This window comes from uncultured Gimesia sp., from assembly GCF_963976445.1.
Taxonomy (GTDB): Bacteria; Planctomycetota; Planctomycetia; order Planctomycetales; family Planctomycetaceae; genus Gimesia.
The window spans coordinates 1-101,931 of the sequence record NZ_CAXBKP010000027.1 but is presented as its reverse complement, the minus strand read 5'-3'; the positions used below and the strand labels follow the sequence as shown (position 1 = coordinate 101,931).

General features: G+C 49.8%; 84 protein-coding genes and 1 tRNA gene. 46 read left to right on the top strand and 39 right to left on the bottom strand.

Going from position 1 to position 101,931, the window contains the following annotated elements:
* Nucleotides 1-230 precede the first annotated feature (230 nt).
* Together AAC022_RS22655 and AAC022_RS22650 are read right to left on the bottom strand one after the other, a co-directional pair.
* On the bottom strand, nucleotides 231-479 hold the full coding sequence (locus tag AAC022_RS22655; protein WP_339734749.1) for a hypothetical protein: 249 nt from the start codon (nucleotides 477-479) through the stop codon (nucleotides 231-233).
* A gap of 119 nt (nucleotides 480-598) precedes the next feature.
* On the bottom strand, nucleotides 599-1,144 hold the full coding sequence (locus AAC022_RS22650) for a hypothetical protein (RefSeq protein ID WP_339734748.1): 546 nt from the start codon (nucleotides 1,142-1,144) through the stop codon (nucleotides 599-601).
* A gap of 194 nt (nucleotides 1,145-1,338) precedes the next feature.
* On the opposite strand from AAC022_RS22650, the gene AAC022_RS22645 reads away from it, so the two are divergent.
* The gene (locus tag AAC022_RS22645) at nucleotides 1,339-1,506 is read left to right on the top strand and encodes a hypothetical protein (protein ID WP_339734747.1); all 168 of its coding nucleotides are present in this window, start codon (nucleotides 1,339-1,341) and stop codon (nucleotides 1,504-1,506) included.
* A 215-nt stretch (nucleotides 1,507-1,721) separates the two neighbouring features.
* On the opposite strand, the gene AAC022_RS22640 is transcribed toward AAC022_RS22645, so the two are convergent.
* Both AAC022_RS22640 and AAC022_RS22635 read right to left on the bottom strand, forming a co-directional pair.
* On the bottom strand, nucleotides 1,722-2,357 hold the full coding sequence (locus AAC022_RS22640; RefSeq protein ID WP_339734746.1) for a hypothetical protein: 636 nt from the start codon (nucleotides 2,355-2,357) through the stop codon (nucleotides 1,722-1,724).
* Between the two features lie 56 nt (nucleotides 2,358-2,413).
* Nucleotides 2,414-2,755 carry a hypothetical protein gene (locus AAC022_RS22635; protein WP_339734744.1) on the bottom strand — a complete coding sequence of 114 codons (342 nt, stop codon included), beginning with the start codon at nucleotides 2,753-2,755 and terminating at the stop codon, nucleotides 2,414-2,416.
* A gap of 267 nt (nucleotides 2,756-3,022) precedes the next feature.
* On the opposite strand from AAC022_RS22635, the gene AAC022_RS22630 reads away from it, so the two are divergent.
* From AAC022_RS22630 to AAC022_RS22615, 4 genes are all read left to right on the top strand, one after another.
* The gene (locus AAC022_RS22630) at nucleotides 3,023-3,493 is read left to right on the top strand and encodes an anthrone oxygenase family protein (RefSeq protein WP_339734742.1); all 471 of its coding nucleotides are present in this window, start codon (nucleotides 3,023-3,025) and stop codon (nucleotides 3,491-3,493) included.
* A gap of 1,164 nt (nucleotides 3,494-4,657) precedes the next feature.
* On the top strand, nucleotides 4,658-5,527 hold the full coding sequence (locus AAC022_RS22625) for an SMP-30/gluconolactonase/LRE family protein (RefSeq protein ID WP_339734740.1): 870 nt from the start codon (nucleotides 4,658-4,660) through the stop codon (nucleotides 5,525-5,527).
* 184 nt (nucleotides 5,528-5,711) lie between these two features.
* Nucleotides 5,712-6,038 carry a hypothetical protein gene (locus tag AAC022_RS22620; RefSeq protein ID WP_339734738.1) on the top strand — a complete coding sequence of 109 codons (327 nt, stop codon included), beginning with the start codon at nucleotides 5,712-5,714 and terminating at the stop codon, nucleotides 6,036-6,038.
* Nucleotides 6,039-6,080: 42 nt separating this feature from the next.
* Nucleotides 6,081-7,124 carry a hypothetical protein gene (locus AAC022_RS22615; RefSeq protein ID WP_339734736.1) on the top strand — a complete coding sequence of 348 codons (1,044 nt, stop codon included), beginning with the start codon at nucleotides 6,081-6,083 and terminating at the stop codon, nucleotides 7,122-7,124.
* Between the two features lie 36 nt (nucleotides 7,125-7,160).
* On the opposite strand, the gene AAC022_RS22610 is transcribed toward AAC022_RS22615, so the two are convergent.
* On the bottom strand, nucleotides 7,161-7,481 hold the full coding sequence (locus AAC022_RS22610) for a DUF971 domain-containing protein (protein ID WP_339734734.1): 321 nt from the start codon (nucleotides 7,479-7,481) through the stop codon (nucleotides 7,161-7,163).
* A gap of 7 nt (nucleotides 7,482-7,488) precedes the next feature.
* Nucleotides 7,489-7,830, bottom strand: a complete 342-nt coding sequence (locus tag AAC022_RS22605) for a hypothetical protein (RefSeq protein ID WP_339734732.1) — start codon at nucleotides 7,828-7,830, stop codon at nucleotides 7,489-7,491.
* A gap of 464 nt (nucleotides 7,831-8,294) precedes the next feature.
* Between AAC022_RS22605 and AAC022_RS22600 the strand changes: the two genes are divergently transcribed.
* Entirely contained in the window at nucleotides 8,295-11,180 is a 2,886-nt protein-coding gene (locus tag AAC022_RS22600) for a response regulator (RefSeq protein WP_339734730.1), read from the top strand.
* 113 nt (nucleotides 11,181-11,293) lie between these two features.
* On the opposite strand, the gene AAC022_RS22595 is transcribed toward AAC022_RS22600, so the two are convergent.
* Nucleotides 11,294-11,806 carry an NUDIX domain-containing protein gene (locus AAC022_RS22595; protein ID WP_339734728.1) on the bottom strand — a complete coding sequence of 171 codons (513 nt, stop codon included), beginning with the start codon at nucleotides 11,804-11,806 and terminating at the stop codon, nucleotides 11,294-11,296.
* Nucleotides 11,807-11,944: 138 nt separating this feature from the next.
* Nucleotides 11,945-12,289, bottom strand: a complete 345-nt coding sequence (locus AAC022_RS22590) for an FHA domain-containing protein (protein WP_339734726.1) — start codon at nucleotides 12,287-12,289, stop codon at nucleotides 11,945-11,947.
* A gap of 407 nt (nucleotides 12,290-12,696) precedes the next feature.
* Here AAC022_RS22590 and AAC022_RS22585 point away from each other — a divergent pair, with 407 nt between their 5' ends.
* The 7 genes from AAC022_RS22585 (at nucleotide 12,697) to AAC022_RS22555 (ending at nucleotide 18,810) form a co-directional block, all read left to right on the top strand.
* A complete protein-coding gene (locus AAC022_RS22585) occupies nucleotides 12,697-13,152 on the top strand; it encodes a hypothetical protein (protein ID WP_339734724.1) in 456 nt (151 codons plus the stop codon).
* A 245-nt stretch (nucleotides 13,153-13,397) separates the two neighbouring features.
* On the top strand, nucleotides 13,398-13,982 hold the full coding sequence (locus tag AAC022_RS22580) for a glutathione peroxidase (protein ID WP_339734722.1): 585 nt from the start codon (nucleotides 13,398-13,400) through the stop codon (nucleotides 13,980-13,982).
* 70 nt (nucleotides 13,983-14,052) lie between these two features.
* Complete coding sequence (locus AAC022_RS22575) at nucleotides 14,053-15,222, top strand: iron-containing alcohol dehydrogenase (protein WP_339734720.1); 1,170 nt, start codon at nucleotides 14,053-14,055, stop codon at nucleotides 15,220-15,222.
* Nucleotides 15,223-15,331: 109 nt separating this feature from the next.
* Nucleotides 15,332-16,642: a GDSL-type esterase/lipase family protein gene (locus AAC022_RS22570; RefSeq protein WP_339734718.1), complete on the top strand. Its 1,311-nt coding sequence runs from the start codon at nucleotides 15,332-15,334 to the stop codon at nucleotides 16,640-16,642.
* Nucleotides 16,643-16,696: 54 nt separating this feature from the next.
* Nucleotides 16,697-17,620, top strand: a complete 924-nt coding sequence (locus tag AAC022_RS22565; protein WP_339734716.1) for a 1-phosphofructokinase family hexose kinase — start codon at nucleotides 16,697-16,699, stop codon at nucleotides 17,618-17,620.
* Complete coding sequence (locus tag AAC022_RS22560) at nucleotides 17,620-18,321, top strand: ATP-binding cassette domain-containing protein (protein WP_339734714.1); 702 nt, start codon at nucleotides 17,620-17,622, stop codon at nucleotides 18,319-18,321. Before AAC022_RS22565 ends, AAC022_RS22560 begins: the two co-directional genes overlap by 1 nt.
* Nucleotides 18,322-18,444: 123 nt before the next feature.
* Nucleotides 18,445-18,810, top strand: coding sequence for an STAS/SEC14 domain-containing protein (locus AAC022_RS22555; protein ID WP_339734712.1), 366 nt, complete (start codon nucleotides 18,445-18,447; stop codon nucleotides 18,808-18,810).
* Nucleotides 18,811-18,828: 18 nt separating this feature from the next.
* On the opposite strand, the gene AAC022_RS22550 is transcribed toward AAC022_RS22555, so the two are convergent.
* The 4 genes from AAC022_RS22550 to AAC022_RS22535 form a co-directional block, all read right to left on the bottom strand.
* The gene (locus AAC022_RS22550) at nucleotides 18,829-20,382 is read right to left on the bottom strand and encodes an AAA family ATPase (protein ID WP_339734710.1); all 1,554 of its coding nucleotides are present in this window, start codon (nucleotides 20,380-20,382) and stop codon (nucleotides 18,829-18,831) included.
* 95 nt (nucleotides 20,383-20,477) lie between these two features.
* A complete protein-coding gene (locus tag AAC022_RS22545; RefSeq protein WP_339734708.1) occupies nucleotides 20,478-21,221 on the bottom strand; it encodes a class I SAM-dependent methyltransferase in 744 nt (247 codons plus the stop codon).
* A gap of 50 nt (nucleotides 21,222-21,271) precedes the next feature.
* Nucleotides 21,272-22,468 carry a BtaA family protein gene (locus tag AAC022_RS22540; protein ID WP_339734706.1) on the bottom strand — a complete coding sequence of 399 codons (1,197 nt, stop codon included), beginning with the start codon at nucleotides 22,466-22,468 and terminating at the stop codon, nucleotides 21,272-21,274.
* A gap of 38 nt (nucleotides 22,469-22,506) precedes the next feature.
* Complete coding sequence (locus tag AAC022_RS22535; protein WP_339734704.1) at nucleotides 22,507-23,415, bottom strand: UDP-2,3-diacylglucosamine diphosphatase; 909 nt, start codon at nucleotides 23,413-23,415, stop codon at nucleotides 22,507-22,509.
* A 330-nt stretch (nucleotides 23,416-23,745) separates the two neighbouring features.
* Between AAC022_RS22535 and fetB the strand changes: the two genes are divergently transcribed.
* Entirely contained in the window at nucleotides 23,746-24,540 is a 795-nt protein-coding gene (gene fetB / locus AAC022_RS22530; protein ID WP_339734702.1) for an iron export ABC transporter permease subunit FetB, read from the top strand.
* A 22-nt stretch (nucleotides 24,541-24,562) separates the two neighbouring features.
* Here the strand turns inward: fetB and AAC022_RS22525 are convergent, their stop codons facing one another.
* Nucleotides 24,563-26,290, bottom strand: a complete 1,728-nt coding sequence (locus AAC022_RS22525) for a hypothetical protein (protein WP_339734700.1) — start codon at nucleotides 26,288-26,290, stop codon at nucleotides 24,563-24,565.
* Nucleotides 26,291-26,488: 198 nt separating this feature from the next.
* A complete protein-coding gene (locus AAC022_RS22520) occupies nucleotides 26,489-27,265 on the bottom strand; it encodes a glycosyltransferase family 2 protein (protein WP_339734698.1) in 777 nt (258 codons plus the stop codon).
* Nucleotides 27,266-27,566: 301 nt separating this feature from the next.
* Here AAC022_RS22520 and AAC022_RS22515 point away from each other — a divergent pair, with 301 nt between their 5' ends.
* From AAC022_RS22515 to AAC022_RS22500, 4 genes are all read left to right on the top strand, one after another.
* Entirely contained in the window at nucleotides 27,567-28,178 is a 612-nt protein-coding gene (locus AAC022_RS22515) for a superoxide dismutase (RefSeq protein ID WP_339734696.1), read from the top strand.
* 100 nt (nucleotides 28,179-28,278) lie between these two features.
* On the top strand, nucleotides 28,279-28,668 hold the full coding sequence (locus tag AAC022_RS22510) for a hypothetical protein (protein ID WP_339734694.1): 390 nt from the start codon (nucleotides 28,279-28,281) through the stop codon (nucleotides 28,666-28,668).
* 173 nt (nucleotides 28,669-28,841) lie between these two features.
* A complete protein-coding gene (locus AAC022_RS22505; protein WP_339734692.1) occupies nucleotides 28,842-29,216 on the top strand; it encodes a hypothetical protein in 375 nt (124 codons plus the stop codon).
* 326 nt (nucleotides 29,217-29,542) lie between these two features.
* Nucleotides 29,543-31,261: an ATP-binding protein gene (locus tag AAC022_RS22500; RefSeq protein ID WP_339734690.1), complete on the top strand. Its 1,719-nt coding sequence runs from the start codon at nucleotides 29,543-29,545 to the stop codon at nucleotides 31,259-31,261.
* Between the two features lie 20 nt (nucleotides 31,262-31,281).
* Here AAC022_RS22500 and AAC022_RS22495 read toward each other — a convergent pair whose 3' ends face one another.
* From AAC022_RS22495 to AAC022_RS22475, 5 genes are all read right to left on the bottom strand, one after another.
* On the bottom strand, nucleotides 31,282-35,619 hold the full coding sequence (locus AAC022_RS22495) for a protein kinase (RefSeq protein WP_339734688.1): 4,338 nt from the start codon (nucleotides 35,617-35,619) through the stop codon (nucleotides 31,282-31,284).
* A gap of 247 nt (nucleotides 35,620-35,866) precedes the next feature.
* Nucleotides 35,867-36,766 carry a hypothetical protein gene (locus AAC022_RS22490; RefSeq protein WP_339734686.1) on the bottom strand — a complete coding sequence of 300 codons (900 nt, stop codon included), beginning with the start codon at nucleotides 36,764-36,766 and terminating at the stop codon, nucleotides 35,867-35,869.
* Entirely contained in the window at nucleotides 36,763-38,445 is a 1,683-nt protein-coding gene (locus tag AAC022_RS22485; RefSeq protein WP_339734684.1) for a S41 family peptidase, read from the bottom strand. Before AAC022_RS22485 ends, AAC022_RS22490 begins: the two co-directional genes overlap by 4 nt.
* A 435-nt stretch (nucleotides 38,446-38,880) precedes the next feature.
* Nucleotides 38,881-40,113, bottom strand: coding sequence for a peptidase T (gene pepT / locus AAC022_RS22480; RefSeq protein ID WP_339734682.1), 1,233 nt, complete (start codon nucleotides 40,111-40,113; stop codon nucleotides 38,881-38,883).
* A 49-nt stretch (nucleotides 40,114-40,162) separates the two neighbouring features.
* Nucleotides 40,163-41,335, bottom strand: a complete 1,173-nt coding sequence (locus AAC022_RS22475; protein ID WP_339734680.1) for a sialidase family protein — start codon at nucleotides 41,333-41,335, stop codon at nucleotides 40,163-40,165.
* Nucleotides 41,336-41,631: 296 nt separating this feature from the next.
* Between AAC022_RS22475 and AAC022_RS22470 the strand changes: the two genes are divergently transcribed.
* Nucleotides 41,632-41,705 (top strand) — tRNA-Met (locus AAC022_RS22470).
* 139 nt (nucleotides 41,706-41,844) lie between these two features.
* Here the strand turns inward: AAC022_RS22470 and AAC022_RS22465 are convergent.
* The 4 genes from AAC022_RS22465 to AAC022_RS22450 form a co-directional block, all read right to left on the bottom strand.
* A complete protein-coding gene (locus AAC022_RS22465) occupies nucleotides 41,845-42,693 on the bottom strand; it encodes a hypothetical protein (protein ID WP_339734678.1) in 849 nt (282 codons plus the stop codon).
* Nucleotides 42,693-43,721 carry a hypothetical protein gene (locus tag AAC022_RS22460; protein WP_339734676.1) on the bottom strand — a complete coding sequence of 343 codons (1,029 nt, stop codon included), beginning with the start codon at nucleotides 43,719-43,721 and terminating at the stop codon, nucleotides 42,693-42,695. The genes AAC022_RS22465 and AAC022_RS22460 overlap by 1 nt, the downstream gene beginning before the upstream one ends.
* A gap of 783 nt (nucleotides 43,722-44,504) precedes the next feature.
* Nucleotides 44,505-45,512 (bottom strand): DUF1559 domain-containing protein, encoded by a 1,008-nt coding sequence (locus AAC022_RS22455; RefSeq protein ID WP_339734674.1) that lies wholly within the window; start codon nucleotides 45,510-45,512, stop codon nucleotides 44,505-44,507.
* Between the two features lie 87 nt (nucleotides 45,513-45,599).
* Entirely contained in the window at nucleotides 45,600-46,037 is a 438-nt protein-coding gene (locus tag AAC022_RS22450; RefSeq protein ID WP_339734672.1) for a hypothetical protein, read from the bottom strand.
* Nucleotides 46,038-46,612: 575 nt separating this feature from the next.
* On the opposite strand from AAC022_RS22450, the gene AAC022_RS22445 reads away from it, so the two are divergent.
* The gene (locus tag AAC022_RS22445) at nucleotides 46,613-46,774 is read left to right on the top strand and encodes a hypothetical protein (protein ID WP_339734670.1); all 162 of its coding nucleotides are present in this window, start codon (nucleotides 46,613-46,615) and stop codon (nucleotides 46,772-46,774) included.
* Between the two features lie 160 nt (nucleotides 46,775-46,934).
* Here AAC022_RS22445 and AAC022_RS22440 read toward each other — a convergent pair whose 3' ends face one another.
* Nucleotides 46,935-47,204: a hypothetical protein gene (locus AAC022_RS22440; RefSeq protein ID WP_339734668.1), complete on the bottom strand. Its 270-nt coding sequence runs from the start codon at nucleotides 47,202-47,204 to the stop codon at nucleotides 46,935-46,937.
* 736 nt (nucleotides 47,205-47,940) lie between these two features.
* On the opposite strand from AAC022_RS22440, the gene AAC022_RS22435 reads away from it, so the two are divergent.
* From AAC022_RS22435 to AAC022_RS22425, 3 genes are all read left to right on the top strand, one after another.
* The gene (locus tag AAC022_RS22435; protein ID WP_339734666.1) at nucleotides 47,941-48,300 is read left to right on the top strand and encodes a hypothetical protein; all 360 of its coding nucleotides are present in this window, start codon (nucleotides 47,941-47,943) and stop codon (nucleotides 48,298-48,300) included.
* Between the two features lie 51 nt (nucleotides 48,301-48,351).
* The gene (locus tag AAC022_RS22430; RefSeq protein WP_339734664.1) at nucleotides 48,352-48,654 is read left to right on the top strand and encodes a hypothetical protein; all 303 of its coding nucleotides are present in this window, start codon (nucleotides 48,352-48,354) and stop codon (nucleotides 48,652-48,654) included.
* A 317-nt stretch (nucleotides 48,655-48,971) separates the two neighbouring features.
* Nucleotides 48,972-50,177, top strand: a complete 1,206-nt coding sequence (locus AAC022_RS22425) for a hypothetical protein (RefSeq protein ID WP_339734662.1) — start codon at nucleotides 48,972-48,974, stop codon at nucleotides 50,175-50,177.
* 37 nt (nucleotides 50,178-50,214) lie between these two features.
* Here AAC022_RS22425 and AAC022_RS22420 read toward each other — a convergent pair whose 3' ends face one another.
* On the bottom strand, nucleotides 50,215-50,778 hold the full coding sequence (locus AAC022_RS22420; protein WP_339734660.1) for a DUF308 domain-containing protein: 564 nt from the start codon (nucleotides 50,776-50,778) through the stop codon (nucleotides 50,215-50,217).
* A gap of 415 nt (nucleotides 50,779-51,193) precedes the next feature.
* Between AAC022_RS22420 and AAC022_RS22415 the strand changes: the two genes are divergently transcribed.
* Nucleotides 51,194-52,159: a DUF1559 domain-containing protein gene (locus AAC022_RS22415; RefSeq protein ID WP_339734658.1), complete on the top strand. Its 966-nt coding sequence runs from the start codon at nucleotides 51,194-51,196 to the stop codon at nucleotides 52,157-52,159.
* Nucleotides 52,160-52,374: 215 nt separating this feature from the next.
* Entirely contained in the window at nucleotides 52,375-52,896 is a 522-nt protein-coding gene (locus tag AAC022_RS22410) for a carboxypeptidase-like regulatory domain-containing protein (RefSeq protein ID WP_339734656.1), read from the top strand.
* A 116-nt stretch (nucleotides 52,897-53,012) separates the two neighbouring features.
* Here AAC022_RS22410 and AAC022_RS22405 read toward each other — a convergent pair whose 3' ends face one another.
* The 3 genes from AAC022_RS22405 to AAC022_RS22395 all read right to left on the bottom strand — a co-directional run bounded on the left by AAC022_RS22405 (nucleotide 53,013) and on the right by AAC022_RS22395 (nucleotide 56,149).
* Complete coding sequence (locus tag AAC022_RS22405) at nucleotides 53,013-53,519, bottom strand: hypothetical protein (protein WP_339734654.1); 507 nt, start codon at nucleotides 53,517-53,519, stop codon at nucleotides 53,013-53,015.
* A 4-nt stretch (nucleotides 53,520-53,523) separates the two neighbouring features.
* Entirely contained in the window at nucleotides 53,524-54,483 is a 960-nt protein-coding gene (locus AAC022_RS22400) for a DUF1559 domain-containing protein (protein ID WP_339734652.1), read from the bottom strand.
* A gap of 523 nt (nucleotides 54,484-55,006) precedes the next feature.
* Nucleotides 55,007-56,149: a prolyl oligopeptidase family serine peptidase gene (locus AAC022_RS22395; RefSeq protein WP_339734650.1), complete on the bottom strand. Its 1,143-nt coding sequence runs from the start codon at nucleotides 56,147-56,149 to the stop codon at nucleotides 55,007-55,009.
* 193 nt (nucleotides 56,150-56,342) lie between these two features.
* Between AAC022_RS22395 and AAC022_RS22390 the strand changes: the two genes are divergently transcribed.
* Nucleotides 56,343-57,257 carry an alpha/beta hydrolase gene (locus tag AAC022_RS22390; protein ID WP_339734648.1) on the top strand — a complete coding sequence of 305 codons (915 nt, stop codon included), beginning with the start codon at nucleotides 56,343-56,345 and terminating at the stop codon, nucleotides 57,255-57,257.
* 79 nt (nucleotides 57,258-57,336) lie between these two features.
* Here AAC022_RS22390 and AAC022_RS22385 read toward each other — a convergent pair whose 3' ends face one another.
* Nucleotides 57,337-58,857, bottom strand: coding sequence for a hypothetical protein (locus AAC022_RS22385; protein ID WP_339734646.1), 1,521 nt, complete (start codon nucleotides 58,855-58,857; stop codon nucleotides 57,337-57,339).
* Nucleotides 58,858-59,016: 159 nt separating this feature from the next.
* On the opposite strand from AAC022_RS22385, the gene AAC022_RS22380 reads away from it, so the two are divergent.
* Complete coding sequence (locus AAC022_RS22380) at nucleotides 59,017-60,741, top strand: FAD-dependent oxidoreductase (protein ID WP_339734644.1); 1,725 nt, start codon at nucleotides 59,017-59,019, stop codon at nucleotides 60,739-60,741.
* 22 nt (nucleotides 60,742-60,763) lie between these two features.
* Here AAC022_RS22380 and AAC022_RS22375 read toward each other — a convergent pair whose 3' ends face one another.
* Complete coding sequence (locus AAC022_RS22375; RefSeq protein ID WP_339734642.1) at nucleotides 60,764-61,900, bottom strand: NAD(P)/FAD-dependent oxidoreductase; 1,137 nt, start codon at nucleotides 61,898-61,900, stop codon at nucleotides 60,764-60,766.
* Nucleotides 61,897-63,243 (bottom strand): cyclopropane-fatty-acyl-phospholipid synthase family protein, encoded by a 1,347-nt coding sequence (locus AAC022_RS22370; RefSeq protein ID WP_339734640.1) that lies wholly within the window; start codon nucleotides 63,241-63,243, stop codon nucleotides 61,897-61,899. Before AAC022_RS22370 ends, AAC022_RS22375 begins: the two co-directional genes overlap by 4 nt.
* Nucleotides 63,244-63,796: 553 nt before the next feature.
* On the opposite strand from AAC022_RS22370, the gene AAC022_RS22365 reads away from it, so the two are divergent.
* The 9 genes from AAC022_RS22365 (at nucleotide 63,797) to AAC022_RS22325 (ending at nucleotide 74,186) form a co-directional block, all read left to right on the top strand.
* Nucleotides 63,797-65,137: a DUF1501 domain-containing protein gene (locus AAC022_RS22365; RefSeq protein WP_339734638.1), complete on the top strand. Its 1,341-nt coding sequence runs from the start codon at nucleotides 63,797-63,799 to the stop codon at nucleotides 65,135-65,137.
* A 116-nt stretch (nucleotides 65,138-65,253) separates the two neighbouring features.
* On the top strand, nucleotides 65,254-67,083 hold the full coding sequence (gene recQ, locus AAC022_RS22360; RefSeq protein ID WP_339734636.1) for a DNA helicase RecQ: 1,830 nt from the start codon (nucleotides 65,254-65,256) through the stop codon (nucleotides 67,081-67,083).
* Between the two features lie 372 nt (nucleotides 67,084-67,455).
* Nucleotides 67,456-68,373 (top strand): DUF1559 domain-containing protein, encoded by a 918-nt coding sequence (locus tag AAC022_RS22355; RefSeq protein WP_339734634.1) that lies wholly within the window; start codon nucleotides 67,456-67,458, stop codon nucleotides 68,371-68,373.
* Entirely contained in the window at nucleotides 68,363-68,830 is a 468-nt protein-coding gene (locus AAC022_RS22350) for a hypothetical protein (RefSeq protein WP_339734632.1), read from the top strand. The genes AAC022_RS22355 and AAC022_RS22350 overlap by 11 nt, the downstream gene beginning before the upstream one ends.
* 129 nt (nucleotides 68,831-68,959) lie before the next feature.
* The gene (locus AAC022_RS22345) at nucleotides 68,960-69,742 is read left to right on the top strand and encodes a DUF3386 family protein (RefSeq protein ID WP_339734630.1); all 783 of its coding nucleotides are present in this window, start codon (nucleotides 68,960-68,962) and stop codon (nucleotides 69,740-69,742) included.
* A gap of 43 nt (nucleotides 69,743-69,785) precedes the next feature.
* Complete coding sequence (locus AAC022_RS22340) at nucleotides 69,786-71,447, top strand: DUF4198 domain-containing protein (protein WP_339734628.1); 1,662 nt, start codon at nucleotides 69,786-69,788, stop codon at nucleotides 71,445-71,447.
* A 118-nt stretch (nucleotides 71,448-71,565) separates the two neighbouring features.
* Nucleotides 71,566-72,357 carry a hypothetical protein gene (locus tag AAC022_RS22335; protein WP_339734626.1) on the top strand — a complete coding sequence of 264 codons (792 nt, stop codon included), beginning with the start codon at nucleotides 71,566-71,568 and terminating at the stop codon, nucleotides 72,355-72,357.
* 43 nt (nucleotides 72,358-72,400) lie between these two features.
* Nucleotides 72,401-72,832 (top strand): Rrf2 family transcriptional regulator, encoded by a 432-nt coding sequence (locus AAC022_RS22330; RefSeq protein WP_339734624.1) that lies wholly within the window; start codon nucleotides 72,401-72,403, stop codon nucleotides 72,830-72,832.
* On the top strand, nucleotides 72,819-74,186 hold the full coding sequence (locus tag AAC022_RS22325; RefSeq protein ID WP_339734622.1) for a PQQ-binding-like beta-propeller repeat protein: 1,368 nt from the start codon (nucleotides 72,819-72,821) through the stop codon (nucleotides 74,184-74,186). Before AAC022_RS22330 ends, AAC022_RS22325 begins: the two co-directional genes overlap by 14 nt.
* A 539-nt stretch (nucleotides 74,187-74,725) precedes the next feature.
* On the opposite strand, the gene AAC022_RS22320 is transcribed toward AAC022_RS22325, so the two are convergent.
* The 3 genes from AAC022_RS22320 to AAC022_RS22310 form a co-directional block, all read right to left on the bottom strand.
* On the bottom strand, nucleotides 74,726-76,177 hold the full coding sequence (locus AAC022_RS22320) for a hypothetical protein (RefSeq protein WP_339734620.1): 1,452 nt from the start codon (nucleotides 76,175-76,177) through the stop codon (nucleotides 74,726-74,728).
* A 65-nt stretch (nucleotides 76,178-76,242) separates the two neighbouring features.
* Complete coding sequence (locus AAC022_RS22315) at nucleotides 76,243-76,656, bottom strand: hypothetical protein (protein WP_339734618.1); 414 nt, start codon at nucleotides 76,654-76,656, stop codon at nucleotides 76,243-76,245.
* A 75-nt stretch (nucleotides 76,657-76,731) separates the two neighbouring features.
* On the bottom strand, nucleotides 76,732-77,697 hold the full coding sequence (locus AAC022_RS22310; RefSeq protein ID WP_339734616.1) for a DUF1559 domain-containing protein: 966 nt from the start codon (nucleotides 77,695-77,697) through the stop codon (nucleotides 76,732-76,734).
* A gap of 332 nt (nucleotides 77,698-78,029) precedes the next feature.
* Between AAC022_RS22310 and AAC022_RS22305 the strand changes: the two genes are divergently transcribed.
* Together AAC022_RS22305 and rimK are read left to right on the top strand one after the other, a co-directional pair.
* On the top strand, nucleotides 78,030-78,479 hold the full coding sequence (locus AAC022_RS22305; RefSeq protein WP_339734614.1) for a GNAT family N-acetyltransferase: 450 nt from the start codon (nucleotides 78,030-78,032) through the stop codon (nucleotides 78,477-78,479).
* A gap of 107 nt (nucleotides 78,480-78,586) precedes the next feature.
* Nucleotides 78,587-79,990: a 30S ribosomal protein S6--L-glutamate ligase gene (gene rimK, locus AAC022_RS22300; RefSeq protein ID WP_339734612.1), complete on the top strand. Its 1,404-nt coding sequence runs from the start codon at nucleotides 78,587-78,589 to the stop codon at nucleotides 79,988-79,990.
* 14 nt (nucleotides 79,991-80,004) lie between these two features.
* Here the strand turns inward: rimK and AAC022_RS22295 are convergent, their stop codons facing one another.
* Both AAC022_RS22295 and AAC022_RS22290 read right to left on the bottom strand, forming a co-directional pair.
* Entirely contained in the window at nucleotides 80,005-81,333 is a 1,329-nt protein-coding gene (locus AAC022_RS22295; RefSeq protein WP_339734610.1) for a PQQ-binding-like beta-propeller repeat protein, read from the bottom strand.
* 101 nt (nucleotides 81,334-81,434) lie between these two features.
* The gene (locus AAC022_RS22290; RefSeq protein WP_339734609.1) at nucleotides 81,435-82,184 is read right to left on the bottom strand and encodes a DUF1080 domain-containing protein; all 750 of its coding nucleotides are present in this window, start codon (nucleotides 82,182-82,184) and stop codon (nucleotides 81,435-81,437) included.
* A 286-nt stretch (nucleotides 82,185-82,470) separates the two neighbouring features.
* Here AAC022_RS22290 and AAC022_RS22285 point away from each other — a divergent pair, with 286 nt between their 5' ends.
* From AAC022_RS22285 to treZ, 4 genes are read left to right on the top strand one after another with little or no spacing between them, the layout of a single operon-like run.
* On the top strand, nucleotides 82,471-82,737 hold the full coding sequence (locus AAC022_RS22285) for a hypothetical protein (protein ID WP_339734607.1): 267 nt from the start codon (nucleotides 82,471-82,473) through the stop codon (nucleotides 82,735-82,737).
* Nucleotides 82,734-84,971, top strand: coding sequence for an HAD-IIB family hydrolase (locus tag AAC022_RS22280; protein ID WP_339734605.1), 2,238 nt, complete (start codon nucleotides 82,734-82,736; stop codon nucleotides 84,969-84,971). The genes AAC022_RS22285 and AAC022_RS22280 overlap by 4 nt, the downstream gene beginning before the upstream one ends.
* Nucleotides 84,968-86,935, top strand: coding sequence for an alpha-amylase family glycosyl hydrolase (locus AAC022_RS22275; RefSeq protein WP_339734603.1), 1,968 nt, complete (start codon nucleotides 84,968-84,970; stop codon nucleotides 86,933-86,935). The genes AAC022_RS22280 and AAC022_RS22275 overlap by 4 nt, the downstream gene beginning before the upstream one ends.
* A gap of 16 nt (nucleotides 86,936-86,951) precedes the next feature.
* The gene (treZ, locus tag AAC022_RS22270) at nucleotides 86,952-89,609 is read left to right on the top strand and encodes a malto-oligosyltrehalose trehalohydrolase (protein ID WP_339734601.1); all 2,658 of its coding nucleotides are present in this window, start codon (nucleotides 86,952-86,954) and stop codon (nucleotides 89,607-89,609) included.
* Between the two features lie 289 nt (nucleotides 89,610-89,898).
* Here treZ and AAC022_RS22265 read toward each other — a convergent pair whose 3' ends face one another.
* Complete coding sequence (locus AAC022_RS22265) at nucleotides 89,899-90,303, bottom strand: DUF1353 domain-containing protein (RefSeq protein ID WP_339734599.1); 405 nt, start codon at nucleotides 90,301-90,303, stop codon at nucleotides 89,899-89,901.
* Between the two features lie 167 nt (nucleotides 90,304-90,470).
* Here AAC022_RS22265 and AAC022_RS22260 point away from each other — a divergent pair, with 167 nt between their 5' ends.
* The 4 genes from AAC022_RS22260 (at nucleotide 90,471) to AAC022_RS22245 (ending at nucleotide 94,647) form a co-directional block, all read left to right on the top strand.
* The gene (locus AAC022_RS22260; protein WP_339734597.1) at nucleotides 90,471-91,181 is read left to right on the top strand and encodes a heme-binding protein; all 711 of its coding nucleotides are present in this window, start codon (nucleotides 90,471-90,473) and stop codon (nucleotides 91,179-91,181) included.
* A gap of 211 nt (nucleotides 91,182-91,392) precedes the next feature.
* Nucleotides 91,393-91,668 (top strand): hypothetical protein, encoded by a 276-nt coding sequence (locus AAC022_RS22255; RefSeq protein WP_339734595.1) that lies wholly within the window; start codon nucleotides 91,393-91,395, stop codon nucleotides 91,666-91,668.
* Between the two features lie 295 nt (nucleotides 91,669-91,963).
* The gene (locus AAC022_RS22250; protein ID WP_339734593.1) at nucleotides 91,964-92,830 is read left to right on the top strand and encodes an alpha/beta hydrolase; all 867 of its coding nucleotides are present in this window, start codon (nucleotides 91,964-91,966) and stop codon (nucleotides 92,828-92,830) included.
* Nucleotides 92,831-93,162: 332 nt separating this feature from the next.
* On the top strand, nucleotides 93,163-94,647 hold the full coding sequence (locus tag AAC022_RS22245) for a carbohydrate porin (RefSeq protein ID WP_339734591.1): 1,485 nt from the start codon (nucleotides 93,163-93,165) through the stop codon (nucleotides 94,645-94,647).
* A gap of 307 nt (nucleotides 94,648-94,954) precedes the next feature.
* Here the strand turns inward: AAC022_RS22245 and AAC022_RS22240 are convergent, their stop codons facing one another.
* Complete coding sequence (locus AAC022_RS22240; protein WP_339734589.1) at nucleotides 94,955-100,090, bottom strand: PVC-type heme-binding CxxCH protein; 5,136 nt, start codon at nucleotides 100,088-100,090, stop codon at nucleotides 94,955-94,957.
* Between the two features lie 214 nt (nucleotides 100,091-100,304).
* Complete coding sequence (locus tag AAC022_RS22235; RefSeq protein ID WP_339734587.1) at nucleotides 100,305-101,627, bottom strand: DUF1501 domain-containing protein; 1,323 nt, start codon at nucleotides 101,625-101,627, stop codon at nucleotides 100,305-100,307.
* Nucleotides 101,628-101,931 lie beyond the last annotated feature (304 nt).

The window sequence follows — 101,931 nt, the reverse complement described above, 5'->3', positions numbered from 1 at the left end:
CCGAAAAAAAAACGCCGATCCAACATAAAAAAAGTAAAGTAAGTACCATTAGGCTAGCGCCATTCCGCTCACTGGTTGGGTTGTTTTCCCGTTGATGTGGACGTGGAAAATGAGTCGGTTTCCCCATTCGGAACACGGGGGCGTGTGCCACTGGTCGGCTTGTCCCAATACTGTTCGGCTCACCGTTTGCTGACGCTCTCAAATAATAGCTTCAATTAAAAATATTGATTTTAAGAGCAGCGTTGATTGGTTTGTTTTGTATCGGAAAACGTTTCCACGTGAGCGGAACGGCGCAAGCCGTCCGTTTGTGGGTGGACGATGTAAAGTGGAACCGTGCGATACTCTCGGCATTCGGAAACGAGTAATTCCGGTTTGTCACTCGGCGCAGAATTTGTACTGATACGTTTCGTGATCAGAGGCATCGACTCGACCCGGTTCTGGAGTCGGGTTGTCGGTTCAAAAACGGTGGCTGGCGCCATGCCGCTCATTTTTGGGTGGGAACGTTTCTACCGGCGGATAGCGCCGTCCCGCTCACAATATTACTATCGTGAGCGTTCGTGTTGTTCGTGGTCGAAATCACAGTGATCGATTCCATTCCCTAACTATACTCTTCTTCTATCAACCAGGGAATCTCTCGGATTCTCATTTGCCACTTCACCAAAGCTGCAAATCTGTCATGGTTCTGGAGATGATTAGCGTCGAATATAAAATTGTAGCCATCCTCCCTCACTATGCAAAAACTTCGACTTCTGATTTTGGGAATCTCGCCATCCAATAGGTTGACAGGTACGCGAGGGCGTTCATAGAGTGCCGTTTCTTCTGCAAGCACAATCTGATCCCAGGTAAAGACTTCCACCCGCTGATCGCGAATCACACAAAAACCCTCATCCCCAAGAAACACTCGCAAAGAGGCGATCGACCTGAGCCAGTGAAACAGAAAGATACTGGCAATAATCATTCCGGCCCCCAAAACACAACCGATGCTTAATGAAAACAGCGACTCTCCTTTCTCGACAAACAATGGCATCTGTTTCGCCCGACTCAGCTTGAACGCACACATGAATAAAAGGCAACAACCGCCCACCAATAAAAAAGAGACGATGATGTAACCGGCCATCTGATTGTTCCGATTTGGACGAAACATCTGCTGCACTTCACCGATGGGTCGATCTTCTGTTTGCACTATTCAAACTCGTCTAAAAGATTCTGTAGGTCACCTGCTTTCATATTATCAGAGATCCTAAACAAAACTCTTGTATAATCACATACTTTTAGCCAAAATCACCGATGTTGTTCATTTATTCGAGCTATACATGGTCTCTCCCCGACAGGTCCCCAATGAAACTCTTTCGTTTTCTCATCCTGACTTGTCTCGTTTTTGGTTTTCTGGACCTGGCGGGGGCGGAAGAGCAGGGGACGGAAGCGAGTCGTAAGCCGCGGCAGGGTGGCACTGGTGGCTTGCCACCAGTGAAAAGCAGTGAGGGCGTTCCAAGTTCTCTTGCCTGATTGAGGCCACTAAAATATCACCCGCTGTTTAGGATTGATCTCTCATATTCACACAGATCCAAGTTTCTGCTTTCGTTCACTCGCAACAAAGTAATCCCCAAAGACAAGAATGCTTTATCGGATTGTACGTCAACTCTCAACACTGTTGGGCCAGCCAACAGTGGCACCCGTTTGTGTGAGATTATTGAGAACTGAACTTGGATCCATGCCTCACTTTAATCCCCACTCACGCCCGCGAATACATACTCTACTGGCTGTCCGTCCTCATACACCGTCAAATAAACTGCCTGCCAGCGGTCGCAGAGAGCATGCAACCTGCCGTCCTGTTCGGCGGTCTGGATCATGGTTTTTGTTGGCTCGGTGGTGCCGAACAGGGTTTGCAGTTGGGACTCGCTGAGGGGAGTAGCGGCGCCCAGTTCTGGAGCAGGGGAGACACCTTCGATGTCGAGAATCGAATGCGTGCCCGCTTCGGCGCACTGTTCGAGGAGTTCGTCGATCGTCGTCGGCGGTGCGTCTTTTGGTTTCAGAGCCTCCCGCGCGGCGGCAGCGAAGCCGGCCTTGTCGATCTTTTGCATCATCTTCTCGACAGCGCCGGTCTGCTTCGTGGACTCGTTCGTATCAAGCCCCAGGCCGCCAAGCGCCTGATCCAGAGCCTGGCTGATCTTGAGCAGCTTCTTCAAATCCGCAGTCGGCGGCGCGACGCTGTTCAGCGTGGCATCATCCATCCCGTCGATCAGATCGCCGGGCAATGAATATTCACGACGGTCAAACACCGCCTGCCGCAATGTCTGTAATGCCGCGTTCGTATCTGCTTCATATGGACAATAATAAACCCAGCCACTCGCTCCCATGTTCGTCTCTCCCGATTGATATTGATCAACAATACTCCATTCCCACTAAAACTATTTTATTCTTTTTCCACGACCTGGAAATTCGAATCTTGTTCTAGTTGGGCCAACAGATTCTCGATACGCCTTCCACGAACACCGAAAGTGTAGTCACCCGGTTTGGTATGGGAAGGGCTGATCACAAAGACTTCAAAACCGTATTTGCTAAATCGGCTTGGGATGAATTTCCTGGCGTCTGAATTACTACACCAAGCATGAAGTTCATAAGCTTTTTGGGGAGAGATGACAGACCCCAAACAAATACGGATCGACTTTCGATTGGATCGAAAACCAAAATAATGGAAAAAGGCGACGATGATACAAGTCACCGTCAGCGCAATCAGATATCCCGTATTACTCATGCTGGTTGGTCCTATGTCTTATTAATAATCGAATCAAACTTGCGACACACTCACATTTGTAAACTGTGAGATTCAAAAACACAAGGCTGGCTTTCATTACCTAAGAGAACAGAGGATTTTGTACTACCACGAAAAACACGAAATGACACGAACGAAAAAAGAGAGCTTGGTTCGTTTCTTGATCGCCTGATCTCGACGTTCTACAATTTGGATCAACGACGATTGGGGCTTATGACTGGTTCTGCGGAACTCTGATGGGAAATGTTGATGTACGGCACTCTGGAAACGGTTTTACTCATCACGGCGACACTGGGTTCGGCCCTAATTGCCGGTGTCTTTTATGCATTTTCCACGTTCGTGATGGGGGCGTTGAAGCGGCTGCCGTCAGAGCAGGGGATCGCGGCGATGCAATCGATTAACATTGTTGTGATCAACGTCTGGTTTCTCGGTGCGTTCTTCGGTACGGGAATTGTCAGCGTGGGCGTGTTGGCACTCCTCCTAAAGGGGCCGATCAGTGTCTTTGCGATGGGAGGAACCGGCGTCTATCTCATTGGCTGTCTTCTCGTGACGATGTTCTTTAATGTGCCGCTGAATGACAGGCTGGCTGATGTCGCTCCTGATAGTGCAGAGGGACACAAAGTCTGGAACCAGTATCTGACGAAATGGGTATTTTGGAACCATGTTCGCACGCTGGCTTCACTGGTCGCAAGCGGTCTCTTTCTCGCAGCACTCGTTTGATGCTCTACTCCGCGATTGTGTTCGCATCAGCCTCATCAGCAGATTTTGTACTACCACGAAAAACACGAAATCACACGAAAATGAAACTGATTGTGTGCCACTGGTCGGCTTGTCCGACAGTACTGGTTCGATCTCATAACAAACGAGCCAAGTCCAGCGTAGGGGTCGTCCCATGTGACGACCCGCAGGGTTGGCGTTGAGGACAGCGCCCGCATTCGCAAGGTGAGGTTGGTTCCATTTGAACGGTTTATCAATTTCGACCATCGACAGGCGGGGCGACACGTGGATCGCCCCCTACCTCTGGATGCTTCATAGCCGCCTGTTGCCGGTATGGGTTTGGGTCGCTGTATCAAAAACGGCGCCTGGCGCCGTGCCGCTCACACTAATACATCTCGTGTCTTTCGTGGTAGCAAATGAAATGACGTGCCACCTGTTTCGGTGCTGATTGTTTATCTGAGGCCGTCCGGGGGATATCTGGTAGGATTCTCGAATGGCGGGCGGACACGAGGGTACCGCCCCTGCTTTTAACAGTCAGGTATTCGGATTCATTGTTTCTATTAATAAGATTGACGCCAGATTCTAACAGTATTGGTTGTCATTGCTCTGCTGTTAAATGGATTATCATCAGAGATACGAGGGAGTCAAGCTAAAATGGAATTTTGCGACACACGAACCGGTGCTGAGATGCTGCGAAGTGGAGACGAGACATGCCTGATGTTGTGCGATGGTGTGTCGAAGTGGGTTGATACACACTGTGTGAAACGCACGATATTTTCAAATGTGGCTGAAACCAGTGGGTTTTGTAGTGCTCATATTGTGAGCAATCACGGTCTTCACCTGAAACGATGGTGCTCTTTCGCGCGCGACCCACAGCGGAGCAGTTTCGGGAAGTGCGCGATCAGGTCAAGAGGGATTTTCTGCAGTGAGAGGTTGTTTACGCACTGGTGTCAAACGGGAGCGAAAAGAGAATTTGATACGACCACGAAAAACACGAAATCACTCGCAATATGAATTAATCTGGGACTTTTCTGGCGGGTTGTCAGTTACTACTGGCGATTCTGAGGGCCATGTAATTGATCAGGAATTTTTGATTGCGAGTTTCTCAAACCGGATTCATTTCAGTAGAATACATGCTCGATGTAGCAACAAAGCAGGAGACATATCATGCAAGACATCCAATTTAGTTTTGAACGAGTCTGGAGTATCGACGTGCGGGGCAAACATCTGCTGGAAGGCCCCGTGCTTTCCCCCGATGGCACGCGGGTTTATTTCACCGACTGCTTTCAGGGGACAATCTACGAATTCGACCCCAGTCAGCCCACGGTCGCACCGGTTGAAGTATTCTCTTACGCACCCTACTGTTGTAACGGGCTGCAGTTTCTTCCGAACGGCAAACTGATCGCCTGCCTCTGGAAGGGGCTGATCTGGCCGAAAGGCATGCTTCATGAACTCGACCTGCACCATAAGCCGACCCCCAAAACAGAGGAACGGATCTCACATTCCACGGCCGGCAAACAGTTCCGACACCCCAACGATCTTGCAGTGGATGAAGAGGGGGGCATCTACTTCACCGACCTCCGCGGCGGTCACGTCTATTACTATAGCTGTGGGGACACTCAGGCGACGTCCTGTCTGGAACTGGATAAGCCTAACGGGATCGAATTGCAGATAAAAAAAGGGAAAGCGGTCTCGCTGTATGTCGCCGAATCCGGAACGTCGTCTGTGTTGCAGTATGAGATCAAAAGCCCGGGGGTCATCGGCGAACAAATCGCCAATCAGCGTTTCAAGATCAAACATGCCGTCGATGGTCTGGCGCTGAGTCCCACTGGCCTGCTGTTTGTCGCAGAAAAAGGAGCCGTCTATGCACTGGACGCCCACCTGGACCCGATTGGACGTGCGCCGCTGATGAAACAAGATCCGCCGACTCCTTCCAATATCTGTTTTATTGACGAAAAACGATTTGTCGTAACCAGCTACCGTTCCTTATTATGTCCCAACAAAGCAGAACTCTTCATTGGCACAATCGATGATTAGGAAAAACAGAACTTATCCCGCATTCCAGAAAATCGGTTGCCCGCCGTCAGAATCATCTGGAAAGCCAACTCGCACTCTGATACGCTCAAACTCATACTAAGCTTTTGAATACGCCACTCACAAACCCAGAGAAGAAACGAGGCAAATCGTTTCGAGTGCGAGTTCTTCAGAAAAGGGGCATCTCATGATTCGTTACTGTACCATTCTATTCAGTTTTACATTCGTATTAGCCACTTGGGAAATGAACGACGTGGCGTGGGCACAAGGGATACAGGTCCGTTTCTCGTCACTTGCAAAAACATCCCGCATCAAACCGGCTGACTTCGTGTACCACATTCGTACCGACTCCATCACCCCCGAAGCGAGAAGCAAGCAACTTGTCGAGGAAGAGCGTGTTTACGGTCTTCTCCTCAAGTCAGACAAATGCGTTCGCAAACAGGGGCCGTCTACCGAACAGGACTTCAATCAAAACAACTCCTTTAGTGCCATCGCCAAACCACACCAGAAATGAGATGCTAAACCAAAGCACCTTCATCAGAGATCAGGAGAAAGTATGAATTGGTTTTATACAATCAGAGTTTTACTAGTCGTCGGCTGTCTATTTTACTCTGCCGACGTGCCAGCGGCTTTCGCCCAGAAACCAACCGGGGACGAAATACCTGAGCAGGTGGAATTACTGCATACTCTACTACAAGGAATGCAGGAGCAGCGGGAATTGCTGAAATCGGGGGAGTTCAAAGCCGACGCCGTCGTGACATCTCCCCTCGCGGAGCTACGTATTGAACTGAAAGCAGACTGTTTCTTTTCCCAGCAGTTCAAACAGTTTCGCTTCGACCAGGATGTCAAACAGATCACCCCACATCTGAAAAACAAAGGCGAAACACGAACGCTGCGTTCTCGTTCCATCTACATCAGAACGCCAGAATACAGCATTCACACCGAAGGCAATAACACCGGCGTCCGGATCAACGAACCGGAATATAAACCGTATGGCTATTATTCGCCGTTTGATGTCCGCGTAGTCGGACTCATCAACGACTTCGAACTTATGCGCGGCATGTCGCACTCAGGCAGTCGCTGGTTCCTGCCAAGAGTGATGCAGATGTATCAAACCTATAAGCTGGAACGAATTATCCCACAACGCAAAGGCGTGTACGAGGTAACCTGGCTGTTCGGAAAATCAAACGAGTTCAAGCTCGTACTTTGGATTGACGAGCGGCACGGATTTACTCCCACGAAGTACTCTGCTTATCGAAAAACGGGTACGCCAAAAATGTTCGGCCCTATGCCCGTTACCAACAGTGAAATCACCTGGAAAGAAATCGAAAATGTCTGGGTCCCGGTCGTTTTAAAAACAGAAAGTCAGTTCAATCATCAACGACTCGAAATGAAATTCGAGTGGCTTAAGATTAATCAACCCGTTCCCGTAGCTATTTTCACCGTTGAGGGAATGAAACTTCCGAAAGGCAGACGGATAGAAAATAATCTCGGAGAACCTGGGATCATCGAAACATCGGTCATCGACCACCGCTTCGGAACGAAAAGATTGATCCGCGGCGGCGCATTTATTCCAGACAATAACTCTGACGATAAATAGTCGCACAGCATAAATACTTCTTGGGCGGAAAGCCGCTTATTCCACAATCGTGCCCAGATCCCGTAGCAATTCGAATGTGAACAGGCCCGTGTTGTGCCCATCACTGAAGGTGATGCGATAGGCGTAACTGCCCGTTAGGCTCATACGGTCAACTTTGATCGGCTGTAGTTCGACGGGGGAAAGCACAGTCAGTTCCATGGGGTCCGCGGCTTCTGCTGTTTTTTCATGACGGCACGCCGCACATGGACAGGCATTTCGTAATTCCAAATAGGTATAGCGACGCCGTTGACCATCATTCCAACCAATCAACAGGGCTGCTTCGTCAATCAGTTTCAATTCAGTGGGAGTGAGGTCCATGCAGTCTTTATTTCTTTTTTGCATCGAGGAGTACAATATAATACTCGATGCCGTTGATTTGTTTTCGTTTCCAGCCGTGCGGAATGGCAGATTGTCTGGGAACAACAGTGACCTTTTTCCTCGGCAACTGAAGTAGCATCGGAGGAGCCTGTGAAGGAGCCTGCGGGAGAACCATCCTGAGGGGGGGCTTTTCGAGCTGTGCCACCCGTTTCTCAAGTTGTTTGATCCGCTTCAGCAACTCCTGTACGTTCGCTTCTGATGAATCCAGTTCAGGAGCACTGTGTAAAATCCCCGTCAGAAGACTAATCATAACAAACATTACCATCAGTGGAATAGTCCAACGTCGCATGAGGAAAAACTCCTTATCCTGTTGTTGAGTGAAAATAAATCCGTTCACAAACCCGAATCAGAGAAACCAGTCCCGATCACCGTTTGGCGTTACGACCAGTCGAAAAGTTCCCTGAATTTCTCAACAAACGTTTATTTCAATGCCGGCATTGTAACGGATGATAAGTCCAAAAGGCTTCTACTGGCAACAGTGGTATCACCATGACCAACGGATTAAGGAAAATGCTCGGAAACAAGACTGAACCAACGCTCTTAGTGGCATTTAATGGATAACAAGATCTCTTTTAAGTTCTCCATTGAATCAGGTTTATCCCTCCACGCACACTTTAAAACAGCGACCTATGATTCAGTAATCAGGCTTTATACAGCCCCATCATCGAGCAGTAGAGCTGCATGGAAAATCGTAAAAGCCAACTTGGTACAAGGCTGAAAAAAGAGAGAAAGCCCTAAGTGGATAAAACTGACATGCCGACTAATGAAATCTCACAAGAGCTTGCTGACGAGACGAATTTTCGCATACCTCGATGGCAGATGCTGTCCTACACATTTCTTGCCGTCATCCTCATTGCCGTCTTCATTCCACTGGAACAATCAACGTGGCAGGGGAATACTGATCTGCACACGATGATTGAAGTGGCAGCGACATTGATGTCTTTAATCATCGGTGTCCTCGCGCTCGTTCGATTCTATACCCGAAAAGATAATTATCTGCTTTACATCGGAACCGGCTTTATCGGAACCGCATTTCTGGACGGCTACCATTGTTTAGTCACAAGTTCATATTTTCATAACCTGTTTCCGTCACCTCCTCCTTCATTAATTCCCTGGAGTTGGAACGCCTCTCGTCTGTTTCTATCAGTTTTAATGTGTCTGAGTTGGTGGGCCTGGTGGTGGGAACGCAAAAATCCAAAAGCGCAACACAAAGAAACCGTGGTCTATGGCTTCGTGTCTGTTCTTACAGTACTCAGTTTTTTATTCTTTGCGTTCGTTCCACTTCCCAAAGCATACTACCCTGATCTGATTTTCGGTCGACCGGAAGAATTGATTGCAGCACTATTTTTTGGTATTGCGCTGGTCGGTTTCTTAAGGAAAGGCAAGTGGAAATCAGATTCGTTCGAGTACTGGTGTGTCATGTCTCTGATGATAGGCTTGTTTTCACAAGCCCTCGTCATGTCCCGCTCCTTCACTCTATTTGACAGCATGTTTATCTATGCACATCTCCTGAAAATAGTCAGCTACCTCTGTATCTTCATCGGACTGCTGACCAGCATGTTCATCCTGTTTCGCAAGGCCGAAACGAGCTCACAGGAACTGGAGTCTTCATGGCTGGAACTGCAGGAGGCCAAGTGCGCCGCGGAATCTGCAAACAAGTCCAAAAGTGAGTTTCTTGCCAACATGAGCCACGAACTCCGCACACCACTCAATGGTGTCATCGGAATGACGGAACTGCTTTCAGGCACAAATCTGAGTCACAAACAGCATGAATTTGTTAAAACCTGTCGCAACAGTGGTGAGTCGCTGCTTAATTTAATCAACGACATTCTTGATTTCTCAAAAATCGAAGCGGGAAAGCAGGAAATAGACTGTCATGATTTTGATTTAGAACTGCTTGTCATGGATACCGTCAGTACCATGTCCTGGCGCGCAGCAGAAAAAAAACTGGAGCTGCCGTGTTATGTTGATCCTGCCTCACGATTTGTGTTGAAAGGAGACAGCTATCGACTGCGACAGATTCTCGTGAATCTGGTTGGTAACGCGATCAAGTTCACAAATATCGGTGAAGTGGTTGTCCGCACAAAGACAGTAGCACGACAGGATAATCAGATCACAGTTCGCTTCTCGGTCACCGACACTGGAATTGGTATCTCTGAAGACAAAATCCATCAACTGTTCCAGTCTTTTTCACAAGTGGATGCATCGATCACACGCAACTACGGCGGGACAGGATTAGGCCTGTCGATCTCTCAAAGTCTTGTGGAATTGATGGGGGGAAAGATTGGAATCGAAAGCGAACTGGGAGCTGGCTCGACATTCTGGTTTGAAATCCCTTTTACGATCATGGCTGAATCAGAGACAACGCTTACTAACATCAAGCCGCTTGCAGGAAAACGCTGTCTGATTGTCGATGACAATCTTGCTAATCAGAAAATCCTGCAGAAATATGTAACTGAATGGGACCTTGAATCTGTCACAGCGGCTTCGGTCGATGAGGCATTGGCTGCTGTCGAATTTGCGAATACCAACAACACACCATTTGACCTGGTCTTAACAGACTTCATCATGCCACAACAAAATGGTTTGGATTTGGCCCGGGAACTGAAAGATCAATCCCTTATAATTGTTCTCGTATCTGGCTCGACATGTATTGATCTCAGTCCCCGTGAATTGCACGATTACAATATCGATGCCACTCTCAGCAAGCCAATCCAGAGGTACTCCCTGTATGATCTTCTCTGCGGACTGTTCAACGAGAACCAGAACAAACAAATCCCATATATTGCTGGTGACAATACGTTTGTCGCAGCTAAGGCCAATCTGACATCCAGCCATATTTTGGTCGCAGAAGACAACAACATCAATCAGATTTACGTTACAGAATTGATAAAACAACTGGGCCATACATGCGATATCGCTAACAACGGTCACGAAGCGCTCCAACGCGTTCGGCAGAAAAAATATGATCTGGTATTGATGGACTGCCAGATGCCCGAACTGGATGGTTTGGAGGCCACTCAGCGAATCAGACAATTAGAATCTGAGGGGACACTCAAAGGACATCTCCCTATCGTGGCACTGACGGCCAACGCCATCAAAGGCGACCGCGAACAATGCCTGAAGGCAGGCATGGACGACTATCTCAGCAAACCGGTACAAAAAGAGCAGATTATCAACGTATTCAAACAGCAACTGACTAACCCACAAGAGAACTCGGAGAAAACAAAAATGACAGAGGCAGAAAGTAAGAGCGACCCTGATTCAACAGATTTAGCGTCAATTGATGCCAAGACACTGTTGGATCGTTGTTTTGGCAGCCTGGAACTTGTCAGTTCACTTTTGCATGAATTCGAATCGACGGGCCGGTCGCGAATCGAGGAAATTCGGCAAAAAGCCGCAGAGCAAGATGCCAGTGCGATCACTCATGCAGCACATTCACTCAAAGGAGCAAGTGGCGTACTTTGCGCGACGTCTCTGCAACAACTCTCTGCAGAGATCGAACAGGCAAGCCATGTAGAAGACCTGGGAGGAATCGAATCGCTGATACATACTCTTTCAGCAGAAATGGAACGCTGCCTGAATGGCTTGCCAATGCTTCGAGATGAAATCCAGCTAATCAAAGCCAACAATATTTGAAATACTGATGGCTCAAATGCAGTGGGACTCCGGAAACTTAATCCGCCCCGAGCCTGCAGCCTGATTACTTTTAGGCTGGAACCTTAGCACCACATCACTTCAGAAAAGTGGAGTCACTCGCCAAGATTCGCTCGATACCAGCGATAGAGTTGTCGAAACGGCGGAGTAAACTGCTGTTCGTTTTCGTGTAACATCTGGTCTATGACAGACAGTTCGAAAAACTCGCCTCGTTCAATCTCTTCAGGATCAAACGTGAAAGGCCCATCGGAGAACGTGCGAAACAGAACGGTATGCTCATTCGCGTTGTGAGGGGTCCCGGGAAATTTCTCCAGCCATTCCAACGGGGTCCCAATTCCGATCTCTTCCAGCATCTCCCGTTCAGCTGACTCCAGATAATCCTCGCCGGCACTCAGATGACCGGACGCGGAAGAAGTATAACAGTGGGGGTACTCATCTTTGGTGACTGAGCGAAACTGCAGTAATAATGCCCCCGCAGAATTGAAGACAAATACATTTGCGGCCCGATGCAGCAATTTTCGCGCATGCACGACAGAGCGGGGCAGTTGTTCTAAAACCTGGTCGTGTTCATCGACCACATCAAACAGTTCTTCTGATTTCATCGCCATCAACTTACTTCGCGCAGAGTAAATAGAAGACCGACAGAAAAACGGCTACTCTGGCACAGTGTTACTTTTGTTCAAACAGCAGGAAGCCTGATTATTTCAATCTAAATCACTGCACAACAAAAGCAGGATAGCAGAAAACTAAATCGAATTCTCGGAGAAATAACTTTCTTCGAAATTTTCCTGCCCTTCGTCGTCGTAATAGCTGACAACGTAATTGGCCATGCCGATCGTGATGACATCACCAGGATACAGGGGCGCTTCATTCACACTCGCGGAATTCACAATCGTTCCATTGGTCGATTCCAGATCACGCACGCGGACGGCATTATTATGGAACGTCAATTCACATTGTTGACGACTCAACATTGGATCCAGGATCCGCAGTTCACAGCAGTTACTTCTCCCAAGCACTACAGGTAACTCATCAACACAAACTTCAATATCTGGTAGATCAGGATGATCACTGATAAGATGAATTTTCATGGAAGGAACCTTTTCACTCTCGAGCAGAAGTTAAATCAGTGTGGTGATTTGTCAACATCTGCGGCTGGGGTAGGCCAAATGGGGGTAGGACCAAGTGAGGGTAAATAACTGCAGGACATAAATTCACATACGTGAATGCTTATGTGTAATTCTACTAATACTGTTTGCACCATGCAATGGGAAACCTGAAAAAGATCGCAAAATCTGAATTTCCCTCAGAATACGGGAAATCATTGATTTCCTAATGAACGTGGAATCTGGGAATTCAGCCGGATTTCTCTGGCGATGTTTCGTAATTCCCAGAAAATAGTACCGGTAGTAACTTCCTTAGTGGTAAAATTTTATCAGGCCATTTTGTTTCCTTTAGAGTCAGAGAATCTCGTGATCGAGAAAGGTAATCTTCTACGATGGGCAACTTTGTTGGTTCGTTTATTCTGTTTCAAACCACCCTCGATCAAAAAGTCCACTGGCTGGCACACTGGAACTATGAACGCCAGGAATTCATGCTGCCCGGGGCCAAAAAAAAACCTTATGAAACCTTCCAGCATTGCCTAATTTCTGAAATCGAAAAGACATTCGAATTAGTCCCTTTTGAGGACTTTATCATCTCACAAGATCCACAGGCACATCTGGCATTCAGCGACAAACCATCAACTGAGCACCCCTCTGAACATTATATTATTGAACTGTTCGACTTCCAGGCTCTCAAAAGTTCGGCTCGTAAAATATTGGACGCCGACCTCCGTAATCGCTGGGTCAACGAACAGGATATTGAAGAGGGCACAACCGCAGACGACTTTCCCATTGCCGGCCTGTTTCGCGCACTGTTCCACAAAGCCAACCTCGATGGTCGTCTCTCCTGACATCGAATTGATTCTCTCAAAATACTCAGGCTGCCTGCTCATCAGGTTTCCGTTTCAGCATCGTTTCAGTAGAATTTACTCTGAAGACGCCTTGATTGTAGTATTTTTGATTCCTTTGGATCTATAATGGAAACAATCTGAGACGAGGGACCGTTCTGCTCTTGCAAGATGCGATCTAATAAACCACTTTTTTCATTTATGCTGAACCGAGCACATTGCCCGGATCCTAAGCTTTGGAGAGATCGATGAAACGCTTCAAAACAATGACCATGCTGGCAGCCGTGCTCGCAATCGCCTGTTCGAATTCTTTTGCTGGCGAAACCAGCAAGAAATCAGTGTCCCCCGTCTTGAAACACAAATTAAAATCCCTGGATGGCAAAGAAGTCGATCTCAGTAAATACCAAGATAAAGTCTTACTGATTGTCAACACCGCCAGCAAATGTGGCGCAACTCCCCAATACAAAGATCTGCAGGCACTACACGATAAATACAAAGACCAGGGTCTGGTCGTCCTTGGATTTCCCTGCAACCAGTTCGGCGCCCAGGAGCCCGGAACCGCGCTGCAGATTTCTGAGTTCTGTACCAAAAACTACGGCGTGACGTTTGACATGTTCAGCAAAGTAGACGTCAACGGCGCAGAAGCCAGTGACCTCTTTAAATACCTGACATCTCAAAAATCAAAACCTCTATCCGCTGGCCCGGTGAACTGGAATTTTGAGAAATTCCTGATCAACCGTGATGGTAAACTCGCCGCCCGCTTCCCGACACGTCAAAATCCGCAATCAGAAGAGGTCACAAAGGCCATCGAAACCGAATTGAAAAAGAAATAATCATTTTCTGATTTACCCCAAAGGGATACATCTGCATGAGATGTGTCCCTTTTTTTATAGATTGTCTGACATGCACTACAACTTTTTCTCTCCACAACAAATCTGTTTCGGTTGGAATCGATTTCAGGAAGTCGGACAACGGGCCGCTCCACTCGGCACACGCGCTTTGATCATCAACGGCTCCCGTTCGCTGGAATCAGATGGAGTGCTTGATGAATTAAAACGTTTGCTGCTTCGGTCTAATATTGAAAGCGAATTCGTCCGCACCATTTCTAATGAACCGGAGGTTGCTGACGTTGACCAGGTCACAAACATCCTGCAACATCTGGGAGCTGGGGAAGGGGATTTTCTGATTGGCATTGGAGGCGGCTCAGCCATTGATCTGGCCAAAGCCTGCGCCGCCATGGTCACCAACCGAGAAAGCGATACCGTTCTCGATTACCTGGAAGGCGTCGGTCAAGACTTACAACTGAAACAGGCACCTCTGCCGCTGCTCGCGATTCCCACCACCGCCGGAACGGGTAGCGAAGCGACTAAGAACGCCGTTATTTCCAGTTATTCGCCCGCCTTTAAAAAGAGCTTACGTGCCGACCAGATGATTCCGAATCTCGTGCTCTGCGATCCGAAACTGGCCTGCTCAGTTCCCTCTGAAGTGACAGCCAGAACCGGCATGGATGCAATTACCCAATTGCTGGAAAGTTATATCTCCTGCCGCGCACAACCCATTCCGCAGGCACTCTGTCTGCAAGGTCTCAAACTGGCTTTGCCCGCACTGGCAGAGGCAGTCGAAGAGGGAACATCCCGCAACGCCCGCGAATGCATGGCGCATGCAGCACTGCTCTCGGGAATCGCGTTGGCCAACTCCGGCTTAGGCATGGCCCACGGCGTCGCTCCCGCGCTGGGCATTCACTGCCGCATTCCCCATGGTTTGGCCTGCGCTGTGATGTTGCCTGCCACACTGAAAACCAACTTGTCGGTGCGACAAAAAGAATACGCCGAAATCACCCGATTTATCGCCCCGGAACTTTCACTCTCGGAATCAGAGGCGGCTCAACACCTGATTGACAAGATCGAAGCCCTCAATCATCGCATCCAAATCCCCCACAATCTCGCAAGTCTGGGCGTCACCCGCACACAAATCCCAGATCTAGTCGCCAGTTCCCGAGGCAACAGCATGAGCGGCAATCCGCGCGAACTTTCAGACGCCGAGCTCACCCAAATCCTGGAAGACCTGCTGTAAACGATTTCCTCCTACAAGTTACTGGACTTGTGAAGAGCGCTCATTTCATTCTGAGATTGTATTCGTTAAAATGCTTGTTTGACATTCGCACTCATGGAGAAAAGATTAGATGCCCAGATCCTTTTTTAAGCTGCTCCCCCTTGTACTCTTTATCATTAGCGTACTCTTTATCTTTAGCACATCCGGTTTCGCGCAGGCAGACACTCCTGTTTACCATTCAGTCAAAGCCAAACTGGTCAAACCTCGCCAGGGAATCGGCAATACGCTTCACAAGCTCAAACAGAACGAAGAAGTCCGCGTGGCGTATCTGGGTGGTTCCATCACAGCGGCTGCCGGCTGGAGAGTCAAAACAACCAAATGGCTAAAAGAAGCTTTTCCGCAAGCGAAAATCCACGAAATTCACGCCGCCATCGGCGGAACCGGCAGTAATCTCGGAGCGTTTCGTGTGGACCATGATGTTCTGCAACATCGCCCTGATCTGGTCTTCGTGGAGTTTGCCGTGAATGATGGAGGCCGACAACCGGAGGCCATCTGGGAATCGATGGACGGGATCGTCCGTCAGATCTGGAAATCAAATCCAGAAGCCGATATCTGTTTCGTCTATACCTTTCGTGTGAAATATGAACACGACCTGAGAAAAGGTAAGTGCCCCCGAGCCGCTTCCGCGATGGAACTACTCGCCGATCATTATGGCATTCCGTCAATCAACGTTGCATTGAAAATCGCGGAGCTAGAACAGCAGGGAAAACTCAAATTCACTTCCGACACTCCCGTAGCCGATGAAATTGTGCTCTTTTCCAAAGACGGCGTACATCCCCTCAGTGAGGGTCACGAGATCTACACTGAAGTCATCGCCGATGCCATCAAACAGATGCAGTCCACTTCAAAACCCATCAATCATGCATCAAAACTCAAACAACCGTTTGTCACTGGACACTGGTCTGATGCCAAGATGGTCCCCTTGAATCGCTCAATGCTCTCCGGCAACTGGCAAGAACTTTCAGCCGACAACACTCTGCAAAAACGATTCGGCGGTCGCATGGGGCAAATCTGGGAAGCCGACAAGCCAGGCAGCCGCATCACGTTTCGCTTTCGCGGCACGCAGGCAGCCCTCTATGATTTGTTAGGTCCCGACGGCGGACAAGTACAGATCACCGTCGATGGAAAACCGCATTCGAAACTAACCCCACGTTTCGACAGCTATTGCACATACCATCGCATCGCCACTTTGGAACTCGGACAGAATCTGGACCCGGACATTGTCCATACGGTGACTATTGAAATTCATCCGGAACAGCCGGACCGTAGCTCTGTCTCGTTTCGTCTGAAAAACCCCGAACAGGAACTCAAATCCCCCAAATTTCAGGGAACCAAAATCCGCGTCGGCAAAATCATGTTACGTGGTGAATTAGTTCCTTGATACGGTTGAGAGAATAATTCCTTTACCCCTTGTACCAGATAAGGCATTCAAATAATGATCATTGCAGCCGGCCTGAGTCCGGCCTGGCAACAGATACTGGAAGTGAATTCTCTGCAAGTCGGAGAAGTCAATCGCTGCCAGACTGCGCATTGGTGTGCTTCAGGCAAAGTAATCAATGTGGGAATTGCACTTCAGCACCTCGGCAGTCCTTGTGAAACAATTTTTCCTGCGGGCGGTTATGCCAGGAGCCTGATCGAAGCGGAGCTGAACGAACTCGATGTTTCATTTCGTGACCTCGACCAACACAATCCAACTCGTATCTGTACTACAATTCTGGATCGCGCATCAGGCCAGACAACAGAGCTTGTTGAAAACGCAACGCCGCTCTCGGAACAGGAAGTCAAAGCGTTTGCCGCCGAGTACCGTCGCTGCGCCGAAACAGCCACAGTTGCCGTCCTCACTGGATCGCTGCCAGAAGGAGCCCCCACCACGTTTTACCGAGACCTCATCGCCAAAACAAACTGTCCGGTGATTCTCGACGCACGAGGTGCCGAATTGGAAGAAGCATTATCAGCGACTCCCTTTCTGGTCAAACCCAATCACGAAGAACTCGAACGCACACTCGACCGCTGTCTCTCCAGTACCGAAGATTTAATCAAAGGCATGCAGGAAATCAATCGCCGCGGTGCGACCTGGGTCGTGATCTCACAGGGAAAATCAGCCTTGTGGGCCACATCCGCCGATGAGGTTTACCGATTTACTCCGGCTTCAGTCGAGGCAGTGAACCCCATTGGGTGTGGTGATAGTCTCGCTGCAGGCATTGCCTGTGCTATCTATCGAGGCTGGACGGTTCCCGAATCGATTCGCTGGGGTATGGGCGCCGCAGCCGATAACCTGACACAATTACTGCCCGCCCGACTTTCCGAATCCAGCGTGCAGGAATTCTATGAGCAGGTCGAAATGGAACAGGTCGTCTGATGAATGAGGCTCCCAGTGACCCCGACTGCCTGCTGGAAGCCCGGCAGATCGGCAGGCAGACATCAGCCGGACAATGGTTAATCCGAGATGTGTCGCTCTCTGTCCATCCCGGCGACCGGATCGCCATCGTCGGTCCTACTGGTTCAGGTAAAACGCTTTTCCTGCGTTCGCTGGCCATGCTCGATGAATTCCAGGAAGGGGATCTACAGTTTCGGGGCGCGCGTCTCAAAGATAAACAGCTCCCCGAATTTCGCAGTCAGGTCGTTTATCTGCAGCAACGACCGGTTTTGATTGAAGGGACCGTAGAAGACAATTTGAAATTCGCACTCCAATTCCAGGTAAACCAGAACAAATCGCACAACATTACATCGATCATCAATTTATTAAACATCTTTGACAGGCCGGAATCATTCCTGCAACGCCAGTCCAGCGCCCTCTCAGGAGGAGAAGGGCAGATTGTGGCCTTACTGCGCGCCCTGATTCTCTCGCCGCAAATTCTGTTACTGGATGAACCCACGTCTGGCCTCGACCCCAGCGCCACGGAACAGTTTGAATCAATCATTCTCAAATGGCTCACGACCTCAGACAAAACACCCGCCTTGGTCTGGATTACCCACGACCACAGCCAGGCACAGCGCATTGCCAGGCAGATCATGACTTTTCCCACAGGGACACTCTCTCCCGTTCAGGGAAGCAATTGATTCTATCCCAAACCGTCTGATGAAGTTATTTTAAATTATTCAGAATCAGATTGGAAAGAAATTGCAAATCAATTATGCTTAGCATTGTTGGACTATCTCTCACCCATTCTAAGGAGACAACCGATGCCTATTGAGATTCAAGACCACGCAGATCAGAACTACGTCGAAATTAAACTCTCCGGCAAACTGGTCAAAGAAGACTATCACGATTTCTCGCCCATCATCGAAACGTTGATTGAACAACGCGGCCCGCTGCATATGCTGGTCGAGCTGGATGATTTTCATGGCTGGACCGCAGGCGCCCTTTGGGAAGACGTCAAATTTGACATGAAACACTTCAAAGACATTGCGCGACTGGCAATGGTTGGTGAAAGTCAGTGGGAAAAAGGCATGGCCAATTTCTGCAAACCGTTCACGAAAGCCAAAATCAAATACTTTGACGTCGCAGACACAGAAGCAGCCAAGACCTGGATCGCGGAAGAGAGTTAAACCAATAGACTCAGCAGATCATTCAGCTGCTTGCGCTTCGCAAAAGCGGTTCACAAGCTGTACCAGAATTTCAGTCGTCCATTCCTGATCGGCGGGAATGGCGACTGCCTCTGCCTGTTCGGTTGATGTTAGTGGTTCCAATCCTGTCAACTGACGTGCTAAAACTTCAGTCGTCGCATCAGAAGGATCGCCGCCTGCAGCCTCGCGCGCCGCAATCCGCGATTCCAGAACACTTTGGTCCGCCGTAAAGTACAACAGCAGAAAAGGTACTTTCAGCTTCTCAGCCAGTTCCCGAAACAGGCTGCGTTGCCAGATTTTGAGCGTAGTAGCATCGACAATTACATTCCAGCCCGACTGCAGAATTGTTTGCGCGAGGTCAGACAATCGCTGATAGGTCTTTTCGGTTGTCTCTCGAGAATATAGGTCTGTATCTGCGATCTGTAATTCCGTCTGCAGCCGTTTGCGTTCCGCATCAGAACGAATGCGAATCGCATTCATTCCTTCCAGAAGTAAGCCACTCCCGTACGATTTCCCGCTCCCCGATACGCCGTGCGTCAACATCAGCAGCGGTTCTGTCGGCGTGACGTATTTCTTTGCCAGTTCCAGATAGGACCAGAACTCCTCACGAATTGCTGCACCTTCCGCTTCCAAATAATGATGCTGGCTCAACCGTAATGCAGCCACTTTCGCACGCACCATCGCTCTGTAGGATAAGTAAAACCGCAATAACGGGACGCCCGCATAATCGCCGGTCCGTTCCAGATAGCCATTCAGGAACTGCATGGCAAAATCGGCGTGTCCACGATCTTCCAGATCCATTACCAAAAATGCCACTTCGCTCATCACATCCCCCCAGCGCAACGCAGCATTAAATTCCAGACAGTCAAATAAAGTGACTCCCTTTTCACTCAGAATCATATTATTCAAATGCATATCGCCATGGCATTCGCGAATAAACCCACAAGACTTGCGTTGCGCCAATAATGATTGATGAGATTCATACCAGTGTTCATTCTCCGTACGAATCAACGCGACCATTTCCAGAATCGAATCATCGGACGAAAACAACTCGCCCAGGTGGCGAAAGTTTTCTTCCACCGGCGCCATAATTTTGTCCGGTCTGCCATACTCCATGTCGTCGCCGGCAATGTCGATTTTTTCGTGAAACGTGGCGACTTCCTGAGCCAGTGAATCAATCTGAGTCACTGTCAGAGTGCCTTGCTCAATCGCATGACTCAGTAGATGCTCCTGAGAAAATTGAACCATTTGCACCGCGTAATCAATGACTTCGCCGGCCCCATCCCATTCCGGTTCCGCCTCGGTTCCGGTAATGGGAATGACCTTCAGATACAGATCCGGCGCCAGTCTGCGATTCAGACGGACTTCTTCCTCGCAGTATTTCTTACGCAATTCTAACGTCGAAAAATTGACGAACCCCAGATCCACATGTTTTTTCAGTTTATACGCAAAAGGTCCTGTCAGCAATACCAGGGAAATATGCGTCTCCAGCACCTGAAATTTATCAACGGGATGATCATAAAGGGATTTATTCTGTAGTGATTCAATCAACATGCTGCTTCTTCCATGCTCCTGCTGCGTTGAATGTAATTCTGGATGAGGTCATATTATAACAGAATCGAAGCAGTGCGCAGAGCGTAGAAACAGACTCAAGTCGGTTTTTGCGCGATCAGAATGTAGTAGGGGACTTTGCAGGACGGCACAAAGGGCAGGCTCCCCTGATTTTCCGTCAGCGAGATCATTTCAAACCGATCCAGCAGGTAAGGCAAATGATCGGAATTGAGAAACACATTATCGCCGGCAAACCAAGTCGGCCAGAAATGGCGTTGAAACCAGGAGTGCGAATGAAGATGCGCGCGCGGATATTTTCTTGAAACGTAAAAATCAACAATTCCCAGGGTTCCTCCCGGGCGCAACAGATCCCAGGCATGATTCAGAGCCTGAAACCAGTCCGGAATCATCGTTAATGAGTAAGAAAACGTAACCAGATCGACTTCTGATTCCGGAGGCGTAAACAGAGTCGCATCGTCGCAGACCGCTTTCACATTTCTCCAGCCTCGATCAGAAATTCGTTGCGCACAGACATCGAGCAGGGGTTGACACAAATCGACAAGGTACGCACGTTGAAACTGCGCAAGCCGCTGCCCCCACAATTCGGCGTTCTCACCCGTTCCTGCTCCCAGATCGACCCAGACACCATCTTCGGCGACTGGCAGACTCTCAAACAGTTCACAACGCCCGTGCAATAATCGTTTGCGGAACTGATCATAACCGGCAGCCTGACCTCCATAAAATGAATTGAGGCGTTCGGCGTGCGTTTGGCCATCAACGCGGGAAATCAACAGGTGCCACAACGTTTTAAAATCATTTAACCGCGCACTCAGATTGCTCATTTCATCCTGCTTTCAAAAAAACGTCCTGGCCCCTCGCTTCATTCACCGCGTTACACCAACAGATCCGCAATATAGAAACTGCCGTAGGTATTCACGCGGTCCCGCCCATGCAATTCCGAAGCCAGTTGGCTCTGGTAGTTCAGCAGTTCGCCGACTTCACGACTACGTCCTTGACACTGCACCTTCAAAGGATCAATGAAATCGACTTTCATACCGGCACTCCGCCAGAGAATCCGAGTCTGTTCGGCGGCGCGATCCAGAATCGCCTGCCATTCGCTCTGCAGCATCTGAGGCTGCGCGCCGGCCATCCAGTCCATATGGTCCAACAACACATAACGGGATATCGTGCCCGAATGCTGTTTCAGAAATCCTTCCACGGTATTCGTATTCACGGTGATCCGATCGATCAGCCCCGCTTTGAGTCGCTCAAAGTTTTCCGGCTTAAGATATTCGGGACAACAATCCGGTTCATAACTTCCCGTCAGATAGACGCGCCAGAAATAATTATCCTGCAGAGACCGACTGGTAAAAACGGTCTCGATTCGATCGATTACAAACTGCACAATACCGCCAGCATAACATTGATCGATCTGCGCCCGTTGCGCGCGGGGTACACCCAGCATCGACAGCGTCAAATCTCGCCCCATGCTCCATTTAATCATTCGCGTCCATAACAGTTCGCTCAACTGACGAGATTGATAAATGTCGTTTTGCTCCGTCACATCTCGGGCTGCCAGTAAAGAATTAATGTCGTCGCGAATCTTAGCCACCCGGTCGATGTAACAGTTTACAAACCAGGCAAATAGACCCGATGAACCGCGGAAATAAAAACTGGATCGTTTGCCGTCACATGAAAAGAATTTCCCGTGACGGTCCCAGTATTTCCGAGACAGTAATGAGAGATCGGAACGCAGGTGCTGTGAATAGAGACTCTCCCAGTTCCGGGATTGTCCTCGGCCAAACAAATCAAAAAACGACTCATAATCCAGATTGCGAATCGCCGACAATTTTAACTCCAGAAGAGCATTTTGTTTGGGATTCATATCGACGGCATGTACCCGTCGCGGCTCATCCAGCAGATAGTCCAGTGCGTTGCAACCCGCGGAGGTAATCACCATAACTTCGTCATCCGGGCCGAGACTCAGAGCCCGTCGATCGAGTCGGGGATCTTCCCAACAAGTGTTATAAACCAGATTTCCCTGATGAACCCACTGAAAACTCTTACGGCTGATCTGTTCAGAAATCATAACATTAGCTCCCACTAATTGGATCAAGACAAGGTTGGTTAACGACGAATCAACCGCAAAGGGTGACATCTTTTTAGAAAACGGTTTATCAAACTCGGCATCTCTGTTTTCTCATAATTCTGCTGTGCATTGTTCTTGACGGCAGTCTGTGCTGGTAGAGTCGTCTTTTGAGTTGGCGCAAGATCCTGATCGAAAAACACAATCTCCATTTCTCCGTCGCTGTATTCAATCAGAGCACTGCAATGCTCCACCCAGTCACCGGTGTTGCAGTAATCGATCCCGTCAATCTCCAGAATATTCGGAGCATGAATATGGCCGCAGATAATGCCTTCACAAAGCCGTTTGCGAGCGTGAGTTGCCAGTTTCTGTTCAAAATCACTGATAAACCGCATCAGGTGTTTAACCTGAGATTTGACAGCTGAAGAAAGCGCAAACTTTGCCTGCCCTTCGCGTTTCCACAGTCGATTGAACAGACTGTTGGCCGTCAGCAAGAGGTCATAAGCAAAAGAGCCCAGGACTGATAGCCACTGCGCACCGGTTTCAAAATTGTCAAACTGGTCGCCGTGGATAATCAGAAAACGCCGCCCGTCGGCCGTAATATGCACGAATTCATCAGAGAGTGTGACAAAACCAAAACGTTTGCCAAAGTCACGCAAAAATTGATCGTGGTTGCCGGGGGTATAAAAGACTTCTGTCCCTTGTGCACTTAATGCTTCCACTCGTTCGAGAATCGCGTTATAGCTTTCCGGCCAGCGCCACTTCTTACGTAACTTCCAGCCATCAATCAGATCCCCCACCAGATACAGGGACTCCGGCTCATGCGAGTTTAGAAACTCCAGAAACTCATCCGCTCGTGAGTGCATACATCCCAAATGCACATCGCTGACAAAAATTGAACGAATGGGTCGACACGCCGCTCTGGCGATCGGTTCCTCGGACACGATCATATCATTCTCCTTAATGACATTGTTCCGCGAAAACGCTTGTCCGCTACTCTGATGACACAGCACTGACTGTGGGTTCTTTTTATTTGTTCTGTTTGCATTCTGGCGGGGATGATACCAGCCAATAATTTACTGATGATGAATGCAAAGTTAAGGTCTTGAGAATTCACAAAAACAGAAAAACCCCGCACTTTAAAGATCTTGTTAAGGTTATAAAACCAATTTATGAAGAGTGCTCTGGACTCGACCTGACTTCTCATCTCACACAGAACCATTTATGATTTCATTCTTACTGTTTCCATTCTTACTGAAAAACGAAGACAGGCGATCTTCATGTACGACTTAACTCCTTTGAACATTGCACTGGCGACACTGCTCGTTTTAGTCAACGGCATCATCTCCGTCTGGCTCAAGCTAAACATGGAAAAGCGACTGCTGATCGCATCCCTGCGAACGATAGTCCAATTGTTGTTAATTGGCCTGATCCTGGAATGGATCTTCGAGCTGTCGTGGTGGTCGGTGATCCTGCTCTTGATGTTTTCCATGACACTCATCGCCAGTCTGACCGCCGTGCAACGTTCGCAACGTCGTTTTCCCGGCATCTGGTTAAACAGCATCGTGGCGGTCTTCGTCAGTTCCTGGCTGGTCACCGGCTTTGCATTAACCGTGATTATTCCACCTCAAAACTGGTCGGAGACTCCGGCCCAGTATCTGATCCCACTGCTCGGCATGATTCTGGGAAATACATTGAATGGAATTTCGCTCGGCATGGATCGACTCAGCGAAGAGTTGGTGTCGCGCAGAGCAGAAGTGGAACTCAAACTCACATTGGGTGCCACCCGAAATGAAGCGGCCCGGGAAGCATTGCAAAATGCAGTGCGTTCGGGCATGACACCGATCATCAATTCAATGATGGTCGTTGGTCTGGTTTCACTGCCCGGTTTAATGACTGGACAGATTCTGGCCGGAGCCAGTCCTCTCGATTCAGTCAAGTATCAGATCGTGATCATGTTCCTGATCGCCTCAGGGACGGCACTGGGCACCGTGATTTCCGTACTATTGGGATATCGGCGGCTGTTCAATTCGAAACACCAGTTCCTGTTCGAGCAGATCAAACGAGTCGGGTAGGGCAGACCGATACCAAAGAGTTTTACTCAAAAGTCAGTTTCTCAAACAGCGCTTTCAAGACTGGTTCGGGGTAGAGTACAAACGACATCTCCCGGCTTTGAATCACCGCGTTCGCGTCCATCTGCTGTCGCACACTCACCAGATCATCGTTAATCTGTTCCCGCAGTTTTGTCGTCAACCCTGTCAATTCGGCATCAATCTGCCGCAGCTCGCGAAATCGGTGCCTGTTAATACGCCTGCGTTCCGCCCGGTCTCCTGACCTTTCCTGGTCAGCAGTTGCAGCCTGTTGCTCACGAATTAACGACTGCTTGCGCTCTAACAAGGGAGCGGCCTCAGACATTTGATTGCTCGTCAGATGACGATCTGAATTGAAATCCAGATCGCGTAAGATGCGTTTCAGGCAGGTTTCATCGCATTGTTGCACATCGTACGGTTCGCAGAAGGGCAGAAACTTGGTCGCAGACAATGTCAGATAACGCGGAGGCGTCAGACGAAAGAACCGGGTAAAGATCCGGTCTGTCATTTCATCGTACTTGGCACCGCCAATTCCATGCACGAACAGATCGCCCAGGAACAAACGGGCAAACAACGTTGTCGTCAGAGCCCGCGTTCGCAAACGAATCCCCTGAGCCGGCAGTTGTTTCAGAACTTCGATTGCCGCAGATAAATCGCAGTTTTCCTGCATGGGCAGTGCAGCGATCTCATTCGTCCCATCAGAAAGCAAAATCTTTTCCTGATCACGTTTCACAAACAACTGGTGCCGACGACTCTCTCCCGCGCGCCAGATCCAAAAGGGAGATTCGATCCAGCCATCCTGCTCTGACAGTTCTGGAACCGGGTGCGTTTTGCTTCGCACACGATTCACCTTACGATACTCGGCCAGCAGTTCGTTGTGTGTCGCGCGAAACGAGTCCGCAAACTTAAACAGATAGCAGGCGAACCACAGGAACGGACTCGTCGTACACAATCGACTGATCGGTAGTTCCAGATTTTCGACACCCCAGCGTTGTTCCTGGGCATGACGGGCTGCCGCCAAACAGTCTGCCAGACGGTCGGACGCATTCATCTGAGAAATTGCTGCAGGCCAGATATCGTGTAACAGGGGAGCAGGCAGATCAGGCCACTGTTTGAGAGCTGCTTCAACCCGTTCCGAAAATGTACGAAACAACTCCGGGTTTTGAATGGTTGTCTCTTCCCACGGCTTTTGCTTGATTGATTCATCAAAAGCGATATCAGTCAACGACGGGGCAGAACGAGATCCCTGTGGAACTCGAATCGAAGTCGAACTCACCAGATCATTATCAACAATCAGATTCAAACTCAGTCCAGAAGTTTGACGCGCCACTTTTCCAATCAGCAGATTTTTCATCCACACACCGGGATGGTATAGCGCCGGCTGATGACCAGTAATCAGCAACAGACGCTCATTCAGATCATTGGGGAGTTCAACAGCGTTTCCCGTTAGTTCGGACGTATACCGGGCTGCTTCTTCCAGCACACTGCGTCGTGCCCACTCTCTGAGGCTGGAAATAATCTTCCCGCTTCTGTCTCGGGAACAGGCGGCAAACATGCGTCGATTTTCTTCCGCGTCGCTGATAATCTGACTCAGCTCTGGACGGGAAAAAACCGCATCATCGTATCGTGGTACCCGTAAATCCTGCTGGACCCACAATGGTTCCGGAACAGATTCCGTACCGGAATCAAATCGGGAATCAGGATTCTGACAGGGAAAAGGAGTCACTGAAGACATTTCAATGCTTTAATGGTGTGCTGAATTTGATCAATTTCATTTGCGTCTGACGATGCAATCCACCAGACAAAAATACGACGTGGTGAGTACTCTAGTTTGACTAGTCTCCTACGAAATGTCGAGCCTTTTTGATTTGAATTCAAATGGAAATGCACTGATGCATACGATTCTGACCATCAGTGAGAAGCAGCTTACAATTCACTCACAGTAAGAATCGGTACGATCGTTACAACACTCCGTTGCACAGTAGGCTAAACCCGCTGCCTGCATTTCGCGATCGAGTACTTCATCGTAGTAGACTTTTCGTTTGATCGCATCATCCAGTGAGCCACCGAAACTGCGTTCTTCTTCAAGATACACCAGGGGAACCGGAAACTCGACAATCTTCATTCCATGTGCAGCTGCCTGAACCCAAAGCTGGAGCGGCATCGCATATCCCAGATCGGTCACGTTAAATTTCGACAATGACTCGGTCCGATAAGCTTTCAAACCACAAAAGGCATCTGTAATTTGAAATCCCAGTTGCTCATTAATTCGGCGTGTGACCGCCACGTTAATCTGCCGACGATCTTCCGGGGGAATACTGGCACCGTCATAGCTTTTTAGATAACGGCTTCCCGAAAGGAGATCAATCGGAGCAGACTCTGTCTGATCACGCATCTGCTGGACCAGATCTGGGAGTAATGTGGGCTCGTGTTGGCCGTCGCAATCGATGGTAATCAGCACGTCATATTCATCCTGGTGTGCTACAGCAAAATCAAAGGCGCTTTTCAGAGCAGCTCCGTACCCCTGATTCTCCGGATGTGAAATCACTTTGATTCCCGCCAGCTCGTTCAGCAATTCCGGTGTCCGATCGGAAGAACCATCGTCGATGACCAGAATTTCTTCGGCATACTTCTGGACTTCGGTTAATACCTCGATGACATGTCGTTCTTCATTGAAAACCGGCAAAGCGATTAATGCTTTCCTGCTCATATACAGATCCTTTGAAAATCTGGAGTCTTCTATCGGATTTTTTCAGCACGGTTCCATTTTAGAACACACCACCTCTGGGTCAACTATATCGCACCTTTCAAAGTCCTACGGAGCAGGAACAATGTGAAAACTTCCCGCTCGGTTGGTTGTGAGAATACATAAATCTTCTACAATAACCACAGTGGATGTATTTGCACAGAAATTGGTTTCGTCCCCATAATAATGAGTTCGACACACCAGGCAATATACGAAAAGTCACCAACCCTCAGACTATTTAGACGGAAACAAAGGAGTTAATCGAATGGCTTATACGCTTCCCGAGCTACCCTACGCTTATGATGCGCTGGAACCTCACATTGATGCCCGCACCATGGAAATCCACCATACCAAACACCATCAGGCCTATATTTCCAAGGCCAACGCCGCTTTGGAAGGCCACGATGCTCTGGCAGCCAAGTCGATTGAAGACCTGGTCAGCGATCTGAGTGCCGTTCCAGAATCGATTCGGGGCGCAATTAGAAATAATGGTGGCGGACATGCCAACCATAGCCTGTTCTGGACTGTCATGTCACCTGACGGAGGCGGAAACCCAACTGGCGCACTTGGTGACGACATAAACTCTACCTTTGGGAGCTATGACGCATTCAAAGAGCAGTTTTCCAATGCTGCTGCCACCCGTTTTGGAAGCGGCTGGTCCTGGTTGTCTGTTGACGGTGGTAAACTCGTCGTTGAAAGTACACCTAACCAGGACACTCCACTTTCAGAAGGCCGTACTCCCATCTTGGGACTCGACGTCTGGGAACACGCATACTACCTAAACTACCAAAACAAACGTCCTGACTACATTTCAGCATTCTTTAATGTGATCAACTGGGACGAAGTAACCAAACGTTACACCGCAGCCAAAGGGTAATTGACGTATTTTAATCGACAATCAACCCCTAAATTGCCGATAATATGAAAGCGGTCTTCATGTTTTTGAAGGCCGCTTTTGGTATTTTAGGGGAAAATCAATGTCAAATCGCAGCTGTTACTTCGTAGCTATTTTGCTCTGCTTCGCTTGCACGCAAGCAGGCTGTCGAATGATTCCCGATTACCACCAGCCGGCTGGCTTTAGCAGTACCTATCACCAGGCGATTTACCCCGAAACCAGGATCGCATCACTTTCGGATGGGAAAACAAAGGGAGGTGCCGAAGACCAGGGAGTTTTCTATCCGACCGATGTTAAGGTCAAGCAGCCAAAGTACCATGCCCCACTGGCTGAAATCAAAGGTCTCACTACGGATGCGGAACTGCAAAACGAACAACGTAAACTGCAATACGATAGTTTGAGACGGGCCGACGACTATATCAACCAGGAACAGATCTACAACGACAACTTCCCGTCACCATCTGCCTGGTAGCAGAAGAGGGGTACTGCTCACTTGCTGTCTTCAGTTGTAAAGATTACATAATCCCAAAAACTGAATTTCAGTTGCCGGTTCTGCTTTTGACAGGAATTTTGTTACGAGTTATCTTCCCGATCTGCCTTAATGAAGATTTGACTGTGATGGAATCTTCATAGAATACCGTGGTTATGGGAAGGACCCCAAAAGTGGTGAATGGTCAGCATGTTGTCGTCTTTGATGGTTTGAATGAAACAGAAGCAGTTCTCAAAGCGGTCCTGGAACCCCAGGGATGCCGAGTCAACCGAATTCGACAACATCATTCAGATAGCCTCATCTCCCGGAATGAAGTCCCCAGTATTGTGGTCGTTTACGATGATGATGCCGAAAATTTCACGACCAGCCAACCCGATTGGAACGAAGTCCCGAGAGTTATCATTGGTTCAGTAAGCAAAACAAGCACAGCGCAGCACAATCAATCGACTCGCTTTCTCGTTCAGCCTTTTCAATATGCCGAATTGATTGATTCGATTGAAAGTCTTTTAAATCAGTCAGAGACAACATAGCCATATTCTACGAATTCTCCCCTCATATCATACTCCAAACTGAAGCTGGGATTTGAACAGGGCTCCCCATTGGGATATGATTCTCAACTGGGGATAAGAAATACTGACTGAATAACATCGAAATTGAGCATTGGACCGGGTAGGCTGTATCTCTCGTTTAACATCAGGCCGACAGCGACTGGCTTTTTCCGAGCAGGCAAACGCAAATCAGAATTGAGCCAGTCCCAAACTGCTGTATTCAATGCAATATGTGATTCAGAATGAGTATTCGGCTGACAACACCATCATGCGCGGCAGGCCCAGTCATCGACTGGGAATAAGAAACAATGAAAAGGTTGATACGGAATGACGGGACCAAAGCGACACTGCTGGTAATCCAGGGCGTTGATTTGGGAACTCGATTTAAGCTCGGCACAGAGCCTGCAGGAATAGGGCGGGGTGTTCGAAATGAAATCCGGATCCTGGATACGGAAGCCTCGCGTCAGCACGCGCTGATCTCAATTAAAAACGGTTCCTATATCATCACCGACCAGAACAGTTCCAATGGTACGCTGGTTAATGGCACACAAACACAGTCGGTCAAACTGAGTAACGGTGATCAGATTCAAATCGGCCGCAGTCTGCTGCTGTTTTCAAGTCAGGCCATTGATGAAGATTCCCGCTACATGGCGGAAAAAGTTGATCTCATCAGCAATGAGGACTCCAATCACTCCAGCATTACGCACGAAGTCAATCATCATTTTGATTCCGTCATTTTGGATACAACCGAAGACACAGGGATTGTCCAGCAACAGGCAATTCAAAATGATCTTCAGGCTCTCTATCGCATCGCCGAAGCGTCGGTCAGTCCCACCATCTCGCAGGAAGAATTACTCAAACGGATTCTCGACCTCACGATAAACACGGTTGGCGCAGACCGGGGATGTATGTTGATCACAGACCCGCATTCGGGCGAAGTTCTACCACAAATCTACAGCAGTCGAGATAAACAGAAAACCGGGCCGCGCATGCCCGTTTCACACAGTATCGTGGACTATGTGCTCAATAAAAAACAGGGCGTTCGCACGTCGGATGCCCGGCGTGACCAGCGTTTTGAAGGAGGCGGCAGCATTCTTCAGGCCGGTATCCGCGAAGCCATGTGTGTTCCCATGCAGGGCCGCCACGAACTGATGGGAGTAATCTACGTCGACACCACAACGGCCCATCCGGAAATCCTGCTTAAAAATGGTGCTGTCGAAAAATTCAGCGAAGAACATCTCAGACTGCTGGTCGCAATCGGACGTCAGTCCGCTTTGGCGATCGAAAACTATCGTTTTCAAAACGCAATGCTCAAAGCTGAACGCTTCGCCGCGATGGGGCAAACCATTGCGACTTTGAGCCATCACATTAAAAATATTCTGCAGGGAGTTCGGGGCGGCAGTTACCTCATTGATATGGGGTTAAAGAAATCAGAAGAAGATCTGGTTCGCAAAGGCTGGACGATTGTTGAAAAGAATCAGAACAAAATCTATCACCTGGTGATGGACATGCTCACTTTCAGCACCGAGAGAAAACCGGCATTGGAACCGGGCTCAATCAATACGCCGGTAAAAGATATCGTGGAACTGATGCAGGCACGGGCAGAAGAGTGTGGCGTTCAACTGAAATGCGAACCTGCAGAAGACCTGCCGGAATCGGTCTTTGACCATGAAGGAATGCACAGAGCGATTCTGAATATCGTGATAAACGCCATTGATGCTGTCGAAGGCTCGGAAGAGGGGATCGTACTCCTCGAAACCAAGTATTTAGCCAAACCAGATCAAATTTTGATTCTGGTCTCAGACAACGGTCCCGGGATTCCTGAGGATCAAATCAACAAGATCTTCAATCTGTTCGAGTCAACCAAGGGCGCCCGTGGAACGGGAATTGGACTGGCTGTCAGCCAGAAAATCATCCGAGAACATGGCGGCGAAATCAATATCGAAAGTGAAGCCGGAAACGGTTCGCGGTTTACGCTTTCGATTCCCCGATTGGACGAAGATAACCCGCCTGCCCCAGCCCCATGAACCGATGCTTCAGTCCCCACTTAGAAAGCACGCTTGATTCGCTCCCGTTGCCCCGAATTTTGACTCCCCCCCTGAACCATCGCCTGTAATAGAGCGGGGTCAGCGCCAAGCTGTTGTTTTAAATCGGACCAGCTGGCAGCTTTGCAAGTCGGCAATAATTGAAAGTGGGCCGGATCAATTTTGACCAAAGGTGGCAGTTTCTGTTCCTGAAAGATAATGCCCCCTCGGATTGACAAAGCACGATGATCGGCTTCGTCACCAAACAGACGCTTCATTTCATTGGAAAACTCAACTCCCGAATTTTGAGAACCGGCAGAGGTTCCGCCCAGAACCTGCAGACGTTCTACCATAAAACCGTTCGAATTCCCCCACCACTGAATTTGCTGCCCCTTCTGGAACGCTTGTGGAATTGAAAATAAACTAGCAGTCTTCGAAAAATCTGAACGAGTTGCTGAAGTCGCAGGAGCGGGTAGAAACAGAGATTCATCCGCAAATATCTGAGCAGCATTTCCGACTGTGGCCCTTCCAGGGGATTGTTGAAAGGCAAATACCGTCCCGCCGGCAGCAAAGCTGCTTTGACTCAAAGAAACCTGGAGAGCAGCAGCTTGCGCATTGAATGCAAAAATATCTTTCTGACTGAGAAGCAGGCTGTTTCGAATTTCAAGGCTGAGCCGAGGCGTACGCGATTCAACAACCGTTCCGGACGCTGCCAGAAAGGAATCGTTCATAAAAACCTGACTCGATTTCCCGGCACCTGAAGGTTCAACATACACAACAGACTGAAAACGTCTGTCGTTGATCAGCATCGCGCGCAGAGCACACCGATCCAACGCAAGCTGACTGTCCTGGCAAATCAGGAAATGCTTCGGAATCACGCCTTTTCGCTCCATGGAAATCCGAAAGTTGCCCCCACTCATGCTTAAGGTCGAGTTCTTCAGCGTAATAAACGAGGAAATACCGGCTGTCTTTGGATTGCGAGAACGTGCTTTTGCAGCGGAGGGGAGAAGTTTCAACTCAATAACCAGAGGAGTTCTCCCCGTTCCCTCAAATTGGAGACGAACCTGTTTATTCTCAAGTATGATTGGCGAAGTATAACACACACCCTGACCACGGACAGTCACCTTCGTCGGCCCGGAAACGGCAGAACTGCTCAGGAAATCACTCAGATTCCCCTTTGTCATGTCAAAGGAAATGGTCTTCGCTTTCGCAAACACTTTCTGAATTTTTTGTTCAACATGCGGTTTATTTAAACTCGCGTTAAGACGTTTCAACTGCCCCTGAGACAGAGACCACAATCCAGCAGGATCACAGCCGGCAATAACGCCTCCTTCCGAGACGGCGTGAACGGCCTGCTGTTTTGAAAAATTCAATAGCGGTTTTACAAAAGCAGGGTCGCTAAGTTTGCTTAATCCCTCTGGCAGATCGGGATTGAATACAGCTGCCGGGATAAGCTTGCCCCAGCTTTGCTGCCAGGTTCGATGAGAGTCGACTTGAAATACATTTTTCGAGTTTCCAGGTTCGGTCGAACGCAGATAAAAAGGCCAGCCCCAGAACAAGGAACTCTCCAGATGTAATTGTAAACCATCAAACCGGCTCTTGCTTTGTTCACGCAATTTGTCCTGAGACCAGTCTTTCAGAGAGATTACCGCAGCCTGCTTTTCAGCCGGATTGCCAATAAACACCGAATTCACAACGATAATCTCAGTTTGACGAGCCGCTGGTTCAGGCTGATCTGGTTGTTTTGGCTCTTTAGATTTTGTTGACCCATTCAGTTCTAAGATTGATTGATCAGAGAGCAGGGTACTGGAAAAGATCCGGGCTGTGCGAGGCAGCTTACGCTCCTGCAAGATTGAACGGGACTTAGAGTGGGCGTCCAGACTTTCCAGTTCCAGGCAAGGTGCCCCCTTCGTCGAAATAAAACAATTGGAAATCAGGACATCTGCATAAGGCTGATCGATGCGAATCGTTTGCAGTTGATTACCGGTCACAACGAAATTCTCTAACAGTATCCGTGACTCACCTTCCGGTCGTTGTGTCGTTGTGCGAGGTTCTCCAGTCGAATTGATTAAGCGAAAGATTCTTTTGCCTGTTCCAGTGAGTGAGAAAGAACAGTCTTGAAAGCTCAGATCACTGCTATTGGACCCCAAGACATTACATACTCCCTTACCGGGAATCTGCGAAGCATCGCACAGAAAATGAATTCCCTGAAAACGAAGCACGCCTGATGAAAACGAAAGCAAATCCATTTCCGATTGATTCGCAGACAACTCATTTGCCTGAATCAACACAACGGGGGACTGTTCAGAATCTGCCATAATAATGAGCTGAGAAATATTCTGTAACCGGTGAGGTTTGAGCCGAAAAGGTCCCTGACCATACAATCGGATCATAGCCCCTTTACCAGTGACCGCTTCGATCGCTTCGTTGAGACTACCATAAACACCGGAATCAGTTTTACCGGAAGCAACCTTGAGTACCGGCAATTGGGAATCAACTTTAGCTGCTTTCGCCCCCACCAAATCAGAGAAACTGGAACCCCACTCAGGAAGAAACTTCTTTTCCATCCCGCGGACTGCCGTATTTTGCCATGCTCCATTGGACTGCTTGCTCTGCTTAGAATCCGGACTTGCTCCCTCGTTCTTAGCAACTTCGACCGTCGTCTGAGTGAGGTCGTTCTCCTTGGCTGCTGCCTGAGGATCTCCTTCCGCCGGGTTTTGGTTGGGGGCAACCTGCTCGCTATTCTGCTGATTCTGTTTGGCTGTCGCGAACGGATTACTTCCGGGTCCCTGCTGAACAGGATCTGAAGAACTAAAGGCCTTGATGGCCCACCAGACCAGCAGGATCAACAGAATCGCGCCACCAGCAAACATGGCAATTTGCCGATAATCGATTGCGATCTGACTATCTGAGCCTGCGTTTTCTACAGGTGGCAGAGGCGTCGCTTTATGGGACTTTCGAGGCGGTCGACTGCGCGTGGGCGATTCTTGCGGGGAGGCTTTCGGACCGGCCCCCGTTTTCTGAGCACGTTTTCTCTGTTCAACAGGTGTATCCGACTTCCGCGAACGGGCAGCTTTTCTGGTTTTCATGGCCGAGTCAGAAATGACTGAGCCTTCCTCTTCCGATTCCGGAGCAGGGCGGCGCGAACGGGACGGCTTTTTCGCTTCATCAGACAGTGGTTCTTTTTCTCTCGAGCGCTTACTTTCAGAAGGCGTTTTAGATCGGTCCCCCTCAGGCAATGTGGCCCCAGATTCAACATCGACATCCGCCAGTTGCTGCAGGTCGAAACTTGTACTCAGGCGACTACTCGATTCCTGCTCTTCTTCTTCATCAGTCTGACTGCTGAAATCTGGAATGAATTGATTGATTTGAAAATCGCTACTGTCTGCTGGCAGATTGGCGCTGGGGTCGAGTGTCGCGTGTTCGCTATCAGACTCACTCGCTAAGGCTTCCAATACATTGTTATCGACATTCGAACGCTTCAGGTTGGAATTCTTTAAGTCTTCCAGCAACTCTGTGGGATTCTGATAACGCGCCTTTTGGGACTTGGCCATCATGCGCTGAATGATCGCCACGATTCCCTCCGGAACATGCTCATTCAGTGCACGAGGATCGGGAGGAGCTGTGGTAGCATGTGCCGCCAGCTTATTCGTCAAGCTGCCTTCAGAAAAAGGAGCGCGCCCCGTCAGCATGTGATACCAGGTACATCCCAGCGAATAGATATCGCTCCGAATGTCTGCGGCCTTGCTGTCCCGGGCCTGCTCGGGAGCCATATAATCAACGGTGCCCACTGTCGTTCCTGCTCGGGTAATACTCGTCTCGGTATTATCGTCTATCGAACGTGCCAGCCCCAGGTCGGTCAGTTTCACGACCCCATCTAGTCGAATGAGAATGTTCGCCGGCTTGATGTCCCGGTGCACAATTCCCTGCTGGTAGGCGTGTGCTAAAGCCTCGGTAACCTGTGTGATGATCTCCAGAGAACGACGTACGGGAATCCGGTCACGTTTATTGATCAGATTGTGTAAGTCGGTCCCTTCGACATACTCCAACGCGATATAAAGATAACCATCCTCTTCGCCGGCATCATAAACGGAAACAATGTTTTCATGTCGCAGATGTGCCGCAGCCTGACCTTCTGCTTTGAAGCGTTTGACGAGTACCGGATTCTCGGCTTTGTCACGGGGTAATATTTTTAACGCTGCCAGGCGATTCAGCGTTGTATCGCGAGCCAGGAAGACGGCCCCCATCCCTCCCGCGCCAATTTCTTTCTCAATCTGATATTTGCCCAGAGTTTCCATTTTGGGCACGCGCGCAGACTGGCGTTTTTTCTTCGGAGAAGAATCTTTTTTCTGCTTGGCCATCGCCTACCCCAGAACTGTCTGAATCGACAAATTCAAAAAACGCCTTACTGCCTGTGACCGCTTGTTGGAATTTTTTTAGATCTGATTTTAAGTCACAAGTAAACTGAAGCTGGAAGACCTTATATCATAGGCGGTTGGAAGGGTAGAGTCAAAATAGAGCCTTGGCCTTTTCTGCAATTCTGAGACAACAGAATCTGAACACTTTGGCCCCGCATCACTTCAGATACGATTAGGCCTTGAAATTAGTTCAAATCGCGTCGGACCAATCCAGGCACTGAACCAAGCCGGATTTCAATCCGCAGACACACCACTGGCCGAACGGGTCACAGGCCACTTCAATGGCTTCATCGGGAATCGCGCCCCCCCAAAGGAGTTTTCCCTCTTGATTTAACCAATACAATTCCTGCTCAATGGTCGCTGTCACAATCCGGTTGCCGATAAAATCACAGGCGAGAACTTTGGGAGTCCCTTCAAAAACGAGCGTTCCCGCTGAATCCCCTTCATAATCAAAAATTAAAATCCCGTAATTGAAGCCCGCCAGAAAAATCCGTCGCCCATCGCCGGACAGCGCGATTCCCCCACAATTCGACCAGTGCTTCTCGGTCCAGATACAGTTTCCTTCCAGATCGTAGCAGCAGAGCAGGCCGTTTTCAGCAGCACCAATCAAACGCGGCTCGCTGACCTGAAACTCTAAATAACTCAGAGGACGCATGGTCTCAAAGCTGGCAACTTTCCGTTTCTGCGAATCAATAATAATGGTCTTACCGCTGGCTAGACTGACGGCGATATAATCGCCATAAGAATCCATCGTGATCGCCAAAGCTTCCACCGAAAAAGAAATGGCCCACAACACATTCAAATCGCGATCAAAGCAGCAGATATTATTATCAGAATAAATCGCGGCTCCCAGTTTCCCTCGATCACTCCAGTGAACCAGTTGCACGTCCTTGATGCCGCGATTCAGATGCAGAAACTGTCCCTGCCGATCCAATAAATAAAGGCCGCCCGAAATATCGGCGGCCAGTATTTCTCCGGTTTCACGAGCCAGATCCAGCGCAATCAAAGGAGCTTCTGTCGAAAACGACCACCGTAAACTGGGCGTCGTTCCTTTTCCTTGTGTGAGCCAGGCGGCACGTTCATCCATCATGGTGCTACAGCATATTGACTTTGCAGAATTTGTAAGCCACGTTTGATATCAGAATCTGCTGCCAGTTTTTGCTCTTGTGACGCACCATACATGGCAGTCTGCAGCTCATCTTTCTCAACCGTGATACTGGGTTTGATCCCAATCTTACCATAAGTGTTCCCCTGAGGCGAATAGAATTTCGCCGTTGTCAATCGTAATCCAGTTGAACCACGAATCGGGAAGATACTCTGGACTGACCACTTGCCGTAAGTTTTGCGACCAATCACAGTCGCCCGGCGGTGATCCGTTAATGCTCCTGCCACAATTTCACTGGCACTGGCACTGTTGCCGTCCACTAACAAGACGAGTGGAATTTTCCAGGTACCAGGGCGGTGAGCCGTATAGCTCCAGTTCTGATCAGCAACACGTCCCTTGGTCGAAACCAGCTTTCCTTCTTCCAGAAAACGGTCAAGAACTTCGACAGACGCAGATAACAATCCCCCCGGATTACCACGGACATCCCAGATCAAAGACCGCATGCCTTCGCCGTTCAGTTTTCTTAACGCGGCATCCAGTTCCGAAGCCGATGTTTTCTGGAATCCCGTCATTTTGATGTAGCCAATCCCATTTTCCTTATCGATCATTTTCACAATCGGAAAACTTTTGACCTGCACCGCTTTGCGGGTGACGCGTGCCACTCGGGTCTTGCCGCTGTCCGGACTTTCCAGCTCCAGAGCAACCTGACTTCCTGAGGTTCCACGCAACAGGTTCGCTGCCTGGTCAGTCGTCATATTACGACAGTCTTTTTGATCAATACTCACAATGTGATCACCCGCCAGGACGCCCCCTTGTTCGGCAGGACTTTCCGGCAGCACATTGATCAACAACATGCCTTCCCCGATTTCCGCCTTCATCTCGATCCCGATTCCGACAAATTCCCCTTCGATGTTGTCGTAAAGATCACCCAGACGATCAGGCGTCAGAAAGCTACTGTAATCATCCAGTGCATTACAGCCACCAAACATGTATTCTGAAATCACGGCTGTGTCTCGTAAGCCGATATTTCGATAAGAAAGATCACAAACTTCGTTAATCAGCTGATGTGCTCCATGATGACTGGAAATCGATTTATTCCAGTAAGTCTCTCGCAAGATCCGGCGTACTTCGCGAATCTTTTCAGGAGGCACGCCGCGCAAATGCGCTTTGATGAACCGATCATTCGCCAACGCCAGATACAAACTTTCCGTACCATGGGCGACATAAGACGTCGTGCTCAGCGGATCGACGAAATGCGATTGAATTTTTGATAGAATCTGGTCGAACAGAATAAACGCTTCGCGTCGAGACTGTGACAACAGAACTTTGGAAAAGCTGTCGTCCATATAACGGCGGTCGATTCCAAAATGAATCTTCGCCCGTCTGAGACCGTATTTGATGTTATCGTTCTCAGGCCATTCTTTCAAAGAATCTTCGTAATGCTCAATGGCCTTAATCCATTGCCGAGTCCGTTCATACTCTTCCCCTTTGGCTATCGCCTGGGTTTGTGTAACCGGAATGACAATGGGCAATGCGCCGGGATCTGCATAGGCAACAGTCGAACCGAGTGCCAGAGAACAGGCCAGAGAACAGCCCAATAAACAAACCCAAAAATGTTTCGATTGCAAGCTCTTTAGAAGTCGCGTCTTGGTTGATAAATACATAGTTCCCCCTCTATACCAGTGCGTTTCCCGTTTACTGATGGCCGCCACAAGCAGGGCTCATCAAAAGCAAACTGGAAAACAACCGCTGGTTCGCGCTGCACAAAATCTGTACAACGTTTATTTAAACAAGTATCTTGCCGATATGATTAACATAAGTCATAAAAAAACGATGGTCAAACAATCGTTTTTATTAAGATACGGCACGACCTGCGTAATCGATTCATTTTTAAACCGGCAATCAAAACCAGATCCAGACGCATTGATTCTGGTCAGAGGGTGTTTCTCTTAACTCGTTACTACGACATGCGCATTCAGAGCCGAATCGCCTCGCCATTCTCGCTAAACCGACCAACCGGAACAACCAGAACCGAAACAGCTCGCTTCAGGAAATATTAAAAGGGAATTCGAATTTCACTCAACTCGCCAGTTGGGTACTCAACGTTCCTGCCCCCACTGAATGGCCAGTTGCACTAAGACGTCAACGGCCTGCTGCATCTCTTCGACAGATGTCCATTCCAGCGGCGAATGCGGATTATGCTGCCCGCTGGAGAGGTTCGGTGTCGGCAACCCCTTTTCTGTCAACAGGCTACCATCGGTCCCGCCCCGAATCACATTCAGGTTCGGCTCCAGACCAGCCGCCCGTGTGGCTGCAATCGCTTTTTCCAATGCCCGTGGCTCTTTCGGCAATCCATCCCGCATATTGCGATACTGTTTGTGAATCGTAATCGTAATTTCCGCTTTCGGATGTTTCTCCCGCAAGGGTTCCGCCAGCGATTCCAGCAGTTGGGCGTATTCAGTTAATTTCTCCGTCTCGAAATCCCTTAAGATCAATCGAGCCGACGCTTCCGCCACACCACCTTCAATATGGTAGGGATGCATAAATCCCTCGCGCCCGTCCGTCGTTTCCGGACTGAGTGTCTCGGTCGGCATCCGGGAAATCAGATCGCTGAGAATCCGAATCGCATTCACCATCACCCCTTTTCCCACAGAAGGATGCGTATTCACGCCACGCACGTCAATCACGGCCTGATCGGCGGAAAACGTTTCCGAATCGATCCGGCCGCTGCCATCACTGTCCAGCGTATAAGCACAGCAAACGCCGAACACGTCTAAATCCAGCTTTTCAATTCCGCGACCAATTTCTTCATCACAGGTAAAACAAAGACGAATCGGACCGTGCTGGATTGATCGATCATTCATTAAATGGGCGGCAGCCGTCATCATCACCGCCACACCCGACTTGTCGTCGGCTCCCAGCAATGTTGTCCCGTCGGTGGTAATTACCGTTTTCCCCACCATCTGCTTCAATCGCGGCTCCTCGCTGACGCGTAACACGCGCGAAGGATCGCCGGGCAGTACCAGATCCTGCCCATCATAGTTCTCATGGACAATCGGTTTCACATGCGTGCCGGAAAACTCAGGCGACGTATCGACGTGCGCCACCCAGCCAATCGCAGGGGCATCTCCTTCAACCGTGCGCGGAATCGTGGCCATCACAATCCCGTACTCGTTAATCGTCACATCTTCGAGTCCCAGTTGCTCACACTCTTCAAACAACATTCGGCTCAAATCCAGCTGTTTTTTCGTGCTGGGAAACGACGGACTTGTCTCATCGGATTGAGTATCAATTTTGACATAACGCAAAAAACGATCAATTAATGTATCCATCAGATGTCACTTTATAATGCAGGGAGAATGTGAAAGAGAAGCGCGACGCCTACGGGCGGCTCGCTAAAAATTGTGCTAAATCAAAGGCAACAAATTCGATTTTCTGGTAACCGTCCCGCTCATAGAGCAGACCAACATGACCATCAGAGAGCGCCGCCAGACAGGAATAAGCAGCAGAGCCCGGCATCACCAGTCGCGAAGCCGTCCACGTTTTGCCGTCATCTTCACTCAGCCGCACGGTCATTTTTTGCCGTTTTTTGCTGGCTGGGTTACTGAAGAGAATCTGCCCCGGCTTTCCTGACTCCGGAAACCGTACCCGGATCAAACTCGCCTGACAAACCGGCTCAATGAGCGCTGCATCCAGAGATTCATTAGACCACGTTGCCCCGCCATCGTCAGAAAAGGCAATCGCCCGCCGGTTCTTGCCGTGATAACTCCGCATATTCATCAACAGCCGGCTATCTGCCAGTTCCACGACGGCACATTCATTCGTCTTCACACCGATCGGCTGGCTGAGCTGCCACGTTTTGCCATGATCGTCCGAGTAAATCGCGTGTGAGCGCCGTATGACTTTGCCGTCCAGCGTCACATTATGATCGCAGGGAATCACCAGCCGCCCTTTGTGGGCTCCTCGCGTCAGTTGAATGCCATTGCCGGGCCCAGTGGCATACCAGGTCCACTCCGGCTTCTTGGTCGTCTCTGTCACTTCATAAGGCGGCTTCCAGGTCACGCCGTCATCATCGGAATAACTCATATAAACGCGTCGCGTGTCCCGCGCGGATTTGTCTTTGATCTGCTTCTCGCGATCCTTGCCATGATTCCAGGTCAAAGGCAGCCAGATCCGCCCCGTCGATTGATCCACGACCGGGCAGGGATTGCCGCAGGTATTCTCACCATCATTCCAGAGTACCGACAAATCGGACCAGGTTTTTCCCTGATCTGAACTTCTTTTGAGAACCAGATCGATGTTACCACTGTCTCCTAAGTTGTTCTTGCGACCTTCGGCAAACGCCAGCAGCGTGTCTTGGGGAGAAACAATCAAAGCCGGAATACGGAACGAGTGGTAACCACCATCGCCCCGTTGAAAGACGACTGTTTTCGTGACGGTTTTCAGAGCAGGGGACTCAGCTTCTTGCGCGTGGACTTCCGTCAAGCCACTCATTAAGCCGCCGGTCAGAAACAGGACACAGGAAACCAGTAGAAGAGGAAAACATATTGTCATGCATTTAGTCATCGTTGAAGCGCTCCGCAGGAGAGACAAATAGTATGAATCCACGGGAATCGAGTATACCGCCGCGCGAAACCGGTCACAATCAACCAAATTCGGTCACATTTCGCGTTGAAAGTGGCGGTTGACTTGCGATCAAGCAAGAATTTGTTAAGCTTTCGACTTCTCACGGCTATTTTTGCCGATAAAGTGAGATATCGAAGGAAGTTAGCGTCGGAAAACCACTTTTTTCTCCAACTTAACTTTCAGTAGAACGGGGCATATTATATAGTGTGTCCCAACCTGAATTTGGCGGTGTAGCTCAGTCGGTTAGAGCAGCGGAATCATAATCCGCGTGTCGGGGGTTCGAATCCCTCCACCGCTACTCGTGTTACTTGATGACACACCCAGACCAACAAAAACGCCTGAATCCCAATGTTGTGCATTCAGGCGTTTTGAAGGAAACCGGCCTTCATGATGAAGTTATGAGGACTTCAGATCAACAGCTAGTTTAGAATACCTTCTCAGTCGATTCCAATTTTGGTTGATCGATTGAAAGCTTTCTTTTCTTGATCAGAGAGTTCCTCATACACTGGTGCGAGTTGTGTCCCGTTTGTAATATCTGGAACTTTATCTCCCCCCATATAGCGGAGACGAATTCCTCCGGATGAAATGATTTGGCCGATAGTAGTAATTCCATTACCACTGAAATCATTTGGTACAATGCAAGAGTAAACTCTGAATCCATCCCCATAAGATATATTCCCCATACTATTGGGACATTTTATAGCGACAGACCTAGTTCCTTCCTCTGGAATATCCCTTACTTCCAAATCCAATCTGGTTTCTACTGTTGGGTCATCTCCTTCGTCATGAGGAATTACTGCATAAGCCACTTTATGACTATCGCGGTATTTTTCATATACTTCTGGAACAGTCTTAACAATTAATTTATTGTCTACACTATCATATTCAATCGAAGAGAACGGGTGCTTATTTGACTCGCCTTTAATAAATGAATAAATGAATATTGTGAGTACCATAACAAATAATATTCCTACGACGACACTATCAACGTACTTAGGGATTGTGAGGCCGTAGTTCATTCGTACTAGAATTAACAGTCCTAGTGATAACATAGCGAAGCCAATAACCGCCATGAGATTCTTTGCAAGCGGTAACATGTAATCTCCAATGATGAGAGAAAACTGACCAATTCTGATAGTAATTCCAGAGTATACTCCTAATAGGAATACAAGACCGAGAAATAACAGAGATGCTGGGTGTCTCTCGAATAACTTTAAGATTGTGGGAAGGCTAACGTTGCCTATTGCCAAATTTTCTTGTTTTTTTTCGGAAGGAGATTTATCCATTATTTCACCTTTTGTCGTTGGATTATTTTGGTGAACTCCTGAGATAATTGTTCTCTATGTATAAAGGGGAGAATATCCGATGACATATACCGATTTTGCTCACCTGGTTCCCAAAGTGATGGGTCTTTATACGCTTCATATCGAGTAGCTATTACTATATCATCATGACTTAATTCTTTAACAATCGTGAGAATTTCGTCTTGATTGTTTTCCCAAATATCTACATACAATTTATCTACAGGGAATGATTTGAGTTTGATTTTTTTTTTTGCCTCAATCGCTATAGGATCATAAATATTTCTCTCTTTATAAACTTCGCAATGTCCTACTTCCCACCGAATATGGTCCTGAGAAAATTGGAACCTTTTCATCATTTTTTTTGTAAATGGCGTAGCTAGATTATTTCTGTTGATTTGTTCAAGTTCTTTATTTGTCAATCCAATTCCACGAAGCCCTTGATCTAATCCAGTTTGTTGATACCAGTCAAGTTGAACAGTGTCTTTTACTTCTCTCAGCTGCTTAATTGGCTTTATATTTTGTGAGTAATATGTTTCCTTAAAATAGCTTGGTATTAATGCATTGTTCCGCATTAATTCGAGTCTGTGATGAAGGAAAAAGTCATTAGAGTTAAAACTGTTTACTACAGGATTCTTATTTGAATTTTTATTAGAATATTTACTTTTGTTTTTTGTATTTGAATATTCTGCTATTGCAGGTTCCACTATACATTCTCGAAGATAAAGTTCTTTTTGTCCGGCTTCCCATGAACTCTTATCAAGAAATAAATCCAGCCTTCTCAGATAAGGCATTAATTCACCTTGATCCTCAAGGTTTTTTATTACAGTTTTCCCTTCAATTTTTTTGACAGATTTATCTTTGATATAGCCATCAATGTGATTTTGTAGAAGCGTTTCATATTGTCGTTGGACTGAACTTGTAGATTTGTCTTTAACATCTTGAGCAACTAAGAAGTTTGGAGCAAAGAAACAAAGGCATATAAAATTGAGATACTTGAGCTTTCTGTTCATTTTCCACTTCCTTTACGCATGACCGAAATGTTCCCTTACGACCAGTACATACTAGTGAACATTACAGGCAGGTCAATTAAAATCTGAGTACACCCTCAAAAGCACACGTATTTTTTTGTTGAGTGCGACTGAGTTTGACCGGCCCCCCAAGATTCAACAATAAAGAAATACTCAGGATCATTCGTGAAAACGTCCTTTTCTTGTTACTGCTTCTCATTATTGTTTACCGCGTTAGAGCAGCGGAATCATAATCCGCGTGTCGGGGGTTCGAATCCCTCCACCGCTACTCGTGTTACTTGATGACACACCCAGACCAACAAAAACGCCTGAATCCCAATGTTGTGGACTCAGGCGTTTTTTTGTTGACTTGCTATGACTGAAAGTTTCGGCTCGGAGCAAGTACCATGCTAAATTGGTCAGAGGCTTGATACCACATCTCCCAAACACGCCGAAGTATCTATCCATCATGCATGCGGTCTGAGCGACCGACGTGCGCAGCTGAAGCTGGAAAAAGCGTGTAGGTCGATGAATCCGAGGGGAGCCAGGTCAATCAGACACTGTAATGTATGATTGGAATCTGTTCAGAAGGCGAGCTCATACGTAAGCGTTTTCAGTCCTGTAGATCAAAAAAATCGGCAACGAAAATCGGCCGACGTCCTGTTGAACGCCGGCCGATCAAATTGCTTTGGTTTATTGCCTTAAACCTGAATCAGATGTGATGGCCCTGTTATATCATCCAGGTAGCCACCAATACATCCCATGTTTGTCTTGGGGCAAATAGCATCAGAACTCTCCAATTGTTTGACCGTCCTGACGGTCCCCCAAATTGCAATACGTAACGTAATCGACATTCTCGCTAATGAAATGGACAGAACCGTCCACCAAAAGGAAGTGGGCTCCTCCGGTATGGAAGCTGGCGTGTCCGGTTGCGTCTGGCCAGGAAACAGTCGGTGAACCTCCTGATTGGAAGTTGTCTTCAAGAACTTTAAGGAACGAACTGTTGATTTTAAGGTGGTACAAAGATTCGGGAACGTTGTGAGCCCAAGCGCTGCCGAATACATCGAAGTGCGCTTTGCATTCTCCCATCAGAATCGTGTTGCTGGCTCCATCAGTGACATCCGCAATCTTGATGTTGGAAACACCTCGCGCAAACATTCCACGGATTCCTCCTTTATTGCGATGTGGATATCGCCACCCCCCCTGAACGCCACCCGTATCTTTACGGCAGAAGGCTTGGGAATTGCAATCCTTGGCTCCACCATCATTTAACGCAGGACCTCCCGAAGGGCGATACATGGCAGCTTGAGCGGCAACGGAAAGTCCGTTGAAATTATTTCCATCTACGCTTTTTCCCGACCCTGCAAAGGGATTACTGGGGCAGGTCATAACCGGAAAGAATTGATTCGTGATCGACGTTCTGTTGGTGGGAGCGGTCCCGGAATTATCATTGATAGGTCGATTGAGATTGAGCTGATTGTACAGAGGAGCCTGATCAAGGAACGGTAAAATCAATGCAAACCATCCTGGAGTCGAACTTGCTCTCAAGTAAGCTTCCGGTGCACCTGAGGCGTCGGAAAATGTGCTGGCATAAGGGAAAACCTTGTGCGTTTCGTGATAATTATGCATCGCCAGTCCGATTTGCTTGAGGTTATTCTTACAAGACGAACGACGAGCAGCTTCCCGTGCCTGTTGAACTGCCGGCAGTAATAAGGCGATGAGGATGGCGATGATCGCGATGACGACCAGTAACTCAATCAAAGTAAATCCTCGGGGTTTCATTGTCCTTTTCATTAGACGGTCTCCTTGCGGTTCATGAGTTTAGAAAATAGTTATAAATCATAAAATAGTTCGTTATCAGTTATAAAATAGCGGATGAGATTACTCGTTCTTGAGATTGAATTCGAATGTCCCACCGCCGGAACCAACGTCAGCAGTGAACCCCGATGACGCTGCTTTTGTGTATTTCTCAGGGATGGCCAATTCACCTTTGGCGAAACTTCCATCATCCTGAACAGCGCCCGGTTGGACTTTCCATGATTCGACTTTGACCTTATAGCTGCCGGCTGGGATCCCCGATGCATTCGCGGATTGAGAAAGTGAGAATTGCCCACTTTTGATTTGTCCGACTGCAGCGGCAGATCCGTTCTCGCCAATAAACGAGACTGTCCCATTTTCCAGGGGAGCTCCATCAAGGTTTACGGTTCCGCTAACGGCGACTCCTTGCCCCACATCCCCCCCGCACCCAACGAGAATGATCGATGAAATGAGCACAATTGCAAACGGACGAAGTAGAAAATTGGTGATTAATCTGGGCATTGTGGATGTGGGCTCCTTAGCGCAAGTAGGCCGTTATTGAATAAAGAATTAGATAATGATTCAAGACTTTATCCAGGATTTCCCATTTGGGTTAATCCTGGAACCGCTTCCGGTAGATGTCGCTACTCATCTTAGTAGATGTGACTCCTCATCTTAACATCGTCCCACCCCAGTGTCTAACGCCTGGTGAATTTTCTGGAATTTTTACGCTCCGAAAGCTTCTGCAGGCTACGCAGCATCCGCAAGCTCGGCTGGCGTCTCACCAGAGCGGCCTGAAAACCGACAGCGGCGCGTAGCTCTCCCGCGTCACTTTGGCTCCGATCTTCACGAGCTTTTCCCGCAGCGTTGTCAGCGACCAGTGTTCGACTTCCTTGGGCGAGATGGACCTCGGCTTCATGGAGTTTCGAAATGATCTGTTCGGATGAATAACGTTTGGTAGGTATGATTGCCTCCCCTCAATTGGCCCAGAATCCTGATTTCTTCGGACAAATTTCCCCAAGATTCAATAAGATAATTCGGAATCATAATCCGCGTGTCGGGAGGTCGAATCCCTCCACCGCTACTGATGTCACTTGATGACACATCCAGATAAACAAAAACGCCTGAATCCCAATCTTGTGGATGCAGACGTTTTTTTGCTGGGTGTAGTTGAACGATTCAAAACAGAAGCGTGTTTCATTCCCTGGGCCAGTCACTTCATCCTGCTGCCACTTCTGCCCGGCAAGAGTCAAGACTGACGCGACGGTAGGACGAAGGGGAACTCGAAAGCGATTGCAAAACGAGTCCTCTTAGTTTAAGCGTGTCCTAAAAGCAAAGCCTGTTCAGACCCCCTGTGCAGATTCAGACTCAGAACGCGGGGTAGAGCAGCCCGGTTACTCGACGAGACTGTCGGCCCGCTTACGAATCAGCGAGTGAATAAAGCCCGCCGCCATCGTGCTTCAGTTTTCCCTGATTCACCAGTTCCTGCCAAACGGCCCGGGAATACTGGTGCGGTGGTTCAATGGCAACGACGCTTGACCGCTGACCAGAGGACGTGGCACCGTAGCCCATTCGGGATTCATCATCCAGGCAAGTTAGCTTGAGACGTTTGCGAAACGCCTTCATGGCCAATTTCAGTTCCTTACTCGAGGGCGGTTCGGGCGTGGGTGTGGCTTCGGAGTCGACCAAAATAGTTTCCTTTGCAAATCTTGATTGAACGATTAACGACCGTGATGATAGACCATTTCTCTGGTCGTCCAACTGTAACATTTTAACCGCCGCTGCACATCGGATGTACTGCGTGGCCGGAATCATCTGTCGGATACGAGGACCTGTAACGATCACTCGAAGGCGGTTTCCGGGACTGGCCCTGGGACCGACTCCGAGCCTTTAAGTGTCGGCCCAGTAGGGTGCATCGAATATGTAGCCCTATCCAGAATGACAACATCCGATGATACACCAATGCGCAAGATTTTGCACCCACTGCGCGCAATAATTGCCTCAGCCACGGGCAAGAAACAGAGCATCTTGGCCACATAGACCATGAACGGCGACCTCTGCCTGGAGGCATACCATCAAATCATGCGATGCGTTTTCGCTAGAGCGCGTCCCATTTAACCATAGCGTCTCTCGTTCGATTATACTCGGCCCGAATGGCCCTGGAGACGGTACAGTAAACCGGGACACAGGCTAAATAGGAAAAGACCAGCCTGGTCTCATGTGGCAACCCTTCCCAAGAATGAACGATGTCCTCTAAATCAGCAGTAAACGAACTGCTAACGAAAGGAATCACTCATCCCACTGAAAAATCAGCTTTGGTAAAATCAGCTTTGGTTTTGGTGTGAAGGACGATACAATAGAGGGTGCCTTTGTACGACGACGCTTTCTGAAATATCCCTTCAATACAAACAAAAGGGTGAGTAAAATGACGAAGACGGCCTCAAACGACACACTCATGACACTGACGACCGTTCCCACCGAACTCGAAGGGCAGTTGCTTGTCCAACTTTTGGAGGAGCATGGTATCCCCGCGACCGCATCAGGGGGAATGACTTCCGAATTCCGGGCCGAAGCCCCTGGAGTGGTCCAAGTCATGGTGCTGCAGGATCGATTTTCAGATGCCAGATCCATCATTGAGAAACAGGAAGCATCAAACTCTCAGTCCAGAGCCGTTGATCAGGATCAGGACGCATCGGATTATGTGCCCGGCTTGACGAAGTTTGGCTTTTGGACACTGATCATCGGGAATATAGTAGCCCTCATTGCAATACTGGCATGGTTGTGAAATCAAGGTTCGCCGCGTACTCGCTGTTTCTTCTTGACAGGAAAACCTTCGATGCAATTTTCGATTGATATTGGTGACGAACAAAAATCTGCTATCGAATTTAAACGGAACTGGTTTAGCGGCAGGACTACAGTCATCATTGAGGGAAAGGAACAAACCTTAAAAGATCCTTATGCGATTTCCACGCATGTCGATCTTGAATTCACCAAACGCTGGGAATTTTTGGTTCAAAATCCCATGCTGCCCAAGGTGGTCATCGAACAAATTCGCCCCTTCTGGTTTGGAGGACTGCGACCGCATCAATATAACGTCTATGTTGACGATTCGCTGGTCCTGGAAAAATGTGGCTATTAGTGCCGGTGTCGCGTTGCATTACTCAGAAATCGTAGATCTGCAACGCAAGGAGCCGTCGTGGTAATCGTCCAAGACTTTCACGCCCCAAAGGGCTGGCTGATGAGCGAAACGTCGCCGTTTTTCCAATGTCCTATCTACAGAGAGATCTGGTTAAACGAACAACATTTTAGGCAATTTATAGCAATTGCACGATTTACTTCACTCCTTCTCCTTGGTACATTGATTTCAGTTCACTGATGCCTGTAATCAGCCTGAATCCGGCTCCTGCCAAAAAATAATCCCGTACTTATCGTTATCTACCCGGAGTTCATCATATCATGGGCCTCATGTGTCGTCTGTCAGTGCTTTTTGTAGTTGTGTCCTCTATCGGAATACTTACTGGTTGCGGAAATGCTCCGCAGGCCGAACCAACGTCCGATACCACAACAGCTTCAACCGGACCACGCGAACTGGAATCCCCTGAAGAACTGCTCAAAAAAGTCGAACAGGCGATTGAGATTGCCCGCAAGCAATTTCATCTGGAGTCAGACAAACACTCGCCTTGGGAAATCTATCATGGCATCCTGGCGTTTCGGAAAGATTACACGATCAGAAAAGAGGGCAAAGACGTTAACGCACTCGAATGGCTTTCGTCGGGCGTTTTCTATGACAAAGAACCCTGGTTTCAAAAAACCGAGTTCGGCGGCCGCGCGCATCCTTACACCAAAGAAAACGCCTTTGAAGGACATAAAAATCAATCGCTGGCCGTTCTGGCGATGGCTGATGTCCCACTGGATCATACGTTCCAGACCCCCGATGGTCCGATTACGGTCGCCGACGTCGTCAACAACGCAAAAAAGGAAATCCAGGAGAACGAAGAAGTCACTTGGTCTCTCTGGGCTCTCGTACATTATCTCGGCCCCGATGCCACCTGGCTGGATAACAAAGGGGAAGAGTGGCGGATCGATGATCTGATCTATATGCAAAACGCTACCATCTCTAATGACTCTGCCTGTGGTGGAACCCACGCGTTGTTTGCACTCGCCTATGCCAGAAATACGTATCAGAATTCAGGAGAGCGGCTGCGTGGTTACTGGCTGGAAGCCGATCAGAAAATCCAGCGCTACATTGAAGAAGCCCGCGCGATGCAGAACTTCGACGGCTCGTTTTCTTACGATTACTTTTTCCAGAAAAGTGCCAGCAATAATTTTCAGGAACGCCTGGAAACCACTGGGCATACCCTGGAATTCCTGATGATGGCGTTACCCGATGATCGTCTCAATGAAGAATGGGTGCGAAAAGCAGTCTCGCTACTAGCCAATGATATTATTGAGAACAAAGACGAAACCGTCGATTACTCGGCACTCTATCACGCCATTGATGGACTGGTGATTTATCGCAATCGCATGTCACCCGACCACACCGCGCAACTGGGCAGCAAGAGCTATCCCAAAACCCCAACAGCGTCGAAGACCGACGTCAAAGTGCTGAAACCGGTTCAGCCTCCCGCGATCAAGGCACCGGCTCCACCGCCGGCACCATAAATCGAACGCGTTATGTTGGCTTTGATTTGACGCGCAATCAGACAGTCTGATCGATGTGTTCTTTGTCGGTGCTCTCACCAGAAGAGACTGCGCTGCTCATATTCAGCAGGAAAAACCCGGTCAGCAGAAAGTCGACCCCGACCAGGGTTCCGACAGCCCAAAGCCCTGATAACGGCCACTGACTCCAGATCAAGCCGCCCAAAAGCAATGAAATCGCCCCACTAAACAGAACGCTCATGCGCCCCTGGTTCGACGGGACATTCATTGCCATCATGATTTTCCAGACGCCCTCGAAGATAAAAAACATCGCCATTAGCATTGTCAGGAATGTTAAACCGAAGATCGGATGGCTGATCACACCAATTCCCCCGAGAAACATCAGTGCGCCCAGCAGTAAGTGCTGAGTTTTGCCAGGCACCCCATCTACGCGTGCTCCTTGAAGTACATACAGAAAACCGCCCAGCAACAGGAGAAAACCAATCACCAAAACAACAGCAGTCCCAGCAACAAAGGGAGTAATCAGTGAAACCACACCAATCACGCAAAGCAAAATGCCTGTTAATTTGAAGTCTTTTACAACAGGCAGGGTCGAGTCGGTCATGGGGGTCTCTCATATTAGAAATAGAAAAGGCTGCAGTATACAGAACCTACTAGAGGCACAGTTGTTAACACCACACGTGAGAACACTTTAGACACCCACTTTTCTGCTCAAAAACAAAGCAGGGGTGTTTGATCTCATATCAAGTATAGCTCACTCTTCATTCTCGGTAGCCAGAATTACTCGCCTGCAGAAAATTCAAAAAGTTATTTTTTGAACTGATTATGCACAAAACGCAGGCTTGCAGGACAAACCGCCTTACGCAATTGGCACACACTTTGCTTATTTAACTTTACTATTAATTTTCGTTGCCTCTTCAGGCTGGGATCTTCGGCTCCTCTTCAAACCAGATCCTGTACAAACTTTGCTTTTCTTGAGGCAACTCCCATGTCATCATTTTTTATTAAGGAGATCTCCTGTGTCCTTTCCCAAACGTCCCAGAAAAGGATTTACGCTGATCGAGCTGTTAGTGGTGATCGCGATCATTGCGATTCTGATTGCCTTGTTACTACCAGCCGTACAACAGGCACGTGAAGCTGCGCGACGCAGTACCTGTAAAAATCAGTTAAAACAACTCGGCTTAGCACTCCATAACTACCTCGACACGCACAGCGTATTCCCTCCGGGGCAGGTTGCCAGTGGTGATTGTGCATCGACTCCCGCCCCCGCCAACCTACCAGCAACAGTCATGAATATGAATGGTTTGGTGCTACTGCTTCCTTTTCTGGACCAGGCACCTTTGTATTCCAGTTTGAATTTTGACCTCGCCTTTGATGACTACACCTCAAGCAGCATTCCACTATCAGGAGGAAATGCCACAACAAACGCGGACAAGGTAAATCGCGTGATGACCATTTTCTCCTGCCCAACAGATCCCGGCCCCTCAGGTGCATCAACGAGTACAACCTATAATTTACCTGGTGGAACTTTTGAACATCGAACGAATTATGATTTCATTGCCAATCAGGATTATAATCACTGTAATTACTGGACCAGACGGAATCATCTCACAAGATGTATGTTTGAAGATGGTAGTAAGTGTCGTCCGCGAGATATTACCGATGGAACCAGTAATACAGCAATGATGACAGAAACCAGAAAATCGTGTTGTCGAAATGGAAATAATGCCAGTTGGGGTGGACGCGGTTGGGTACAAATCGGACTCTCGCTAGGTAAAACACCACCGAATAATACTCTGTATAGTGGAGTCGATTACAAACCACTTCTGGGTAGTTGGGGCTATACCGGAAGTTGGCACGTCGGAGGACTGCATGTCTTAATGGCCGATGGCGCTGTCATTTTCCTCAGTGAAAACTCAGATGCATCCATTCGAAAAAACCTGGATTACATTGCTGACGGAAATGTCATAGGAGAGTTTCGCTAAATCAGGATTAAGCGGCAATGAGCTGATTGTAACAGTGCATGGTATCTGTTTTATCAATACTCCCATCCGCATCCACCGTTTGCACTATCAGATTATTGCAAGCAAGTCCCTATGGTCTTCCGTTCGGAAACGACCAAATCACAATAAGTTTGCTGAACTATCCGAGGAACCTATTGTTCTTCGGGTAGTTTTGAATACTTCGCAGGAAAGCTCACATGAACCTCAACAGACCGCGTTTTATCATTCACATTCAGAATCATTCAAGAATGTGCCTGGCTTTATTGTCCCTCTGTTTTCTTTCGGCATGTGGTGCGAACTCGGAAAGTTCAAAAATCACTGCTGATCTCGTCCCCGTTACCGGAACCGCATCCTTTAAAGGAGAGCCGCTAGCGGGAGCCAGTATTACTCTGATTCCTCAACAAGGAGAGTCTGGTACACAGATGGCATCGGCAGTCACGAATGATTCCGGTGCTTTTGAATTGATCACCCCCATGCCCAATATGAATATTGAAGACTTGAAGGGCGCTGTACCCGGTAAATACAAAGTGGTCATCAGCAAATTCCTGATGCCTGACGGATCGGCACTCCCCCCCGGAACCACAGAAGCAGATGCGATGACAGAAGGAGCAAAAGAATCATTACCGCGCATCTACAGCAACTTCGAAATGTCAAAATTGACAGCAGAAGTTAAAAAAGACACCGCTGAGGGCACAAAAATCGAATTTGTATTGAAATAAGAAGCAATCATCGAGAAGGACTTATTAGTTCTTCTACCACAAAAAATAAACAAACGCCATCATCTCAATGAAATCAGATTACAGAGTTTTATTTGTCCTCAATTACAAGAATAAAACTACGGCTTCGTTTTCAAATCGAACGCGAAGGAATTGTCTTCTCCCGATTTCACTTCAGCCGTCAGCTTGCTCGTCTTCGGGTCGGTATAGCGTTTTGGAATCAGAGACTTCGGCGTCTGATTAACCGGCTGATTCGGATCAAAGGCTGCCGACTCATAACATTCAATCGCTACCAGATGATAACCAACCTGGGCGCCATCGCCGGCTCTGATCGTCATTAACTCAAACGTTCCGTCTTCGTTAATATTTCCCAAAGCCATCCGGCCTGTAGTGCCGCGGTTTTTATCAGGAGTAAACTGGACACTGCCACTGGTGAGTGGTTTACCATCCAGCGTCACCGTTCCTTTCACTCGGGCCAGTGGCGGTGTGTCTGCTGGTCCTCCGCCACAGCCTGTCGAAAGAAGACCTGCCACGAACAACAGGGATAGATAGAACATAAACTCAAAACGTTTACTGTTCCTGGAACCACTGTAGGCTGAATTTCGTTGGTTTTCGATGTGTATCATATGCCTACTCTCCAATCACTTGACCATCGGCCATGCTGCCACGATAACGCCAGTTATTGATATCGACGTTTTCACTGACAAAGACCACGGCTCCATCCGTATTCAGCATATGCACACCACCAACGTGCTGTGAACTAAAGGGGAGCACGGTCCAATCGCTGGCATAAGCGGTCTTGGGGAAGACCTGATTCGGTCCATACCGCATTACCTTGACCGCGCCACTTCCTTCAAGTGTAATACCACGCACCCAGGGACTGCAGCGATTATCATAACAGGAACCATTTGAGCCCCAACCGACATCAGACATAATTGACGGACGATACTCACCATAAATAAACGTGTTCGAGGTACCATCCGTAATATCTCGCATCCGGGTATTGCTGTTAGGCCAGAATATTCCCCGTTGTGCTGCAGGTAAGCTGCTACCGTTTCTGATCCCGACCTGGGCTCCCGTTGACGCATATCCGGCGACGCCAAGATAATTCGTAATCGCTTTTTTGGTACTGCTGTTCCAACCTCGATAACCATGCTCGGAATGCACGGTTTCACCAGAATACGAGGGACAAAGATAAACAGGGATGATGTTCGCGGCTAAATCCACATTCGCCGGATTCGTATAACTCAAGCTGAAATCGAACTTGTTATAAATATTTGCCATATCGATGAATGGCAGAATCATGACCAAAGGCCCCATGCTGTTCAACTGGGGATCGTCGCCTTGGCTGGCCGTGAATGTCCAGCCAATCCCGCCTGGAGGAAAACAGGTATACGTTTCATGATAGTTATGCAACGCAAGACCGATTTGCTTCATATTATTCTTGCATGTCGATCGCCGCGCTGCTTCACGGGCCTGTTGAACAGCCGGTAACAGTAATGCAATCAAAATTGCAATGATGGCAATCACCACTAACAGCTCGATGAGAGTAAAACCACGTTTACCTCTGCGCTGAGGTTTGTTTAACATCGAAGGATTCTCCAATAAGGAATGAATAAGAATTTAAGTGTATTTTCTGGCCAGAAATTCGGTGCAGAACATGAAACTTCTGGAGACCAGATATCGGGGGAGGAACTTTATCAGGGGGAACTCAAGGAAGGAATTCTTCTCAGTTATATTATGCGTCAGTAAAGGGAGGAAATGCAATTCTGATTTTTTGATTGTTAACTTAACAAGACTGCAGCACTATACGCTCATTTCTTCAAAGTACTCATCTCAATCGATAATGACACGCACTATTACCTCTGAACGGTATTAAATGTGTGTCACAATATTTAAGTTTCGTTTCCTGCTTCCAATTATTACGCTGTTCTATGCTTTTATGAACCATTTAACAGGAATTTTTGTTTGTTCAAATTCACATTTCAGAGACAACCGACTCCAAAACCAGGAATCACCACGAGAAACACTGGTACTTCTACCTAGCATCCCATAACACAAACGTTTGTCATAAAATTGAAGAACAGTGAAATCAGTTCGGTTTCGCCAGATACTATTTCAGCCAGTATTCAAAGAAATGATACATCTGCTCGTTTGACTCAGGATTGGGAGCGTGTTTTTCCCGGTTGGTCATCGCCACCCGATTTTCATAACCCAGAAATCGATTGACGGCGATACTGTGATTGAGTGCCCACCATTGCTTAGGGCGATCTTCTGCGCCGCCAGAAACCAGAAACGGGCGGGGGGCCATCAAGGCGTGTAGTTCGTGTAGATCGTAGCCATCTTTGACGAGTTGCTTATACAGCCCGGTGCGCGGATTCTCTTTTGTTGGCAGCCCCCGCTTGCGGAAGTCTGGCCCTTCATACCCCAGGTACCAGGGTTCCCAGTAATTCACACTCGGTCTGCTTTCATCAAACACAATCCCGCCATCTGACCAGGCCGCACACGCGAACTTGTCATACAGGCAGGAAGCAAACATTGCCCATTTGCCACCATACGAATGCCCGACAATGCCGATGCGTTCCGGATCAACCTCTTTGCGATTTGCCAGAACATGAAACGCATTCGCAGCCCCGTAAGCCAAAGCAGACAAAGGCTGAATTTCCGCCTTCTCCCGATTTGGGTAGTAGAGCGAATAATCGTGACCGACCGAAAAAGTCACGAAACCACGCTTCGCCAACTGATACGCAAAGTCCCGGTCTTTGCCTTTCAACCCCACGCCAGTCTCGGGCTCATAATACACCACAAGCACAGCTGGCGTCTTATGGTCCGGCTTCGCGCCATCGGGGATCAGCAGATAACCCGTATTCGGATGCCCGGGCGCAATCTCAAAGCGAACCGTATACTGCGTGAAATTATCCCGATGTTCCTGCTTCAGATAATCCACCTGGGGACGTTCATTTACGGGAGGCCAGTCTCCCATCATTGTATGCCACGTCTTCAATATTTCCTGCCGCCGTGCCTGCCAGTCGGCTGGTGTCTTGACGGGGCGACCATCATAAAATTTCAACGGCGTTTTATAGTTTCCCAGATCACCTTTAAACTCACTCGGCGGTTCAAAAAACGGAGCAATCTGCTTCCACATTTCTTTTTGTGCGTCTGAAGGAGCACTCGCTGCTTGTTCACCAGACCAGACAATGGATACAGATATGGTGAGAAACAAACTTACTATTCCGCAGGAAATCAGACTTTTCATGCTCATTCACTCCACTCAACGCTGTTGTGATCAATGACGATTCTTCATCAAACCAGAAGTTCATATCATAACCTGTTGATACATGCAAAGAAACTCCTCACAATAGATTCTTGATTTCGACCACATAACAACTCATGATAAGCGATAATCGTGAGTCACCGATTTTACTTGCCCTCAACAAGGAAACGCCCCCATGCAGCGCCCGATACTCGCCTTACTATTGACGTTCACTTTTCTCTCTTCCGCAACCTTCGCGGCAGACAAACCGAAAACTCCAAAACCAACATACGCAAATGTCACCTATGGTCCACACGAAAAGACCAAACTGGATTTCTGGGAAGCAAAAGGAGATGGCCCGCGTCCACTGTTGGTTTACATTCACGGTGGTGGCTGGATTGGCGGCGATAAAGGTCGTGTTGGCAATATTCAACCATATCTCGATAAAGGGATTTCGTACGCATCAATCAACTACCGTTTAACAGGTGAAGCATCACTGCCAGTCCCCGTACATGATGCAGCCCGTGCGATTCAGTTCATCCGCTCCAAAGCCGCTGATTGGAATATCGATAAAAAGAAAATTGCCTTGACCGGCGGCAGTGCAGGGGCCTGTACTTCGATGTGGCTCTTATACCACGATGATCTGGCTGACCCCAAAGCCAAAGATCCCGTTGCCCGAGAATCCACCCGCGTCATCGCCGCTGCCGTCGGGGGAGGTCAGACGTCGATCGATCCCAAAGTCATCGAACCCTGGCTCGGCCCGAACGTGCTCAAGCATGCTATGATCCACAAAGCAGTTGGCGGCAAAAGCATGCAGGACGTGATGGACAACTATGAAAAACACGAAGCACTCTACAAAGAGTTCTCTCCCTACAACCATCTGACCGCCGACGATCCACCACTCTTAATGACGTACGGCGGCAACATGAAACTTCCTTCTGAAAACGCCGGCCATGGAATTCATCACCCTGTCTACGGCGTCAAAATGAAGGAAAAAGCCGACAAAACCGGCACGGAATGCCATCTCTTGATTCCTGGCGTTTCCAAATCAAAACAATACTCTAACTCCAACGAATTCTTGATGGACAAGCTGTTGAGCAAAGGTTCCTGATTCGAATCCCAGGTGTTGAAAACTCCAAGCAGACAGAGCGCAAACCGTTTTGCGATCTGTCTGCTTTTTTATTTCCCGTTCATTGCGGAAACAGTTCCGGTGCCAGACGCGGGTCAGACAAATCCAGTTGATACATCATCTGGTTATAATCGTAGCGGGGCGTTTTGACTTCATTTCCCGAGAACAACGTCGTATAGGTCCCTTCGAAATAAATCAATCGCCCGTTTTCTTCAGCAAACATCGGATGCTGTTTCGGATTATAAAAACTGTATTTGTGATGCGTCACGATCTTGCGCGCCCACTTCCAGGGCCCCAAGGGACTGTCTGCCTCCGAATACCAGATCTCCCCCAGCACGGACGTACCAAACTTTTGTGACGCGATCATCGTCCACTTCTTGCGATACGCGTTCCAGGCCACAGAACTGTTATGAATCTGAATCGCTTGCTTCGTTTTAATATCACGTAGATAAAAATAGCCTTCCTCAGCGGCAAGCGTCCCCTGTTGAATCAGTTTCTGTTCCAGATCATAACTCAACGGCGGAAGATGCTTGCGCCACTGATAGCGCAGTTGACCTTGCACGTCTCGATCCACGGCCCATTCTTCCGTGCCTGTCCCCGCTTTTAAATAAGTATAGGTTTCATATTCGGGCAAATCAGCCAACGCGTCAGGAGTCGCAGGTACCCGGATCAGCGGAGCCGCCAAACCAAACAATACATAATCGATCCCGTCCATTTTATATTTCACAGGATGACCTACCGGATAGAGCGGGGCATCAAAATCAAACACCTGTTGTTTCTCAAATTGTTTCAATGCATCATTAAATTCAACCAGCCCTCGTTCATACGCCGTCAGCATCCCTCTGACTTTGACATACTTCGCAAACATGTGCTCTATACCTGACTCATCTTTCAAAGTCACGAGTGCATCAATCCAGGTCGGTCCCTCGCCCGGCATGGCACAAGTCTTCTTGGCAAAGCCGGATTGATCCAGAAAATAATTCAAATTGACGCCTTTTTGAATCGCCAGCCCTCCCTGCGAAGGTAATTCGGAGACCGCACCAGGAACATCATAATTGCCGAGGGGATAACGGGGCTGATTCGTATCTCCCCAGAACCAGTACACCTTATTCTTAAAAATGACATTCTCAACACTGTCAGAACCCAGCACACGACCATCTAATACTGGATGTTTCAGAGGAACCGACACTCCTGTCAATACACTGTCCCGATAAATTCCCCCACCAGTGATGCGATACAGCCGCTGCGCCACATTAATCCGTTTCAACTTGAACACCGCTTTGCCGCCCGGCGTTACGTTTAGTTTTTTGCCGGTGAATCCAAAATTGTCTTTGGGGTAGGTATAACCGTGACTCCGTATCGAAAAATAGACTTCCTGATTCATCAAACCCGGCTCATGAAAGGCAACAATTCCGTTGCTATCGGTCACATACAGAATCTGATTCACCGTCTCCAATTCTACCAGTGGAATGCCGCGTTCGGTCTCCGCATCGATCACCTGAATCTGGTAATAGTCCGCCGCTACTGAGAAATGAGGCGTACAGACCAGCATGGTGAGCAACAGGGCATAATATCTTGCCATCGAATTTCCTTTAATTTTTCCCTAATGGACAACGGTTTGAGTTTTAAGAATCAGTATCAACTGGGCTGGTAATTCATTCGAGATACTGAAAGAATAAGTTTTCCGACATCATAGTCTTCTACGCGCCATTAATCTCTTTCATTCCTGAAATTCAAGATCATGCAACGACGACGATTTTTACAGCAGTGTGGTATCTTTGGCTCCGGAATTTATAGTCTTCCCTTCCTGCAGGCCCTGCAATCACGAACGTGCTATGCATCAAACCCCGGGGAACTCAAAGCCGATGTTGTGATCATCGGTGCCGGTCTCGGAGGTTGTGCTGCCGCGTTAGCCGCCTGCCGCAATGGAGCCCGCGTGATTCTGACGGAACCGACCGACTGGATCGGCGGCCAGATCTCTCAACAAGCCGTTCCACCAGATGAGCACAAGTGGATCGAGTCGTTCGGACGCACACAGTCCTACGCGCAATTGCGGACTCTGATTCGCGAATATTATAAACAGCATTATCCCTTAACAAAAAAAGCCCGACAAGTCACGAACCTGAATCCCGGGAATGGTTCTGTCTCGCGAATCTGCCACGAACCCAAAGTCGGCATTGCAGCGCTGCAATCAATGCTGGCGCCTGCAGTCAGCAGTGGTCAACTGACCTTACTTTTAAATACGCACCCCGTCAGTGCCTCTCAGTCAGGTGACCGGATTGAAACTGTAACCTGCCAGACGCTGGGATCAGATAAACCAGTCACACTGCACGCCAGATATTTCATCGATGCCAGCGAAGAAGGGGACCTGCTGCCGTTAACCGGAACCGAATATGTGCTGGGTGCGGAATCACAGGCTGAAACCAGCGAACCACACGCTCCGGAACAGGCCAATCCTGCGAACATCCAGGCATTGACGCACTGCTTTGCCATCGATCATCTGGAAGGGGAAGACCACACCATCGAACGCCCCGCCATGTATGACTTCTGGAAAAATCACGTTCCCCCGTTAACGCCTGCCTGGTCGGGTAAAATTCTTTCACTCGATTATTCATCCCCACGCACGTTGAAACCCAAAGAACTTTCCTTTGTGCCGTGTGGCAAGGAAACAGCGCCGCCCAAAACCAAATCGCTGAATCTCTGGCTCTACCGCCGCATGATCGACCGCAACAACTTCCCCCCGGGCGCTTACGCCAGCGATATCACTGTCATCAACTGGCCGCAGAATGACTACATGCTGGGTAATATCACCGACGTGACGCCCGCCGAACGTGCGCAGCATCTTAACGCCGCCAAACAACTCAGCCTGTCGCTCCTGTACTGGTTACAAACCGAAGCCCCCCGTCCGGACGGCAAGCAGGGCTGGAAAGGGCTGCGTCTGCGAAAGGATATCGTCGGCACCGAAGACGGTCTGGCAAAATATCCTTATATTCGTGAGTCCCGCCGCATCAAGGCCGAATTAACGATCAAAGAACAGGACCTGACCTATTCCGAGCGACTCAAAGTAATGGGCAAGGATCATAAGCCGCTGCTCGCTAAACCATTTGATGATTCCGTCGGCATCGGTTATTACCATCTGGACCTGCATCCCAGCACGGGAGGCGATAACTATATCGACATGGGCAGTGTCCCGTTTCAGATTCCCCTGGGAGCGATGATTCCTGAGCGTGTCGAAAATCTGATTCCCGGCTGTAAAAACATCGGCACCACGCACATTTCCAACGGCTGCTACCGTCTGCATCCTGTCGAATGGTCGATTGGTGAAGCGGCCGGTGCCTTATGTGCCCAGGCGATTTCCAGAAAAACGACACCACGCAGAATTCGTAACGATCAACGCCAGCTCCAGGATTTCCAAACCACGCTCACACAGCAGGGGATCGAACTCGCGTGGTCAAAGCTGAGTTAACGGCTCGATTCAACCGCTCAGTTCAACCGCGAACCAGCGGCGGTACATGCTGTTGTAAGAACCAGCGATCAAGTAGAACCTTGCGCGTGAACCACTGGGTCGACATAAATTGTCGTCCCAGAAACTGACGGAGTGCTGCCGGAATGAGGCTTGCTTCCGGATGCTCCGACCATTCGCCAAACCGTTGAAATAGCTTCTCCTGATAAACGGCCAATCGATCCTTTGCATAATCCTGCTGGCAACTACGGATCACGTCAGCGGCGATCAACCCCGTTTCAATGGAAGGGCGAATGCCTTCTCCACTTTGCGACGACGCCATCCCGATCGCATCTCCCACCAACAATAACTTCTCGTCAATAATCGTCCGTTTTTGCAAACCATACAGGCGATAAGCGTGACCTTTAAATTTGCCGAGGATCTCCTTAGGCACGCGCCCCTCTTGATCCAGATAGTCGGTAAATTCTTCGCGTACCGCCGACAGTTGTTTTTCTCCCTCGCGTCCCATACCGACATTCAAATAGCCATCTTTATAAAAACACCAGCCATACCCTTTTAAGTCGCGACAGAAATATAATTCCGGTCTGTCCGGTTTCACACGGCAGAGACTCTGCTGCTCGGGAGTTAGTTCAAATTCCGTTTCCTGAGCCAGCACGACCGATTTTTCCGACGGGTTATCCCGATTCAACCAGCGGGCTACCGGACAGAAATGACCGCCTGCCCCCACCACCAGCTTTGCCTGCAGAGAACCATTGATCAGCCAGCCATTCTCATTTTGTTCCATCGTTTTAAAAGGCACACCCAACTGAGTCCGGGCGCCGCAGCGTTTGAGCAGGTAGTCATCAAACTCACAACGCCGGATGCCATAACTGACCGTCTTTGCGTATTCGGTCTCAATCGCGGTACCACCAATAATTCCAGTTCGAAAACGCGTGATCGGTTGCAGAGCATGTTCTCGTTTATAATCATCCAGATCCAGATCAAGCAGATCTACAACAGGCGGGGTAATCCAGCCTGCACAGACTTTATCTCGTGGAAACATCGCCTTATCTATGATCAATACATCAAGGCCTGAATCACGCAACCCTCTGGCACAGGAGGAACCCGATGGCCCTCCTCCCACAATCAGCACATCACACGCCTTATTCTCCATCTCAGTCATGATCGTTTCACCGCCTGCGAAGGCTCAGTCTGATACAAACCAGCGCGCGTCCAGGGAATCTCGTTATTCCCCCCATTCGTGAAGACCACTTGAAATAACTGCAGGGAACCAGACCGAAATGCAGCTACCGAAGCGGACAGATAGAGCCGCCAGGTACGGATGAATTTTTCGTCAAACATTTCCTGGACCTGATCGATGTTCTGTTCATAGCGCTGCAGCCAGTGTTCCAGAGTCAGTGCATAATGCAGGCGAATATTTTCGACATCCAGAACCGAAAGTTTCTGAGGCTCGAAAATTTGCATCATCTGGCTCAAACTGGGCACATGCGCGCCGGGAAAAATGCGTTTGGTGGTCCAGCTATCCAAAACCCGCGGCGCGTTACAGCCTATGGAATGAACCAGGCCACGACCACCGGGATTTTGACAACCGGCGATCACTTCACCCAACGTTTCATAATTTTTCAGGCCGACATGTTCCAGCATCCCGACCGACACGAAGGAATCGTAATTGCCGGTGATATTCCGCCAGTCATCTTCCACGAACTCAACCTGATCACTCAATCCTTCCTGCCTGGCACGTTCGCGGGCATAGACAATTTGTTCGTGGGAAATGTTAAACGCTTTCACCTTCGCACCATAATATTTAGCCATATGCAACGCCAGCGCACCCCAGCCACAACCGGCTTCAACAACCGTATCTCCCGGCTTCAAACCGACTTTTCGACAAACGTGATCCATTTTGGCAATCTGAGCGGCTTCCAGTGACATCTCCGGATCGGAAAAATAGGCACACGTATAAGCAAGTTGCTGATCCAGCCAGAGTTCATAGAAGTCATTTCCAATATCGTAATGATGATGGATATGACTGCGGGCCGCGTCGATCGTATTCCGCTGTAACCAGCCCAGGCAACTCCGAATTCCATCCCGATAAAAGTGTTTGGTATCGGCCGTAAGAGTACATCGATCGATGGCTTCATTGAAGGCAATCAAACCACCTTCGACTTCAACGATTCCTTGTGTATAACCATCTCCAAAAGCCAGGCTAGGATCAATCAACAGCTTATACAATGTGCTGCGCTGATGAATGAAGAGTCGCACAGCAGGGGAAGTCGGGGACGTTGTAATGATGGTGTTATCCCATAAGACAACTTCAATTTCCGGATTACCAGCTTTCTGCAGCATAGTACGCATCAGCCATCGGTCCAAAGCGGTTGCTTTGCCAGAGGTTCTCTGCGGGTCTGGTAAACGAGCATGAATATCAGAAAGGGCAACATGACGTTCTGAACCAGATATTCCTCCCAGTTGAGCATGTTGGGGTGTGGAGTCTGACTTTGTTGGATTCACTAGAGTTCTCCCGAACTGCGACGACCCGATTCTTACTCGATTGAAAACGCTTTAAAAAAACCTCGAACTAATAATTTTTCGAATAGTAAAGCACCGCTTCTTATTTTCACTGAAGGAATTGAAATTTCAATTCCTTTTTGAATTTCTGATCACTAATCTTATAATTTAAAAATGGACCGAAGAGCAATTTACTTATTTTCCCAGCTAGCATACTTCATAGTACCGGAACACACGCACAGACTCCATAGCCATTAAAAACAAGCCTGAGATCTCGTTGACCAAGTTGACTGCTTTTGCCTGAGCATACAAAATTTCGCAAAGAACGGATAATCGATCCAGATTTTCCGTTCCAGCCCCTTTTCCCAGAATAAAACATACCCCCGTTTTTTTCCTGATTCAGGGGCAGACTTGGACAATTTGGACTTGGAATTCCGCTCTGGAAGCTGCTACAATTAGTCATATCAATGATTTTTTATCATTGCATTCACACCCATAAAGCTCACCAACCGATACCTACACTAAACTCCTGCCATTCCTTGAGAAGGGAACACCTATGCTGTCAATCTGGGGACCAGAAACGAAGCTCTGTGATCGTATTTCACGTCGGGAAATCCTGAAAGTTGGCGCATTGGGTCTGGGAGGACTCAGCCTGCCCCAACTGCTGCAAGCAGAATCCGCATCTGGGAACCGCAAACGCCATAAAGCCGTCATCATGATTTACATGTGCGGTGCTCCTTCGCATCAGGACATGTATGACCTCAAAATGGATGCACCTTCGGAAATTCGTGGTGAGTTTCGGCCGATCAATACCAAAGTCCCCGGCTTTCAAATTTGCGAGCACATGCCTCGTCTGGGCAACATCGCCGACAAAATTGTTCCACTCCGCTCAGTACATGGTTCACCCAACGGTGCTCATGACTCGTTCATCTGTTACACCGGACGCACTACCCGCAATCAGCCCGCCGGTGGCTGGCCTTCGATTGGTTCGGTCGTCTCCAAACTGACAGGCCCCGCTGATCCTGCCGTGCCTCCCTTTGTTGGTCTGGCTCCCAATACCGGGCATCCTCCTTATGGTTCTCCCGGTCTTCCCGGATTTCTCGGAGTCAGCCATTCCGCATTTCGCCCTTCCGGACCATCCAGCAAGAACATGGTTCTGAATGGCATCGACGAATCCCGGCTCAATAATCGGAAACAACTGCTGGCCACCTTCGATCAATTTAAACGCGAGGCAGATGCCAGCGGATCGATGCAGGGCATGGATGACATGAACCAACAGGTCTTCAACATTTTGACATCCAATAAACTGGTCAATGCCTTAGATCTTTCGCAGGAAGATCCCGCGATCCGAGAGCGCTATGGAAAAGGGGACCCGAAAAACTACGGCGATGGTGCCCCCCGGAACCTCGAACATTTCCTGATGGCCCGTCGCCTCGTAGAAGCCGGCGCGCGAATCGTCACCTTGAATTTCGGACGCTGGGATTTCCACAGTAATAATTTCGGCGGCTTGAAAACAACACACCTCCCCCAATTCGATCAAGGCTTAGCCACACTGATCGAAGACCTGCACGAACGCGGCATGGCCGACGACGTCGCCGTTGTTGCCTGGGGAGAATTTGGTCGTACACCAAAAATCAATAAAGATGGCGGCCGCGATCACTGGCCCGCCGTGGGTGGCGGCTTACTGGCCGGCGGCGGTTTCAAGACCGGTCAGGTCATTGGTGCGACAGACCGCCTGGGAGCCCAAATCGCCGATCGCCCGATTCACTTCGGAGAAGTCTTCGCGACCCTCTATCGTCACCTGGGAATCGACCACAACACCGCCCCCATCCGTGACCTCTCCGGCCGCCCGCATTACCTCGTCGATGATCACGAACCGCTGCACGAAGTGATTTAATCGCTTTCTTTAAGACTGAAAAGCTCATCCTTTAGCTTTTCTGCCTGAACCGCTACGATATGTGTCTGCCTTGAGAGAGTTTTTATCAGACGACGCACACATAATTATCGGAATGAATGATGGCGAAAGCAGGGATGGATGACGCTTTACTGGATGTATTGCACGAATACTGGGGCTACGCCGAATTTCGTCCGCTCCAGCAGGAAGCGATGACGGCTGTCCTCGAAGGTCGTGATTCCCTGGTCGTCCTTCCCACGGGTGGGGGAAAATCGCTCTGTTACCAGGCGCCCGCACTCTGTGTGGACGGTATGGCGGTCGTCGTCAGCCCCTTAATTTCCCTGATGAAAGATCAGGTCGATGCCCTCCGCGTCTGTGGAATTTCCGCCGCCTACCTGAATAGTTCGCTGGATCAGAAAGAATCACGAAAAGTCCTGAGTGACGTCCGCAAAGGGGAAATCAAACTACTATACGTGGCTCCCGAACGCTTGATGTTGGAAGGCATGCTCAGCATGTTGACGGAAATCAAGCTGGCATTCATCGTGATTGATGAAGCGCACTGCGTCAGTATGTGGGGACACGATTTTCGCCCGCATTATCACGCACTGCAGGAACTCAAAAATATTTATCCGCAGTGTGGCATTCACGCCTATACCGCGACCGCCACCGAACCAGTACGCAACGATATCGCCGTCCAACTGGCTCTCAATGAACCTGATGTCCTGATCGGTTCGTTTGACCGCCCTAATCTAACTTACTCTGTCGCACGACGGGCAGACCGGTTTGCGCAGGTCTCGGAAGTTCTGGAACGTCACCCGAATGAACCGGGAGTCATCTATTGTATTTCGCGTGCGGATGTTGAATCGTTGAGTAAGTCGTTGAACAATGCCGGCTATGAAACGCGTCCCTATCATGCCGGGCTGCCCGACGAGGAACGCGCCGCCAACCAGGAAGCCTTCATTCAGGACCGTGTCGACGTGATCGTCGCCACCATCGCGTTCGGCATGGGCATTGACAAACCCAATGTACGTTATGTGATTCATGCCGGCTTGCCGAAGTCCCTTGAAAATTATCAGCAGGAAAGCGGCAGAGCAGGGCGGGACGGCCTCGAAGCTGAGTGCGTCTTACTTTATTCCGAGCAGGACGCGATGATCTGGAAACGCATTCTAGATGATCAACCCGATGAATCGAAAGCGAATTCGCTTAAGTCACTGCAATCCATGCAAAACTACTGCCACAGCTTTGACTGTCGACACCGCTTTCTGATGCGACACTTCGGACAGGATCTGGAACAGGATTGCGAGACCGGCTGCGATCTGTGTCGCGGCGATTTTGAACAAGTAGAAGAGGCCCAGGAAATCGGTCAGAAAATTCTGTCTTCCATTTTCAGACAGGATCAAAACTATGGTTCTACCTACACAGCCTCTGTGCTGAAAGGCTCGAAAGACAAGAAAGTACTCGCGAATCGGCACGATAAGTTGAGCACATACGGCCTGCTCAAGCGGGAAAGCCTGACGACCATTCGCCACTGGCTCAATCAACTGATGGCGCAAGGCTTCTTAACCAAAACCGCCGAGTATCAACAACTGCGAATCACCGATTCGGGCTGGCAGTTACTACGTGGAGAAGTCATACCACAGCTCATGCGTACAACCCAGGAAGTAAAGGCTGACAAAACACGTCGCACCAAAAATGATTTAGCCGACCTGAACTGGAAGGGCGTGGACCAGGGGTTGTTCGAAGAGTTACGCAGCCTGCGAAAACAAATCGCCGGCGAAAAAGGCCTGCAACCTTACATGGTCTTTGGCGATGCCACACTCCGCGAACTGGCCCGTCACAAACCCCAGACATTGCCACAATTCCTCGAAATCTGGGGAGTCGGGCAGAAAAAATGCGATGATTTTGGACAGCAGTTTCTCGACTGCATTACTGGCTATCAGGACGAATAACAGACTAAAACCCTGGATTCATTAAATCAGGGATCATCAAATCTCGTGCTACCACGAGTTGAACGTGCCTCAGACCATCGTGTTTGTCCCGGCACACATTAACGCCGTAAGCCCCTACGTTTCAGTCAGTTACCAAGCATCCTTTTTGTATTTTCCTATTTTTCGCAAAATCTGTTGCGAGAAACATTGCAGGGCAGTCGATGGAAGTATAACATCCCTTCATTGAGATTGAGTTTCAATTTCAATCAGCCAGCCAGCAAATATGGTTTTCACCATCGGTAGCCAGCCAGCCAGAACAATCGGTCATTGAACTGGGTTAGAGCCCATTCAATTTTATTCATTCTGGTATCCCGCTACATTTCAGGAGAAACCATGTTACCCCGCCATCGCACGAAACGTGCCTTCACGCTGATTGAACTTCTGGTAGTCATCGCCATCATCGCGATTCTAATCGCCTTACTACTCCCCGCCGTCCAACAAGCCCGTGAAGCCGCCCGCCGAACTCAGTGTAAGAATAACCTGAAGCAAATCGGTCTGGCCGTGCATAACTATGCGGACGTCTATACCTGCTTGCCCAATGCCAATGCGAACAGCGAATTGAGTGGAGGCAGCCTGTTTGTTTCGATCCTTCCCTTTATCGATCAAGCCAATGCCTACAATCTCTACGATTTCAATTTGAAAAATACCAACTCCTATAATGCAGATGTAGTGTCACAAATACTTCCTTTCTATCTTTGTCCCTCTTCACCCATGCCACGCGCTGTGCCAAGCTGCTCAGATGATTATGGCCGTGCTCCTGGAAACTATGCTGTTTGTGGAGGAACAGAAGACTACAATATTTACTGGGCACATTATGGCGATCCACAGCCAGAACAAAATGGCGCGATTGTTTATACAGGCAGCACCGCTGGAAAAATTCGATTTAGAGACATCACCGATGGCACCACGAGCACCCTGTTAGTCGGAGAAACCGCTTATAACCTGCCAGATTATACATTTGGTAGCAGTTCAAGCTGTAGCGGTGAGAAACGCTATGGATACACATACTGGGCGAGTCCCTACCCAGGTTCGACTGTCTGTTTTACTTCTAGCGATTTCAACCCCCATGATATCGCCGATGATTCCGTGTTCGACAGCGATTGGAGAAAATCGTTTCGCAGTGACCATGTGGGTGGCGTGCAGTTTGTCTTTGTTGATGGCTCGGTCCACTTTATCTCTGAAAATATTGATGCCTCTCTGCTGGATGCTCTGGCAACCCGCAACGGCGGGGAGGTGATTGGTGAATTTTAATCGACTCGCCTCAGCCTTCTCTGTTTGCCTGGCATTGGTTGCTCTTGCTGGTTGTGGTTCCTCGAACGAACTTCCCCGTGCTTCGGTGCGGGGAATGGTTCTCCTGGATGGAGAACCCCTTCCAGAAGGAATTATCCGATTCGTTCCCACGGGAGCAACGAAAGGACCAAAGTCCTTTGCGGAAATCCGCGTCGGGATGTTTAAAGTTGACAAGCAATATGGCCCCATCGTCGGGACCCATCGTATTGAAATCATATCGACAGATGATGGTGGATTTCCCGAAGATGACGAAGAAGCGTTCAAACGGATGCAAGAGCAGGGAATTACAAAAATCGATAAGATCACGGTTCCTGCCGCCTATAATAAACGCAGCCAGTTGACGGAGTCTGTGACCCCCGAAGGCCCAAACGATTTCAATTTTGAGCTCTCCTCGAATTCAAAACAAAAGAAAAACTGATCTTGAAATCAGATTTGAATTCCTACCAACTGCAGCCACCGCTCAGCAGATAATAAAACTCATTCGATTTCAAAATCGAATCCAAATAACTAAAGACCATTTTTTCTTGACTGCAAACGGAGAAATCTCATGAAGTTCTATCAAACGGTTCAACGGGAACTGAAACAATGGGGACTGGCCGGGCTGATTGTGCTGCTGACACTCTCGGCGACAATGCAATGGACGCCCGCGAAAGGTCAGCCTGAAACTGAGACAGACCAGGAAAAAGCAGCTGCGACCAAACTCTATCAGGCAGCACGAGAAGCCCGCGCTGTCTGGCGTGATTTCCCCGGGTTCAAAGCCGATGTTACCGTACGCTATAACGACAAGCAGACCACAGGCAAACTGACCGCAGACAAAGACTTCAAAGTCAAACTCATACTCGACGATGAATCGCTTTCCGAATGGAGTCTGCCAAAACTGCGATCGGTCATCGGCCATCGTAAGTATCGTCAGCAGAAACCGATTCCCGCGACATTCGCTGATCAACAGATCAACCACCCGCTGGGACGTCTGGTGAATATCGATGGCAAAAAGGTCTCCTTTCGTCTGCAAGACGATGTCATGACCGAAGTCCAGCGTCGTTCCGATAAAATGTGGTTCACCATTTCCACACTGGATGTCTGGCGTACCAAAGAGGGTGCTGTTCTACCCCGTGATACTTCCGTCACCTACCGAAATCCTAATACGGGAGCGATCACTTCCAATCGCAGCAACACCTTCGGCTTTGCCCGTGTTGGAAATTTTGACCTGCCAGCAACCATGCTGACTGTGGAATGCAGCGAGAACTTCGAGAGAAACATCGGTTCAATCAAACTTTCCAACCATCGTTTGCTCACTGCCGAATCACTCTCACAAACAGAAACAAAATAAGTACGGGCGCAATCGTTAACCCTTTAAAAACAAGAGTACGCACATGAAAACGTTTCAATGGACCGCCGCCATCATCTGCCTGCTGGCTGCTTCGATGACAAACCAGGCTTTTGCCCACTTCCTCTGGCTCCTGCCTCAGGCTGAAGGCAAGAACAACGCCGCGAAAGTTCAACTCTACTTTGGAGAAGCCGCCGAACCAGATGACCCGGATCTGCTCAAGAAACTCACAGACATCAAAGTTTGGGAAAAGACCTCAAAAGGTCAACTGGAAACTTACAAATTGACCGCCGGCGATGATTCACTGTTCATCACCCCCAAACCCAAAGGTGCAGGCAGAGCTGCCTACGGTCTCGATCATACCTACGGCGTGATCACCCGCGGCGAAAGCCAGTTCCTGCTGAAGTATTACGCCAAAGCGTTTCCTCAAAAGAGCCAGCGTGTCTGGAGCAAAATCAACACCTCAGAACAACTGCCACTGGAAATCGTCCCCGTTCTGAAAGGCGAAGAAGTCACCCTGCAGGTCAACTGGAACGGCAAACCACTGGCAGACGCCGAACTCAAAATCATCGGCCCTGAAACCAGCAGTGAAACCGTCACCGCGGCGACAAACGCCAAAGGACAGTTCCAGACGAAATTAACCGACGGCGTCTACTCGATTCGTACAAAACATACCGAAGAGAAAAAAGGCGAACACAAAGGCGACAAATACGATAGCATCAGACACTATTCCACTCTGACTCTGCCATTTGTCGCTCTGTCTGAAAGTAAAAAGACAACAGCAACAGAATCAACTCCTGAAGTTGACAGTAAGTTTCCTCAGCTTCCCGAAGGCATCTCCAGCTTTGGAGCCGCTGTGAGTGGAGATTACCTCTATGTCTATAGCGGTCACATTGGACGCGCTCACGCACACAGTGCTGAAAACCTCTCGCAATCGTTTCAGCGTCTGAACCTGAAGCAGCCCAAGGCCTGGGAAACATTGACACTCAAAACACCTCTGCAAGGCTTAGCAATGGCGCCCCACGGCGACAGTGTTTATCGCGTCGGTGGGCTCTCGGTCCACAATAAGAAAAAAGAAGATTCTCTGATGGAATCTCTACCTACAGTCGAACGCTATTCTCCCAAAAAGAAAGCCTGGGAAGCTGTTACTTCCATGCCCACTGGTCGCTCTTCACACGACTCGGTATTTCTGGGAGACCAGCTATATGTTGTCGGTGGCTGGACGATGCAAAAAGAAGATGAATCGATCTGGCAGGAAGACATGCTCGTTCTCGATGCATCTCAGGCAGACCCCAAATGGAAAGCAATTAAGCAACCATTCCAACGTCGTGCCCTCTCGGCTGCTGCTCACAAGGGACAGATTTTTGCCTTGGGTGGCATCGACTCCGATGGTGATATCAGCCATGAAGTCGACATCTATTCCCCCGAAACCGGCAAATGGACCAAAGGCCCTGAGTTGCCTGGCAGTACGATGAATGGCTTCGGTACAAGCGCCTGGAGTCTTGATGGAAACCTGTATGTCAGCGGCATGGACGGTGGTGTATACCAACTGGATCAGAAAAAGAATGAGTGGAAAAAAGCAGGAGCGCTCAAGACGCCTCGATTTTTCCATCGCCTGTTGCCCGACGGTAACGGTGGTCTGCTCGCCATTGGTGGTGCCTCTCGTAAAGGACACCTGAAATCCATTGAGCAGGTCAAATTGAATTAAAAGCGAGTTTCCGCTTGTAGAGACAAGAGCTCTGTTCTGGATACGCCCCATTCCGGGAGTTCTTGTCTCTCTTTTTTTGTGGCTCATCAATATTCTTCCCCCCCTCAGTGAGAATACCATGGACACCCAAAACGCACTGAACAAAGCGATCGGCCTGTTCCGGCAAGGCTTGCACTATCAAGCACTGGAGCGAATCTCGCAGCTCTTGAAAACGCATCCCGATGAAGGCAAAGCGTGGGAACTCAAAGGGCTGGTAGAAGACTCGCTCAGTTGGCAGAATACTTCAATCAGCTCGCTGGAAACGGCTACGACTTTGATCCCCATTTCTGCATCCGGACAATATATTCTGGCTAAAAATTATCTGGAAATCGGCAAACATTCACTGGCGAAATCGGTGTTTTCAATTCTGCTCCAACGACAGGACCTTCCAGACAAACTCTTGCCGGCGATCTCGTCTTATCTGGGACAATACCCCGAACTGACTCATCTGGCACTCGAAGCCTGCAGAAAAGCAGTGAAGCGAGATCCTGAGTGTGCCGAGTCCTGGTTGGGCATGGCCTGCTTTATGGGAAAGCTGCATTACCCGAAAGAACAGATTGCCAATGTGCTCCGTAAATCTGTAATGCTGGATCCGGAGAATCGACACTTTCGAATGGCATTGAGTAATGTATTGGAACAGTCAGGACAGATTGATCAGGCCTACCGCGTTGTCAAAGAAATAAAAATATCCGAACTGAATCAGATCCCGTGTGCTGCATGCCTGAAAAAACTGATCAACATTTTTTCGCAGGCGAATGATGACAACCGACGCGAAATTTGTCTTAATCAACTGAAACAACTTCAATCAACGGAGATCCGAAAATCGACGAAAGTGTTTCCAAGCCGATTTTCCGACCCCCTGAATAATTAACACGCTGAACCAAGCTCGCAGCGTGCCTAAAAGAGAAACTGTCATGATCTCGCAAACCGAAGAATATGCATTACGGGCTATGACCTGCCTGGCATTTCGTCATCCCAGCTTTATCACACGCGATCAACTTTTTGAAGCGACGCAGGTTCCACACGCCTATCTGCCCAAAATCATGTTGGAATTAAATCGCACCGGTCTGATACGATCACAACGCGGACAGAACGGCGGCTATGCTTTGATTCAATCCCCACATAATATTTCTCTGTTGAACATTATCAAATCGGTCAGATCGGGAACCGCTAAGAATTCACTCTTATCTACCGCTTCAATTTCAACAGAAATCAATCAGTTAAACGAGCACTTGAACCAGACACTTTCCATGCTGGAAACGGCTTTAGATCAAACATCATTGGCAGACATCATTACGATTCCTGTGAAACAGAAATTAAAGGAACAATACTGTGTTCAAAAATAAAATCACAATCCTTTTTTCCTTAGCACTCCTACTTTGCTCCACAAATGTGGAAGGTGCGGATATCTGGTCTGGTTTTCGTGGCAATGGTTCCAACATTTCACCCGCTGCGAATCTGCCTGTAAAATGGTCTCACGAACAGGGAATTCGCTGGAAGCAAACCGTTCCCGGGTACGGACAATCTTCTCCCGTCATCTGGAAAAACCAGGTCTTCGTGACATCCATTGAAGGGCCACAGCAGGAAACATGTCTGCTCCACGTGTACGAGCTTTCCAGCGGACAGTTAGTCTGGGCTAAAGAGATCAAAGCCAGCCAGACGAAGAAAACCTCATCCATGGTCTCGCGCGCCGCCCCCACGCCGATTGTTGATGAAGACGGCGTCTATGCGTTTTACGAAAGTGGTGATGTCGTCGCTTATACGCATTCCGGATCACCACTCTGGCACCGTTCTTTAGTGAAAGATTACGGTGCTTTTGTCAGCAACCATGGCATCGGAAATTCTCTCGCACAAACGGCAGATCAGATCATTGTTTTAACAGCCCACGATGGTCCTTCTTACCTATTGGCTCTAGATAAAAAAACAGGAAAAACAAACTGGAAAACCGATCGTGAAGAAGGTGTCGCCTGGACCTCTCCCACGATTGCTGATCGAGCTGGAACACCGGAAATCATTGTCAGTTCGCGTGGCACTGTGAAAGGTTACCAGGGACTCACCGGCGAACTGCTCTGGACTCATTCCGGCATTAGCGGCAACACCATTCCTTCGGCCTCGGTCCATGGAGACATGATTCTGATCGGTGCGTCCACAGATCGAAGAAATCCCAACGCGGAAAAAGCCAGTGCTTCCAACTGCTGCCTGAAACTCGTCACCAAAGCAGGCAAGCCAGACTACGAAGTCCTCTGGAAAGCAAAAAAAGCCGTTTCCTATTACTGCACTCCACTCGCATACAAAGGCTGTGCCTATTTCGTCAATAAAGTCGGCGTGGTCTACTGTCTCGATCTGCAGACAGGAGAACAACATTACGCTCAACGTCTCACTGGTCCCTGCTGGAGTTCACCATTAGCAGCAGGGGACCAAATCTATTTTTTCACGAAGAAAGGGACGACTGACGTCATCCGTTCGGGATCGGAATTTGAATTGCTCGCATCCAATCCACTCTTCGCTGAAAAGGAAGACAAACCTGAGACTAAGAAAACCGCAAAGCAGGACGAGAAACCAAAGTCAGAAGGTCGTGGCTCCGGTAGAGGCGGCTATCCTCAATTCGGCCCCACCATCTATGGCACCGCGGCCGTTGATCAGGCTCTCTTGATTCGAACAGGAACCGAACTCTACTGCATCGGTTCATCCGAAAAGTAAACCACGCAATCAAGTTTTCTCAAAAGTCAGTAATGCTGAAATTCAAAGCCTCTGGATTCATTCCGGAGGCTTTGTTTTTAGAACACATCCATTTTCTACTGTCTATTTAGAACTTGACAGCATCCCGCCCACGACGATACTCCCTGCTGTGTGTCGCGCGCGAGCTAACCAGTTTCTTCACTGCTTATCTCCGCGTACTGAACCGATCCCCTCAATCATCGACTGGACATCCAACACATTTTCCAGCGACCATTCAACTCGGTTCCGAATTTTCACCTCGTATCGACTCGCTTCGACGCTGTCTCGACGTCTTTCGTCCTGGCATAGTAACGTTTCACACCAGTACCAAAGCCTTTCGACTGTCGCATTCTCTTGACTTGCTGACGCCCTTCGACAAAAAAGTTTCGACATCTCCATAAACCCCTAAAACAACTGCGATCAATTAATAAAAGGACCGCACAACATATCGCTGCACGACCCTATAGAATACCCGATCTGCTGCTGTTGATGTGAGATGAAATAAAAGGTTCGCTGCTCATTCAGTCACGTCGGTCCTGCTGCCCCACAACAATTACCTTTGTCGGCACGCCAGACACCAAAAATGATCCAACAGGCTCCAAACTCTTTAGAGACAATGCTTGAATCATCCCCGTCCCCGGTTCTGTCCAGAAAGCATAGCGGCCCGCTTGATCAAAGGTGATCGCATGATGCCCGTAGTGTCCCTCCACTTTACTCGGTCCTACCTTGACCTGTTTCAGCAGCTTGGCATCCTGAAAATCGAGATCCGCATTAGGGTCCAGGTCAATCAGACTCAAATACTCCGTTTGATCCAATTCCTGGGGATGATTATGAAACACAAATGCCAGTCGCTTGCCCCATGCCGTTTTGATCACTTCCAGACCTGCGGGAGAGTTCCCTTCGTCCATTTTCAACGGAACAGAAGTCAGAGCAGGCTCATCCAGCTTGGCGTTCAATAGACACAGCCGGGCCGAGGCACCTTTTCCGGAGACAAAACAGACAAAGTGTCGCTGAGTCACAAACGCCCCCGTTCTCTCCGGCTTCTTTGTCTCGGCATCCTCGCCGAGTGAAAGATATTGAACCTTTACTTTGGACTGCGAACCGGGCAGGGGATTCAGGTCAGCTTCACACCAGCAGATCCCGTCTGCTGGTGCAAAAAACACTTTCCCCTCACAGACAGTCGCCCCGTGAATGGCACCGGTAGGCAATGCGAACGAATACGCAACCTGCTCATTCCCTTCAGGGAGAATCCGTGTCACGTCGACCATCCCTTTCTGAGGTCCGCCACCATCAATCCACGTTGAGTATCCGGTTATCCCTGCAGCCACCGCCAGCGTAATATGATTTCCCCCGCCTCGATGAAAACCGGTCCTGACTTTTGCCTGCGGATCATTCCGATACAGCTGAGGATCCAGACGCGTATAACCCGAATTGCGATCATTGGCCAGATAGAATACCCCTTGATAACAATACAGATGAGCGGGGTTCCCCTGTGCCGTATCCAGTCGCGACTCGATCACTTTCGGCTGTTTTTTGTAGTACCAGTGCGAATGATTGCCATGCGACTCTGCTTTCACACCGGAATCGAAAAAGACCCAGCCACTCTGGTTCTGTCCTCCTTCCTGATCACGCACTCCTACCATTAATGTCTCCAGACTCTGCTCCATCTGCACCAGATTCTGCGATTCCGCATCCAGTTTCGGAAACGCATCAAGCACCGCCGGCGACTCGAGAGTAAGCGTCTTCCCCTTACGTACATCGGCCCATTTCACCGTTTGCGTGGCACGGTCCTGATAAAACAGACGGCAGACGGTCCGTTTTTTGGATGTCGGTTTAGAAACTCCCGACTGCTTGTGCTGCTGCGATTTTGCAGGCACCTTTGCCTCAGCTCGCACGATCAACGGCATCGGTCCCATCAATCCCAGAGCCAGCAGAAAACACAATCTCGCGTTATAGAGGCGCAATAATCCCATCTCGTCATCTCCTCAATTGAAAAAAATGAATGAATACAGCGGCTTCTACAACGAATGCAGAACCCTTACTTCAATTTGTCTCGCCAGGGTGTGCCTGTTCCTTCCAGAAATTGGAAGCGTCTACGGTCGTATTGCACACAGACCCAGACACACTGCGCGACAGTTCCCTGGATCCAATAAAACCGGCGGCGGTTTTGCGTTCCGTGATAAACGGCAGGGCGTCCCTGGAACGCAGGGCTGTCCGCCAAACTCGGATTGCCCCTGAAATAACGGGTCAATAATCGGCTGTCTGAGGGCCCCAGCTTCTGCTCTCGTCTCCAGTTGATGCCCGTGGCGGTAAATGTCTCTGGGTAGCTCAATTCGACAAGCTCCGGTTGTTCCCCACTCTCGGGAGCACAACCGAAGATACTTGCCAGGCACCAGAACATCGAGAACGAGATTCCCCCGCGTAACCAGACTTTGAGACTCCAAACCGACATTTAAAAACACGCTCCCGTCTTACTTCGGATTCTCCCATACGTTCGGGAGAATCCCGTTTTACAATCAAACAGAACTTAAAATTCGCCAATCACAGCGCCATCCGCCCGATTGAACAGATTCCGTAATGTCGACAAATCGATATTCTCTCCGACAAACCGTACGCTGCCATCACACAGCAGCGCGTTAACACCGCCAGCGTGCAGGCTCCGTGCCCCGGAAATCACCTCGCCATGATGGGAAACATCCGGTTCCGAAGAATTAGGAGGAAAGTAACCGTGTACCAGAGTGCTGTAGCCCAACGTTCGAATCCAGGCCCCTGCACGGCGTCCTTCATATCTTGTTGCCGATCGAGCGACCAGATCATCCGCAGAGACAGAGCAGGGCCCGCCGCCACTCACACGTTTCATCTGCCGATCGGCATTCAGTAACAGCGTCGTGTCCGGCCCTCGATCACCAAATAGGGTTTCCGCCATAAATATCGTATTCGTCGTACCATCGGTAATATCACGAAATTGGGTCGATGAACCCCGCCAGAACAAACCATCATTTTCAGAGGAACAATAATTCGTATCCAGACCGGAACCACCGTTGACCATATAATTCGAACCAGCCCAGACCGTTCCGTTGTCGTCTGTGTAAAACACGTTTCCTGCATCACTGGGGCAGAGAAAAACCGGCAATGACTGGCGGGCCACCACTTCCAGAGACGGATTAATCGTCGCTGCCCAGGCAGGTCCCGACAGCAACGGTTCCCGAAAATCAATCAGATTCTGCAAATTAGCCTGATCCAAGTAGGGAAGCAGCTGTGCGGAAGGCGAATAACCATATAGTGAATCAGAAGCCATCAAAGGGAGTTGGGAATGGGTTTCGTGATAATTGTGCAAAGCCAGGCCCAACTGCTTCAGATGATTTTTACATTGCACCCGTCTTGCCGCTTCACGTGCCATCTGCACCGCCGGTAATAATAGTGCGAGTAAAATCGCAATAATGGCGATCACCACCAATAGTTCAATTAAAGTAAATCCGCGTTTTCGATTCATCACTCCTCCATCTCCCAGATAAATAACCAACAGATAAATAAATCAAAAACAGTGGCAATCGCGATGGCACATCACCCTGAACAAGACCGTAACTCACTTCGCTCTGATGATCCGATCCTAGCACATGCACTATTTATGTAAATACAATTTCATTGCATTAGCACAATTATTTCGATAATTAATTTCCGATGAATTTGAACAACTGGTGGCAATCGTCGATCAAATGAAACTGGGAAATACTTTCGCTCAGGTCGTGGACAAGCATCAAACCAAACACTACTTTACGCTTTCGTTTTCAAAATCATTCCCCCTACATAATTTCTGTCTAAACTATGAACCAGATCACCGTCAAACAAGCCGTTCTCGCCGACATGGACGTTCTCGTACCTCTGTTTGACAGTTACCGCCAGTTTTACGGACGCACCAGTGATCTTGATGCAGCCCGAGAATTTCTCATCGCACGCTTTACTCATGGGGAATCGGTCATGTTCCTCGCCTCGGAATCCAATACGCCCATTGGATTCGCGCAACTATACCCCAGCTTTTCCTCAGTTTCGCTCGCTAGAACATTCATCTTGAATGATCTGTTCGTCAGACCCGAGGGGCGTCGAAAAGGCATTGGGACTCAACTACTCACGGCAGCCATCGAATATGCCAGAACCACGAATGCGGTTTGGCTCTCACTTGCAACAGAAATCACTAACGAGACGGCACAAGCCTTGTATCAGTCGGCTGGCTGGAAGCGAGACGAACAGTTTTACGTCTACCACTTTACTAAGTAGACCTTAAATGGGTCTGAATCAGAGATTTTGCGGGCGAGACTTCGCCACTGAAAGCGACCCAAAGCGCACAACGTCCCATTCAAGAATCAGGAAAGACAACATAACCGATGAAAGATAATGATCCCAAACTGATTGTTGGCAGTGAAGAATGGTGTGCCTTTCCCGACTTGGGAATTCCTGCGATGAAAGCACGCGTAGACTCTGGTGCCAAAACATCCTCCATCCATGCCTTCAACGTTCAGAAGTTCAGACGACAGGGGGAAACCTGGGTTAGTTTTGAAGTCCACCCGCTTCAAAATAACCGGCGCGTTGTGGTGCGCTGCGAACGTCCTATCGTCGATAAGCGGGTTGTCAAAAGCTCAAGCGGGATCTCGGAAACGCGTTACGTCGTTCTGGCTACTCTGAAGATGGGCACTGTCGCCTGGGAAATTGAACTCACGCTGGCCAATCGGGATTCAATGGGCTTCCGCATGCTTTTAGGCCGCGAAGCCATGAGTGGTCGCATGTTGGTCGATCCCTCTATCAGCTTCTGCATGGGGCAGGTCTCCAGCGACACGCTCGACAAGCATTATGGCAAACGAGAACAAACCCGGAGCGGACTCAAAATTGCGTTGCTCGCCAGTAACCAGGAGCTTTACAGCAATCAACGCATTCTAGAAGCCGGTGAAGAGCGTGGCCATGAGATGGCGTTTCTCGATATCAAACAATGTTATATGAAACTCGATGCCGTCGAACCGGAAGCACATTACCGGGGAGGCAAGACACTCGACGACCTGGACGCGGTCATCACCCGCATCCGTCCCAGCATCACTTACTACGGCTGTGCTCTGGCGCGTCAATTTGAAAGTATGAATGTGCTGACAGTCAATAGCTCAACGGCGATCACACAATCCCGAGACAAATTGTATTCGCTGCAATTAATGCTAAAAAGTGGCATTAACATTCCGACCACGGGATTTGCTAACTCGCCGATGGATACGAATGACCTGATCGAAATGGTCGGCGGCGCGCCCCTCATCGTCAAACTGCTGGAAGGCTCACAGGGTCGCGGGGTCGTTTTGGCAGAAACCAGAAAAGCGGCCGAGAGTGTGATCAACGCCTTCAAAGCACTCCGCGCGAATCTGCTGGTTCAGGAGTTTGTCAAAGAAGCAGACGGAAAAGACCTGCGCTGTTTTGTGATTGACGGCAAAGTCGTTGCCTCGATCCAACGTGAAGCCGCCCCCGGCGAATTCCGCGCGAACATTCATCAGGGTGGCACGGCATCTATCGTCAAAATCACCCCTACGGAACGCAAACTCGCCGTTAAAGCCACCAGAGCCCTCGGGTTGATGATCGCCGGCGTTGACATTATTCGCTCCAAAAACGGACCGCTTCTGCTCGAAGTCAACTCGTCCCCCGGTCTGGAAGGCATCGAAGGCGCCACAGGGAAAGACATTGCCGGCATGATGATTGCGGCCATCGAGAAAAAACTCAAATGGAAACGAGAACTCAGCGGCAAACGAACGAAATAAAAGATAATTCGTTCTCACTCAGATACTTTTGTTGTGTCTGGTTTACCGATACAGACTAGCTCTTCCTGGCGTTGTCCGCCTGACTGCGTCCCCACTCTCAAAAAGAGTTGTCCATCGACGGCTGCCGGACTCGCATAGCAGTCAGCCCCCAGTTGATTGACTGAGACTTCCTCATAACCATCCGGTTTCGCCTTAAACACGAATGTCTCTCCCGACAGATTCGAGATATAAATCAGCTCGTTACAGAGAATCGGCGAACCGCTGAACGAACCACGCAGGCGCTGTTTCCAAAGCACGTCGCCCGTCTCGGTTGACCAGCAGTAAGCAATGCCGTCGTCCGTGATCCCGTAAAGCTGTTCTCCCTCAACTAGCATTGAAGGCTCATAGATTTTGGTTTTGTCTGACCAGAGCAGTTTGCCGTCGGCTGACAGACCCACCGTTTGCCGTTTGGGATAGCCGCCGCTGGCAAAGATTTTGTCATCCGTTGTGACAATCGTGCCACACGTCGCTTCTGCCAGACAGGGAGTGCTCCAGTTTTTTTTCCCCGTCGCGGGATCGTAACTGGCAACCTGATCACAACCGCTGATCAGCAATTGATCACGGCCCCCGACTTCCGCCACTAACGGACTGGAATACGTGCTAACCGCAGGCCGTGAGATCCGCCAGGCAATCTTACCTGAGTCTCGGTCCAAAGCAGCAATATAACCGCCGCCTCGATTATCGGCGGCGATAATCACAAACGACTTATAGAGCAGGGGAGAAGGGGCGTAACCGAATTTCGAATTAAAGGCTCCCAGCTCCTGCTGCCACAACTGCTTGCCGTCTAAATCGAAGGCGGTCGCAATGATCTTTCCCGAATTCAGAAAGGCAGCATAAATGTGTTCTCCATCACATAGCAGGGTCCCGTTTGCATTCGTCCCTTTTTTGTGCAATTCCCCAGACGACGGAAATCCACCTTCATGCACCACTGTTTCCCAGCGTTGACTACCGTCTTTGCGGTCAAAGGCCATCACGGTCTGCTTCTGGTTCTGGTCGTCGGCCGTCGCCAATAAGACCAGATCATTCACCACCACAGGCGAGCTATGACCGCGACCGGGAACTTTGGTCCGCCAGAGCACATTCTCTGTTTCACTCCACTCCGTCGGCAGTTCCTGGCCGACGGCATGGCCATTTTGTTGAGGACCACGCCAGCCAGGCCAGCCATCAGAAAGATCGGGTGCTACAGCATCATTCAGCGAGACGCCGCTGGCTTGTACCGAAATCTCATCTACCGGAGTTGTCTTCGTGCAACCAGCCAGTAACAGTATTCCCAGCAGGAACCATCGGTGATGAAATGCAACCATGCGTAAGCTCCTCCTTGACAGTGCAATGTTCATTCTCAATTCTGACGGACGCTCATTCTGCCTGATTCGCAGAATGAACGCGGTCATCAGAACTCAGTTGTTTATAACTTTTTCAGAAAGACATTCTTAAAGCGAATTTCGCCGCCGTGTGTCTGTAACTGAATCGGGCCGGACTCGTAGATGGGTTGATCTTTCTCATAATAGTTATCCATCTTTTTGTTGTCCACTACCAATTTGCCATTCATATAAACAGTAACCTTTTCCCCTTTCATGATAATCCGGAAATTGTTCCATTCACCAAACGGTTTGTCGGCATGGACCAGTGGGTATTTGCCTTCACCCTTGTTGTTAAATAACCCGCCGGAACCAAGATTCGCTTTGCGATCCCACTTGCCGCCTTCTTTCGTTGTGTCCCAGATCTGTACCTGAGGCACACCACGCAGATAAATGCCGCTATCGGCTTTCGCAACGGTTTTGTAATCGAGTACTAATTCAAAATCGCCAAAGTCTTCTGCCGTCGTCAGGTAAACGCCTTTACCATCGTTGACCAACTCACCTTTATCAACAGACCAATGCGCCAAAACATCTTCCCAGTTCTTTTTCAGAAGTGCTTCGCGTTCCGCAGCAGGCATCTTCTTGACGGCCATTGGACTTTTGCCTTTGACTTGATGGTAATTCATCCCGATCCAGCCAGACAGATCTTTTCCATTAAACAAAGCAATAAAACCTTCCGGTGGCTGATTCAGTTTGGAGTCCGCTTTCTTCTCGCCTGCGGACAACAGGGAAGTCCCCGCAAATACAAGAACCAGAAACGAACAGAGACACTTTTTTAAACTGACTGTCGTATCCATAAACCATTCCTCTTACTGTCAAAGGTGTGAATTAGTACCAACGAGAAGATTCAGTAACCTTCCTTACTAATTACTCTAATTTCACACCCCACGAAATACAATGTGCCTGTTGGAAAGTCAGGCAGAAAACGGGAAAACGGGATTTTTGCTCTGCGGCAGGCTACTCTTCCATTCATACTGGAATCTCCTCACGGTGTAGAAATAAACACGTAAACCCCACTGTTTTTGTTCGGCACGATGTTTGCTCCTTATAAAAGTATCATGAATCAGGTACGATTAAAGCAGGATGAGACAGTTTTACACGCCAGTAAACAACATCGCGCGGAGAAGCGATACAGTCAGTGGTCTCTCATTGATCACGGTGATCGCTCAGCGGCCGGACTACATCCGCGTCACGCCATCCAATGCTTTTCGCAGATTCATGCGCATCAAAGCGAGCCAAGCTTTACCGAATTTTGCACCGCCCTCCGTGCAGAACGGAGTCTCACAGCAATTTCATTTTCCCCGGATGCCGGAAAGTGCCTCTTTCAAAGAGCTTAAAGGAACAGGATGAAGAAAATGCCCCGTAATGCTTTAAATCAGTCAACCAAACGGAAGTCACCCTCAGCGACCAAAACAAAATCCGCAGCGTTTCCGGCCAAAAAACCGGATGACCTGAAAATCACGTTAATCAGTCTGCATGGTTTGATTCGTGCGCACGACTCCGAATTAGGCCGCGATGCCGATACGGGAGGCCAGGTCAAATACGTGCTGGAACTCGCACGCGAACTGGCCGCTCATGCGCACGTTCGTGAAGTCGAATTGCTCACCAGACAGATTATCGATCCCAAAATCGACGATGATTATGCGCAAGTCGAAGAACAAATATCCGAAAACGCCAAGATTGTCAGAATTCCCTTCGGCCCGAAACGTTATCTGCGGAAAGAATCATTGTGGCCTTATATCGAATTATTCGTCGACCAGACCCTGCAGCACTTCAAGCGAACCGGTTTACCCGACATCATTCACGGCCACTATGCTGACGCGGGAGCTGCCGGTGCACAACTGGCGCGTTTGCTCCACATCCCCTACGTCTTTACCGGCCACTCGCTTGGACGTGTCAAACGGCAACGCCTCTCGCTTGGTAAAACTGATATCGAAGCGCTCGAGAACAAATACAAATTTACGCCCCGCATCGAAGCCGAAGAGCTCGCTCTGGAAACCGCATCGATGGTCGTCACCAGCACATTTCAGGAAGTAGAACAGCAATACGAATTGTACGACCATTACGAACCCTCGCGGATGGAAGTCATTCCTCCCGGCGTCGATTTAAACTTATTTTCGCCAGCAGATAAAAACTGGAAACTGCCCAAAATTGCCGACGACCTGGGACATTTCTTACGTGAACCCGATAAACCCATGATCCTTACGGTGGCACGCCCCGACGAACGTAAAAATCTGGAAATGCTGGTCCGCGTTTATGGCGAAAGCGAGCAATTGCAAGAAATCGCCAATCTGGTCATAGTCATGGGTGCCCGTGATGATCTGCGCGAATTACCGAAGGCACAACGTTCGATCATCGAAAATGTTCTGTACCAGATCGATAAGTACAATCTTTATGGGAAAATCGCCTACCCGAAAACTCACCAACCAGATGACGTCCCCGAACTGTATCGGCTCGCGACATCAACAAAGGGGGTTTTCATCAACCCTGCACTCACGGAACCTTTCGGCCTAACCCTGTTGGAAGCTGGCGCCACCGGACTACCCATTGTCGCCACTAATGATGGAGGACCGCGGGATATCATCTCTAACTGTCAAAACGGACTGCTCGTTGACCCGTTAGACCAATCAGTCATCGAACATGCGCTGCTCCGCGTTCTCACAGAACCGGAGCAATGGACCGACTGGTCAGCAAACGGCATCAAAGGCACACGCGAATACTATTCCTGGAATAATCATGCCAATCGTTATCTGCGTGATCTGGATGACATCCTCAAACATTCCCCGGCCCCCGTTCTTGCTGATAAATCGACCTTGCGGCGACTCCCCGATTTCGATCGGTTGATTATCACAGATCTGGACAATACACTGACCGGGGATGATGAAGCACTACAGGAATTCATCGAACAAATTCGTGAAAATGAACATATCGGTTTTGGTATCGCAACAGGACGACGTCTGGACAGCGCTATGGCCTTGATTAAGGAACTGGGGCTTCCGCAGCCGGACCTGATTGACACTGACGCTGGAACACAATTACACTACGGCGAGCACCTTACCCCCGACTTCAGTTGGCGCAAGTCAATCGGCTATGCCTGGAAGCCGGAAGAGATCAGAGAAGTACTCGATCCGCTTCCCGGATTATTCATCCAGGAAGAGGATCATCAGTCAGAATTCAAAATCAGTTACGAAGTCGATACCAACCTCAGTCCCAGCATCACCGCCATCAAAAAAACACTCCGGGAAGCCGGTTTACGTGCTAAGGTTATTATGTCGCTTGGCATGTATCTTGATATCATTCCAGTGCGGGGCGGAAGTGACCTTTCCATGCGACATGTTCTCTGGAAATGGGGCTTCGCTCCGGAACATGTCCTCGTCTCAGGCGACTCCGGAAACGATGCCGGCATGCTGCTGGGACGGACTCTGGGCGTTGTTGTTGGCAATCATAGTGAAGAGCTGGAACGGCTCCGAAATCGTCCCCGCGTCTATTTCGCGAAGGCCTCTCATGCAGCAGGCATTCTCGAAGGCATCAAATACTACAATTTTTTAGACAAGATAACTATTCCCAATGATCGGATCGAATGAGCACGGCGCAGGATGAGATTGACTCCAAAGCAGATCTGACACTGCAACGCTTGCAACCGCAGCTCGAAGCAGTCTGGCAAGCCAGCCAAATCAGCGATGGCAAACGACACGAATTCGAATTAAGACTGCAGGAACATTGGCGTCCTCTGTTTGCGCTACTCTTTCGTCTGTATCACACCCGGTACGACTTCTTCTATCACATCGAACAAATTCTGCTCACAGCTGCGCGGGCCTGGGCCGAACGTCCCAAAGACCTCTGTAAACTCGATCATCACCGCATCAACGAACCCAACTGGTTTCAGTCGGAAAAGATCTCCGGAGGCGCTTTGTATGTCGATCTGTTCGGGGATAATTTAAACAAACTCCGCGAGAATGTCGGTTACTTCAAAGACCTCGGCCTCACCTATCTGCACTTTATGCCGCTGTTCGCCGTCCGTCCCGGGAATAATGACGGGGGATATGCCATCAGCACCTACCGCTCGGTAGACCCCAGGCTTGGCACAATCGACGACCTGCGTCTGCTGGCCGCCGACCTCCGCGAAGCCGGCATTTCACTGGTCCTCGACTTTGTCTTCAACCATACCTCCGATGACCATGAATGGGCCCAACGCGCGCAAGCCGGAAATCGTGAGTACCAGGATTTCTATTATATTTATCCCGATCGGACAGAGCCCGAAAAATACGAACGCACGCTCCGCGAAATTTTTCCCACTATCCGCCGCGGCAACTTCACCTGGCACGACGGCATGCAGCAATGGGTCTGGACCACTTTCAACAGCTTCCAATGGGATCTGAATTACACCAACCCCGCCGTCTTCCGTGCCATGCTCGAGGAAATGTTTTTCATCGCGAATACCGGCATTGATATCCTGCGTCTCGATGCCGTCGCCTTTATCTGGAAACAGATGGGCACAACCTGCGAAAATTTACCGGAAGCACACATACTCATCCAGGCCTTCAACCGGCTGGCACGCATCGCCGCGCCAGGTCTCTTGTTCAAGTCCGAAGCCATCGTCCACCCCGACGAGGTCGTCAAATATATCAGCGAAGATGAATGCCAGATCTCGTACAACCCCACACTCATGGCGCTGCTCTGGGAATCGCTGGCCACCCGCAAAGTAAACCTGCTGACACAAACACTCAAACACCGCTATAAACTGCCCTCGAATACATCCTGGGTTAACTATCTGCGTTGCCACGACGACATCGGCTGGACTTTCGACAATGCCGACGCTGAAGCCATCGGCATCAATGCCTATGATCATCGAAACTTTCTCAATGATTTCTATACTGGACAATTCCCCGACTCGTTCGCGCGCGGCGTTCCCTTTCAGGAAAACCACGAAACAGGCGACATGCGCATCTCTGGAACGATGGCATCCCTCGCCGGCCTGGAACAGGCCATCGAAGAAGACGATGACGAAAAGAAAAAAATCGCCATCCGCCGTATGCTCCTGCTGCATGGCGTTTCACTTAGCATCGGCGGCATTCCGCTCCTGTATCTCGGGGAAGAATGGGGCATGCTCAATGACTACGATTTTGTCAAAGACCCCGCCAAAGCCGGCGATTCGCGCTGGATTCATCGCCCCAAAATGCAATGGGAATTCCTCGAAGAACTCGACGACCATATCGGCACCGAAAACGGCTCGATCCGCAAACAGATTTATCGATCGACCCAAAAATTGATCGCCTTAAGAAAATCCTTACCCGCACTCGCCGGCCAGGACATGGAGCTTATCGCGACGGCAAACGAACATATTCTCGGCTATGTCCGCTTACATGACGGACATCGTTTAATCGTGCTCGCCAACTTTTCCGAAGAACAGCAGGAAATTGAAGGCAATAAACTTCGCACCGCCGGACTCGGAAGATTTTTCCAGGATATGATCGACGATAAAACCTACGCGACTTCAGAGAAGCTGGTGCTCGCGCCCTACCAGATCCTCTGGCTGAATCGCGTCTAACCGACGGAACGATCTGATGCCAACTAAGAAACCGAACATACCAGCTGTCACCTCTCGCGGGCATGTCCTGGCCACGGACCTCGACGGCACCTTTATTCCTCTTGAAGGCAACTCACAAAACCGGTCCGCTCTGCAAACACTCACCAGCCAGTTCGCCGCCCACGACATCTCCCTGATCTTCGTCACCGGCCGCCACTTCGAATCGGTTATTCAAGCGATCACCGAATTCCAACTACCCGAACCAGAGTGGATCATCTGTGATGTCGGCACCTCGATCTTCAAACGCCAGTACTCAGGAACATTCACCCCCGTCACAGCCTATCAGGACTATCAAAATCAGATCATTGCCCCCATGCCCATCGCGTCCCTCCGCGAACGGCTGCAATCCACTCCAGGCTTGCGTCTGCAGGAAGAAGCAAAGCAGGGCCCCTTCAAACTCAGTTTCTACGCCGACGCAACACAACTCGACAAGCTGGTCGACCACATCCAAGCCGATCTCGACCAGACAGACGCACCTTATTCCATCATTCACAGCATCGATCCGTTTAACGGCGACGGCCTGATTGATCTCTTACCTGCCACCGTCTCTAAGGCACACGCGCTGGAGTGGTGGATTGCCGCATATACCCTGAACGCAGAAGACATCGTCTTTTCCGGTGATTCCGGCAACGATCTCGCCGCACTCACCGCCGGTTACCGCACCATCTTAGTCGGTAATGCCGATCGTACGCTCGCCCAGCGCGTGTATCAGCTGCATCACGAATCCGGCTGGAAAAACAGACTCTACCTCGCACACGATTCCGCGACCAGCGGTGTCCTCGAAGGCTGTCGCTGGTTCGGTCTCGCGGAATCATCTGAAACCACCATCGAACGCCTTGGCGCCACTTCCGTCACAGCCAACGAAACCCATTTTCGCGTCTGGGCTCCCCAACGTAAAACCGTCACAGTCGAAATCCAAGACGGCGACACCACAACCGAACACAACTTGAACCGCGACGAAAACGGCTACTTTTCCGGCACAGCCCGGAACGCCCGACCTGGCGTCTACTATCAATATCGCCTGGATAACAGCGTCTCCCGTCCTGATCCGGCCTCGCACTATCAACCACAGGGCGTTCACGGCCCTTCGCAGATCCTCGACCACCGCGACTTTGCCTGGACCGATCAAAGTTGGCAAGGCATCCCAAAACGCGACTTGATAATCTACGAACTCCATCTCGGCACTTTCACTGAAGACGGCACCTTCCGCGCCGCCATTGAACGCATCCCCGATCTGCTCGACCTCGGCGTCACCGCCGTCGAACTCATGCCCGTCGCCCAGTCACCGGGACACTGGAACTGGGGTTATGACGGCGTTAACCTGTTCGCCGTCCGCAATACGTATGGCACCGTGGATGACTTCAAAGCCTTCGTCGACGCCTGTCATGCCGCCGGCCTCGCCGTGTTGCTCGATGTCGTTTACAACCATCTGGGACCGGAAGGGAACTACCTCTCTGAATTCGGTGCCTATTTTTCTGATAACCACCACACCCCCTGGGGCGAAGCCATCAACTACGATGGGCCCGATGCCGCACACGTCCGTCAGTTCATCACCGACAACGCAATCTACTGGCTCGAGGAATTCCATCTCGATGGCTTACGACTCGACGCCGTCCACTGCATGTATGACGACAGCCCGCTCACGATTCTCGATCAAATCCGCCAAGCCGTCACAAAGCACGACGCGACCACAAACTGGCCCCTCCACCTGATCGCCGAATCCAACGTCTATAATCACGACATGCTGACCGCAGACCAGAGCAGGGGCGCTTACGACGCCATCTGGTGTGACTGCCTGATGTATTCGATCTACTCACACGCACTTCCCGACGTCCATCTCACACATCGTAAATACGAAGGTATCCAGGATCTCGCCGACAGTCTGCAGCATGGCTATGTCTACGCCGGACATGAATCAGTCCGCGTCACACCGCAACAACGCGCCGCGTATCAGACAGAAGATCAATCCAACAGCCACCTTGCCTCACTGGTCATTGCGCTGCAGACCCACGACAGCGTCGGCAATCATCCCCACGGCAAACGGATTCATCATCTGACCTCCAAAGAGTTCCAGAAAGCGGCCGCCGCACTCGTCCTGCTCTATCCCGGCATCCCGCTGATTTTTATGGGCGAAGAATGCGCGACCGACGCCCCGTTCCCATTCTTTGTTGATTTCGAAGACCATCAACTCCGCGAAGCCGTCGACATCGGCCGCAAAGGAAACTACCCACCGCACATCTGGCAGGACGCATATCTCCCCTCAAATGCCGATGCCTTCTACCACGCCAAATGGAACAACGCCACCCACCGCGACCACGACATGCATGAGTGGTACCGTCAGCTACTCCAATTGCGCAAGCAAGGTCTCCAGACCGGCTGGCTCTCTCCAGCCAACCTGAAAACCGATTTCAGCCGGGATCAAAATCTCTTCACCTTACACTACCAACACAAAACCAGCACCACGACCATCACTGCCCGCCTGACGCCCCCGGCAAACACCGATGCAAACACCGACCCAAAGCTCATCGCCGTCCCGCTGACAGGCACACTTCTTTTGTCCTCCGAACCAAATCCCGTCATCAAAGCAAACCAACTCCACCTCGCCCCCAACCACGCCATCATTACTCAACACTAATCCCCGCGTAGGGGTCGACTCATGTATCGACCCGCCTTGCGACGATCTACTGGTTCACACTCGCAATGACACTACAAAAACATTCGCACCGCACAACGAAAATACGGCAACCCTGCGGGCTGACACATGGGTCAGCCCCTACCTTTATCATGACATCCTTGCCATAATACCACGTAGGGGGCGACCCATGTGTCGCCCCGCCTTGCGAGATGCCATGTTGTATCACCATAGCAATGGTTCCAGTTACAGCCTGCCCACGCTTGCGCCCCAGGAAAAACCGAGGACAAATTCACAACAAGCGATTTTGTTTCTGCGCCCGATCCCAGGCAAACCGGGCTCCCAGCCGAATCAGAAACCACCCCAACCAAGCCTGTAACCAATTCGCGCGGCTCGAACCCGACCGGGCCACTAACCGCCAGATCGTATCTGTTTCACAGCGGGTAAATTGACCGGTCGCATATAATCGATCATGAATCACTCCCGCCAGATCAACCCGGGAACAGTCAGTCATAAACTGACTCAAGCGAGGCAGAGAATGGGAGTCCGCAATGAAATGGGCCGGAATCACAATCTCTTTACCGCGAACATTCACGACCAAAGCCCGTAGTAACCGGCGGCTTCCCTCCGCAAGTCGTTCCGTCTGGAGTGGTCCACTCACGATCATAACTGTCTGGTCAGTCTCAGCTTTCGGCATCGGCCTCTCCCTTCTTATAGAAAATCATTCAGAAAACAGCATTCATTCGGAAATACACTTTTCAATCAACATTTCGCGACTACAGTCTCTATAGTCAGCATGAGGGTCTTCTTGTAGTCAATAAACCGCTTCTTATTTATTTTCAGACTCAGAAAGTAAGCTGTAGCATGAATTTTCAGGACAGCGGCTCAGAACAGACAGTGAACAATGCAGCGCCACAAGTGCTTAAAAACAGGCCCAACAGGAAGAAGAAACGCATGATCTATTTTGGTCTGACAGCAATCCTCCTGGTATTGTTATTCTTTGGCTGGAAGCTGACCGCCAGAAGTGCTTACGAATCAGCCGCGTATACTGTTGTTGAATCTGCGAGCCCTTTTGAAATCCGTGACTACCCCGATCTGATGCTGGTGATGACAGACAGCAAAGCACAGCCCGCGAACAAAGACAAACGCTTTATGAAACTGTTCCGTTATATTCAAGGTGCAAATCAGCAGGAACAAAAAGTCTCCATGACAACGCCGGTATTCATGGATCCCGAAACAGAGAATGCCAGTGGTAAAATGGCGTTTGTGATCCCTCAAAAAAACACAGCAGAAGGCATACCGGAACCGACGGGCGACAATGTCCGTATTCAAAAACGCAAAGGGGGACGTTTTGCCGTCTATCGCTTTAACGGACGTTTAAATAAAAAAACCACAGCGAAATCTGAGCAGAAATTACGCGCATGGATCAAAGAAAAAGGTCTGAATCATAAAGGCACTATGGAAGCAGCCGGCTACGATCCCCCCTGGACTCCAGGCCCTTTCAGACGCAATGAAATTCTGATTCGTTTAGCACAACCCGAAGATCTGAATTCACAAAAAAAGGAATCCAAATAGCACGCGATTTCCGAGCCATGTACCGGGAGCATCTGACATCTTGAAAACCCTGTTCCTGCTCCAGCTGATTTCCACTTTCTACATGGTGGGATTGATCTGGTTCGTCCAAATCGTACATTACCCTCTGTTCGCCTTCGTCGGCCAACCGCAGTTCACACGCTAACGCTATCAGCAAGCGCATCAACTCAGAACCACGTTTGCCGTAGGCCCCATGATGTTGACGGAAGCAGCCACAACCGTTGCCATCGACTACTGGCCTCCCCCCGGCATGGGGCCCGCTTTTACCTGGTCCGGTGTGGGCTTGCTGTTTGTCGTCTGGATTTCAACAGCCCTGCTTCAGGTCCCCCGGCACCACGTCCTCGCCTCACGTTTTTCTGCCCGACACATCCGTGGGCTGGTCATCTCTAACTGGTTCCGCACCATCGCCTGGACCAGTCGCGGCATCCTCCTGCTGATCTACCTCTTCCAGGTTTTCCCCGATATATAACAGCTCGCGAGTCCTCTCAACTCTCTAACCAAACAAGTAGGGCAGGCGCCCCTACAATGTTACCTACGGTAGGGGTCGACCCATGTATCGACCCGCCTCGCGACCTTCTATCGGGACACACCCACAACGGAACCACGCAAAACCATCCGTACGTCACAAATCAAACACATCAACCCAACCGGCTGACACATGGGTCAGCCCCTACTTTTCCTCTAAAGAAACTGTCATTCCCTTCGACACAATATTACAATAAACCACAAATGAATACGTTTCCCCAACACCGAAAGAAACACCGATGAACTATCACTGGTGGTTGCCGTTAATCATGCTTATTCCCACAAACCTCATCGCCGCCGATTCTATTCAGCGGATCAACGATATTGAATACGCCACCACCGATCAGCAGCGTCTGCTCCTCGATCTTTATCTGCCACAAGGCGTCAAAAACCCGCCGCTGCTCGTCTGGATTCACGGCGGTGCCTGGCGCGCTGGATCCAAAGACAACATGCCGCTCATCGAACTTGTACAAAACGGCTTCGCTGTTGCCAGTGTCGAATATCGGCTCTCACCGGTCGCCAAATTTCCGGCACAGATCCACGACATCAAAGCCGCTATTCGCTTCCTGCGCGGCTCGGCGAAGAAGTACGGCTACCACGCCGACAAAATCGGCATCCTCGGTTCCTCCGCCGGCGGGCATCTCGTCGCACTCATGGGAGTAACCAACGGCAACGCACAACTCGAAGGAACGCTCGGCGACTTCGATCAGGAATCCTCGCGGATCGATGCCATCGTCGATTATTTTGGGCCCACCAATTTCATGACCATTCTCCCCCAATCGACGCCGCACGGCTTGAGCGTCCGCGTTCCCGCGTTGCAACTACTGCTCGGCGATCGACCAGAGCGTGAACCGGCTCTCGCAAAACTGGCCAGCCCGGTCTTTCACGTCGATGATCAAGCTCCACCGCTGTTACTCATCCACGGCGATCAGGACCCGCAGGTCCCCATTAACCAGTCGCACGAACTCCACGGCAAATACAAACAGCACAAGCGAGACGTCACCTTCGAAGTCATCCACGGCGCCGCACACGGCGGCCCTGAGTTCTTCGATGCCGAACACATGCAACTCGTCGAAACCTTCCTACGAAAACACCTCACCAAATAGGGTCCGCGCCGACAAACATCATCCTCGTAGGGGTCGACCCATGTGTCGACCCGCCGCGCGACGATCCACAACGTCACCCTCACAATGGAACCACACAAACCAGCAGAACATGGCAGTCAAGCCAACACAAATTGGGTGGGCCCGAATGCAATTCGGGCCGAGCGCAGCGAGCAAGAAATTGACAGAGAAATAATTCAATTCATAACCAGCAATCAAACGCGCTTGCGCAAACAGTGATCCAAAATCATACCCCAACCCCACAGGCTGACACATGGGTCAGCCCCTACATTTATGATCACAACCTTGCCATAATACCTCGTAGGGGTCGACCCATGTGTCGACCCGCCGCGCGACGTCCCACTCATTCCCCCCCTCAACGGTCACTCAAAAACACCGCCGTCAATCTCCCCTCAGTCTACCTATTCATCCAGACTGGATACGCCGCGTCAAATCTGCCGAAGATATATAAGTGGCATCGGTATTTTAATTTCAGCATCGGAAGTTTAGCGCAAATGGGGAGCGTGATTGTGCGGCTTAAGGATATGCTCCCCATCCTGTTCCTACTCACAGCGTTCCCGGTGCATCAGGCGACCGGTCAGGAGTTCGTGGGAGAGAAAGCAGGGGACCCATCGACGAATAATACGTCTCAGGATTTGCCGCCATACGAATTCACACCAGATGACTTCACCCCAGACCAACTCCCGCTCGTCGAACCGATGGCAGACGAATCAGACACGCGGCTGCTAAGTCCCTGGCTGAAGACCGACAATGGATTCACCGCGACCCCCGTCTACTACGGCGAAGTCTTCACAAACGCACACGGCGGCATCGGCACCAGAAATTCGACACAGTACGAAGGACTGCTCGATCTTTCGCTCGACTTTGATTTCGAAAAAATGCAGCTCCCTATCCCGGGCCGTATCAATCTACTCTTTCAAAATACCCATGGTCGGGGCCTGGAACAGAACGTCGGTGCAACACAGATCATCAGCAGCATCGATTCTCTCAACAACATCACTCAGATCAGCGAACTCTGGTGGGAATTTGGTCTGTTCGAAAACAGAATCACCATGCGCCTTGGTAAACAGGACCTGAGCTCGGAATTCGTCACCATGGATTCCGCCAGTGATTTCATCAACTCCGCGTTCGGCTTGTCACCCTCAGCCGGTCTCCCTTCCTTCCCGTCTCCCAGTCCGGCGGCAATCCTGCTGACCGACCTCTCCCCATCTCTCAGTTTCAAGGTCGGCGTCTGGGACGCCTACCACAGTGAAGAAGATGACGTTTTCTCCCGAAACGATTCGGCCCTCTTCATCGGTGAACTCGAATACCGTTACTCAACCCGCGGCAGTCAGTTACCCGGCATCATCACACTCGGAATGGCCTACGAATCTCCAGGCGTGGTCCCCACAGGAACCATTCCCCGCGCGTTTGGATACTACTTCCAATTCGAGCAACTTCTGTTTCGTGAAGCCAATAGTACCGAAAACGCTCCACAGGGACTCTCCGTCTTCGCACAACACTTCCCCATCGATAGTACCGGCAACTCCCCCTTTCCCGTGATCGTGAAAGACATTTTAGCCGGTTTCACCTACAAGGGTCTGATCCGCGGCCGCGACGAAGACATCACCGGCGCAGGCATCGGCTGGGTCGAACTCAACGATGGGGGCACCGGCGAGGAGTTCATGGTCGAACTGTTTTATAAAGCAAAAATCAATTCCACCCTGACCATCCAACCCGACCTCCAATACATCAACAGCCCCTCAGGAATCTTCCCCGACGCCCTCGTCGCCGGCATCAGATTTCAACTCGATCTGTAAACCAACGCATCCACCGCGATCGCGGGCTGACACATGGGTCAGCCCCTACATTTGTATAACGACCTTGCCATATAAATTCGTAGGGGTCGACCCATGTGTCGACCCGCCTTGCGACATTCCCACCGGTTCACACGCACAACGGAACCACGCACTCCATCCGCACGCCACATCACAAACACCCCAACCCCACGGGCTGACACATAGGTCAGCCCCTACGTTTCACCACGTATGACGAATATAAACGTAGGAGGCGACCCGCCGGTATCCGCGTCCAACTCGACCTGAATACAGAAACCGCTGACCATCTCTAATGGTGATGATGGAATGCAGCGTCTTTTGCATTTCCACCTGAGAGCACATACGCGAGCAGATCAAGAATCTGTTCTTTGTCCAACGTATTCAGCAAGTTGGCCGGCATGATGGAGACGGGAGAGGAACGTTGAAATTCGATAGAACTCTTCAGAACCTTCTGCTCTTTCACTTGTGGCGGCCCCGTTACAAGTACTAATGATGTCTTATCTTCAGAGACAATATTCCCGTTAAGACTCCGTCCATCTTCCAACAGGAGCAGTACCGTTCTGTACTTTTCCTCTATCTTGCGGGAGGGCTCAAGAATCTCTGCCAAGATTGCTTTGGCGTCGTGCTTATGCTTCTTCAGAACTTCGTCAAGATTCGGACCGATGGAGAGATTCTTGCCGAGGGTCACACTGTTCTTATCCATTTTGTGGCACTGGGCACAGGCAAGTTTCGTGAAGAGTTCTTTCCCTCTCGAAAAATTCCGATGTTGTCCCACACGTTTCACGTCTTTTTCCAGATCAGCCAGTTTCCACTGTGTAACCTTAGTTACCTGTTCCGGGTTTTTAATGAGAAACTCCTCGAGATCGTGGGTCACGTACATCGTTCCCCGCATCAGCATGTGGTGGCCGGGAAAAGAGCAGATGTATGGGTACGCACCCTCTTTTGTCGGAGCGACGAACTCGATGACCTGTTCCTGACCATGATCGACGAGCTTGCTGGCCCAGAGAATTTCTTTGCTCTCGGGAACAAAACCGACCGAAAAACCGCTGGCTCCCAAAGCAATCGCCGCCAGACCAACTTCATCGGCTTTCCCGGGATTAACCAGCATCATGTTGTGAGGCATATAATCCGGATTGGCAAACGTGAGCTTCACCTTCTTACCAGGCTTCACGGTGAGTTTCGTCACGTCGTATCTCATGCGTTCGCGGACAGTTCCGATGCGAATCGTGGTAAGTTCAGGCGTATCACTGAGAATGCCGGACTTTTGTGTCGCAGCTTCTTCCGATTCCGCGATCACGCCGCCACGCATGGTACTTTCGACGTTGAACCACAAATGCTTCACCGTGTTCGCGGCAATGCGAGCGTGTGGCTCGGGAGACTTCAACAGTAGACCCAGTAATTCAAGATTCCGATCATCGTGTTGCTGATGCAACCAGAGCGCTTCGAGTAAGTGGTGTGCATCTTCTTTTTTATTCGGATCAAATTGCTTGACCCACTCCTTCGTGGCCGCGATCACTGCTTCTGAATCGCGTTCACTCAATTCGATGCGAGTGCGGTGGCGAATACCATCGATGGGCGATTTCAGATTGTCGAGCAATGCAGCAATCGGCTGGCCGTCAATGGCAACCGGTTTTTGTAGTGGACGTCCCTTGGCAGTCATTCTGTAAACGCGGCCATGCTTATGGTCGCGGTTAGGATCGCGAACATTATGCTGCATATGGCCGATGATCACGTTGTGCCAGTCGCAGAAATACAGCGAGCCATCGGGAGCAAATATCGCATCCGCAGGGCGGAAATTCTTGTCTCCACTCATCATCAGACCTGTCGATTTGTCATCCGATTTGGAGCCGTCAGCGTTGAGCCGCGTAACCGTTAGATCGTCACCCGCAGGCTCACCCCACACGGTACCCTTTTCACCGTCACGCACCAGGTCATAATGTTTGATGCCCAGAAAGCCAATCACGTTACAAATCAGGAAGTCGCCTTGCATTGATTCAGGGAAGTGAGCACTGCTGATCACTTCGCTGGCCGTCACAGGCCGCACTTCTTTCTTCAATAGCTCGTGCATTTTGAACCCGGACTTTTCCGGACGAACCTGATACGCGCGGCCGCCAGTACCATCGGTCGCGTATTGATAACCCCAAGAGTCAAACGCGATACCGTGTGGGTTCGGAGAATTGACCGCATGCATCGAAATGGTGAACCGCCGCGGATCAAAGCGATACATGGCCGATTCAGCGGCCTGCAGAGAAGGCCCCCATGGGTGCTCGTGGTTATGCATCATAAAGACGCCGCTCTGCCAGTAAATTGCACCATCAGGACCATAGATCAAATTGTTCGCTGCGTGGTGAGTGTCAGAAGAATCGAGGCCTTGCAACAGAACGGTGCGGACATCGGCCACGTCATCGCCATCGGTATCTTTCAAGAACACGATTTCCGGCGCGGAAGCGACCAGGACGCCGCCATTCCAAAACTCAAAACCCAGTGGATTCTGGATTCGAGCAAACTCGGTCACGCGATCCGCTTTGCCATCATTGTTATCATCATGCAAAATGATCAACGCATCGTCCATCTCTTTCAGCGGTTCCCACTTGGGATAAGTCGGCCAAACAGCGGCCCACAGGCGGCCTTTGGTATCGAACTGCATTTGCACTGGGTTGACCAGTTCGGGAAACTGTTTTTCATCAGCAAACAGGCTGATCTCAAATCCATCAGCGACAGCCATATGCTTGATGCCATCCTCACCACTGATATATTTGAGGTTCCCTTCTTTTACTGCGTTGGAACTCTTGCTGCCTCCACCAACATTCGAGATCACCTTCACCGGCTGTGGCACATTGCTGTCGTCGACTTTGATGTCCTGACCTTTGGCGACTGCCCAGACACGGGAATCGCGATTCATCGTCATCACATCCAACATCGACAGCTCGTGCTGCAAAACAACGGCGTTGGTCTGATCGTTCGTGAACTTGAGAATAGACCGGCCGCCCCAGACATCATTGCCATCACGAGCGCGATAGCGGTTATTCCACTTATAAGCCTTATCCAATACAGCCGACCGCAGGGGCTCCATCGTGTGCGACGCGGTCACCTGATGACCAAACAGAGCTGATGAGATCACTTCGGCCAGCTGTTTGTTACCTTCCTCGTTCAGATGCACCCCGTTGATTGTCAAAGGCGTGCTCGACTCCTTGAACATCTGCAGAGAAGGGTGGAACAGGTCAACAAACGCCACTCCCGCCTCTCTTGCAGCGGCTGCCGTTGCCTTGGTGTAGGCCGCGAGCTGAATGTTGTGTGCCTTGCCATCAGGCACGTTTTTACTTCCGGTGTCTTCATGCGCGATGGGACTGAACAATACAATCCGCGGGAACGATTTTCCGTTCGCCTTGGAACCACGGGTCTTTTTGACGAAGTCCACGAGCTTTCTTTGATGCTCGCCTGCCTTCTTCACGCCTTGAAATGATTCGTTATAGCCGAAGAACGCAAAGACGACGTCCGCCTTCACATGCCGCAGAACCTCGGTCACCGTAGCGGCGCCCTTGCTGCGCGGGAACGAATCGGGACGATCGCCGCTCGCACTCAAATTACGAATACGTACCTGCTTATCTTGCAGCTCACTCTGCAGCAGCGTTTCCAGCCATCCATCATGCTGCATCCGATCCGGCAGTCCATTACCAAGAATGGCAACGACATCGCCCTTATGAAAGGCAAACGGCATCGGATCACGATAGTTGGCGGGCACGTCGACAAGTGTCGGGTCCGCGGCCTGACTGGATGACTTCGAACCGACTGACTTTGAAGTCGACTTATAAGGGACGCCGGGTTTTCCGTTGAAAGTCAGGTATTCCTGCTTTCCACCGTTCTTGACATCAATCTCCATAGCAAAGGGAGCGGCCACTTTCGTGAGCCGAAACACCTCTTTACGATTCGCATCCAACAGCGTCAGCGTGAAATTTTCCAGACGGCCCTCGAATCCGTTACGATTCCAGACACCAATCTTTTCCACATCAACGGCCCGACCGAGATCGACTTCCCACCACGGATTTTTTGATCCCGCATTGGCAGTATGGGTCTGCCCACCTTTACCCCAGTCAGAGCTTTTATTGCCATCCAATGCCTTGGCGGCGACTCCGGAACCCATTGTGCTTGACTGTGTGGCCTTGCCGTTCTTCGCGATATTTTTCCCACCGCTGATCACTTCGACTTCCGCCAGCGTGAGGATACGTTTATTGCCTGGAAGTTCGATCCGCACAAACTGTGCAGGCTTACCTGTCACGAGTGAAGCGGTCGCCGGTTTCTTTGTCTGTTTTCCTTTAGGCTTATTCTTTTTCTTGGGGGAATGATGATGCCCCTTGTGTTTTGCTTCCGGAATTTTCGTATTGTTATTGGCGGGAATCTGACTTTTGTACCCGGCATACATTTCCGGTTTGATACCGCGTGCGTAAGTCGCATTGCCAAATGTATTGGGTTTGAAAGGCCCTACGAAGGCCACGTTGGCGTCCGCTTTGATTGCATCTTCCATTCCCAGCGCCCAGAAACACGCGTTGACCAGCATCCGACGGTAGCCTTCATTCAAGATATCTTCAGGCGTTCCGTAGAGCGTCGTAAATACGCGGCCCGTCTTACCCGATTTCGATTGATACGTCCGCGTCCATTCCGAAGGCATCGGCGGCTTCGTATCATCGGCGGGAGAATCCTGCTTCATACCGTTCAAAGGCTGCGCCATCGTCAATACTTCACCATCGGTAGGCTTGCCAACATAACCGCCTGCCTGTACCCAGATATCTTTTACCCCACGCAAAATCGGGTGCGCCTTTTTGTCATCGATCACTTTAATGCGTGTACTCTGCTGATGATTTCTTCCGTAGTGACCCACCCATGTTTGCCCCAGCACCTGATGACCAAAGCCGAGCTCGTAGTCCTTGTCTTTACTGTTGTACGAATATTCGGAGAAGGGGGCCGTCGCAGGCATATTGAATGCATGTGTCGAAGTCCGCATTCCGACCACCGGCCCCCCCCGTTTGAGGTAGTCATCGAAATGCTGCATCTGTTCTTTGGGGAAATTCTGGAACCGCAGAAAGACCACCGCCAGGTCCGCCGTTTTGAGCGCTTCGATGCCCGGCATGTTTGAGTTGCCCGCCACAATTTCGCCCGTTTTCGGATCAATATTAAACAGCACGGTGCACTTGAAGCCGTGATGCTTTGCCAGAATCCGTGCCAGTGCCGGCAACGATTCTTCAGAACGGTATTCATGATCGCCTGCCAGAAAAACAATATGTTTTCCCTTACCAACTCCCTCAGTACCTTCATAAACCAGCGGCGCTGCGCTGGCAAAGTTGGTGACGAAGAATGACAGGCACAGAAAAGCAATCCAGCAAGCGGATTTCAGGGGGGAGTCTGCAACGAGGTGGGAAAGATGTTTCATTGTTCGAGCGTAATCCGTAAAAAAGGGCGAAGAGCATCCGGGTGTAAATTTTACTGATCATCCCAGTTTAGTTACGAACCAGGGCAGAAGCTAGTCTTTCGCCTGCGATCCGCCAGAAAAAGCAGACCATTCAGAAAAGCAAACGAGAAGGAAAACCATTGCGCGGAAATGATTATCGCCTCAGAAATCGGACCGACGTGAATGACACCACGTTTCAGATCAATTCGGTAATCAATTCCCGGCGTTCGAGAATATAACGCGGCCTGCCGCTATGATCCAGGAACGTTGTGGCAGGATCGATGCCCAGATGACGATACAGCATCGCCAGCACATTTTCGGGACGATAAGGGGCGTCTGTCGGCGTGCCCCCTTGATCATCGGAAGCGCCGATCACCTGACCGGTTTTGATTCCGCCGCCCGCTAAAGCAACACTCATCACACGCCCCCAATGGTCGCGACCGGCTGTCTTATTGAATTTCGGCGTCCGACCAAATTCGCCCATGGCAACCACCATCACTTTTTTGTCGAGTCCCCGCTCATGCAGGTCTTCCACGAGTGCCGCAAACGCACGGTCGTAAGGAATGCCCTTTTCCCGCATGCGCTTCACCAGATCGCGATGATCGTCCCAGCTGGGGCCGGTCACGCGCACGGAAGCCACGGTTACACCATGTTCCACCAACCGGCGTGCGAGCAAAATGTTCTGGCCAAAAGAGGTCCTTCCATAACGGTCGCGTGTTTTCTCATCTTCCTGTGAGAGATCAAACGCATTGCGTGCAGCGTCACCAGACACCATCTCGAAGGCTTCTTTGGTGTATTGATCAATGGCCTCGCCGACACCGTTGTTGTCAATAATTTTGCGAGAGGCATCGAAGCCCTTCAGCAAAGCCTTACGGTCCTGCATCCGCTCTGCCGTCAGACCGCGTAATAGTGTGAGGTTGGGAACCGTAAAGTTTTTGGCATCCGCATCGCGCGCGGTGATGAAAGAATTGTACCCTTTACCCAACCAGGCGGCACGACCAAAACGCATATCGCGTGGCAAAGAGACATACGCCGGAATTCCCTCTGCGTTGCTGCCGCGTACTTTGGACGTAATACATCCAATACTCGGCATCTCGTTTTCCCTGTTCTGGCGATCACGCAGGTAATAACCGGTTTGGGTCAAATGGCTGCTCGTACCATGGCTGCCGGAATCGTGATGAATCGAACGGATGATGGCCATTTTATCCAGCACCCGCGCCTGCTCTTGCATGAACTCGCTGAACTGCACTCCCGGGACAGCGGTGCGAATAGGACTGAGCGGCCCCCGATACTCAGAAGGGGCATTCGGCTTGGGGTCATAAGTTTCATGCTGTGACGGCCCCCCCGCTAGTTCCAGAAAGATGACAGCCGTATCCTGCTTCGAACGTCCCCGTTCCGCAGCGTCTGCCTTCAAGCGAAGAATGTCGGGGAGAGAGAGCCCCATCAAGCCGGTCAAACCCGCTTTCACAACGGACCGTCGTGAGATGCCATCGCAAAATTCTGCAGTGCGTTGAGACATTCCTGCTCCTTTCCCAGGTGAGTGCGGCGGGATAGATGCGAAGCCAGCAATCATCGCCGGTAGCAATCATTGCCAATAGGGGAGACAACCACACATCTACGTTCGTCAATATATCAAAACCGGCACCACGCATCAACACATGTTAATGTATCTAGCCAAAATTCGCAAGATTTCCCACCTGGATGCACTGTGAAACATCCGGAACAATCACAGACCACGTAGGGGTCGACCCACGTGTCGACCCGCCTCGCGACATCCCACCGGTTCACATCTACAATGGCCCCACAATAACCACCCGCACGGC

What these genes read in the sequence shown, in the direction of transcription:
- AAC022_RS22240 (WP_339734589.1), bottom strand. Translation starts at nt 100,090, where the DNA reads ATGAAACATCTTTCCCACCTCGTTGCAGACTCCCCCCTGAAATCCGCT.
- AAC022_RS22520 (WP_339734698.1), bottom strand. Translation starts at nt 27,265, where the DNA reads ATGAGCAGGAAAGCATTAATCGCTTTGCCGGTTTTCAATGAAGAACGA.
- AAC022_RS22605 (WP_339734732.1), bottom strand. Translation starts at nt 7,830, where the DNA reads ATGCGACGTTGGACTATTCCACTGATGGTAATGTTTGTTATGATTAGT.
- AAC022_RS22245 (WP_339734591.1), top strand. Translation starts at nt 93,163, where the DNA reads ATGTGTCGACCCGCCGCGCGACGTCCCACTCATTCCCCCCCTCAACGG.
- pepT (WP_339734682.1), bottom strand. Translation starts at nt 40,113, where the DNA reads ATGGATACATTAATTGATCGTTTTTTGCGTTATGTCAAAATTGATACT.
- AAC022_RS22620 (WP_339734738.1), top strand. Translation starts at nt 5,712, where the DNA reads ATGATTCGTTACTGTACCATTCTATTCAGTTTTACATTCGTATTAGCC.
- AAC022_RS22465 (WP_339734678.1), bottom strand. Translation starts at nt 42,693, where the DNA reads ATGGATAAATCTCCTTCCGAAAAAAAACAAGAAAATTTGGCAATAGGC.
- AAC022_RS22460 (WP_339734676.1), bottom strand. Translation starts at nt 43,721, where the DNA reads ATGAACAGAAAGCTCAAGTATCTCAATTTTATATGCCTTTGTTTCTTT.
- AAC022_RS22650 (WP_339734748.1), bottom strand. Translation starts at nt 1,144, where the DNA reads ATGTTTCGTCCAAATCGGAACAATCAGATGGCCGGTTACATCATCGTC.
- AAC022_RS22500 (WP_339734690.1), top strand. Translation starts at nt 29,543, where the DNA reads ATGAAAAGGTTGATACGGAATGACGGGACCAAAGCGACACTGCTGGTA.
- AAC022_RS22405 (WP_339734654.1), bottom strand. Translation starts at nt 53,519, where the DNA reads ATGATACACATCGAAAACCAACGAAATTCAGCCTACAGTGGTTCCAGG.
- fetB (WP_339734702.1), top strand. Translation starts at nt 23,746, where the DNA reads ATGTACGACTTAACTCCTTTGAACATTGCACTGGCGACACTGCTCGTT.
- AAC022_RS22535 (WP_339734704.1), bottom strand. Translation starts at nt 23,415, where the DNA reads ATGATCGTGTCCGAGGAACCGATCGCCAGAGCGGCGTGTCGACCCATT.
- AAC022_RS22655 (WP_339734749.1), bottom strand. Translation starts at nt 479, where the DNA reads ATGGCGCCAGCCACCGTTTTTGAACCGACAACCCGACTCCAGAACCGG.
- AAC022_RS22600 (WP_339734730.1), top strand. Translation starts at nt 8,295, where the DNA reads ATGCCGACTAATGAAATCTCACAAGAGCTTGCTGACGAGACGAATTTT.
- rimK (WP_339734612.1), top strand. Translation starts at nt 78,587, where the DNA reads ATGAAAGATAATGATCCCAAACTGATTGTTGGCAGTGAAGAATGGTGT.
- AAC022_RS22630 (WP_339734742.1), top strand. Translation starts at nt 3,023, where the DNA reads ATGTACGGCACTCTGGAAACGGTTTTACTCATCACGGCGACACTGGGT.
- AAC022_RS22340 (WP_339734628.1), top strand. Translation starts at nt 69,786, where the DNA reads ATGAAAACGTTTCAATGGACCGCCGCCATCATCTGCCTGCTGGCTGCT.
- AAC022_RS22420 (WP_339734660.1), bottom strand. Translation starts at nt 50,778, where the DNA reads ATGACCGACTCGACCCTGCCTGTTGTAAAAGACTTCAAATTAACAGGC.
- AAC022_RS22355 (WP_339734634.1), top strand. Translation starts at nt 67,456, where the DNA reads ATGTTACCCCGCCATCGCACGAAACGTGCCTTCACGCTGATTGAACTT.
- AAC022_RS22410 (WP_339734656.1), top strand. Translation starts at nt 52,375, where the DNA reads ATGAACCTCAACAGACCGCGTTTTATCATTCACATTCAGAATCATTCA.
- AAC022_RS22555 (WP_339734712.1), top strand. Translation starts at nt 18,445, where the DNA reads ATGCCTATTGAGATTCAAGACCACGCAGATCAGAACTACGTCGAAATT.
- AAC022_RS22510 (WP_339734694.1), top strand. Translation starts at nt 28,279, where the DNA reads ATGTCAAATCGCAGCTGTTACTTCGTAGCTATTTTGCTCTGCTTCGCT.
- AAC022_RS22455 (WP_339734674.1), bottom strand. Translation starts at nt 45,512, where the DNA reads ATGAAAAGGACAATGAAACCCCGAGGATTTACTTTGATTGAGTTACTG.
- AAC022_RS22305 (WP_339734614.1), top strand. Translation starts at nt 78,030, where the DNA reads ATGAACCAGATCACCGTCAAACAAGCCGTTCTCGCCGACATGGACGTT.
- AAC022_RS22260 (WP_339734597.1), top strand. Translation starts at nt 90,471, where the DNA reads ATGAATTTTCAGGACAGCGGCTCAGAACAGACAGTGAACAATGCAGCG.
- AAC022_RS22320 (WP_339734620.1), bottom strand. Translation starts at nt 76,177, where the DNA reads ATGGGATTATTGCGCCTCTATAACGCGAGATTGTGTTTTCTGCTGGCT.
- AAC022_RS22485 (WP_339734684.1), bottom strand. Translation starts at nt 38,445, where the DNA reads ATGTATTTATCAACCAAGACGCGACTTCTAAAGAGCTTGCAATCGAAA.
- recQ (WP_339734636.1), top strand. Translation starts at nt 65,254, where the DNA reads ATGATGGCGAAAGCAGGGATGGATGACGCTTTACTGGATGTATTGCAC.
- AAC022_RS22390 (WP_339734648.1), top strand. Translation starts at nt 56,343, where the DNA reads ATGCAGCGCCCGATACTCGCCTTACTATTGACGTTCACTTTTCTCTCT.
- AAC022_RS22610 (WP_339734734.1), bottom strand. Translation starts at nt 7,481, where the DNA reads ATGGACCTCACTCCCACTGAATTGAAACTGATTGACGAAGCAGCCCTG.
- AAC022_RS22645 (WP_339734747.1), top strand. Translation starts at nt 1,339, where the DNA reads ATGAAACTCTTTCGTTTTCTCATCCTGACTTGTCTCGTTTTTGGTTTT.
- AAC022_RS22490 (WP_339734686.1), bottom strand. Translation starts at nt 36,766, where the DNA reads ATGATGGATGAACGTGCCGCCTGGCTCACACAAGGAAAAGGAACGACG.
- AAC022_RS22315 (WP_339734618.1), bottom strand. Translation starts at nt 76,656, where the DNA reads ATGTCGGTTTGGAGTCTCAAAGTCTGGTTACGCGGGGGAATCTCGTTC.
- AAC022_RS22505 (WP_339734692.1), top strand. Translation starts at nt 28,842, where the DNA reads ATGGGAAGGACCCCAAAAGTGGTGAATGGTCAGCATGTTGTCGTCTTT.
- AAC022_RS22375 (WP_339734642.1), bottom strand. Translation starts at nt 61,900, where the DNA reads ATGACTGAGATGGAGAATAAGGCGTGTGATGTGCTGATTGTGGGAGGA.
- AAC022_RS22380 (WP_339734644.1), top strand. Translation starts at nt 59,017, where the DNA reads ATGCAACGACGACGATTTTTACAGCAGTGTGGTATCTTTGGCTCCGGA.
- AAC022_RS22640 (WP_339734746.1), bottom strand. Translation starts at nt 2,357, where the DNA reads ATGGGAGCGAGTGGCTGGGTTTATTATTGTCCATATGAAGCAGATACG.
- AAC022_RS22280 (WP_339734605.1), top strand. Translation starts at nt 82,734, where the DNA reads ATGAAGAAAATGCCCCGTAATGCTTTAAATCAGTCAACCAAACGGAAG.
- AAC022_RS22385 (WP_339734646.1), bottom strand. Translation starts at nt 58,857, where the DNA reads ATGGCAAGATATTATGCCCTGTTGCTCACCATGCTGGTCTGTACGCCT.
- AAC022_RS22430 (WP_339734664.1), top strand. Translation starts at nt 48,352, where the DNA reads ATGCAATTTTCGATTGATATTGGTGACGAACAAAAATCTGCTATCGAA.
- AAC022_RS22525 (WP_339734700.1), bottom strand. Translation starts at nt 26,290, where the DNA reads ATGTCTTCAGTGACTCCTTTTCCCTGTCAGAATCCTGATTCCCGATTT.
- AAC022_RS22295 (WP_339734610.1), bottom strand. Translation starts at nt 81,333, where the DNA reads ATGGTTGCATTTCATCACCGATGGTTCCTGCTGGGAATACTGTTACTG.
- AAC022_RS22250 (WP_339734593.1), top strand. Translation starts at nt 91,964, where the DNA reads ATGAACTATCACTGGTGGTTGCCGTTAATCATGCTTATTCCCACAAAC.
- AAC022_RS22435 (WP_339734666.1), top strand. Translation starts at nt 47,941, where the DNA reads ATGACGAAGACGGCCTCAAACGACACACTCATGACACTGACGACCGTT.
- AAC022_RS22565 (WP_339734716.1), top strand. Translation starts at nt 16,697, where the DNA reads ATGATCATTGCAGCCGGCCTGAGTCCGGCCTGGCAACAGATACTGGAA.
- AAC022_RS22450 (WP_339734672.1), bottom strand. Translation starts at nt 46,037, where the DNA reads ATGCCCAGATTAATCACCAATTTTCTACTTCGTCCGTTTGCAATTGTG.
- AAC022_RS22615 (WP_339734736.1), top strand. Translation starts at nt 6,081, where the DNA reads ATGAATTGGTTTTATACAATCAGAGTTTTACTAGTCGTCGGCTGTCTA.
- AAC022_RS22400 (WP_339734652.1), bottom strand. Translation starts at nt 54,483, where the DNA reads ATGTTAAACAAACCTCAGCGCAGAGGTAAACGTGGTTTTACTCTCATC.
- AAC022_RS22365 (WP_339734638.1), top strand. Translation starts at nt 63,797, where the DNA reads ATGCTGTCAATCTGGGGACCAGAAACGAAGCTCTGTGATCGTATTTCA.
- AAC022_RS22265 (WP_339734599.1), bottom strand. Translation starts at nt 90,303, where the DNA reads ATGCCGAAAGCTGAGACTGACCAGACAGTTATGATCGTGAGTGGACCA.
- AAC022_RS22540 (WP_339734706.1), bottom strand. Translation starts at nt 22,468, where the DNA reads ATGATTTCTGAACAGATCAGCCGTAAGAGTTTTCAGTGGGTTCATCAG.
- AAC022_RS22395 (WP_339734650.1), bottom strand. Translation starts at nt 56,149, where the DNA reads ATGAAAAGTCTGATTTCCTGCGGAATAGTAAGTTTGTTTCTCACCATA.
- AAC022_RS22550 (WP_339734710.1), bottom strand. Translation starts at nt 20,382, where the DNA reads ATGTTGATTGAATCACTACAGAATAAATCCCTTTATGATCATCCCGTT.
- AAC022_RS22445 (WP_339734670.1), top strand. Translation starts at nt 46,613, where the DNA reads ATGACACATCCAGATAAACAAAAACGCCTGAATCCCAATCTTGTGGAT.
- AAC022_RS22425 (WP_339734662.1), top strand. Translation starts at nt 48,972, where the DNA reads ATGGGCCTCATGTGTCGTCTGTCAGTGCTTTTTGTAGTTGTGTCCTCT.
- AAC022_RS22495 (WP_339734688.1), bottom strand. Translation starts at nt 35,619, where the DNA reads ATGGCCAAGCAGAAAAAAGATTCTTCTCCGAAGAAAAAACGCCAGTCT.
- AAC022_RS22515 (WP_339734696.1), top strand. Translation starts at nt 27,567, where the DNA reads ATGGCTTATACGCTTCCCGAGCTACCCTACGCTTATGATGCGCTGGAA.
- AAC022_RS22595 (WP_339734728.1), bottom strand. Translation starts at nt 11,806, where the DNA reads ATGGCGATGAAATCAGAAGAACTGTTTGATGTGGTCGATGAACACGAC.
- AAC022_RS22285 (WP_339734607.1), top strand. Translation starts at nt 82,471, where the DNA reads ATGAGACAGTTTTACACGCCAGTAAACAACATCGCGCGGAGAAGCGAT.
- AAC022_RS22545 (WP_339734708.1), bottom strand. Translation starts at nt 21,221, where the DNA reads ATGAGCAATCTGAGTGCGCGGTTAAATGATTTTAAAACGTTGTGGCAC.
- AAC022_RS22475 (WP_339734680.1), bottom strand. Translation starts at nt 41,335, where the DNA reads ATGACAATATGTTTTCCTCTTCTACTGGTTTCCTGTGTCCTGTTTCTG.
- AAC022_RS22255 (WP_339734595.1), top strand. Translation starts at nt 91,393, where the DNA reads ATGATGTTGACGGAAGCAGCCACAACCGTTGCCATCGACTACTGGCCT.
- treZ (WP_339734601.1), top strand. Translation starts at nt 86,952, where the DNA reads ATGCCAACTAAGAAACCGAACATACCAGCTGTCACCTCTCGCGGGCAT.
- AAC022_RS22235 (WP_339734587.1), bottom strand. Translation starts at nt 101,627, where the DNA reads ATGTCTCAACGCACTGCAGAATTTTGCGATGGCATCTCACGACGGTCC.
- AAC022_RS22625 (WP_339734740.1), top strand. Translation starts at nt 4,658, where the DNA reads ATGCAAGACATCCAATTTAGTTTTGAACGAGTCTGGAGTATCGACGTG.
- AAC022_RS22290 (WP_339734609.1), bottom strand. Translation starts at nt 82,184, where the DNA reads ATGGATACGACAGTCAGTTTAAAAAAGTGTCTCTGTTCGTTTCTGGTT.
- AAC022_RS22580 (WP_339734722.1), top strand. Translation starts at nt 13,398, where the DNA reads ATGAAACGCTTCAAAACAATGACCATGCTGGCAGCCGTGCTCGCAATC.
- AAC022_RS22310 (WP_339734616.1), bottom strand. Translation starts at nt 77,697, where the DNA reads ATGAATCGAAAACGCGGATTTACTTTAATTGAACTATTGGTGGTGATC.
- AAC022_RS22345 (WP_339734630.1), top strand. Translation starts at nt 68,960, where the DNA reads ATGAAGTTCTATCAAACGGTTCAACGGGAACTGAAACAATGGGGACTG.
- AAC022_RS22575 (WP_339734720.1), top strand. Translation starts at nt 14,053, where the DNA reads ATGCACTACAACTTTTTCTCTCCACAACAAATCTGTTTCGGTTGGAAT.
- AAC022_RS22560 (WP_339734714.1), top strand. Translation starts at nt 17,620, where the DNA reads ATGAATGAGGCTCCCAGTGACCCCGACTGCCTGCTGGAAGCCCGGCAG.
- AAC022_RS22590 (WP_339734726.1), bottom strand. Translation starts at nt 12,289, where the DNA reads ATGAAAATTCATCTTATCAGTGATCATCCTGATCTACCAGATATTGAA.
- AAC022_RS22635 (WP_339734744.1), bottom strand. Translation starts at nt 2,755, where the DNA reads ATGAGTAATACGGGATATCTGATTGCGCTGACGGTGACTTGTATCATC.
- AAC022_RS22330 (WP_339734624.1), top strand. Translation starts at nt 72,401, where the DNA reads ATGATCTCGCAAACCGAAGAATATGCATTACGGGCTATGACCTGCCTG.
- AAC022_RS22275 (WP_339734603.1), top strand. Translation starts at nt 84,968, where the DNA reads ATGAGCACGGCGCAGGATGAGATTGACTCCAAAGCAGATCTGACACTG.
- AAC022_RS22585 (WP_339734724.1), top strand. Translation starts at nt 12,697, where the DNA reads ATGGGCAACTTTGTTGGTTCGTTTATTCTGTTTCAAACCACCCTCGAT.
- AAC022_RS22570 (WP_339734718.1), top strand. Translation starts at nt 15,332, where the DNA reads ATGCCCAGATCCTTTTTTAAGCTGCTCCCCCTTGTACTCTTTATCATT.
- AAC022_RS22335 (WP_339734626.1), top strand. Translation starts at nt 71,566, where the DNA reads ATGGACACCCAAAACGCACTGAACAAAGCGATCGGCCTGTTCCGGCAA.